Below are 111,989 nucleotides of genomic sequence, written 5' to 3'. Positions count from 1 at the left end.
GCGCGACGCCGCCGCCGCGCTGATCGGTGACTTCCGCGATCAGATAAGGATTGATCCGGTAGCCGCCGTTGGCGAACACCGAGAACGCGCCCGCCATCTGCAGCGGCGTCACGAGGCCCGCGCCGAGCGCCATCGGCAGATAGGCGGGATGGCGATCCGCGTCGAAGCCGAAGCGCGTGATGTATTGCTGCGCGTACTTCGGGCCGATCTGGTTCAGGATGCGGATCGACACGAGATTCTTCGACTTCTGCAGCGCGGTGCGCATCGTCATCGGACCGTCGAAGCCGCCGCCGTAGTTCTTCGGCTCCCACGCCTGGCCGCCGGTTTCGGCGGCGCTGAAAAAGAGCGGCGCGTCGTTGATGATCGTCGCGGGCCCGAGGCCTTTTTCGAGCGACGCCGAATAAATGAACGGCTTGAAGCTCGAGCCCGGCTGACGCCACGCCTGCGTCACGTGATTGAACTTGTTCTTGTTGAAGTCGAAGCCGCCGACCAGCGAACGGATCGCCCCGTCCTGCGGCACCACCGAGATGAACGCGCCTTCCACCTGCGGCAATTGCGTGATCGACCAGTCGCCCTCTTCATTCTTCACGAGCCGCACGATCGCGCCGGGCCGGATGCGCTGATTCGGCTGCGCGCGCGGGCCGAGCGCGAACTGCGCATAGCGCAGGCCGTCGCCCTGAATCGTCGCGACGTTGCCGTCGATGAAGGCCGCCTGCACTTCCTTCGGGCTCGCCGCCGTGACGACGGCCGCGATGATTTCGCCGTTGTCGGGATGCTCGAGCAGCGCGTCGTCGATGGCCTGCTCGCGCTCGTCCGCGTCGGCCGGCAGATCGATGAACGCCTCCGGGCCGCGATAGCCGTGACGGCGCTCGTAGTCCATCAAGCCTTTGCGCACCGCGTGATAGGCGACGTCCTGATCGGCCGAGTCGATCGTGGTTACGACGTTCAGGCCGCGCGTGTAGGCTTCCTCGCGATACTGCGCGTACATCATCTGCCGCACCATTTCCGCGACGTATTCCGCGTGCACGCTGTACTCCTTGCCCATGCCCTTCACGACGAGCCGCTGGCGGCTCGCCTCGTCGTACTGTTCCGGGGTGATGTAATGCAGTTCGTACATGCGCTGCAGGATGTATTCCTGGCGCACCTTCGCGCGCTTCGGATTGACGACCGGGTTATACGCGGACGGCGCCTTCGGCAGACCGGCGAGCATCGCCGATTCGGCGAGCGTCAGGTCCTTCAGATCCTTGCCGAAGTACACGCGCGCCGCACTCGCGAATCCGTACGCGCGCTGACCGAGATAGATCTGATTCATGTACACCTCGAGAATCTGATCCTTGCTCAGCTTCGACTCGATCTTGTACGCGAGCAGCATCTCGTAGATCTTGCGCGTGTAGGTTTTCTCGCTGGACAGAAAGAAGTTGCGCGCGACCTGCATCGTGATCGTGCTCGCGCCTTGAGTCGCATGGCCGTTGGTCAGCGCGACGATGCCGGCTCGCGCGATGCCGGTCAGGTCGACGCCGCCGTGTTCGTAGAAGCGCGCGTCCTCGATCGCGAGGATCGCTTTCTTCAGGCTGTCGGGCACGTCCTGGATGTGCACGATGTCGCGCCGCTCCTCGCCGAATTCGCCGATCAGCACGTGGTCGGCCGTATAGATTCGCAGCGGCACCTTGGGTTGATAGTCGGTCAGCGCATCGAGTGACGGCAGGTTCGGCGTCGCGACGACGAGTGCATAGCCGAGCACCAGCGCTACGCACACGATGCCCGCCACAATCAACCCGACAAAGCCGAGGATCAGTTTCAGCCATAACGGACGTTTGCGCTTTTTCGGCGCGGGCGGCGGAGACGTAGGAGATGTGGCTTGCATAGGAGTACCGGAAAAACAGTCCCGCGATTATAGCCGCCAGGGTTTTTCTGCTTTCGGAAGGCTTACGAATGGCGTGCAATCGGGCGTGCAATCGGCACTCGCCAGGCGGCGCGGGAACGACTTCGCTGTAGTCCCAACTGTAGTCGCTTTGATGCCGCTCGGGGCGGCTTCGCAGCCGCGTTAGCCATTCGGCTGAATGTCGTTAGGACGCGCGTCTGCCGACAATGATCCCTCGTTATTCGCGTTCAGAGGGAGGGCGGTATGGCTTATAGGAATTCATGGCTTCAGGCGGTGCGGGAGGGCCGGCAGCGTTTCGCCGCCGGCATCGACGTCGGCTCGCAAAACGTGCGTCTCGTGGTGGTGAGTCAACGCGCACGGGGCGCGCTGCATCTCGAACATATCAGCACGGTGCCGCTCGCGGCCGGGGTGATGGCGGGCGCCGAGATCGTCGATCGGCAGGCCGTTTCGCGGGCATTGCGCGATGCGTTCGCCGGCTTGCCGCGCGTATGCGCGACCCACGCGCTGCGCTGCGCGATGGCCGTGCCTGCGTCGGCCACGCTGACGACGACAGTGCCGCTCGCGCGGCTCGCCGCGCAGAGCGACTGCGAGGCGGAGGACGGCGGCGTCGCGCTCGCCGGACTCGCGCCCGCGGTGATGGGCGAAGCCGAGCGCATCGCCGGGCTCGAGCGTCATGCACTCGCGGTCGACTGGTACGTCGACGAGACACCGTCTCCGCAGCGCTCGGTGAAGATCGCCGCGACCTCGCGTCAGCATCTGGAAGCGCGGATCGAATGCGCGGCGACCGCGGGCATTTCGCTGTCCGCTATCGATGGCGAACCGCACGCCGCATTGCGCGCACTGCGCCATGCGGCGAATCGCGAACTCGACCCGAACGAACCGTACGCGGCGGTGTGGGTCGGTACGGACGGCGTGTACGGCTGGAGTGTCGTCGATGGCGCGAACGTCGCCGAAATGCGCTATCCGGCGCCCGAGCATGCCGATCTCGCCGACGCGTTGCGCGATCTCACGCACGGGCCGGAGTTCGACTGCGCGCTGATCGGCGGCGAAATCGAACTGCTCGACGGCGTCGGCTTTTCGCTCGCCGATATCGGCGACGTGCTCGGCTGCTCGGCGCTGCCGTTCGAGTGCGCGCTGCTCGGCAGCCACGCACGGCCGCTCGACGACGCGTTGCTGCACGAGCCGGCTGGCGCGGTCGCGTTTGGGCTCGCGTTGCGTGGGGTGCTGGAATGAGGGGCGCTCTGTCGTTTTCATCTGGCGTGGCCGCGAGTCCCGGTCGGTGTGACCAGCGTGCCGCTGTACCGTGGCTAGGCGGCTTCAATCTGCTGCCGTACCGCCAACGCAACGCGCGACTCGCACGGCGCCGCTGCATGCGCGACTGGGCCGTGGCGGCGTGCGTCGGTGCCGCGGGCGTGCTGCTCGTCGCCGGTTGGCAGAGCTTTGCCGCGGCGCGGTTGGATGCGCGGCGCGCGGCTGTCGAGCAGGCGCTGACCCCGCTCGCCGCGCCGCTCGCGGAGCACGCGAAGTTGTCGCGGGCCGAACAGGCGCAACGCGAAGCCGCGGGGCGCGCCGCGAGTCTCGCGAGGCCGCTCGCGCATCTGCGCGATCTGCTCGACGCGCTGAGCTTCGAGCCCGGCGAGCGCATCGTGTTGCGGCAGTTTCGACAGCGCGAGTACGAGACCGAATTGCTGGCGACTTCGAGCGGCCATATCGCGTCGGCCGAGTGGCTCAAGCGGCTCGGCGCGATTCACGGCGTGCAGGGCGCGGAGATGCGCGATTTACGTCGGCCGACGGGGAAGGGCGGCGCATCGACGGAACCGGCGATTGGCGGACCGGTGGAATTCGATGCGCGCCTGCGCTGGGACGAACCGCCGCTCCAAGCGACGCACGCGTCGCGGGCCGCACGAAAGGGAGGTGCACGATGAGCACGACATTTTTCGAGCCGGGCGGTGCACCGCACGGCGCCGCGTTCGTTTCACGCTGGGTCAAGCGGGCGCGTATGCCGCTCGAGGCTTGGAGCTCGCACCGTCGCTGGCTCGTCGCGACGGCAATCGCCGCGCTGGTGTTCGCCTTCGGCGCGTACGGCTGGAACACGGCCGATCTCGCCGGACTGGAAGCGAGCCGCGCGGCGCTCGCGCTCGGCACGCAGCGTCTCGCGCAGGCGCGCCACGCGCTAGCGCAGCTGCCGTCGCTGCGCCGTGCAGCCGCGGTGATGCCGGCCACGGTGTCGAGCGCCGTGCCGTGGAATTCCGCCGACGACGTGCGAATCGTCTCCGAGCTGGCCACGCAGAGCGGCGTCCTGTTGCTCGCGGTCGAACCGGGCGCGGCGAGCGGCGAGGGCGTCGAGCGCAAGCGCGAGCTGCAGCTCACCGCGCGCACGGACTTCGTCCACCTGATGGCGTTTTTCCACGGGCTCGCGCAACTGCCGGTGCTGATCGTTCCCGCCGATGTGACCGTCAAGCAGGACGGCAAAGGTCTCGCGGTGGCCGCGACGCTGCAGGTGTACGACGCGCTGCGACCGCCGTCCGCGACCCTGGCCGCGAGCGCCGGCGCAAGCGCTGACCCCGACGAGGCCGCCGACGATGACGACGAAGGTCTCGTATTCTTCGATCCGTTTGCGAAGCCGCAGATCTCCGCGAGCGGCGAGCCGGGCGATGTTTCCGAGTTGCGCCTCGTCGGTCTGCTGCGCGATCGTACCCGCGGGCTCGCGCTTCTCGACACACCAGACGGCACGACTACGGTCGTGGCCGGGCAGCAACTGGGCGTCGAGCGGGTCACGCAGCTCGACGCGCTCGGCATTACGCTCGCGAACGGCGGCGCGACGCGCACGCTGACGCTGATGCAGACGGAGGCGTCATGATGCGCACACTCAAGCGATTGAGAGTGGGGATGTTGCGGGGCGAACGCGAGGTCCGTGTCGTCTGCGGGGTGTGTTTCGGGCTCTACGTCGCTGCCACGCTGGGCGTTGGGGTCGCACAGGCAGCGACGCCACCGTTGCTACCGCCGTTGCCGACTTACGCCGCGCTCGACGATCCAGCCGTATCGGCCAATCCCGCCCACGAGACAGCGCCGCTGCCGAGCGGCGGCATCGGCCAGGCGGCGAATCCGTTCGGCTATGTTTCTGCGCCAGGCGCGGCCCCGGACCCGGACACCGTCGAGCCGGCCCCGCGTGCCGCGATAGCGCCCGACGCTTCCCCGGACGACGACGCCAACGGCCAGATCCTGCCACCGTCGCCAAAACAACCCGCCGTTACCGCCCGCGACGAAGGCGCCGGCACGCCCAGTCTTGAGGGCCCGCCGGTTCCGCTGCCGCCGCGGCCGCGCCTCGCCGACGCAGCGGCCAGTGCCGACTCGGGTCTTCCCGCGGGCAACAAGCCGATTTCGCTGAACTTCCAGCATGCGCAACTCGGCGCGGTCCTGAAAGCGTTCGCCGAGTTCACCGGCCTGAACATCGTCGCCAGCGACAAAGTGCGCGGCGCCGTGTCGATACGGCTCGATCAGGTGCCGTGGCGCACCGCGTTCGACACGCTGCTCGACGTCAACAATCTGGCGATGGAGCGCCACGGCAACGTCATCTGGGTCGCGCCCGCCGCCGAACTCGCCGCGCGCGAACGTCAGCGCTTCGAAGCTCACGCGCGCGCCGCGGACCTCGAACCGCTCGCGAGCCGCACGTTCGAGCTGCACTACGCGCACGCCGAGGACGTGCGGCGCCTGCTGACCGGTTCCGGCACCCAGCGCGTGCTGTCCAAACGCGGCGCCGTCACCGCCGATCCACGCACCAACCTGCTGTTCGTCACCGATCTCGCTGGGCGGCTCGAACAGATCGCGACGCTGATCGCCTCCGTCGACCGGCCGACTCGCCAGGTGCTGATCGAGGCGCAGATCGTCGAAGGCGACCAGGGCTTTTCGCGCAATCTCGGGGTGCGGCTGTCGCTGGCCGGCACGAGCGCGGATGGTACGTCGAGGGGGCTGACGGGAGGAGCGGACGGCACCGTGTACGATCTGTCGGCCCGTCCGATTTCCGGATTCGATGCCGCGACCGCCGGCCTTACGCTATTCGCGGCGCACGCTACACGGCTGCTCAATATCGAACTCTCGGCGCTGGAATCAGAGGGACATGGGAAAATCGTGTCGAGCCCGCGGGTCGTGACGGCGGACCGGATGAAGGCGATCGTCGAGCAGGGCACCGAGCTGCCATATCAGGCGAAGGTCGGCCAGGGCGTATCTGGCGTGCAGTTTCGCCGCGCGACGCTCAAACTGGAGGTCGAGCCGCAGATCATGCCGGATGGCCGCGTGGTGCTCGATCTAGACGTCGCGAAGGACAGCGTCGGCGAGCAGACCGACGCCGGGCCCGCGATCAACACCAAGCACGTGCAAACACGCGTCGAGGTCGAGGATGGTGGTACGGTGTCGATCGGCGGAATTTACGAGACTGACGACCGCGACGACGTCGAGCGGGTGCCCATCCTTGGCAAAATACCGGTTCTGGGCGCGTTGTTCCGCCATCGGACTCATCGCGACACGCGCAGTGAACTGGCGGTTTTCATCACGCCGCGCGTGGTGCGGGAAAATTAGGGCATCTAGGGCACGCTTGCGCCGCCGTCCGTCGGCGGCGCGCAGGCTCGACAAGGCAGCCGCTTTGCCAGTAAGCTGCGGCACGAACTACACCGGATTAGCCAGAGGACACCGTTGCAAGCGCGGGACGCACACGCCAATGTTTTTTTCGTAGGCCTCATGGGGGCAGGAAAGACCACTGTGGGTCGGGCGGTTGCGCGCCGTCTCGAGCGCCCGTTCTTCGATTCGGACCATGAAATCGAGGCGCGCACGGGCGCGCGCATTCCCGTGATCTTCGAGCTCGAGGGCGAAGCGGGCTTTCGCGATCGCGAAGCGAGCGTGATCTCGGAGCTGACCGCGCGCGACAATATCGTGCTCGCGACCGGCGGCGGCGCGGTGCTGCGGCCGGAAAACCGCGAAGCGCTGAAAAGCCGCGGCCTCGTAATCTATCTGCGCGCCAATCCGCATGACCTGTGGCTGCGCACGCGGCGCGACAAGAATCGTCCGCTGCTGCAAACGGAAGACCCCAAGGCTCGCCTCGAAGCGCTCTATGAAGTGCGCGACCCGCTGTACCGCGATTGCGCGCACTTCGTGATCGAAACCGGCCGGCCCTCGGTCAACGGACTCGTCAACATGGTTCTGATGCAGCTCGAGATGGCCGGCGTCGCCAAACATCCTGCGTCATAATGGACCGTATGATTACCGTCAACGTCGAACTGGGCGAGCGCGCCTACCCCATTCATATCGGTGCCGACCTGATCGGCCAGACCGAGCTGTTCAAGCCGCATATCGCCGGCAACTCGGTCACGATCGTTACCAACAGCACCGTCGATCCGCTTTACGGCGACAAGCTGCGCGCGGCGCTCGCGCCGCTGAGCAAGCAGGTGTCCACGGTCGTTCTGCCGGACGGCGAAGCGCACAAGAATCTGCAGACGCTGAACCTGATCTTCGACGCGCTGCTCGGCTCGCGCGCGGACCGCAAGACCACGCTGATCGCGCTCGGCGGCGGTGTGATCGGCGACATGACCGGATTTGCCGCCGCCTGCTACATGCGCGGCGTGCCGTTCATCCAGGTGCCGACCACGTTGCTGTCGCAGGTGGATTCGTCGGTCGGCGGCAAGACCGGCATCAATCATCCGCTCGGCAAGAACATGATCGGCGCGTTCTACCAGCCGCAGGCGGTGATCGCCGACATCGGGGTATTGCGGTCGCTGCCCGAGCGCGAACTCGCGGCGGGCATCGCCGAAGTCATCAAGACCGGCGCGATCGCCGATGCCGGTTTCTTCACCTGGATCGAGGCCAATATCGAGGCTTTGAACCGCTGCGAACCGGCGGCGTTGACCGAGGCGGTCAAACGTTCCTGCGAGATCAAGGCGTCGGTGGTGGCGCAGGACGAGCGCGAAGGCGGTCTGCGCGCGATCCTGAACTTCGGCCATACGTTCGGCCACGCGATCGAAGCCGGGCTCGGTTATGGCGAGTGGCTGCACGGCGAGGCGGTCGGCTGCGGAATGGTGATGGCAGCCGATCTGTCCGTGCGCCTCGGCCATCTGGACGAAGCGTCGCGCAAGCGACTCGTCGACGTGGTGCTTGCCGCGCATCTGCCCACGCGTGCTCCCGCTCTCGGCACGGATCGCTACGTCGAGCTGATGCAGATCGACAAGAAAGCGGAAGGCGGCGCGATCAAGTTCATTCTGCTGAAGCGTTTCGGTGAGACGCTGATTACCCGCGCGCCCGACGCCGAAGTGCATGCGACGCTGGCCGCCGCCGTCTAGTTTCAACACGGCCCTGCAGCCACGCTTCACGCACCCGCGTCACGAGGCGCCGCCCATGTTTCGGAGAACCCGGTGACTGACAGGCGCAGCGACGATATCCAGCATGACTCGACAAGCGCGCGCGCAGGCGCCGGGAACGGCGCGATCGGCGCCACGGCCATCGCCGCCGATGCCGCCGCCGCGGTCGCCGCACCCGCCGTCCCCGCGCCGACCCAGCAGGCGCTCGAAGCGCATCTCGCGCCGTACGCGGCGCATTCGAGCCAGTCGCGCGGGCGCCGCTATGCGGAAACCGCGCCGAGCGCGCGCACCGAGTTTCAGCGCGACCGCGACCGCATCGTCCACTCCACCGCGTTCCGGCGACTCGAGTACAAGACTCAGGTATTCGTCAATCACGAGGGCGACCTGTTTCGCACGCGCCTCACCCATAGCCTCGAAGTTGCGCAGATCGCGCGCTCGGTTGCGCGGAATTTGCGCGTCAATGAAGATCTGGTCGAAGCGATTTCGCTGGCGCACGATCTCGGCCATACACCGTTCGGCCATGCCGGCCAGGACGCATTGAACGAATGCATGCGCGAGCACGGCGGCTTCGAGCACAACCTGCAGAGTCTCGCGGTCGTCGACGAACTTGAGGAGCACTACGGAGCATTCAACGGTCTGAACCTGTGCTTTGAGACGCGCGAGGGCATCCTCAAGCATTGCTCGCGCGACAACGCGCGCCGGCTCGGCGAATTGGGCGAGCGCTTTCTCGAAGGACGTCAACCGTCGCTCGAAGCGCAGATCGCCAACGTCGCCGATGAAATCGCGTACAACAATCACGACGTCGACGACGGCTTGCGCTCCGGTCTGCTGTCGCTCGAGCAGCTCGCCGAAGTGGAGCTCTGGCAGACGCATTGTGAGGCGGCGCGCGGCGACTACCCGCAGATCGAAGGACGTCGGCTGATTCACGAGACGGTGCGGCGCGTGATCAATACGCTGATCGTCGATCTGATCGAGACCACGCGGGCCAATCTCGCTCGCTACGCACCGGCGTCACTCGACGACGTGCGCGCGGCGCCCCCGCTCGTCGCGCACAGCGATGCAATCGCGGCTCAGGCCGCGGCGCTCAAACGCTTTCTGTTCAGAAACATGTACCGCCACTATCGCGTGATGCGCATGGCCAACAAGGCACGCCGCGTCGTGGTCGGCCTGTTCGACGCGTTCACCGACGATCCGCGGCTGCTGCCGCCGGACTATCAATCGAGCGATGCGACGCGCCAGCCGCGTCTGATCGCGCATTACATCGCGGGGATGACCGATCGCTACGCGCTGAAGGAGTATCGGCGGCTGTTCGTGATCGACGATAACTAGTCGTTAGCGGCGAGGCGCGGCAAGGGGGCAACGTTCGGCCTTGCCGCATCGAAGCGGCCGTCGCGTCTCCTTGCCAGCACCCTCAAGCCGCGCAAGCCAGCGTCATCGCGACCGCGACGCGAACAGCGCCCCCGCCACCAGTGCAAGCCCGCCGACGATCGCAATCGTCTGCCACGGATTTTCACGCACATAGTGATCGGCGTCCGAGATCGCGACGCCCGCGCGGTCGCGCATTGCATCGCGCGTGTCGTTCAGCCGCTCGCGCGCGGCGTCCAGCTGTTTGCGCAGCCTGCCGCGCAAGGCCACGGCGTCGGCCTGCGTGCCGTCGGCCAAGGTCGATTCGAGTTCCGACAGCAGGGTGCGCAACTCGACCGCGATATCTTCGGCCGCATGGCGGCTATGGCGAGCGATGCGCCGCGCACGGCGACTCGCGCTGGTCCAGGATTCGCCGAGGGCGTCTCGCGTATTTGGAAGTGCTGTCATGGTCGCTCCGTCGATGAGTTGAAAGGCCCCGCGCATCGTCGCGCGGACACGCTATGCGCAGACGCAGTATCACGTTGCAGCGTAGGAAACGCCATTTAACGCAACTTCGATGCCAAGCGTCGCATCGCCCGTAACGTGACAGCGCGCGGCTCGCGACACGCTTCGCGTGGCCGTAACATTGCCAGATATTGCACGCAGGTGCGCCGCATTCGCGTCAAATTTACAAACGCCGATGCGGGATGACACTGCCATGCCGATACGACCGGGACGCCAAACAAAAACGCCGTCATCTGCTCGATGACGGCGTTCCCCAGGGCGCGAAAATTCGACTACCCTAATTCAAGCCACCTGCTGTCGCGATGCGTTAGAAACGGTAACCGATGTTGACGTAGGTGACGATCGGGTTCAGCTTGATCTTGGTCTGCGATTGCACGGTCAGCGTGCCGACCGGCGTGGTGGCCGCCGAACTGAGCTTCGCGGTCGTGCTGAGCGGCAGGTAGGAGATCGACACGCCGGCGAACCAGTGCTGATTGAAGGAGTAATGGAAGCCCGCATTAAACACGGGTTCCCACGAACTATCCGTCGAGACACTGGTCGGACCATGCAGAACGTTGGCTTGGAATGAACTGTTGGTGATGTGCTCGTCGGTGAACCAGATGCGGCTCACACCGACACCGAGATACGGCCGGAACGCAGCAGTCGGCGCGTTGAAGTAGTACTTGAACAGCAGAGTCGGGCTCCACTGTTTGGCCTGCCCGATCTTGCCGAACTGCGCGAGGCTACCCGTGCCCGACAGGTCGAAAGTAGGCGGGACGCCAATGACGAATTCGGTGGCGATGTGGTCAGTGACGAAGTATCCGGCGGTGAAGCCGATGGTGTCGGCCGAACCCAGCGAAGCGCCGGTGTTGGCTTCGGTGATGTTGGTTGGGCTACCGCCAATGCTGGTTACGGTCAGCGGGTCGCTGCTCGATTGGGGCGCCAGATGGAACCAGCCCGTCGTGACGTAAAAGCTGCCGGCCGATTGTGCGTGCGCCGCCGTGCTCATGCAGGCAAGCACTGCCATCCCCGTTACGGCCTGTTTTAATTTCATATGTGCTCCTCCAAAAAAGGCCCGCTCATTATGACTACAACGTTTGAAACAAACCATACGCGGCGGTTAGAGTTTTCTCCCTAAGCACCGCATGGTTTCTGGCTTGGCCGCATGGCGCCGAACCTTGCGCGCATGCGGATCTTCGGACCTTCGGGTATATACCAACGCGACTATTGGACACTCCAGCATGGCACGGCTTGCACGTCTTTATGTCCCCGACCAGCCGCAGCACGTCATCCTCCGCGGGCTCGATCAGCAGCCCGCCTTCGTCGACGACCAGGACTACGAGCTTTTCATCGACTGTCTGAAGGCGGCTTCCCGGGACCATCACCTTTCCATCCACGCTTATGCCTTGATGCCGGGCGCCGTGCAACTGCTCGTCACGCCCACCGAGGAGTCGAGTCTGCCCAAGGCGATGCAGGCTGTCGGGCGGCGCTACGTCGCGCACTTCAACCGGCGCTATGCGCGTCGCGGCACCTTGTGGGAGGGTCGTTACCGGGCCACGGTGATCGAAGGCGAGCGCTACTTCCTGCTGGCGAGCAGGGTGGTCGAGATGTGCCCGGTGCGCTTGCAGCTGGTCAACGCGGCGGAGGATTATCGTTGGTCGAGCTATCGTCATCACATCGGCCTTACCCTCGACAGCCTGATCACGGATCACCCTCTCTACTGGTCTCTCGGCAATACGCCGTTCGAGCGACAGCGTGCTTATCGTGAACTGTGCGAGCAGCCGCTCGACGAGCGCGAAGCAAGTCAGCTCCAGCAAGCCACGTTGAAGGGTTGGGTACTCGGCAGCGACACTTACCGCGAATGGGCGGCGCGCGCCGCGAACCGACGTGTGTCCCCGCTACCGCGTGGCCGGCCGCGCAAGGTGCGCGAGACGCCGCATACGCAGTGACGCGGCGACACCCGCTACCCCAGCACCGCCGATAGAGTGGCTTTAAATTCGAATAAAGCGTTTTGCATCAAAGGACTGCATGAAGACGGCATTTCGTATGCCGTTTTCTTTTGTGCCGAATTGATGTGACACCAATAAAAAATAGCCGCAACGCACCATTTTGATAATTGGGGGCGGATCACGATGTTTTATTTGCTATTTCCTTGATTCGTCGCGTATATTCCGATTTCCGACGCTTTTCGTCCCGCGCAGTCTGCCTGCGAGAAGAGCGCCGTCGTGGTTGCGAAGCGCACTGCGGCAAAAAAACAATGGTTTAACGGCCTGTCCGGCCTCCTCACAGACGGTGTCCCCATGAACGACCACCAGCAACCGATTCACCCGGTTCCCGCCGCCCAAGGTCTGTACGACCCGCAAAACGAGCACGACGCTTGCGGCGTCGGCTTCGTCGCCCATATCAAGGGCCACAAGAGTCACGAAATCATCCAGCAGGGCTTGAAGATTCTCGAGAACCTCGACCACCGGGGCGCCGTCGGCGCCGATCCGCTGATGGGCGACGGCGCGGGCATCCTGATCCAGATTCCGGACGGCTTCTATCGCGAAGAGATGGCCCGGCAAGGCGTGACGCTGCCGCCGGCTGGCGAATACGGCGTCGGCATGATCTTCCTGCCGAAGGAGCATGCGTCGCGCATCGCCTGCGAGCAGGAGCTCGAGCGCACGGTGAAGGCCGAAGGTCAGGTCGTGCTCGGCTGGCGCGACGTGCCGGTCGACCACGCGATGCCGATCTCGCCGACCGTGAAGGCGAGCGAGCCGCTGATCCGCCAGATCTTCATCGGTCGCGGCAAGGACATCATGGTGACCGACGCGCTCGAGCGGAAGCTGTACATCATCCGAAAGACTGCGAGCCACCGCATCCAGGCGCTGAAGCTCAAGCACGGCAAGGAATACTTCGTGCCGTCGTGCTCGGCGCGCACGGTCGTCTACAAGGGTCTGCTGCTCGCGGGTCAAGTCGGCGTCTACTACCGCGACCTGCAGGACGAGCGTGTCGTGTCGGCGCTCGCCCTTGTGCACCAGCGCTTCTCGACCAACACGTTCCCGGCGTGGGAACTGGCACACCCGTACCGCATGATCGCCCACAACGGCGAAATCAACACGGTGAAGGGCAACGTCAACTGGCTGAACGCGCGCACCGGCGCGATCGCCTCGCACGTGCTCGGCGACGATCTGCCGAAGCTGTGGCCGCTGATCTATCCGGGCCAATCGGACACCGCATCGTTCGACAACTGTCTCGAACTGCTGGTGATGGCCGGCTATCCGCTCGTCCACGCGATGATGATGATGATCCCGGAAGCCTGGGAACAGCACACGCTGATGGACGAAAACCGCAAGGCGTTTTACGAATACCACGCCGCGATGATGGAGCCGTGGGACGGCCCCGCCGCGATCGCGTTCACCGACGGCCGCCAGATCGGCGCGACGCTCGACCGTAACGGTCTGCGTCCGGCGCGCTACATCGTCACCGACGACGACCTCGTCATCATGGCGTCGGAAGCCGGCACGCTGCCTATTCCCGAATCGAAGATCGTCAAGAAGTGGCGTCTGCAGCCGGGCAAGATGTTCCTGATCGACATGGAGCACGGCCGCATCATCGACGACAAGGAACTGAAGGACAACCTCGCCAACGCCAAGCCGTACAAGAGCTGGATCGACGCCGTGCGCATCAAGCTCGACGAGATCGAGGCGAAGGCGGAAGACGTCGTCACGGAACGCCGCGAAGCTGCTGCGCTGCTGGATCGCCAGCAGGCGTTCGGCTACACCCAGGAAGACCTGAAGTTCCTGATGGCGCCGATGGCGCAAGCGGGTGAGGAAGCCGTCGGCTCGATGGGCAACGACTCGCCGCTGGCGGTCATGTCCAACAAGAACAAGACGCTCTACCACTACTTCAAGCAGCTATTCGCGCAGGTCACGAACCCGCCGATCGACCCGATCCGTGAAAACATGGTGATGTCGCTCGTGTCGTTCATCGGCCCGAAGCCGAACCTGCTCGACACGAACAACATCAACCCGCCGATGCGGCTCGAAGTGTCGCAGCCGGTGCTCGACTTCAAGGACATCGCGAAGATCCGCGCGATCGATCAGTACACCGGCGGCAAGTTCAGCTCCTACGAACTGAACATCTGCTATCCGGTCGCCTGGGGCAAGGAAGGCATCGAAGCGCGTCTCGCGTCGCTGTGCGCGGAAGCAGTCGATGCGGTCAAGTCCGGCTACAACATGCTGATCGTGTCGGACCGCAAGACCGACCGCGACAACGTCGCGATTCCGGCGCTGCTCGCCACCGCCGCGATCCACACGCACCTCGTGCAGCAAGGTCTGCGCACGAGCACGGGTCTCGTCGTCGAAACCGGTTCGGCGCGTGAAACGCACCACTTCGCGCTGCTCGCGGGCTATGGTGCGGAAGCCGTGCACCCGTACCTCGCGATGGAAACGCTGAGCCAGCTCGCGGCCGGCCTGAAGGGCGACCTGTCGGCGGAGAAGGCGGTCTACAACTTCACGAAGGCGGTCGGCAAGGGCCTGCAGAAGGTCATGTCGAAGATGGGCATTTCGACCTATATGTCGTACACCGGCGCGCAGATTTTCGAGGCGGTCGGTCTTTCTTCGGATCTGGTGGCGAAGTACTTCCACGGCACGTCGTCGAAGGTCGGCGGCATTGGTCTGTTCGACGTCGCGGAAGAAGCGATCCGTCTGCATCGCGAAGCCTTCGGCGACAACCCGGTTCTCGCGAACATGCTCGACACGGGCGGCGAGTACGCATACCGCGTGCGCGGCGAGGAACACATGTGGACGCCGGATGCGATCGCCAAGCTGCAGCATTCTGCGCGCAGCAACTCGTACCAGACGTACAAGGAATACGCGCATCTGATCAACGATCAGACCAAGCGTCACATGACCTTCCGCGGCCTGTTCGAGTTCAAGTTCGATCCGACCAAGGCGATCCCCCTCGACGAAGTCGAACCGGCGAAGGAAATCGTCAAGCGTTTCGCGACCGGCGCAATGTCGATGGGCTCGATCAGCACCGAAGCGCACGCTACGCTCGCCGTCGCGATGAACCGCATCGGCGGCAAGTCGAACACTGGTGAAGGCGGTGAAGACGCGAACCGTTACCGCAACGAACTGCGCGGCATTCCGATCAAGAACGGCGACACGATGAAGTCCGTGATCGGCGACGAAGTGATCGTCGACATTCCGTTGAAGGAAGGCGATTCGCTGCGCTCGCGCATCAAGCAGGTCGCATCGGGCCGCTTTGGCGTGACGGCGGAGTATCTCGCGTCGGCCGACCAGATCCAGATCAAGATGGCGCAGGGCGCGAAGCCGGGCGAAGGCGGTCAGCTGCCGGGCCACAAGGTGTCGGACTACATCGGCAAGCTGCGTTACTCGGTGCCGGGCGTCGGCCTCATTTCGCCGCCGCCGCACCACGACATCTACTCGATCGAAGACCTGGCACAGCTGATTCACGATCTGAAGAACGTCAACGCGTCGTCGAGCATCTCGGTGAAGCTCGTGTCGGAGTCGGGCGTCGGTACGGTTGCCGCCGGTGTCGCCAAGGCGAAGGCCGATCACGTCGTGATCGCCGGTCATGACGGCGGGACGGGTGCGTCGCCGCTGTCGTCGATCAAGCATGCGGGCACGCCGTGGGAACTGGGTCTCGCGGAAACGCAGCAGACGCTGGTGCTGAACCGGCTGCGCGGCCGTATCCGCGTGCAGGCCGACGGTCAGATGAAGACCGGCCGCGACGTCGTGATCGGCGCGCTGCTCGGCGCGGACGAATTCGGCTTCGCGACGGCACCGCTCGTCGTCGAAGGCTGCATCATGATGCGCAAGTGCCATCTGAACACGTGCCCGGTCGGCGTCGCGACGCAAGATCCGGTATTGCGTGCGAAGTTCCAGGGCCAGCCGGAACACGTCGTGAACTTCTTCTTCTTCGTTGCCGAAGAAGCGCGCGAAATCATGGCGCAACTCGGTATCCGCAAGTTCGACGACCTGATCGGCCGCGCGGAACTGCTCGACACGAAGAAGGGCATCGAGCACTGGAAGGCGAAGGGCCTCGACTTCTCGCGCGTGTTCTATCAGCCGCAAGTGCCGGCGGAAGTCGCGCGCAAGCACGTCGACGTGCAGGATCACGGGCTCGACCGCGCACTCGACCACACGCTGATCGAGAAGGCGAAGGCCGCGATCGAGAAGGGCGAGCACGTGTCGTTCATCCAGCCCGTGCGCAACGTGAACCGCACGGTCGGCGCGATGCTGTCGGGCACGATCGCGAAGAAGTACGGGCACGAAGGTCTCGCGGACGACGCGATCCACATCCAGCTGAAAGGCACCGCGGGCCAGAGCTTCGGCGCGTTCCTCGCGAAGGGCATCACGCTGGATCTGGTCGGCGACGGCAACGACTACGTGGGCAAGGGCCTGTCGGGCGGCCGCATCATCATCCGTCCGACCAACGATTTCCGCGGCAAGTCGGAAGAGAACATCATCTGCGGTAACACGGTGATGTACGGCGCGATCGAGGGTGAAGCCTTCTTCCGCGGCGTCGCGGGCGAGCGTTTCTGCGTGCGTAATTCGGGCGCGACGGCGGTCGTCGAAGGCACGGGCGATCACGGCTGCGAATACATGACGGGCGGCACGGTGGTCGTGCTCGGCGAGACGGGCCGTAACTTCGCGGCCGGCATGTCGGGCGGTATCGCGTATGTGTTCGATCCGGACGGCACGTTCGCGAGCAAGTGCAACAAGTCGATGGTTTCGCTCGACCCGGTGCTGCAACAGGCCGAACAGGAGCGCACGGTCGACAAGGGCGTATGGCACCGCGACACGACCGACGAAGCGCTGCTCAAGGGGCTCATCGAGCGTCACTTCCAGTTCACGGGCTCCCCGCGCGCGAAGGCGCTGCTCGAAAACTGGGACGCGGCACGCCGTCAGTTCGTGAAGGTGTTCCCGACCGAATACAAGCGCGCTCTCGGCGAACTCGCCGCGAAGAAGGCGAACAGCGAAGTGCTCGCCGCCTGAGCTGCCGTCGGAAGTCACATTTAGACGTACCCGCCGCGTTCCGATCGATCGGCGCGCGGCGGGGCCAGATTACCCCTAGATACAGATAGAGAAGAGAACCACATGGGCAAGGCAACCGGTTTTCTCGAGTTCGAACGTCGCCACGAGACGTACGAGGCTCCGCTCACGCGTGTGAAGCACTACAAGGAATTCGTCGCGGCACTGACCGACGACGAAGCGAAGATTCAAGGCGCGCGTTGCATGGACTGCGGCATTCCGTTCTGCAACAACGGCTGCCCGGTCAACAACATCATCCCGGACTTCAACGACCTGGTGTTCCGTCAGGACTGGAAGAACGCGATCGAAGTGCTGCATTCGACCAACAACTTCCCCGAGTTCACGGGCCGCATCTGCCCGGCGCCGTGCGAAGCGGCGTGCACGCTCGGCATCAACGACGACCCGGTCGGCATCAAGTCGATCGAGCACGCGATCATCGACAAGGCCTGGGCCGAAGGCTGGGTTGCGCCGCAAACGCCGAAGCACAAGACCGGCAAGAAGGTCGCCGTGGTCGGCTCGGGCCCCGCGGGTCTCGCGGCTGCGCAGCAGCTCGCGCGCGCCGGTCATGACGTGACCGTGTTCGAGAAGAACGACCGGATCGGCGGCCTGCTGCGCTATGGCATCCCCGACTTCAAGCTGGAGAAGTGGCAGATCGACCGCCGCATGCGCCAGATGGAAGCCGAAGGCGTCACATTCCGCACCAACGTGTTCATCGGCAAGCCGGACTCGCTGCCCGCGCACATCGGCAACACCGCGAAGGAAACCATCACGCCCGCGGAGCTGAACGAGCAGTTCGACGCGGTCGTGATCGCCGGTGGTTCGGAAACGCCGCGCGATCTGCCGGTGCCGGGCCGCGAGCTCGAAGGCGTGTACTACGCGATGGAGTTCCTGCCGCAGCAGAACAAGGTCAATGCCGGCGACAAGGTGCCGAACCAGCTGGTCGCGAAGGGCAAGCACGTCGTCGTGATCGGCGGTGGCGATACCGGTTCGGACTGCGTGGGTACGTCGAACCGTCATGGCGCGAAGAGCGTCACGCAGTTCGAACTGCTGCCGCAGCCGCCGGAAGAAGAGAACAAGCCGCTCGTGTGGCCGTACTGGCCGATCAAGCTGCGCACGTCCTCGTCGCACGAGGAAGGCTGCGAGCGCGGTTGGGCGGTTGCGACCAAGCGCCTCGAAGGCAAGAACGGCAAGGTCGAGAAGCTGATCGCCGCGCGCGTCGAATGGAAGGACGGCAAGATGGTCGAAGTGCCGAACTCCGAATTCGAAATGAAGGCCGACCTCGTGCTGCTCGCGATGGGCTTTACGCAGCCGGTCTCGCCGGTGCTCGAAGCATTCGGCGTCGACAAGGATGCGCGCGGCAATGTGCGCGCCACGACCGAGGGCGACAAGGCGTACTACACGTCGGTGAACAAGGTGTTCACGGCGGGCGACATGCGTCGCGGCCAGTCGCTCGTGGTATGGGCGATCCGCGAGGGCCGTCAGTGCGCACGTTCGGTCGATGCGTTCCTGATGGGGCATACGGAACTGCCGCGTTAAGCGTCTTCAATTTGCAGGAAGACGTGGAGACGACAAGGTGCCCCATGAAGGACACCGGTAGCGGTAAAGCGATGCAGTAACAAAGAAACCGGGCTCGCCTGAAAGGGGGAGCCCGGTTTTCTTTTGCCTCGTCGCAGTGCGTCATGTCCCCCTCATTTGCGATAGCGCGTGAGCGTCACGCGGCATTTGTTGGCGCGCACCCGGCCCTCTTTTTTTCTTACTAACCCCTACGATGTAACGCAAAACATATTGGTCAACGTTAAACTGCGTCTGCAGCCCGGCTGCCCATTCGATCCTCCTATAACCCGTCGCCTCTGATGCCCGTCACCGCGAAAAACCGTTCGCCTTTCCGCGCCCTTACGAGCACGACCGTGCCCGTGGAGCGCGGCTTGCTGGGCGAAACGTCGGCGGCGCGGCGACGCTTTCTCAGGGGCTCGGCCGGTGCGATGCTGGCTGCGGGTTTCGGCAGCACGCTGCTGTCCGCGTGCGGCGGCAGTCTCGAAGCCGAGCAGCCGGCCACGCCGCGACTCGTGTCGGTCAGCAATTTCCGCGATGTCGGCGGCGCGGGTGCCGGCTATCTGACCGTCGACGGCAAGCAGATGCGGCGCGGCGTGTTCTTTCGCGCGAATGCGCTGACGCTGAGCGGCACGGACGCGGCGACGCTCGATAAGCTCGGCATCGTGTCGGTCTACGACCTGCGCACGCCCGCCGAAATCGCGCGCACCGCCGATGTGCTGCCGGGCGGCGCGACATCCTCCGCACTGAATGTGCTCGGCATGAACGACTTCGTCACACCTCCGGTCGATTCGCCCGTCGACGCTGTCGCGTTCATGCAGGCTCAGGCGCGCGCGTATGTGACGGGCGGCTCGCAGCGAGCCGCCTATGGCGCGTTGCTCGGCGCGCTCGCCAACGGCACGGGCGCGCAGCTATTCCATTCGAACGCGGGCAAGGATCGCGCGGGCTGGGTCGCGGCGCTGCTGCTCAGCATCGCCAACGTTCCGCTCGACGTGATCATGCAGGACTACCTGCTCAGCAACGTCTATCTCGCGCCATCGATCGCTGCGCAAACCACCGCGCTGCGCGCGCAGGAAGGCGCGGCCATCGCCGCGGCGAGAGCGCCGTTGTTCGACGTCGACGAGAATTATCTGCAGGCGGGCTTCGACCAGGTCCAGGCGAGCTACGGCACGATGGCGAGCTATTTAACGCAAGGCCTCGGTCTTTCCACGGCGACGGTCGACGCGCTGCGTAATCGGCTCGTGCATTGACGCGCTTCGGCCGTCCGATAGCGAAAAAAAGTCCGCCCCAGAGGAGCGGGCGGACGGAGAAGGGCGGCATCGAGGTTGCCGGGGGCGACTATAAGGACGCGACCCGCGCGACAGTCGATGCGGTAAGGGCAGGTAAGTGCCCCGGTCCGCGCCCGCCTACTTGCGAGCATCCTCACGTCAGCGCCGGGTCCACCGGCAGTTCGATCCGAACATCGAGCCCGCCCCGCGCATGATTGCGCACGAGGCAGCGTCCGCCGCGATGGTGCGCGAGCCGCGCGACGATCGCGAGACCGAGCCCGCAATGGCCTTCGCCGCCGCGCGCGGCGTCGAGCCGCACGAACGGCTTCATCGCCGCGGCGATGCGGTCGTCGGGAATGCCGGGGCCGTGGTCGCGCACGCTGATGATCCAATGACCGTCGTTGCACGCGGTTGAGATTTCCACCGGCGGCATGCCGTGTTCGAGCGCGTTGTCGACGAGGTTCGTCACGAGCCGGTCGAGCAGCGTGCGCGGCAGCGTGAACGAGGGGCCAGCGCGCAAGTCGAGTGCGAAAAGCTGGGTTTCGGCGGGGTCCGCCGCTTCGGCGGGTTCAGCGGCCTCCGCGTAATCGCCCGAGGAAAACTGCTCGCGCAAGAACTCGTCGACTTCGACCGGCGGTCCTGCGTCCGCCGATTGGCCCGCGAATTCGAGGAACTGCTGGACGATGTTGGTCAGCGAATCGACGTCGCGGATCAGGCCGGCACGCTCGTTTTCGTCGACCAGCACGCTCGCGCGCAGCTTCAGGCGCGTGAGCGGCGCCTTCAGATCATGCGCGACGCCGGCGAGCATCACCGCCTGGTCGTCGCCGGCTTCGTTCAGGCGGCGCATCATGTCGTTGAACGAGCCGATCAGATCGCGCAGTTCGCGCGGGCCCTGCACCGGCACGGGTTCAGGCCGGCCGCCCGAGCCGAATGCGCGCGACGCATCGGCGACGCGCAGCAACGGCCGTTGCATCTGCCAAACCGCGAACAACGACAGGATCAACCCGGCGGCCAGCATCGAGACCGATTCGATCAGAAAGCGCGGCGGCGGCGGGACATCGACCGGCACGACGACCCAGTTCGACTTGCCCGGAACCAGCACCCACAGTTGCGGCGGACGCAGATCGTCGACGGCGATCTGCGTGCCGGCCGGCAGGTTCTCGCGCAGATGCCGGCTCAACTCGACCAGCACATGCTCGTGCGGCTCGCGCAGATGCACGCTGGTCGGCATGTTCCAGGTGGGTACCAGATGCACGCGCATCGCCGGCGCGAGCGCGGCGCCCTTGATCGGCTCGCCGTTGATCGCCTGCAGCACCAGCAGAATGCCGCGCGCGAAGCCGTCGATTTCATGGCGCGGCGGCTGCATCGTCACCAGCACGAACCAGCTCGCCTGAATCGCGAACAGCACTGCCGCCGACAGCAACGCCATTCTGCCGAACAGCGTGTTCAGCGGATTTCTCATGCGCTCGGGGCGCCCCCGTCCTCGAAGGGGGTGCCATTGGCGTCGGGCACGAACACATAGCCCTTGCCGCGCACCGTTTGCACATAGCACGGGTTCGACGGGTCGTCCTCGATCACGCGGCGCAGGCGCCAGATCGGCACGTCGAGGCTGCGGTCGCGGAACGCGAGGTCGTCGCGATGCACGAGATCGTGAATCAGCACGCGCGACAGCACCTTGTACGGATTGTTGACGAAGATCTTCAGCAGCGCGAATTCGCTGTCGCGCAGCGGCAGCTTGGCGTCGTCGCGGCTCAGCGAGCGCGTCGCGAAGTCCAGTTCGAACGGACCGAAGCGATAGCGCTTGCGTGCTTCCGGCGCGCTCGTGGTGGATGGCCCGCGCCGGCGCAGCACGGTCTGGATGCGCACCAGCAGTTCGCGCGGATCGAATGGCTTGGTCAGATAGTCGTCCGCGCCGAGCGACAGACCGACGATGCGATCGGCCACCGTGCCGCGCGCGGTCACGAAGATCACCGGGATGTCGTCGCCGGCGGCGCGCAACGCGGTGAGCGCGCGCAGGCCGTCGGTGTTCGGCATCATGATGTCGAGCACGACGACCGACGGCCGCTCGCGCTCAAGACGACGCTGCAAATGAGTGCCGTCATGCAGCACGGACGCATCGAAGCCGTTCGACTGCAGAAACTTGCAAAGCAGATCGCGTACGACCGGATCGTCGTCGACGATAAGGACCTGTGGATTCATGGCGAAATTCTAGACTGGCGCGCCCGACGCGCGACCGCGCATTTCCTTACCAACGCTTACTGTGCGCCACGTGGCGCTGGCGGGCTTGCGCCGGGGCGGTCAGCGAAGGTTCCGCGCCTACTTTAGCACTGCCTGATCCTGCTCTCCGCAACGACCGCCACGCGATGACAACGCCTGGCAAGCACTCGAAAGCCCTCGCAAGCCCACGGAACGGGTCGTAACAACCGCGCGAAAGCGTGCTTTGCTTCGCCCATCGTCGGCGCCTGCGCGGCGCGATGATTCGTTGCGCAGCAAGTCGCGCCGCACGCCGAACGAGGCCAGCTGCCTCGGATGACGGCTCGCGGCGCTCAACCGACACCCGCGCGCAATGCGCGCCTTCGCGAGGTCCATCATGACGATCCACAGCACCCTCAGTTCCACGCCGTTCTCCACGCTGGCGAAGACGCCAGCCACGGAGAAGTCCACCAGTTCCAGCCCCACCGGTGCAGCGGCGAAATCGCAGCAAAGCAGCGCGCTCGCGCAGCCTGCACTGCCTGCGCCGGGGACGGGGCTCATCGGCCATCTGGTCAACACGACCGCGTGAACCGGCGAGGTCCGCGTGCCGTTATCCAGAACTACTGAGCATCCGCGTCGCGTCGTGGCGTGGCTCGTTGCCGGCGCACTGCTGTTGCCGCTCGGCGGCTGCGGCGCCGCGGCGCTGCCATGCCGGGTCACGGCGGCGACCCTGAAAGTGCTGCCGGTCGTCGGCCATGCGGCGGCGACGCCCTTCGACATGTGTGCTTCCGCGATCGATTGAATCATGATGCTCACCAGGATGGTTGGTGCATTGATGCTGGTCGGCGGTGTGCTGGCGTGTGCCGCGCATGCGCAGCCTGTCGCGCGCAGTCCGAAGGCGGTCAGCGCATCGAATAGCGTCGTCACCGACACGCGGCGGCGCTCGCCGGATACGCCGTTTTCGTTTCGGGGTGTCGCGCTCGGCATCACGATCGACGAATTCCGCGCGGGCTCGGCCGTGCGCGCGACGCCGGTCGGCAGCGTGCCGATCTGCGAGACCGACGTGCAGGCGGGAGCGCTCGGCATGCGGCTGAAATCGCACGATAGCCTGAGCGTCGCGTGCCGCTGGGCGCATCGCGACGATCAGCGCTGGGCGGTGTCGCAGGCGGTGGTGGATGGCGCGCCGGCGCTCGAACACGTGATGCGCTTCACGCGCATCGACGGGCAAGGCGCATTGCGTCTCTACGAGATGTCGTTCGTGATCGACGAGCTGACCGCGGAGGATCTGCGCGACGCGCTCGAGGATCGTTATGGGCCGCCGCGTCTCGCGACGCGCAACGCGGCGGCGCCGGGCGCGATGCCGATGTACGTATGGGAGAACGCGGTCAGTTCGATCACGCTGTGCTTTCTGCCGGGTAGCCGCAACGGCACGCTCACGTATCTGCTGAAGGGCTCGGATGCGTGGATGAAAGCGGTCGTGCGGCAGTGGCAGGCGAGCGGCGCCGACGCGGGCTGATGATTGCCTGGCAAGCCTGATTATCGGTGCGAACCCAACGCCGAAAGCGGGTGGCGTCTGGCTAGCGCCGCCACGCTTTAACTCCTTTTCATCTTTCTCGCCACGGAGTCAGCATGACCGCACTACGACTCATCCTGGTGCTCGGCGCCGCGAGCTGTCTCGCGGCCTGTTCGAATACGCAGACCAAGTCGATCGTCGAAACGCCGATGGCGCCGCCGCTTGCGTCCGCGCCGTTGAACGTCAACACGCAAGGCGCGATCTATCAGGCCGGCGCGCCGCTGCTGCTGTACGAGACGCCGCGCGCGCAGCATATCGGCGACGTGCTGACGATCCGGCTGTCCGAATCGTATAGCGGCAACAACAGCGCGAGCGCATCGGCGAACCGCGCGAGCAGCATCACCGCGACCGCCGCGGACCAATCGACGAACGCCGCCGCGCGGCTCGCGAAACTGTTCAACATCGGCTCGGCCAGCACCGACTACAAGGGGCAAGGCAATCTGCGCGACATCAGCGATATGACGGGCACGCTCGCCGTGACCGTGATCGGCACGGTGTCGGGCGGCAATCTCGTCGTGTCGGGCGAGAAGGTGATCGCGATGAGCGGTACCCGCGACCGTCTTCGGTTGTCGGGCATCGTCAATCCCAAGGATATCGAAGCAGGCAATTACGTTGCGTCGAGCAAGGTCGCGAACGCGCGTATCGAACAGGCGGGCCTCGGCATGGTCAACGACGCGACGACGATGGGCTGGCTGCAGCGGATGTTTCTGAGTGTGCTGACGTTTTGACCGTCAGCCGCGTCAGCGCGCTGCGCATTGTGCGCGACGCGCAGATCGCATCAACCGGCTCCGATCAGATCGACTCGCGCCGCTAGCCGAGCGGCGGCGCGAGCCCGCGTTCGGCCGCGCCGAGCTCGCCATCCGGCACGAACACATAGCCGCGTCCCCACACCGTCTGCACGTAGCGCGGTTCCGATGGGTCCACTTCGATCAGCCGACGCAAGCGCCAGATCGATACGTCGAGACTGCGATTGCGATGCGCTTCGCTATTGCCGTGCAGTTTCTCGAGCAGCTGCGCACGTGTAAGCACGGTCATCGCGTGCGTGACGAACACCTTCAGCATCGCGAATTCGCTCGAACGCAGCGTGATGCGTTCGCCGTCGCGGCGCAGTTCGCGCGCGGGGAAGTTCACTTCGAAGCGGCCGAAATGATAGGGCGCGCGTTGCTCCGGCGCGCCCGGCGCGATCGAGCCGCGACGCCGCAACACCGTGCGAATCCGCGCGACGAGCTCGCTCGGTTCGAACGGCTTGCCGAGATAGTCGTCGGCGCCCAGTTCGAGGCCGATCACGCGATCGATCGGATCGGCGCGCGCGGTCAGCAGAATCACGGGAATGTCGTCGCCGGCGACGCGCAACGCGCGCAGCGCGCTGATGCCATCGAGCTCCGGCATCATGATGTCGAGCACGACGAGCGCGGGACGCTCCCGCTGCAATCTGCGCTGCAACGCCAAGCCATTTTCGAGGGTGGAGACGTTGAAGCCGCGCCCGTGCAGATATTCGCTGACGAGTTCGCGTACGACGGGATCGTCATCGACGATCAGGATGGTCTGGTTCATTCAGGTCATCTTAGTGATGCGCACGGGCCGCGCAAAGCGCATACCGCTTTCCAATCCTTTCCCGTGTAAGGCGCTGCAAGCGAACGCACAGCCGCGGGTCTTCAGCGGGTCGGCGGGAAGGCCTGCGAGGTTTGCAGGGTCTGCTGTTGCTGCTCCTGGCGCGCGAAATCGGTCCGATCGACGACCATCCGCTCGATCAACCCGCCGAGCTTCACCGAGGCCGACGAGAAGCGGTCGGTGTTCAGGCCGCCGGTCTGATAGCGCGCGGTGACGAGAATGCGGCCGCTCTGGATCAGCGTCAGATCGATGATCGACAGGTACTGGATGGATTCGTCGCTGAACGAGCGGCGCCCATAGTCGATCGCGGCGTTGTAGACGATCCTCGCTTCGCAGCCGGCCGGCGAGGTGCCCGGATTGTAGACGTCCGAACGAATGCCGCGCCGCTCGAGTGCGAGCTGCAGCGCCGGCACGAAATCGCCGACCGACACCGTCGGATTCACTTCGATGCACACGTGCTGCACATCGGCGGGCCGGCCGTTGACGAAGGTCGGCGACGAGTAGTTCGACGCGATCGCGTAGCCGGCCTGGATCACGGAACCGGTGGCATCGGCGGCCTGGATCAGCGTCCATGCACAACCGTCGAGCGTGAGTGTCAGCGTCGCGGCGAAGGCGGCAAGGGCGCAGCGACGCCGGGATATCAGCGAGGCGATCGGACCCAGGCGCGAACGCTTGGTTGCGGCTGGCGCGCGCACGGTCGGCGGCGAGGTCATGAGGCAGCGCCCGATCCCGGTCACGAGATTCGCTGGGTCATCGAAAGCAGCGACGGCCGCGCGCTCAGCGCGTCACGCGCAGTCGCAGTTCGTTCTGGCCTTGCACGCTTGCGGTGACGTTCACGCGGCGCGCGTCGGTGGTCACGACGAAATGCTGGCGCACGGGTGTGTTGACGTCGTGCACGACGCGCGGAAAGCAGGCGGCGATGTCGGCGCCGAGTTCTTCGAGCGGATCGTTGATGACGCCGTCGGCTTGCCAGTGCGCGCGCCAGTGGCAGTCGTACGCGTGCGCGGTAGCGCGGCAATCGTCGGAATGGGAGACGCCCGGCAGTTGCGCGGCGGTCTGGTTCGGCAGTTGCCGGAAGTCGCTCGCATCGACGATGTGCGTGAGCGCCGCGCAGATATCCGCAGGCTGGTTCGGCTCGGCGGTTTGCGCGGCGTCGACGGCGTTCGTGAAGAGGAGCGCCGCGCCACAGGCGAGCGCGAGGCGCGGGAGCAAAGTCGGAAGCAGAGGTGAAACACGGCGAGCGAATGACATGGGCGAGAAGTCCGGAGAGCGGTTGCGATCAAAGACGTGACAGACGTCAACGAAGGCCGACGCATGGCGCGGCCCGTACGACTATCGTCGCTGCTCGCGGGCATTTTCAAAGCGCGGAACAGCTTGCGCGCTTCGCAAATGCTTCCGAACTCTTCTCGTGTCTTTCCGGATGTTGCGCACGACGTGCGGGGGCGGCGTCGTGCGCTTAATTGAAGTGAGGCTGTGCGCGTCGCTCACGCCGCTATCGCTTCGGCCGAACGCTCGACGTCGAGCGTTTCGTCATGGAACGCAGCAAGCGATTCGCGATGCGCGACGCTGACGATCGCCGCCTTCGGCAGCCGCTCGGTAAACAGTCGATAGAGTCGCGCCTCGTTTTCCGCGTCGAGCGCGCTGGTCGCTTCGTCGAGGAACAGGTAGTCGGGCTTGTGCAGCAGCACGCGCGCGGCGGCGAAGCGCTGCTGCTCACCCGGCGACAGCACGCGGGTCCAGTGCCCCGTTTCCTGCAGACGGTCCGCGTATTCCGACAGATGGCAGGTGATGAGCGCGTCGCGGCATTCGTCGTCGCCATAGGTGTCCGCCGCCGACGGATACGCGAGCGCCGCCTTCAGCGTGCCGATCGGCATGTAGCTGACCTGCGGAATGAACATCATGCGCGCGTTGACCGGCGCGTCGATCGAGCCGTCGCCGAACGGCCACAGGCCCGCGAGCGCGCGCATCAGCGTGCTCTTGCCGGCGCCCGACGGACCGCGCACGAGCCAGCGCGAGCCCGGCCGGATCGCGATATCGCGGATGCGCGACAGCGGGTTGCCATTGGGCAGCGCGAGCGTGAGGCTGTCGGTGGTAAGCGAGTTGCTGTCGACGAAATGCAGATTGATGCCGCCGTGTTCCGTGGCCGGCGACACCGATTCCTTCAGACGCGGCGAATGCACGACGCGCTTGAATTCGCGCAACCGGTTCACGGTCGCGCGCCATTCGACGAGGCTCGTATAACTGTTGATGAACCACGAGAACGAATCGCTGACGGTGCCGAACGCGCTCGAAATCTGCATCAGCACGCCGAACGTGAACGCGCCCGCGAAGTAGCGCGGCGCGGCGACGACGATCGGGAAAATGATCGCGATCTGGCCGTAGAAGCTCAGCACGAATGTCAGGCGCTTCGTGTACTTCATCACCTGCCACCAGTTGTCGCGGATGCGGCCGAACAACGTGCGCGCGTTCGTCTTCTCGGTTTCCATGCCGTTGTAGAACGCGATCTGCTCGGCGTTCTCACGCAGCCGGATCAGACCGAATCGGAAATCCGCCTCGACTTTCTGCGCCTGATAGTTGATCGACACGAGCGGATGGCCGACCTTCTGCATCAGCAGCGAACCGACCACCGCATACAGCGCGGCGGCCCAAACCATATAGCCGGGGATATGCAGCGGCATGCCGCCGAGCGAAATACTCAGCGCGCCCGCGAGCGTCCACAGGATCGTGATGAACGACACCAGCGTGACGACGGTCGACAGCAGATCGAGCGTCAGCGACAGCGTGGTGGTCGCGAACGACTGCAGGTCGTCGCTGATCCGCTGGTCGGGGTTGTCGGCGAGACGGTCGCGCTCGATGCGGTAGAACGCGCTGTCGTTGAGCCACTCGTTCAGGTAGCGGGTGGTCAGCCACTGGCGCCAGCGGAAGCCGAGCATCTGACGCAGATAGCGTCCATACACGGCGAGGATGATGAAGCCGAACGCGAGTCCGGTAAAAATCATCAGCAGATGCGGGAAGTCGTGGACGTTCTTCTCCTGCAGCGCGTTGTAGAAGTCCCTGCTCCAGCTATTCAGGCGCACGTTGATCCAGACGACGAGCAGGTTCATCACGATGATCGTAATGAGCAGCCCCCATGCGATGCCTCGTTCCTCGGAAACCCAGTAAGGCTTGATCAGGCTCCAGGCGGAGACCTTTTCGTCGGACGGCAGCGCGGGGCTGGCGGAAGTATGTGGTGTCATGAGCGTCCTGATGAAGTGCTGACCCAAAGCGCATTCCGGCGGCGTACGGGTCGGATCTGTTGACCCATGTCGGGCGATCCCGCTGACAGCCGGCCCTTTGCGAGGCCGTGGCTGAGGCGGGTCTGCGATACCTGGCCGGGCATCGCGCCATCGCGCTCGATGAACGCGAGTCCGGACGGGCGCCCGATTCTGGCGTGACGCCCTTAAGCGAAAATTAATTTTTCGGGGCCGGCGTCCGCCGGGATGCCGCCGCCACGCATGCGGCCACGAGTGCCGCGCGCGCCGCGTTTTTTCGGCACCGGTCACGGCATTGTGCCAGAGCGCCGGGCCGCTTCGCATCGGCATATCGCTAGACGGTGCCAGATCAAAATCGCGGCAGCGACGGCGGACCGCTGGTTTGCGGGCGCCGCGCCTTTTATGGTCTAATGACCTGCGACGAAACAGGGGTGCTTTGCCCACAGGCGGCATGATTTTCATGCCGGGGCGGCGAGGCTGAGAGAGACCCTTTGCACCCGATCCGGGTAATACCGGCGCGGGAAGTTTCCGGAAGCAACCGTCTTCCATTCCCCGCCGGGCGGCGAGCGCAGCTCACATGCGCACGCCGTGACCGGCCGGCTTCACCCGCCGGTTTCGTCCTGGGTACGTGCGTTTTTGGCCGTACGGAAAGGACTCGATGACCGCCTATTCTTCAGACATGCATCTTTCTCTTCGTCACGCCGGCTCCGGCGTGCCGTGCCGCTTTGGTTTCGCCCGCCGCTGTCAAACGGAGCGCGAGCGATGAGCCATTCCGCTCGACCTGATTTCGCCGTGCTCGGCGGCGGTTTGTGCGGCCGGCTGGTCGCGTGGCACCTCGCGGGCGACGGACATCGCGTGGCGCTCTATGAGCGCGGCGATGCCGCCGGCTCGCAGGCTGCCGCGTGGGTCGCCGCGGCGATGCTCGCGCCGCTGGCAGAAGCCGCCAGCGCCGAACTGCTGATCACACGGCTCGGTGCGAGTTCGCTCGAAAGCTGGCCGCGGGTGCTCGCCGAACTGCCGGAGCCGGTGTTTTTCCAGCGCAACGGCACGCTCGTCGTCTGGCATCACGCGGATCGCACGGAGGCGCCGCTGTTCGAGCGCCGCGTGCGCGCGAACGCGCCGGCAGAGTTGCTCGACGGCGGGTTCGTCGCGCTTTCGGGCGCGCAGCTCGGCGCCGCCGAACCCGCGTTGGCCGGCCGCTTCAATCAGGGCTGGCTACTGCCGCGCGAGGGCCAGCTCGACAACCGCCAGGTGCTGTCCGCGCTCGCCGCGGGGCTTGCCGAGCGCGGCGTCGACACGCACTGGAACACGCCGATCGACGACGCGTCGCTGCCCGACGCCGGTATCACGATCGATTGCCGCGGGCTCGGCGCAAAGCCTGTGCTGCCGACGCTGCGCGGCATCCGCGGAGAAGTTGCGCGCGTGCATGCACCTCACCTGCAGCTGACTCGCCCGGTGCGGCTGCTGCATCCGCGCTACCCGCTGTATATCGCGCCGAAGCAGAACGGCCTCTACGTGATCGGCGCGACCGAGGTGGAGGGCGAGGACATGTCGCCCGTCAGCGTGCGTTCGGCGCTCGAGTTGCTGAGCGCGGCGTTCTCGGTGCATCCGGGCTTCGGCGAGGCGCGCATCCTCGAGCTGAATTCGCAGTGCCGGCCGACCTTGCCCGATCACCGTCCCGCGCTGCTGTGGGACGGCGCGCGCACGTTGCGCGTGAACGGCCTGTATCGGCACGGCTTTATGATCGCGCCGGAAGTCGCCGACGAAGCCGTACGCTTCGCGAGCGCGCTGCTCGACGGCCGCGTCCGGGACGCCGACGCATTCGCCGGCTGGCGGCGCGACGCACGATGGAGCGAGCTGTTCCAACAGCATTTCGCGCATGAGCCGGCCTGAGCGTAGCGGCAAACGTGCCGCACGCGATGCCGCTTGCGCCATCGATTGAACCGTATTCGAACACCATGGACATTCATATCAATCAGAAGCCGTTGTCGCTGCCCGAGGGCGCGACTGTCGCCGATGCGCTTGCCGCCTTTGGCGCGCGTCCGCCGTTCGCGGTCGCGCTCAACGGCGATTTCGTCGCGCGTGCGCAGCATGCGGCGCGCGCGCTGCAAACGGGCGATCGGCTCGACGTCGTGCAGCCGGTCGCGGGCGGCTGAGCGCGCTCGCGCCAGCCTGCTGCTTACCAAATGCAACAACGGTCGCCGAAAACCCATTGCCGTTACGCGGTCGGTTGTAGCCGCGACGGCAAACCAGGATGATGCAAATGACTTCTCACGAGAGCGCCGACGCGCTGACGCTATACGGTCAAACTTTCGCAAGCCGCGTGCTGCTCGGCACGTCGCGCTACCCGTCGCTGCAATCGCTGTCCGATTCGATCGACGCCGCGCGCCCCGGCATGGTGACCGTCGCGCTGCGCCGTCAGATGAACGAGGGCAACGCGGAAGCCGGCTTCTTCGAGCTGCTCAAGCGCCACGGCGTGCCGCTGCTGCCGAATACGGCGGGCTGCCTGAGCGTCGGCGAAGCGGTGACGACCGCGCATATGGCGCGCGAAATCTTCGAGACCGAGTGGATCAAGCTCGAACTGATCGGCGACGACTACACGCTGCAGCCCGACCCGGTCGGCCTGATCGAAGCCGCCGCGCGGCTCGTCAAGGATGGCTTCAAGGTGCTGCCGTACTGCACCGAAGATCTGGTGATCGGCCGCCGTCTGCTCGACGCCGGCTGCGAGGCGCTGATGCCGTGGGGCGCGCCGATCGGCACCGGCAAGGGCGTGATCAATCCGTACGGGCTGCGCGTGTTGCGCGAGCGGCTGCCGGACGTGCCGCTGATCGTCGATGCCGGGCTCGGCGTGCCGTCGCATGCGGCCCAGGTGATGGAATGGGGCTTCGACGGCGTGCTGCTGAATACGGCGGTGTCGCAGGCGACGCACCCCGACGCGATGGCGCGCGCGTTCGCGCTGGGCGTCGAGGCGGGCCGGCAGGCGTATCTCGCGGGCCCGATGGCCGAGCGCGAGAGTGCGCACGCGAGCACGCCGGTGGTCGGCATGCCGTTCTGGCATCAGGATGGAGGTGCGGCATGACGCAGTCGTTGACGCTGAAGGACCGCGATCTGTTCTGGCCGACGGCCGACGAACTCATCGAAGCCGCCGAGCGCATCCGCGCGCGGCTTGGCGACTGGCCGCCTACCCACGCGCCGTGGCGCATCTGCCTGACCGCGCCGGACGAACCGAACGGTGGCGACCTGATCGTGATCGCCGACGCGCAGCATCACGGCGAGCAGATCGCGCGCTGGCTGACGCGGGGCGCGGGCGTGATCGTCGCTGCGGAAAACCGCGCGACGCTGCATCTGGGCGGTGAGAAATACGGCCTCGAAGGCCATCTGGCGGAAGACTGGATTCCCGCGCTGGCCGCGTTCCTCGACTGCGGTTTCGATCCGCACGACGCGCTGGTGCTCGCGCTCGCGTGGCGCGACGGCGACGAGACCCGCGCCGACGACGCTTTCCCGTCCGACCTCGGCCGCTTTCCGCGCCTTACCGACCTGCCGCCGGCACCCGCCAGGGCGTTCCCGCGCTGCCCGGAAAAGCTCGGCCTGTATCCAGTGCTGCCGACCGCGGACTGGGTCGAGCGGGTGGTCGGGTTCGGCGTGAAGACGGTGCAGTTGCGCCGCAAGTCGGCCGAGCCCGCCGACGAACTGAAGCGCGAGATCGCCCGCTGTGTGGCCGCCGGCCGCGCGCACGACGCGCAGGTGTTCATCAACGATCACTGGCAGGCGGCGCTCGAGGCGGGCGCGTACGGCGTGCACCTCGGCCAGGAAGACGTTCATACTGCGGATCTGTCCGCGCTGGCCGACGCGGGCATCCGTCTGGGCCTGTCCACGCACGGCTTCTACGAGATGCTGAAGGCGCTGCATTTTCGTCCGAGTTACATTGCATTGGGCGCGGTGTTCCCGACCACGACCAAGGTCATGCCGACCGCGCCGCAGGGCTTGCGGCGCCTCGGACGCTATGTGCGGCTGCTCGACGGTGTGGTGCCGCTCGTCGCGATCGGCGGGATCGATCTGCAGGTGCTGCCGGAGGTGCTCGCGACCGGCGTCGGCTGCGCGGCGGTGGTGCGCGCGGTCACCGAAGCGGCCGACCCAGCCGCCGCCGTTTCGGCGCTGCAACACACGTTTACGCAATAATCGTCAGGCATAGTCAAGGAACGGGGCACCTCAACGCAGCTTTTGCATGATGGCCCTATAATTCGGCCTTCCGTGTAAAAGGATTGTCAGTTTGGTGCCTTCCTCCCCCGAGACCATACTCGAGCTGCGCGACGTCGACTTCGGCTACGGCGACCGGCTCGTCCTGTCGAACCTGAATCTGCGCTTTCGCCGCGGTCAGGTCGTCGCGGTCATGGGCGGCTCGGGTTGCGGCAAGACCACGGTGCTGCGGTTGATCGGCGGCCTCGTGCGCGCGCAACGCGGCCAGGTGCTGTTCCATGGCCAGGACATCGGCGGGCAGACGCGCGAAGGCCTTTACGCGCTGCGCCGCAAGATGGGCATGCTGTTCCAGTTCGGCGCGCTGTTCACCGACATGTCGGTGTTCGAGAATGTCGCCTTTTCGCTACGCGAGCACACCGATCTCCCCGAAGAACTGCTGCGCGACCTCGTGCTGATGAAGCTCAACGCGGTCGGCCTGCGCGGCGCTCGCGATTTGCTGCCGTCGGAGATTTCGGGCGGCATGGCGCGGCGCGTGGCGCTCGCGCGCGCGATCGCACTCGATCCCGAACTGATGATGTACGACGAACCGTTCGCCGGCCTCGATCCGATCTCGCTCGGCATCACCGCAAATCTGATCCGCACGCTGAACCAGGCGCTCGGCGCGACGTCGATTCTCGTCACGCACGATGTGCCGGAATCGTTCGCGATCGCCGATTACGTGTACTTCCTGTCCAGCGGTGGAGTGCTCGCCGAAGGCACGCCGGACGAGCTGCGCGCGTCGACCGACCCGACCGTGCGGCAGTTCATCGACGGCGCGCCGGACGGCCCGTTCAGATTCCACTATCCAGCGCAGACGGCGCTCGCGGCGGACTTCGGCATCGGCGGAGGCCAGTCATGATCAGTACGATCGGTCGCTCGATCATCACCGGGCTCGGCACTGCCGGCTACGCGACGCGCTTCTTCCTGCGGCTCGTGCTCGAAATTTTCCCGCTGCTGCGCCGTCCGCGTCTTGTCACGAAGCAGATCCACTTCGTCGGTAATTATTCGCTCGTGATCATCGCGGTGTCGGGGCTGTTCGTCGGCTTCGTGCTCGGGCTGCAGGGCTATTACACGCTGAACCGTTATGGCTCCGAGCAAGCGCTCGGGCTGCTGGTCGCGCTGTCGCTGGTGCGCGAGCTCGGGCCGGTCGTGACCGCGCTGCTGTTCGCCGGGCGCGCGGGCACGTCGCTGACCGCCGAAATTGGCCTGATGAAGGCCGGCGAGCAGCTCACCGCGATGGAAATGATGGCCGTCGATCCGGTCAAAGTCGTGATCGCGCCGCGCCTGTGGGCCGGCATTATCTCGATGCCAATCCTCGCGGCGATCTTCAGCGCGGTCGGTGTGCTGGGCGGTTACGTGGTGGGCGTGCTGCTGATCGGCGTCGATGCCGGCGCGTTCTGGTCGCAGATGCAAAGTGGCGTCGACGTGTGGCGCGATGTCGGCGCCGGGGTCGTCAAGAGCGTGGTGTTCGGTCTCGCGGTGACCTTCGTCGCGCTGTTTCAGGGCTACGAGGCGAAGCCGACGCCGGAAGGCGTGTCGCGCGCGACGACCCGCACGGTCGTGTACGCGTCGCTCGCGGTGCTCGGGCTCGACTTCCTGTTGACCGCACTGATGTTCAGCTAAGGCCGCGCAGCGTGCCGGCTGCCGGCGGCGTACGATGCGCCGCGCACGGCGGGAAGCGGCGGCGGCGCGGCGGATTCACTTTGGGATGACGATGAAAAAGAATGTTCTCGACTTCTGGGTCGGCCTGTTCGTGGTGCTGGGTTTCGTGGCGTTGCTGTTTCTTGCGCTGAAGGCCGGCAATATGAGCTCGCTGTCGTTCCAGGCAACCTACCCGGTCAAGCTCAAGTTCGACAACATCGGCGGGCTGAAGCCGCGCGCGCCTGTAAAGAGCGCCGGCGTGACGGTCGGCCGGGTCGCGTCGATCGGCTTCGATAGCAACACCTACCAGGCGCTCGTCACGATCGATATCGACAAGCAATTCGAGTTTCCGAGAGACACTTCGGCGAAGATCCTGACCTCGGGTCTGCTCGGCGAACAATACATCGGGCTCGAGCCGGGCGGCGACTCGGAAATGCTGAAGGCGGGCGATACCATCGCGATGACGCAATCGGCGATCGTGCTGGAAAACCTGATCGGCCAGTTCCTGTATAGCAAGGCCGCGGATTCCGGCGCAGCGAAGCCCGCTGCATCCGCCCCCGCACCGGCGCCGGCAGCGCCGGCTTCCGGCGCTGCCGGCCAGTCAGGCCAATAAGGAGAACAACGATGCAGACGAAACTGCAGACCCCGCGCAGCGGCGCGCGCGTCCTACAGTTCGGCAAGGTCGCCGTGGCGGCTGCGCTGCTCGCCGGTTGCACGACCGTGCAGACGCCGACCAAGGGCGACCCGTTCGAAGGGCTGAACCGCACGATCTTCACCATCAACGACAAGGTCGACCAGTACGCGATCAAGCCGGTCGCGCAGGGCTACGTGTTTGTCACGCCGCAGCCGGTGCGCGACAGCGTGACGAACTTCTTCTCGAACATCGGCGACATCTATATCGCGGCGAACAATCTGCTGCAGTTGCGTATCGCGGACGGCGTGTCGGACATCATGCGGATCGTGATCAACACGTTGTTCGGCGTCGGCGGCCTGTTCGACGTCGCGACGCTCGCGAAGCTGCCCAAGCACGACAACGACCTCGGTCTGACGCTCGGCCACTACGGCGTGCCGGCGGGCCCTTACCTCGTGCTGCCGCTGTTCGGGCCGAGCACGGTGCGCGACGCGTTCGGCTCGCTCGGCAACTACTACGTGAACCCGATCAGCTACATCGATCCGCCGGGCTTGAGCTGGGGCTTGTGGGGCTTGAACATCGTCAATACGCGCGCGAACCTGCTCGGCGCGAGCAACCTGCTGGAAGGAGCGGCGCTCGACAAATACTCGTTCGTGCGCAATGCGTATCTGCAGCGCCGCCAGTATCTGCTGTCGGACAACCGCCGGCGTCCGCAGGACCTGCCGAGCTATGAGGAGGAAGCGCCGTTGCCGAAGTACGACGAAGGCGAGACGGGCGCGGCCGCGGGGGCGGCAGGTGCGCCGGCCGGCGCTGCAACCGGCGCGGCGGCCGCCGCCGCGGGCACGCATGGTGCTGCGGCAAAGGCGGCTCCCGCATCCGGCGCGGCCGTGGCAACACCGCAAGGCGCATCGGCACCGCAGGGCGCGTCGGCACCGCAGGGCGCGTCGGCACCGCAAGGCGCGTCGGCACCGCAAGGCGCGTCGGCGCCGGAGGCCGCGTCGGGCACCGAAACCCCGCCGCTCGACCTGAAAGGCGGCCCTGAAACGCAGATTCCGGCCGGTCAGCTGGTGCCGCCCACGCGCTTCAACTTCCCGTCGTTCAGATTGCATTGAACATGCAGCCGTAACAGATCGATACGACTCTCGCAGTTTGCGCATGGATTGCCGTCAAACTCGCGTGATAAGGTCCGTTCAACCTGTTGCACTATTTTTGAGGCAAAGCTCGATATGAAAAAATTCTTCCTGATTCCGTTGTTTGCCGTGTTGTTTTCATTCATCAGCGCGGGCGCATCGGCGCAAACCGTCGACACCAACTCCCCCGAGGCGCTGATCAAAACCGTCACCCAGCAGGTGATGGACGCAATTCGCGGCGACAAGTCGATCCAGCAGGGCGACATCACCCACATCACCGCGCTCGTCAACGAAAAGATCCTGCCGTACACGGACTTCCGCCGCACCACCCAGCTCGCGATGGGCCGCAACTGGCGCACTGCGACGCCCGAGCAGCAGAACCAGGTGGTAGAGCAGTTCAAGATGCTGCTGATCCGCACGTACTCGGGCGCGCTCGCGCAGGTGCGCGACCAGCAGATCCAGTTCAAGCCGTTCCGCATGAACCCGGACGACACCGACACGGTGGTGCGCTCGGTCGTGATGAACAATGGCCAGCCGATCGAACTCGACTATCGCCTGTACAAGACGCCGCAAGGCTGGCGCGTGTATGACCTCAACGTGCTCGGCGCGTGGCTGATCCAGGCGTATCAGCAGCAGTTCAACGAGCAGATCCAGCAGAAGGGCGTGGACGGACTGATCCAGTTCCTCACGCAGCGCAATCAGCAACTCGCCGCGGGCAAGCAGTCGTGAGCGACGTGCTGAACCAGGTCGCGAACCGCTTCGACAGCGGCGCGACGCTGACCCACGAGAGCGCGAAGGCCGCGCTCGCGGCGGGTCTGCAACGTATTGCGGCGGGCGCCCGCGGCGTCGATTGCGCGCCGCTCACGCAATTCGATTCGTCGGCGCTCGCGGTCCTGCTCGCGTGGGTGCGGGCCGCGGCGGCGCGCGGCGACAAGTTCGAAATCATCAATCTGCCGGCCGGTCTCGCCAGTCTCGCGCAGGCCTACGGCGTCGATACGCTTCTCTCTCCTGTCGCCTCCAGCATGGTTGTGTCAGCGCGACATTGACGCTCCTCTAGCCTCGTCTCCCCCCTTCCGGCCAGGCCGGGGGTGTCAGTTTTTGCCCTATAATCAAACGTTTTTTTGGGGCGTTGAACTGGCCCCCTAATCGGCCCCGGTTCCGTTTCTTCCAGCATTTGCACGTCCCCAAGCTCCATCGGGGCTACTTCAGGCGCCGCGACGCGCGCGGCCCATAGTCATGTCAGCCATAGAAATTCGTAACGTCAAGAAGCGCTACAAGGACTTGCAGGCGCTCAAGGGCGTCAGCCTCACGGTCGAAGAAGGCGAGTTCTTCGGACTGCTCGGTCCGAACGGCGCGGGCAAGACGACGCTCATCAGCATACTGGCGGGTCTCGCCCGCGCCGACGAAGGCAGCATCGCGGTGCGCGGTCACGACGTGGTCGACGATTTCCGCAATGCGCGTCGCGCGCTCGGCGTGGTGCCGCAGGAACTCGTGTTCGATCCGTTCTTCACAGTGCGCGAAACCTTGCGCATCCAGTCGGGCTACTACGGTCTGCGCAACAACGACGCGTGGATCGACGAGATCATGGCCAATCTCGATCTCACCGAAAAAGCCGATGCCAACATGCGCGCGCTGTCGGGCGGCATGAAGCGCCGCGTGCTGGTCGCGCAGGCGCTCGTGCACCGTCCGCCGGTGATCGTGCTCGACGAGCCGACCGCCGGCGTCGACGTCGAACTGCGCCAGACGCTGTGGAAGTTCATCTCGCGCCTGAATCGCGAAGGCCACACGATCGTGCTGACCACGCACTACCTGGAAGAAGCCGAATCGCTGTGCGACCGCATTGCGATGCTGCGCCGTGGCGAGGTCGTTGCGCTCGATCGCACCAGCACGCTGCTGCAGCGCTTCGCCGGCATGCAGCTGTTCGTGCGCTTCGCGCATGGCGTGCTGCCCGCCGATCTGCGTCCGCTCGAGGCGGAAAGCGGCGCGGGCAACGGCAATGGCCGCCAGCACCTGCTGCGCCTGACGAGCTACGACGACGTCGAGCGCATCCTCGCGCAATGCCGCGCGGCCGGTTGTACATTCGAAGAAATCGAGGTCCGCAAGGCCGACCTCGAAGACGTATTCGTTCAGGTGATGAACGGTCCAGAAGTGATCGAGGGGCTCGCATGAGCGGCTACAGTGGATTCAGCACGCTGTTTTACAAAGAACTGCTGCGTTTCTGGAAGGTATCGTTCCAGACCGTGCTCGCGCCGGTCATCACCGCGCTCCTTTATCTGACTATCTTCGGCCACGCGCTGCGCGGCCACGTCGAGGTCTATCCGGGCGTCGAATACACGAGCTTCCTGATTCCGGGTCTCGTGATGATGAGCGTGCTGCAGAACGCGTTCGCGAACAGTTCTTCCTCGCTGATCCAATCGAAGATCACCGGCAACCTCGTGTTCGTGCTGCTGCCGCCGCTGTCGCACTACGAGATGTTCGCGGCCTACGTGCTCGCCGCGGTGGCGCGCGGGCTGTGCGTCGGCTTCGGCGTGTTCATCGTGACGATCTGGTTCGTGCCGCTCGCGTTCACCGCGCCGCTCTACATCATCGCGTTCGCGATGTTCGGCGCGGCGATTCTCGGCACGCTGGGTCTGATCGCCGGCATCTGGGCCGAAAAATTCGACCAGCTCGCCGCGTTCCAGAACTTTCTGATCATGCCGCTCACTTTTCTGTCGGGCGTGTTCTACTCGACGCATACGCTGCCGCCCGGGTGGCGCGAAGTATCGCGGCTCAATCCATTTTTCTACATGATCGACGGCTTTCGCTATGGCTTTTTCGGCGTGTCGGATATCGACCCGCTGGTGAGCCTCGCGATCGTCGCCGGTTTCTTCGTGGTGCTGGCTGTCGTGGCGATGCGCATGCTCGCCACCGGCTACAAGCTGCGCCACTGACGAGGAGCTTCTCTCATGTTGCCGACTCCCGAACAGGTCAAACAGTACATTGCAGCTGGACTCGCGTGCGAGCATCTCGAAGTCGAAGGCGACGGTCAGCATTTCTTTGCGACGATCGTCTCGCCGAGCTTCGAAGGCAAGCGCCTGATCCAGCGTCACCAACTCGTGTATGCGGCGCTCGGCGAGCGCATGCGCGAAGAAATCCACGCGCTCAGCATGAAGACGCTGACGCCCGCCGAATGGCAGAACGCGTAATCTGGAAATTTAGTGCGAGTTACTCACGAAGGGCGCGACGCAGCTAGCGGCGCGCCGAACACAGACAAAGCAGGTCCGGGCGCGAACCGGGCCGATCAGGAACCGACAGGCATGGATAAACTCATCATTGAAGGTGGCTACCCGCTCTCCGGTGAAGTTGTCGTCTCGGGTGCGAAGAACGCGGCATTGCCGATCCTGTGCGCGGGTCTGTTGACCGCCGATCCGGTGCATTTGGAGAACGTGCCCGATCTGCAGGACGTGCGCACGATGCTCAAGCTGCTCGGCCAGATGGGTGTGCGTATCGAGGCAGGCGAAGGGCGCGTCGCGCTCGACGCGTCGAAGGTCGACAACCTCGTCGCGCCGTACGAGATGGTGAAGACGATGCGCGCGTCGATTCTCGTGCTCGGTCCGCTCGTCGCGCGCTTCGGTCATGCGCGCGTGTCGCTGCCGGGCGGTTGCGCGATCGGCGCGCGTCCGGTCGATCAGCACATCAAGGGTCTGCAGGCGATGGGCGCCGAGATCACGATCGAGCACGGCTTCATCGAAGCGCGTGCGAAGCGTCTGAAGGGTGCGCGCATCGTCACCGACATGATCACCGTGACCGGTACTGAGAACCTCTTGATGGCGGCGGTGCTCGCGGAAGGCGAAACCATCATCGAGAATGCCGCGCGTGAACCCGAAGTGGTCGACCTCGCGCATCTGCTCGTCGCGATGGGCGCGAAGATCGAGGGCATCGGCACGGATCGCCTCGTGATCCAGGGCGTCGACAAGCTGCACGGTGCGAAGCACACGGTCATTCCGGACCGCATCGAAGCGGGCACCTTCCTGTGCGCGGTCGCGGCGGCAGGCGGCGACGTCACGCTGCGCAAGATGCGTCCGCTGCTGCTCGAAGCCGTCACCGAAAAGCTACGCGATGCGGGCGTGACGGTCGAGGAAGGCGACGACTGGATGCGCGTGCGCATGGACAAGCGCCCGAGCGCGGTCACGTTCCGCACCTCCGAATACCCGGCGTTCCCGACCGACATGCAGGCGCAGTTCATGGCGCTCAACACGATCGCCGACGGTACGTCGCAGGTCGTCGAGACGATCTTCGAAAATCGCTTCATGCACGTGCAGGAGCTGAACCGCCTCGGTGCGAGCATCACGATCGACGGCAACACCGCGCTCGTGACCGGCGTCGAGAAACTGTCCGGCGCGAAGGTGATGGCCACCGATCTGCGCGCATCCGCGAGTCTCGTGATCGCCGCGCTGCGCGCCGAGGGCGAGACGCTGATCGACCGTATCTATCACCTCGATCGCGGCTACGACCGCATGGAAGCGAAGCTCAACGCGATCGGTGCGAGGGTGCGCCGCGTATCCGGGAGCCAGGCATGAGTTCGATGCCGCAAACGTCGTCGTCGCCGGCGGTGAGCGCGCCGCTCACGCTCGCGTTGTCGAAAGGGCGTATCTTCGAGGAAACGCTGCCGCTGCTCGCGGCGGCCGGTATCGAAGTCGCCGAAGATCCCGAGAGTTCGCGCAAGCTGATCCTGCCGACCACCGACCCAAACCTGCGCGTGATCATCGTGCGCGCGACCGACGTGCCGACCTATGTCGAGTACGGCGCGGCCGACTTCGGCGTGGCCGGCAAGGACGTGCTGCTCGAGCATGGCGGCAGCGGTTTGTATCAGCCGGTCGACCTGGACATCGCGCGTTGCCGGATGTCAGTCGCGGTCGCGGCGGGTTTCGATTATGCGAACGCGGTGCGCCAGGGCGCGCGTCTGCGTGTCGCGACCAAGTACGTTGAAACCGCACGTGAGCATTTTGCCGCCAAGGGCGTTCACGTCGATCTGATCAAGTTGTACGGTTCAATGGAACTGGCGCCGCTGGTCGGCCTCGCCGACGCGATCGTCGACCTGGTCAGCTCGGGCAATACGCTGCGCGCGAACAATCTCGTCGAGGTGGAGGAGATCATGCAGATTTCGTCGCGCCTCGTGGTGAACCAGGCGGCGCTGAAGCTGAAACGCGCCGCGTTGCGGCCGATTCTCGACGCGTTTGCCAATGCGTCGTCGAAAACCGGCGCCCCGGCGGCCTGACTGAACGATGGCACGCTAATCACGCTGCGACTCAGCGCCTTACCGAAACGGATACCTGTATGTCTACCAAGATTCGCAAACTCGATTCCACCGCTCGCGATTTTCACAAGTCGCTGCATGCGGTGCTCGCGTTCGAGGCGAGCGAAGACGAAGCCATCCAGCGCGCGGTCGCGCAGATTCTGAACGACGTGAAGGCGCGGGGCGACGACGCAGTGCTCGAGTACACGAACCGCTTCGATCGCATCGATGCGAAAAGCGTGGCCGAGCTCGAACTGCCGATGGCGGAGCTCGAAGCGGCGCTCGAAAGTCTCGAGCCGAAGCAGCGTGCGTCGCTGGAAGCGGCGGCCGCGCGCGTGCGCGGTTATCACGAGAAGCAGAAGATCGAGTGCGGCAGCCATAGCTGGCAGTACACCGAAGCGGACGGCACCGTGCTCGGCCAGAAGGTCACGCCGCTCGATCGCGCGGGCATCTACGTGCCGGGCGGCAAGGCGGCGTATCCGTCGTCGGTGCTGATGAACGCGATTCCGGCGCGGGTGGCCGGCGTGCGTGAAATCGTGATGGTCGTGCCGACGCCGGACGGTGTGAAGAATCCGCTCGTGCTCGCGGCGGCACTGCTGGGCGGCGTCGATCGCGTGTTCACGATCGGCGGCGCGCAGGCGGTGGGCGCGCTCGCGTACGGCACGCAAACCGTGCCCGCGGTCGACAAGATCTGCGGCCCCGGCAACGCGTATGTCGCGTCGGCGAAGCGTCGCGTGTTCGGCACGGTCGGCATCGACATGATCGCCGGGCCGTCGGAAATTCTCGTGCTGTGCGACGGCACGACCGATCCGCGCTGGGTCGCGATGGACCTGTTCTCGCAGGCCGAGCACGACGAGCTCGCGCAGTCGATCCTGCTGTGTCCGGACGACGCGTTCATCGCGCGTGTGCAGGAAGCGATCGACGAACTGCTGCCCACGATGCCGCGCCGCGAGGTAATCCGCACGTCGCTCGAAAACCGCGGCGCGCTGATCAAGGTGCGCGACATGGCTGAGGCCTGCGCGATCGCCAACGACATTGCGCCGGAGCACCTCGAAATTTCGGCGCTGGAGCCGCATCAGTGGGCGCAGCAAATCCGCCACGCGGGTGCGATCTTCCTTGGCCGCTACACCAGCGAGAGCCTCGGCGACTACTGCGCGGGCCCGAACCACGTGCTGCCGACGTCGCGTACCGCACGGTTCTCGTCGCCTCTCGGCGTTTATGATTTCTTCAAGCGCTCGAGCCTGATCGAGGTCAGCGCGGAGGGCGCGCAGACGCTCGGCGAGATCGCCGCCGAACTTGCATATGGCGAAGGTCTGCAAGCGCACGCACGCAGCGCCGAATTCCGGATGCGGCAGAACAACAACGAACGCGGCTGAGACGCAAGCGGCGAGGGCGGAGACTGCCGCGCGAGCGACGCATCGAGCATCCGCCCCGTTCAATAACGACGACAGAGACCAACCCGAACGCCCTGCACCGACGACGCCGACATGGCAGTCTTCGCCCGGCCCGGCCCCGAAGCTATGACGACACCTCAAGACATCATCCGCAGCGACGTGCTCGCAATGACGAGCTATCCGGTTCCGGACGCCACCGGTTTCATCAAGCTCGACGCGATGGAAAACCCGTTCCCGCTGCCGCCGGAACTTGCCGCCCATCTCGGCGAGCGTCTGGCCGGCGTCGCGTTGAACCGGTATCCGGCGCCGCGTCCCGAGCGACTGATCGAGCGCATCCGTCACGTGATGGGCGTGCCGGCGGGCTGCGACGTGCTGCTTGGCAATGGCTCGGATGAAATCATCAGCATTATGTCGGTCGCGTGCGCGAAGCCTGGCGCGAAGGTGCTCGCGCCGGTGCCGGGCTTCGTCATGTATCAGATGTCGGCCAAGCTGGCGCATCTCGAATTCGTCGGCGTGCCGCTGAAAGCCGACTTCACGCTCGATACCGACGCGATGCTCGCGGCGCTCGCCGAGCACGAACCGGCGCTGATCTATCTCGCGTATCCGAACAACCCGACCGGCACGCTGTTCGATGACGCCGCAATTGAGCGCATCATCGCCGCGGCGGGCAAGAGCCTCGTCGTGATCGACGAGGCGTATCAGCCGTTCGCGCAGAAGAGTTGGCTGCCGCGCGCCGACCAGTTCGACAACGTCGTCGTGATGCGCACGGTGTCGAAGCTGGGCCTCGCCGGGATCCGCCTCGGTTATCTGGTCGGCAAGCCCGCGTGGCTGACCGAGTTCGACAAGGTGCGCCCGCCGTACAACACCAACGTGCTGACGCAGGCCGCCGCCGATTTCCTGCTCGACCACATCGGCGTGCTCGACGCGCAGGCCGCGCAATTGCGCGACGAACGCGAGAAGCTAGCGCAGGCGGTGGCCGCGCTGCCGGGCGCCGAAGTGTTCGACAGCGCGGGCAACTTCCTGCTCGTGCGGGTGCCCGATGCGTCGGTATTGTTCGAAACCCTGCTAACGGCGCGTATTCTGATCAAAAACGTGAGTAAAATGCACCCATTGCTGGACAACTGCGTGCGTTTGACCGTAGGTTCGCCGAACGAGAACGCGCAGTTGCTCGCCGGCCTGAAACTCGTGTTGCGGTAATCCGCCGCATCGAGCGGCGGCACCGAGCCGCTGCATTGAACGGCTGCATTGAGCAGCTCGCCATTAGTCCACCCCACATTACTAGCGCTTTTAAGCCAGATTCGAGGAATTGCCATGCGCCTTGCGGAAGTCGTTCGCAACACCAGCGAAACGCAGATCCGTGTGAAGATCAACCTGGACGGCACCGGCCAGCAGAAGCTGGCCACCGGTGTGCCGTTCCTGGACCACATGCTCGACCAGATCGCCCGCCACGGGCTGTTCGACCTCGAGATCGAAGCGCATGGCGACCTGCATATCGACGACCACCACACCGTCGAAGACACCGGTATCACGCTCGGCCAGGCCGTCGCGAAGGCGATCGGCGATCGCAAGGGCATCCGCCGCTACGGCCATTCCTATGTGCCGCTCGACGAAGCGCTGTCGCGCGTCGTGATCGATTTTTCCGGGCGTCCGGGCCTCGAATTCCACGTGCCGTTCACGCGCGCGCGCATCGGCACGTTCGACGTCGACCTGTCGATCGAATTCTTCCGCGGCTTCGTAAACCATGCCGGCGTGACGCTGCATGTCGACAATCTGCGCGGCATCAACGCTCACCACCAGCTCGAAACGGTGTTCAAGGCGTTCGGGCGCGCGCTGCGCATGGCCGTCGAACTCGACGAGCGTGCGGCCGGACAGATTCCGTCGACCAAGGGCAGTCTCTGACCGAACGGCCGTAGCAGGCTTTAACACAGGGTTTCACCGCCCCCAACGTCTTCAGGCCCCTCACCTTCACGCGACTCATCGGGCAGGACCGCATTTGCCGGCACGTCGTTCGACGCCGCGCGGCGGCATCGATGGATCAAGGGCAGAGCGGCCCAACTTGAAATGAAAACTTCGATAGCGATTGTGGATTACGGAATGGGCAACCTGCGCTCGGTTGCACAGGCACTGCGCAAAGCGGCGCCGGAAGCGGACGTGGCGATCGTCGATCGTCCGGAAGCGATCCGTGCGGCCGACCGCGTGGTGCTGCCCGGCCAGGGCGCGATGCCCGACTGCATGCGCAGTCTCGGCGCGTCCGGTTTGCAGGAAGCGGTCGTCGAGGCGTCGCGCAGCAAGCCGCTGATGGGCGTGTGCGTCGGCGAGCAGATGCTGTTCGACTGGAGCGCCGAGGGCGACACGCCGGGGCTGGGTCTGTTGCCCGGCAAGGTGGTGCGCTTCGAGCTCGAAGGCCGCCTGCAGGACGACGGCTCGCGCTTCAAGGTCCCGCAGATGGGCTGGAACCGCGTGCGTCAGGCGCAGCCGCATCCGCTGTGGGACGGCGTCGCCGACAACGCGTTCTTCTACTTCGTGCACAGCTACTACGTGGTGCCGGACAACCCGACGCACACGTCGGGCGAGACGGTCTACGGCGTGCCCTTTACCTCGGCTGTAGCGCGGGATAACATTTTCGCCACCCAGTTTCACCCCGAAAAGAGCGCCGAGGCGGGTTTGCGCGTGTATCGCAACTTCGTGCACTGGAACCCGTGAACGCCTTTCTTTATCCCGTTGCCGCGCGTGCGTCGCGCGGTGCCGCGGTCCCGCATCCGACCGGCGCCCCACTGGAGCGCCGAAAGAGTTGTACTAAACTAGCGAGACGGTATTGCGGCGGGCTGATCCGCCAGCCGCTGCCGCCGACCTTCAATCCACTCCCAGATAACACCCGATTGCTATGCTGCTGATTCCCGCCATCGACCTGAAAGATGGTCAGTGTGTACGCCTCAAACAGGGCGATATGGACCAGGCGACGATTTTCTCCGAGGAACCGGCGGCAATGGCCCGACATTGGGTCGACCGCGGCGCGCGTCGTCTGCATCTCGTCGATCTGAATGGCGCGTTCGCTGGCAAGCCGAAGAACGGCGATGCAATCCGCGCGATCATCGACGAAGTGGGCGGTGAAATTCCGGTTCAGCTCGGCGGTGGCATCCGCGACCTGAACACGATCGAGCGCTATCTGGACGACGGTTTGTCGTACGTGATCATCGGCACCGCGGCGGTGAAGAACCCCGGCTTCCTGCAGGACGCGTGCACCGCGTTCGGCGGCCACATCATCGTCGGCCTCGATGCGAAAGACGGCAAGGTCGCGACCGACGGCTGGAGCAAGCTGACCGGTCACGAAGTGGCCGACCTCGCGCGCAAGTTCGAGGACTACGGCTGCGAGTCGATCATCTACACCGACATCGGCCGCGACGGCATGCTGCAGGGCATCAACATCGAAGCGACGGTGCGCCTTGCGCGCGCGGTCAAGATTCCGGTGATCGCGAGCGGCGGTCTGTCGAACCTCGCGGACATCGAATCGCTGTGCGAAGTCGAAGGCGAGGGCATCGAAGGCGTGATCTGCGGCCGCGCGATCTATTCGGGCGACCTCGACTTCGCGGCCGCGCAGACGCTCGCGGACAAGCTGCGCGAAGCGGACGACGCTTAAGCGCGGCGTCGGCCTCGCTTGCCGGGAAGCTTGCGCCGTGTGCCGGCGTGGCACTCACCTCGGCTTGCGGCACTCGCTCGACCGATGGCTTGCCGGGTAGCGCGCTTCGCACGATCACGCAACCGGAACCTCGGCGGCCTGCGGCCAGCACTTCACTCGCGGCGCGACGCAACCGCTCGCGCCGGCACCGTGCCGCTTGCCCGCAAGCGAGCGGCCTCATCAGCGGTATTGGCAGAATTGCACGATCATGGCTCTAGCTAAACGCATCATCCCCTGTCTCGACGTCACCGCGGGCCGCGTGGTCAAGGGCGTCAACTTCGTCGAACTGCGCGACGCCGGCGACCCGGTCGAAATCGCGCGCCGTTACGACGACCAGGGCGCCGACGAACTGACGTTTCTCGATATCACCGCGACCTCGGATCAGCGCGACCTGATCCTGCCGATCATCGAGGCGGTCGCCTCGCAGGTGTTCATTCCGCTGACGGTCGGCGGCGGCGTGCGCGCGGTCGAAGACGTGCGGCGCCTGCTGAACGCGGGCGCGGACAAGATCAGCATGAACTCGTCGGCGGTCGCGAATCCGCAGCTCGTGAAGGACGCGACCGACAAATACGGCTCGCAGTGCATCGTCGTCGCGATCGACGCGAAGCGCGTGTCGGCCGACGGCGAAACGCCGCGCTGGGAAGTGTTCACGCACGGCGGCCGCAAGGCCACCGGTCTCGACGCGGTGGAATGGGCGCGCAAGATGGCCGAGCTCGGCGCGGGCGAAATCCTGCTGACCAGCATGGATCGCGACGGCACCAAGAGCGGCTTCGACCTTGCGCTGACGCGCGCGGTGTCGGACGCGGTGCCGGTTCCTGTGATCGCCTCGGGCGGCGTCGGCAATCTGCAGCATCTCGCCGACGGCATCAAAAGCGGTCACGCGGACGCGGTGCTGGCCGCGAGCATCTTCCACTATGGCGAACACACGGTCGGCGAGGCCAAGCGCTTCATGGCCGATCAGGGCATTTCGGTGAGGTTGTGACGTGACGAATCCTTCGGCGGTGAACTGGCTCGACAAGGTCAAGTGGGACGCGAACGGCCTCGTGCCTGTGATCGCGCAGGAAGCATCGACGAACGACGTGCTGATGTTCGCGTGGATGAACCGCGAGGCTCTCGCGAAGACAGTCGAGACCGGCCGCGCGGTATATTTCTCGCGCTCGCGCCAGCGCCTGTGGTTCAAGGGCGAGGAATCCGGCCACGTGCAGCACGTGCATGAAGTGCGGCTCGACTGCGACGAAGACGTCGTACTGCTGAAGGTCGAGCAGGTCTCGGGCATCGCCTGCCACACAGGCCGCCACTCGTGCTTTTTCCAGAAATTCGAAGGCTCGGTGGACGACGGCGACTGGCAGGCCGTCGATCCCGTGCTGAAAGACCCCGAACACATCTACAAATGACGCAATCCACGCAAAACCCGTCGCCCGCCGAGGCTTCCACGCTCGACACGCTGTTGCGCCTCGCGGCGGTGATCGATGGCCGCAAGGGCGGCGATCCAGACACCTCGTACGTCTCGCGCCTGTTCCACAAGGGCGACGACGCGATTCTGAAGAAGATCGGCGAAGAAGCCACCGAAGTCGTGCTGGCTGCAAAGGACGCGCGCCACGGCGGCGTGCCGAAGGCGCTGGTCGGCGAGGTCGCGGACCTGTGGTTCCACTGCCTCGTGATGTTGTCGCATTTCAATCTGAGCCCCGCCGACGTGATCGCCGAACTCGAGCGTCGCGAAGGCCTGTCGGGTATCGAGGAAAAAGCGCTGCGCAAGAGCCGCGCGCGTGAGGAAAACGGCGACTGAGCAGCCGGAGCGGAAATCTGGCATTTCCGCTTGAAGTCGCGCGCGCTGGCACCTATATAGCGGTAACCGCACCTTCGTGAGGACGCAAGCATGGAACAGCCGCAAGGAAGCTATCCGCCGCCGGTCTACCGCCACGCGATGGAACCTGAGCGGGAGCGCAGCCTGCGCACGCTCACGCACGTGCTGTACGCGCTGTATGCGGTTCATTGGCTGACCGGCGGGCTCACCATTCTGGTCGCGATCATCATCAACTACGTGAAACGGGCCGACGTGGCCGGCACGCCGTACGAAGCGCACTTCGAATGGCAGATTCGCACGTTCTGGATGGGCCTCGTCGGCTATGCGATCGGCGCGTTGCTGTTGGTCGTCGTGATCGGCATCCCGGTGCTGTGGGCGGTCAGCATATGGATGTTGTACCGTATTATCAAAGGCTGGCTGTATCTGTACGATAACAAGCCATTCGCGAATCCGGCCGGCTGGGTCTGAACGCTAGCCGGCCCGCACGCGCGGACCGGCATTCGGGTCGAACCTCGTCGCGTGCGGCTTCGCTCGCCTAAGTCATACCGCGTCAGGAACACGATGAGTCACGATCCGAACTGTCTTTTCTGCAAGATCGCCGCTGGCGAAATCCCCTCGACCAGAGTCCACGAAGACGACGAGTTCGTCGCCTTCCGCGACATCCGTCCGGCGGCCGAAACGCATGTGCTGGTGATCCCTCGCAAGCACATTGCAACGCTGTCGAGCTGCACGGAAAGCGACGCGCCGCTGCTTGGTAGAATGCTTGTCTTGGCCGCTCGACTGGCGGAGCAATTGGGGGTCGCGTATAGCGGCGGCGAAACGGGCTTTCGCACGGTAATCAATACCGGTCCGGGCGGTGGTCAGGAGGTGTATCACCTGCACGCGCATATTCTCGCGGGACCGCGCCCCTGGCATCGCATGGGCTGAGCGGGCACACGGGTCATGCGCGCCGCGTGGCGAGAGCACACCGCCGCGAGTTTTGGTCGAGGACAATAGCGTCGCCGTTATTTTTACCGCTGTGTAATACCGTCGACGCGATCGCCTGACCAGAATGACGGCGGTTCAGACTGCGGCGCACTTTGCGAGCGAGGTGGTGCGAGCTGCGGTAACGTAGAGATAGAGGCAGACGAAGCGCACGCGCTTCAGGTTAGGCAAATTTGCCGCATCGAGATGCGGCGTCGGGGTTAAGGAGAGTAGTCATGGGTTCGTTGAGTATTTGGCATTGGTTGATCGTTCTGTTGATCGTCGCGCTCGTGTTCGGCACGAAGAAGCTGCGCAACATCGGCAGCGATCTGGGCGGCGCGGTGAAGGGCTTCAAGGAAGGCATGAAGGAAGCCGAATCGCCGTCGGCCGACGCGCAACAGCAGCAGCGCGAGTTGCCGCGCAACGGCGCGGTGGACGTCGAAGCGAAAGAAAAGACGCAGCAATCGGGCGATTACCGCTAAAGCCGCGGCGTTTGCGCCGTTCCCGCGTTTCTGACGGACATTTCACCTCATGCTGGACCTCGGTCTAACCAAGATGGCGCTGATCGGCGTCGTCGCGCTGGTCGTTCTCGGGCCTGAGCGCCTGCCGCGTGTCGCCCGCACGGCCGGCGCGCTGTTCGGCCGCGCACAGCGGTACGTCAACGACGTGAAGGCCGAAGTCACGCGCGAAATCGAGCTCGACGAACTGCGGCGCATGAAGACCGAGTTCGAGAAGGCCGCCAGCAACGTCGAAACGGCGGTTCAGGACAATCTGCGCAAGCACGAGAATGAACTGAACGAGGCATGGAAGAGCGGTACGTCGGTGTCGCCGAGTATCGCCGGCGGCGCGCTCGAAGACGCCGGCAGCGGCGTCAGCGGCAGCACCGGTGCCACCTCGTGGCCGGTCAGTACACCGGCCGCCGCGCCCAAACGCAAGAACTGGCGCGTCCAGCAAAGCGCCACCCCCACTTGGTACAAGCGAGCGAGCCTGCGCCGCACGCGCGTGCAGTCGGGCGCCGCGCGCGTTGCGCGGCACACACCTGCCAACCTGCGTCGTCCGACGCGATTTTTCTGATGTTCAGATCGACAATCCCTAACCGAGGGCCGGTGTGAGCGACCCCCAGCAATCCCAGAACGAAGGCGCCGAAGAGACCTTCATTTCCCACCTCGTCGAACTGCGTGACCGCATCATCCGTGCGGGGCTCGCCGTCATCGTCGTGTTTGTCGGGCTCGTGTACTGGGCGCCGGACATCTTCAAACTGCTCGCGCGGCCGCTGATGATGAATCTGCCGAAGGACGGCAAGATGATCGTCACCGACGTCACCGGCTCGTTCTTCGTGCCGATGAAGGTGACGATGCTGGTCGCTTTCGTGATCGCGCTGCCGGTCGTGCTGTACCAGATCTGGGCGTTCGTCGCGCCGGGACTCTATCAGCACGAGAAGAAGCTGGTCGCACCGCTGGTGGCGAGCAGCTATACGCTGTTCCTGTGCGGCATGGCGTTCGCGTATTTCGTCGTGTTTCCGACCATCTTCCGCGTGATGGCGCACTACAACGCGCCGCTCGGCGCGGAAATGACAACTGATATCGACAATTACCTGAGCTTCGTGCTCACGATGTTCATCGCGTTCGGTGTCACGTTCGAGGTGCCGATCGTCGTCGTCCTGTTGGTGCGGATGAACGTGGTGACCCTGAAGAAGCTGAAGGAGATCCGGCCGTATGTGATCGTCGGCGCGTTCGTGGTGTCGGCCGTCGTGACGCCGCCGGACGTGTTTTCGCAGCTGATCCTCGCGGTTCCACTGATTGTGCTGTACGAAGCCGGCATCGTCGCGGCGCGGTTGATCGTCGGCAAGCAGCCGGTAGTCGTCGAGGATGCGAGTCCGCCGCCGTCTAATTGAGGTGCCGGGAGTCGGTGCCCGGCGTCACATGAAAAGGGCAGCCCATCACGGACTGCCCTTTTTCGTTGCGTTAGTTGCGGCCTTGACTTCAACCACCTTCGTCGTCCGGCTGATCGCCGCCGTTTTCGTCTTCCGGCTGTTTGGGCGGCGGCGGGCGTTTGCCGATCATCACGTCGAGATCGATCTGATGGCCTTTGCGTACCAGATGCACTTTTGCCGCCGTGCCCGGCTTGATCTGCGCGATCACGTTCAACAGGCGCGTCGTATCGGTGATCACCTGGCCGTTCACGCTCGTCAGGATGTCGCCGGGCTTGATGCCCGCGCGGTCGGCCGGTCCGCTCTTCAGCACCCCGGCGACGATCGCGCCTGACTTCTGATCGAGCCCGAACGACTCGGCGATTTCCGGCGTCACGTCCTGCGGTTCGACACCGATCCAACCGCGCGTGACCGTACCGGTCGTGATGATGCTCTCGAGCACGCTGCGCGCGGTCGACACCGGAATCGCGAAGCCGATGCCGAGCGAGCCGCCCGAGCGCGAGTAGATCGCGGTGTTGATGCCGAGCAGATTGCCGTTCACGTCGACGAGCGCACCGCCCGAGTTGCCGGGGTTGATCGGGGCGTCGGTCTGGATGAAGTTTTCGAACGTATTGATGCCAAGGTGGTTGCGGCCCAGTGCGCTGACGATGCCCATCGTCACGGTCTGCCCGACGCCGAACGGATTGCCGATCGCGAGCACGACGTCGCCGACGCGGGTCTGGTCCATCCGGCCGAGCGTGATGGTGGGCAGATTGCTCATGTTGACCTTGAGCACCGCCAGATCGGTCTCGGGGTCGATGCCGATGACCTTCGCGCTGGCGGTGCGGCCGTCGGCGAGCGCGACTTCGATCTGATCGGCGCCGTCGACGACGTGCTGGTTCGTTAGAATGTAACCTTCCGAACTCACTATCACGCCTGAGCCGAGATTCGAGGCAGGCTGCTCCTGCTGCTTGCGATTGTTCCTGTCGCCGAAGAAGTAGCGGAACAGCGGATCTTTGGCGCGCGGGTCGGGCGGCAGCGAGCCATCCTTGCTGGAGAACACGTTGACGACCGCGGGCATGGCCTTTTGCGCCGCTTCGGCATAGGACGTTTCGGCATGCCCTTTGGTGATGCCCGGCGCCACTTCCCGCAGCGCCACGATCGGTTCGGCGAGTTGTCTGCCGAATTGTCCTTGACGCTGCAGCCACTGCGGTTTGAGGGTCGCAATGATGAACATTAGCGCCAACAGCACCGTCACCGCTTGGGCAAATAACAGCCAAAAGCGTCTAAGCATCTGAAGACAAGAGGTCTATATGGATCGGATTGAACTTGAATTGTACTTGAACAATCTCCTTGAAACCGCGCGCTTCAAGGACTATTGCCCGAACGGACTGCAGGTCGAAGGGCGCCGCCGGATCAACAAACTCGCGACCGGTGTGACCGCGTCGGTGGCCTTCCTGGAGGCCGCGCTCGACTGGGGCGCGGACGCCGTGCTGGTCCATCACGGCTACTTCTGGCGCAACGAGGCGCCGCAGATCACCGGCCGCAAGCACGCTCGACTGAAGCTGCTGCTCGCCAACGACCTGAACCTGTTCGCCTACCACCTGCCGCTCGACGATCATCCCGAATTCGGTAACAACGCGCAGATCGGCGAGAAGATGGGCTGGATCAGCGACGCGCGTTTCGGCGACAACGACCTCGGCTGGCTCGCCACGTTGCCAATGCCGATCTCGCTTTCGCACCTGAGCGCGGAAATCGAGCAAACGCTGGGCCGCACGCCGCTCGTGTTCGGCGATCCCGATATGCAGCTGCGCCGCGTCGGCTGGTGCACGGGCGCCGCGCAAGGGATGTTCGACGCGGCGATCAACGCTGGCGTCGACGTCTACGTGACGGGCGAAGTATCGGAGTCGGTGATGCATACGGCGGCGGAAAGCGGCGTCGCCTTTCTTGCGGCCGGCCACCACGCGACAGAACGTTTCGGCGTGCAGGCGGTGGGCAAGCATTTGTCCGAATCGTTCGATATCGAACACCTGTTTATCGACATTCCGAATCCCGTTTGAATTGCGAATTGCATTAACGAAGAAAAAGGCGCGAATACCGCAGAAGGCGCTTAAAAGGAGGTACAAAAAAGTCTGCGATCGGTACGGACAAACCCTGAGTTATCAAGGGCTTCGCACGGTTTTTGGCAATCGGCCCTTGTAAATGGCGACTCCATTCGAGCAAACTAGCGGCGGTAGAAGCGACGTGAAGGAAAAATCCAACTCAGAAGTGGGGCGTGTGATGCGAGACAAAGAAGAGGAACGCGTCGATGGCAGCCGCCGTAACTGGCTGGTAGCGACGACCGTAGCAGGCGGCATAGGAGGTGTTGCCGTTGTCGTACCCTTTGTTAGTTCGTTTGCACCATCCGAAAAGGCCAAGGCTGCAGGTGCCCCGGCCGAAGTCGATATCAGTGGTCTGAAGCCCGGCGACATGATGACGGTCGCCTGGCGTGGCAAGCCGGTGTGGATCATCAACCGCACGGACCGCATGCTCGCCGATGTTCAAAAAGCCGATAGCCAGGTAGCGGACCCTCACACGCAGAATCCCTTCTCGATGCCGCTGCCGGACTACTGCAACAACGAATTCCGTTCACGCGCCGAGAACAAGCATCTGCTGGTTGCCGTCGCCGTTTGCACGCATCTGGGCTGCACGCCGACGCCGCGCTTCCAGGAGGGCCCGCAGCCCAATCTGCCCGACGACTGGCCTGGCGGCTTCCTGTGCCCGTGCCACGGCTCGACCTACGACATGGCCGGCCGCGTCTTCAAGAACAAACCCGCCCCGCAGAACCTCGACATCCCGCGCTTCATGTTCACGTCGGCGACGGCCCTTGTGATCGGGAAGGACGAAAAAGGAGAAGCGTAATGGCGAGCGAACACGAAGTAGAGACGACCGGGCTGGCTGGTTGGATCGACCAGCGCTTCCCGATGACTGCCACGTGGAAGAAGCACGTTTCCGAGTACTACGCGCCGAAGAACTTCAATTTCTGGTACTTCTTCGGTTCGCTGGCGTTGCTGGTGCTCGTCAACCAGATCGTCACCGGCATTTGGCTGACGATGAACTACAAGCCCGATGCGACGCTGGCGTTCGCGTCGGTCGAGTACATCATGCGCGAGGTGCCGTGGGGCTGGCTGATCCGCTACATGCACTCGACGGGGGCGTCGATGTTCTTCGTCGTTGTGTATCTGCACATGTTTCGCGGGCTTTTGTACGGCTCGTACCGCAAGCCGCGCGAGCTCGTATGGATTTTCGGCTGCCTGATTTTCCTGAGCCTGATGGCCGAGGCTTTCTTCGGCTATCTGCTGCCGTGGGGCCAGATGTCGTTCTGGGGCGCGCAGGTGATCGTGAACCTGTTCTCGGCGATTCCGTTCATCGGACCGGATCTGTCGCTGTGGATTCGCGGCGACTATGTCGTGTCCGACGTCACGCTGAACCGCTTCTTCGCGTTCCACGTGATCGCGATTCCGCTGGTCCTAGTCGGCCTCGTGATCGCGCACCTCGTCGCGCTGCACGAAGTCGGCTCGAACAACCCGGACGGCATCGAAATCAAGGCGAAGAAGGGGCCGGATGGCGTGCCGCTCGACGGCATTCCGTTCCACCCGTACTACTCGGTGCACGACTTCATGGGTGTGGCGATCTTCCTGCTGATTTTCGCGGCCATCATCTTCTTCGGGCCGGAAATGGGCGGGTACTTCCTGGAAGCCAACAACTTCGTCCCGGCGAATCCGCTGCAGACGCCGCCGGAAATTGCGCCAGTTTGGTACTTCACCGCTTTTTATGCGATGCTGCGCGCCACCACCGATCCATTCAAGATCGTCCTGATGATCGTCATTGCGCTACTTGGGCTGCTCGCGCTCGTGCGCGCGCGCGGCAAGTGGAAGATCGGGTTGCCAGTGCTCGCGGTGCTGGTGATCGTCGCGATGGTGTTCACCGAATCGAAATTCTGGGGCGTCGTCGTGATGGGCAGCGCGGTTATTTCGCTGTTCTTCCTGCCGTGGCTGGACCGCTCGCCGGTCAGGTCGATTCGCTACCGGCCGTTTTTCCACAAGGTTTTCTTGGGGATCTTCGTGATCGCGTTCCTGACGCTCGGCTTCCTCGGCACGCGGCCGCCATCGCCCGCCGCAACGCTGATTGCTCAGATCTGCGCGCTGGTGTACTTCGCGTTTTTCCTTGGCATGCCCTTCTGGACGCGGCTTGGCAAGTTCAAGCAGCCGCCGGAACGGGTGCGGTTCAAGCCTCACTAATCGCGAGCCAGGAGAACACGAAGATGAAAAAACTGCTTTCGATGTGCGTGCTGGTCGGCGCGACCGTGCTTGCGATGTTGGCCGCTCCGGTCCACGCGGACGAGAATTTCCCGCTCAGTCGCGCGCCGGACAACACGAACAATTTCGCTTCTTTGCAGCGCGGCGCGCAATTGTTTGTAAACTACTGCCTGAATTGCCACAGCGCGAACCTGATGCGCTACAACCGGCTGACCGATCTCGGCATCACGCCGAACGAAGTCCAGGCGAATCTGCTATTCACCACCGACAAGGTCGGCAACACGATGACCGTGGCGATGCGCCCGGACGACGCGAAATCGTGGTTCGGGGCGACGCCGCCGGATTTGTCGGTGGAGGCGCGGGCGCGCGGCACGGACTGGCTGTACACGTATCTGCGTAGTTTTTACCGCGACGATACGCGGCCGACTGGCTGGAACAATCTGGTGTACGAAAACGTGAGCATGCCTCACGTGCTGTGGCAGCTTCAGGGGCAGCGGGCGGCGAAATTCGGTGATGAAACCGATGAAAAAACCGGCGAAAAGGTACACAAATTCCTCGGTTTCCAGCAACTCACTCCGGGGACGATGTCGCCGGTAGATTATGATTCTGCTGTGGCCGACCTTGTGTCGTACCTGTCATGGATGTCCGAACCGACGCAGCAAACCCGCAAGCAACTTGGCGTGTGGGTGGTGTTGTTCCTCGGTATCCTGAGCTTTTTCGCCTGGCGACTGAACGCCGCATACTGGAAACATATCAAATAATCACGCCGCTACACGGCGTGGGGCCGGCGCCAGGAAAGACCTGCTGAACGGTTTTTCCGTGCGCTGGCCCTTCAGCTTTTTGAGGAAACGTAAACATGATGGTTCTGTATTCCGGCACTACTTGCCCGTTCTCCCAGCGTTGCCGGCTGGTGTTGTTCGAAAAGGGCATGGACTTCGAGATCCGCGACGTCGACCTGTTCAACAAGCCGGAAGACATCGCCGTGATGAATCCGTATGGTCAGGTGCCGATTCTCGTCGAACGGGACCTGATTCTGTACGAATCGAATATCATCAACGAGTACATCGACGAGCGCTTCCCGCACCCGCAGCTGATGCCGGCCGATCCGGTGCAACGCGCGCGGGCACGCCTGTTCCTGCTCAACTTCGAGAAAGAGCTGTTCGTCCACGTCGGCACACTCGAAAACGAGAAGGGCAAGGCAGCGGAGAAGAATCACGAGAAGGCGCGCCTCGCGATCCGCGATCGCCTGACGCAGCTCGCGCCGATCTTCCTGAAGAACAAGTACATGCTCGGCGAAGAGTTCTCGATGCTCGACGTCGCGATCGCACCGCTCTTGTGGCGCCTCGACCACTACGGTATCGAGCTGTCGAAGAACGCCGCGCCGCTGATGAAGTACGCCGAGCGCATTTTCAGCCGCCCGGCTTATATCGAAGCGCTGACGCCGTCGGAAAAGGTGATGCGTCGTTGAGTTTGGCTTTGGTGTGCGGGCGCCGGATTGCTTCGATGCGCGCCCGCCCCCGCAAGAGGACTGTTGATGCAAGAGATTTCCACGAAGCCTTATCTGCTGCGCGCGCTCTATGAGTGGTGCACGGATAACGGCTACACACCGCACATCGCGGTCCGCGTCGACAATCAGACGCGCGTGCCGCGTCAGTTCGTGCGAGACAACGAGATCGTGTTAAACATCAGCTTCGAGGCGACCAGCCAGTTGCAGATGGGCAACGAGTGGATCGAGTTCAACGCGCGCTTTTCCGGCAAGTCGCACAAGATCGAAGTGCCGGTCGCCAATATTCTGGCGATCTACGCGCGCGAGAACGGCCAAGGTATGGCGTTCCCGGTCGAAACGGCGGGCGGCGAAGCTCAGGATTCGGGCGCGGATGCCGCGGACGAAGCGGACACGCCGGCGGCGCCGCGCGCCGTCGAAACGGCGCCGGTCGACCCGGCCGAGGCCAGCGACGCCGACGACAAACCGCAACCCGACGACGATGGATCGAAAGGTGGCGGAAGGGCTCGCCTTAAGATCGTGAAATGAAGTAGAATCACGGCCTCATGCCGGCTTAGCTCATCAGGTAGAGCGCTTGACTTGTAATCATGAGGTGGCGGGTTCGAGTCCTGCAGCCGGCACCAGATTGCTTTATCAGCAGTAACTGGAAATGCTTGAAAACCCCGTCGGAGCACACGCTTCGGCGGGGTTTTTTTTCGGCAGTCGAGTCGCCGAGCTAGACCGACTTGACCTCGCCGCCGTCCATCCTCGGCTCCGCGATTTCCTCGGGTGTGCTATAGCGTGAGATGCCCGTAGCGGCATCCGGCTCAGACAGGTCAAGATCGATGACGAGAACGGGTCGTTCTTGCCCTGCACCGCCAGCAGAGGCGGTCGGTAGGTGCGGAGTACTCCTGAAACGCCGGGTACAGAGCGACATTGTGGCGATGATCGCGGAACAGATCGAGCTGGACCTCACCCCCGCCGGGGGACGCAGGTAGAAGTCGCCAACACGGATCACCACGAGCGCGTCGGATTTCGACGGTGCTTTTTTCGTCTTTAGCCCATGCCGGAAAGACGTTGGATGCGGTGTGAGGTGAGCTGCTGGGTAGCTCAGAAATCACGATATCTCTTTCACCTTGTCCATAGTAGACTTTTTAATCTGTAATCGGCCGGCCAAAATGCAGTGCGGGCCAAGGTGCGCCGTTCGACGGCTCAAACATCACGCTGTTTCCTTCACCTTGTCGATCGTGGACTTTTTAGTATTCTGTTCGCTGAACTTCGGCTGCACCGCCGTTTGAGGTGAGTCACTGAATGGCTCAAAAATCACAATATCTCTTTCACCTTGTCGATCGTAGACTTTTTGGTCTGCAACTGACCCACTAAAGTGCGCCCATGCCTTGTGGTGCGCCGCCTGACGGCTCAAAAATCACGCTAGCTCTTTCACCTTGTCGACTATGGACTTTATTGTCTACATTTGGCGCGTCTAAACTTACCTGATCATCGTCACCAATTCATGCGGCGCCCGCGAAGCCGCACGGCGGCGGTACGGTACTATTCGCGCGTCGCCAGGGATGGCGGGCAGCCGCCAGACGTTCCGGTCCGCTGCCGCGGTCCACGTCGCCGGCGACGTCACATCGACTCCATTGCACCATGACCAACCCCCCAACTCTCACCTGGCCCGAAGCCGACGGCCCGCGCACCGCACGCTGGCGCTCCGAAGCGGCCGTGCCGCCGCCGAAGCGCGTCGTCGTCGCCGACGACCGCACCACCGCCGATTCGGCCTACCGCCTCGCCTGCGAAGGCACCGCGTTGTTGTGGCACGGCGACTTCCAGAACGCGCGCCAACTGTTGCAGGCGGTCACGCGCCGACTCGAACGCAAGGCACGCAAGCAGGGAGCGACACCGCTCGACGCGTTCAACCTGCATCGGCAGGCGCAGTCGCAACGCGCCCGCACGCTCGGCATGATTCTGATTCCGCTCGATGCCGACTACGGCATTTCCCTGCGTCGCGCGCCCGACGTGCGGCAGGCCTGCACCGAAGCGTACGGACCGGCGACCGGCGAGGCGTCGGTGGTGTCGTTGCGCGAGTTGCTCGGTTTGATCGGCGCGCACGAATGGCGCAAGAACGGTGTCGACATCGCGGCGCTCGGCGAGCGCATTCATCCGCACTACGGCGTGTTCTCACCGGTGCGTGGCGAGTACGTCGATCTCGTCGCGCGCGCCGCGCTGCCGTCGCTGGATCTCGCGTTCGATATCGGCACCGGCACTGGCGTGCTGGCCGCGCTGCTGGCCAAACGCGGCGTGCGCAAGATCGTCGCCACGGATCAGGATGAGCGCGCGCTGGCGTGTGCGCGTGAAAATCTCGCACGCCTGGGCTACGCCCGGCAAGTCGAGATCGTGCAGGCCGATCTGTTTCCGGACGGACGGGCGCCGCTCGTCGTCTGCAATCCGCCGTGGGTGCCGGCGCGGCCCGCGTCGCCGCTCGAATACGCGGTCTATGATCCTGACAGCCGCATGCTGCTCGGCTTCCTGAACGGCCTCGCCGATCATCTGACGCCGGGCGGCGAAGGCTGGCTGATCATTTCGGATTTCGCCGAGCATCTCGGGTTGCGCACGCGCGCATGGCTGCTGGCGGCGATCGAGCACGCGGGGCTCAGTGTGGTGGGACGCGAGGACATTCGTCCACGGCATCCGAAGGCCAGTGATCAGAACGATCCGCTGCATGTTGCGCGAGCGGCCGAGATCACGTCGTTGTGGCGGCTCAAGGTGCGGTGACGGCGAGTGCGTGCGTCACGCCGATGCGCGGCGCGCTTCGAGATACGCGCATGCGCCCCGGCCGGCCACGAGCCCGCTGGCAAAACAGGCCGTCAGCAGATAACCGCCGGTCGGTGCTTCCCAGTCGAGCATTTCGCCCGCGCAGAATGCGCCGGGCATCCGGTCGATCATCAGATGTGCGTCCAGCGCCTCGAACGGGATGCCGCCCGCCGTGCTGATCGCTTCGTCGATCGGTCGCGCGCGCAGCAGTCGCAACGGCAGCGCCTTGATCGCGTGGGCGAGACCGCGCGCATCGGCGAATGCTTCTTTCGACAGAATCTCGTGCAACAGCGCCAGCTTGACCCCGCCGATGCCAATCCGCCCATGCAGATGACTCGCAATCGAGCGTGAGCCGCGCGGTCGCGTCACTTCCTCGATGACCCGCTCGAGCGGCAAGCCTGGCGCGAGATCCAGCCCGATGGTGAGCTCGCCGTCGGCCAGAATCCGCTCGCGGATCGGCGCCGACAGCGCGTAAATCAGACTCCCTTCGAGGCCTGTTTCGGTCAGAAGTATTTCACCTTGTCGATTGTGGACTTTTCCGTCTACATCGGTGAAGGAAATCGCGATCGTCTTGATCGGCTGACCAGCGAAACGCTCGCGCAGATACGGGCTCCAGTCCGCGTCGAAGCCGCAATTCGCAGGGCGCAACGGCATCAGCGGCACGCCGCGCGATATCATCAGCGGCACCCACGCGGCGTCGGAGCCGAGCCGCGGCCAACTGCCGCCGCCGAGCGCGAACACGACCGCGTCGTAGCTCACCGTCTGCTCACCGTCGGGCGTGGCGAAGCGCAGCGCATGCGCGGCGTTGTCTTCCGACACGGACGCCCAGCCGTTCCACTTGTGACGCATGTGGAACTGCACGCCCGCTTCGCGCAGTCGATGCAGCCACGCGCGCAGCATCGGCGCGGCCTTCATGTCGGACGGAAACACGCGCCCCGAACTGCCGATGAACGTCTCGACACCCAATTCGCGCAACCAGGCGCGCAGCGTGTCGGGACCGAACGCGTCGAGCAGCGGCGCGATGCGCTCGCGGCGCGTGCCGTAGCGGTCGAGAAACGGCTCGAGCGCTTCCGAATGCGTGATGTTCATGCCACCTTTGCCCGCCATCAGGAATTTGCGGCCGACCGACGGCATCGCGTCATGCACGTGGACTTGCACGCCGCGCCGGGCAAGCGTCTCGGCGGCCATCAGGCCGGCGGGGCCGCCGCCGATTACGGCGACGCGGGCGGAATCGAGCGAGGAGGGCATGCGGTTCGGCGGATCTGCGGGGGAAAATAGGCGCTGCGCCGCCAGCGACCGAACGGACGGGCGGCGCGAAGGGCGTTATTGTCACACCGCGCGCGGCGCGCGGCAAACGCCGTCGAACGCGGTCGAACTGCTTTCAGCGCTTGGCTCGCGCCGCATGCGACCTATACTTTTCACACATCTTCCTCGATCGTCTGGTTCAAGGAGATTGTCATGACCCGCAAATACATCGACTGCCGCGAATTTCCGAGCGAAATGAACTGCACCGTCGCGATGTCCGCCGACAGCGACAGCGAACTGCTCGAAGCCGCGGTCCAGCATGCCGTCAGCGTTCACAAGCATGCGGATTCGCCGGAGCTGCGCGCGCAGCTGAAGACGCTATTTCATGAGGGAACGCCGCCCGCCGAGGCGCCGCGCGCTTGAGATACCCGTGCAAGGGGAGTGTGGAAGCCCGCGTCGCGAGCGGCATCCAGCCGCCCGCGCGCGGTCGTGTTGCAGCAGTCTTTTGGTCACACGCGAAACGCGATACCAAGCCATCCTAACCAACATGCCGACGCGCTAACCCGGATACGCCTCATCGACCTTCAGCCCGGCGAGCTTGAAGATCACCCGCAACGTCTGCGGCTTGATGTCGCGTCGGGACGCGAGCGTCGTCATCACGAAGTCGAGCACCTTGGCGTACTTGAGCATCGTCAGGCAAGTTTCGAGGTCGACGTTGCCGTCGCGCATGACCTCGGCGAGCCGCAGCATTTCCGTGGAGATATCGCGAGCCATCTCCAGTTCGAGTTGCTGTTTCTCCGACCATGCCGGCGCGGTGGTGAGCTTCGCAAGCATTTCCTGAAACTTCTGTTCGACGTTTCCGTTGGGTACCGTATCCATTGCCGCCTCTTCGGTGATCTTCCGAGCGCGCGACCGGTAGCAAAGCCGGCCGCTGCTGGTTACGTAACGTTCGGCCCGCGTTGCGGGACCGCTCTCCCCACATGCATCCGGTTCGCGTGTCCGGTCGCACGACCGGACAGCCTCCTGTTTTCGGCGACACGGCTTGCACCCGCGGGCTCCGCCGGCGCGCAAGCTGTTTTCAGCCATTCTCGAGACACTTCCGCGCAGCGCCTGTCGAGCAGGAAGTGTTCCCAGCAGAGCATCTGTGTCGCGTGGTCCGCGCGGCGTGCTCGCTGGGAATGCCGCAGTTTGGGTAAACTGGCAGTAACTTTTCTCTTTTTCCGTCATCTGTCGCACGTTCGCGCTGCAATTGATGGCGACCCACACGATGTCCGGCAAAACCCACGAAATCCGTCCCAACCAGTCCGTCGAACTTCTCAAAGAACTCCACATCCTGACGCGCGACGGCAAGATGAATCAGGACAGCCGTCGCAAGCTGAAGCAGGTCTACCACCTGTTCCAGTTCATCGAGCCGCTGCTCAAGGACCTGAAGGACCAGCAGGGCTCGCTGACGCTCGTCGATCACGGCGCGGGCAAGTCATACCTCGGTTTTATCCTGTACGACCTGTTTTTCAAGCAGTTTCAGGACGCCGCTGGTGGGGCTTCGCACATTTACGGCATCGAAACGCGCGAGGAACTGGTGACGAAGTCCGAAGAGCTGGCGGCGCGGCTCGGCTTCAAGGGGATGTCGTTTTTGAATTTGTCCGTGGCGGAGTCGATCACCTCGACGCGGCTGCCCGCCGAAATCGACATCGTGACCGCGCTGCACGCGTGCAATACTGCGACCGACGACGCAATCCGTTTCGCGCTCGAAAAGCACGCGAAGTACATCGTCGTCGTGCCGTGCTGCCAGGCCGAGGTGGCCGGCGTGCTGCGGCAGAACAAAGGCAAGGCTCTGAAGAACGCGCTCACGGAAATCTGGCGGCATCCGCTGCACACGCGCGAATTCGGCAGTCAGATCACGAACGTGCTGCGCTGCCTGCAGCTCGAAGCGCATGGCTATCAGGTCAGTGTGACCGAGCTGGTCGGCTGGGAACACTCGATGAAAAACGAGCTGATCATCGCGCAGTACAAGGATCTGCCGCGGCGCCGGCCGGCTGAGCGGCTCGGCGAAGTGCTCGACACGCTCGGACTCGATGCGCTTAAGGAGCGTTTTTTCGTGCCGGCCTGAGGCGCAGCCGGGCGCTTCACCTAGCGCTTCATCAACGCATCCCAGCCTTTGAGGCCAATGCGCCGCAGCGTTTCCTGATTGCGCTCGTAAATCTCTTCCGCGTCGGGAAAGGCCTGCACGGCTCGCTCGATGCTGTCTTCACGCAGCAGATGCAGGATCGGATACGGCGCCCGGTTCGTGTAGTTTTCGATGTCGTCGGGCTCGCTGCCTTCGAACTGGTAGTGCGGATGAAAGCTCGCGATCTGAATCACTCCTTCGAGCCGAAGTTGCTGGATCAGGCGGTCGGCGAAGAACAGGTAGTCGTTGAAGTCGAGAAAGTCGCCGAACGCGTGCGGCAGGATCAGCAGCGTCGTGTCGATGGCGGCGGGGTCGGCGGCGACGAGCGTCTGCAATTCGGCTTCCAGGTCGGTGAGTACCGCTTCGAGCGTGTCCGCTTCGCTGACCGCATAGCGAATCTGCTCCTTGACATGCACGGCCTTTGCGAACGGACACAGGTTCAAGCCGATCACGGCCTCGGTCAGCCAGTGACGGGTCGTGGCGATAACGGCATCGTGGGATTCGGCGGGCGACGGCATGGCGGAAGGATGGGACGGGGAAACGCGCAATTCTAAAGGACCCGGCCGACGGACTGACTCAGCCAGCCTGCTTCTTTGCGCAAGCGGCCGCAATCAACTGCGCGGCGACTCGCGGCGCGGCGAGGATCGGCCCGCAGCCCGGCCCGTAAGTCTGGCTCGCCGCGTACACGCCCTCGATCAGCAGGCCGAGCCCATCGGCGAGCGCTTGCGGATCGTCGGCGCCGGCCGCCGTCGACAGTTCGACGAGGCGCGCCATCAAGCGCTGCTTGTTGCGGAACACGAACTGCCGCGCCGGATGCGCGGTATCCGAAAACTCCACCGACACGTTCACGAACGGGCAGCCGCGGTAATGGTCGACCGAGGCGCGCACCGCGAGGTCGTCGAAGTACTGCTGAAGCTGCTTCGCCGGCTCGCCCGGATGTTTGGCGAAACTCTTCTCGACGTAGCCGAAGAACTGCTCGTCCTTCTGTTCCAGATACGCCATCACCAGCTCGTCCTTCGACGAAAACTGCCGGTACAGGCTCATTTTGTTCACACCCGCGCGCTCGACCACCGCATCGACGCCGACCGTGCGCACGCCCTCGCGATAGAACAACTCGCTCGCCGCGCGCAGCAGATGCTGCTGCGCCTGCGGCCCCGCGGTCTGTGCGCCGCGCGCACGCCGCGAGCGAGTAGCGGCGGGCTTGAGAGTTTCGCTGTCGGACATGGCAAGTCACCCGAATGAATTGACGCCTTGACATGTTACCGACCAGTAACTAAGATCGCAACACCATTGTGACTGATCTGTCACAAATCATTTACCGAAGCCGTAACAATACGAACGATGCCGCCACCCCGGCCGCGTCGATTGGAGAACCGATGAACTGGGCTGCGCGATTGATAGGCGGACGTTTCCACTATGGCTGGTTGACCGTCGCCGTGGTGTTTCTGGTCTTGCTTGCGGCGGCGGGTACGCGCGCGACGCCTAGCGTGATGATGGTGCCGCTCGAGCACCAATTCGGCTGGAGCCGCGCGACGATTTCGCTCGCGATCTCCGTGAACATCGCGCTGTACGGGTTGATGGGGCCCTTCGCGGCCGCCGCGATGCAGCGCTTCGGTGTCCGTCCGACGCTGCTGAGCGCGCTCGGCACGATGGCCGCGGGCGTCGCGCTGTCGTCGCTGATGACGCATCCGTGGCAGATGGTGCTGATCTGGGGTGTGATGGTCGGCGGATCGACCGGGGTCGCGGCGCTGTCGCTGTCGGCGACCGTCGTCACGCGCTGGTTCACTACGCGCCGCGGTCTCGTGATGGGTATCCTGACCGCCAGTTCGGCGACCGGCCAACTGGTGTTCCTGCCGCTGCTCGCGGCCGTCGCCGAGCATTACGGCTGGCGCCAGGTCGTGTGGGTGGTCGCGCTCGCGGCGGGCATCGTGATTCCGCTCGTCGCGTTCCTGCTGCCCGAGCATCCGGCCGACATGCGGCTGCGCCCATACGGCGAAGCGCACGACGCGCCGATTACCAAGACCGTCACCAGGCAGAACCCGCTCGCGATCGCGTTCGGCACGCTCGCGTCGGCGAGCAAAACGCGCGATTTCTGGCTGCTGTTCTTCAGCTTCTTCATTTGCGGCGCGAGCACCAATGGCTATGTCGGCACCCATCTGATCGCGATGTGCGGCGACTATGGCATGACCGAAGTGCAGGGCGCGTCGCTGCTCGCGGCGATGGGCGTGTTCGACCTGTTCGGCACCACGCTGTCGGGCTGGCTGTCGGATCGCTTCAATAGCCGCGTGCTGCTGTTCTGGTACTACGGGCTGCGCGGCCTGTCACTGATGTATCTGCCGCATGCGTTCGGCATCGACTTTTTCGGGCTGCCGCTGTTCGCGGTGTTCTACGGTCTCGACTGGATCGCCACCGTGCCGCCGACCGTGCGTCTCGCCACCGACGTCTACGGCAAGGAATCGGCGCCGATCGTGTTCGGTTGGGTGGTCGCCGGCCACCAGCTCGGCGCGGCGTTCGCGGCGCTCGGCGCGGGCATGCTGCGCGCGAGCCTCGGCACTTATACGGTCGCGTCGATGATTTCCGGCGGCTTGTGCCTGATCGCCGCCGTGATCGTGCTGCGCATCAACCGCCCGGCCAAATATCCGGCGCCGCAGGCAATCTGAATCGCCTTCGCGGACCGCGCAGATTCGCCGTCAGTAATGCAACGACGCACGGCCCCATCATGGGCCGTGCGCGCTTTTTCAGCCAGCGCGCATAGCGCCGTGCTGCAAGTTGGAACGCGCATCGAAAGCCCGTTATGCTATGTGGCCTCGGGCAACCGCCCGACGATCATGAATTTCTACCGAGAGAAACGCATGGCCAAGAAACCCGCCCCGACCGAAGTTGCCATTCACGAGCTGATTGCAGGCCGCTGGAGCCCGCGCGCGTATTCGAGCGAGCCGGTGAGCCGCGATCAATTGCGCGCCGTGCTCGAAGCGGCGCGCTGGGCGCCGTCCTCGTATAACGCGCAGCCCTGGCGTTTTGTCGTATTCGATCGCAGCGTCGATGAAGTCGCGTTCAAGAAGGCTTTCGCCACGCTGGTGCCGTTCAACCAGGGCTGGAATGCGCCCGCGCCGGTGCTGATCGCGGTGACCGCGCACACCTTGACCAACAAGGGCGACGTCAATCGCTGCGCGCTCTATGACGCGGGCGCGGCGGCGATGGCGCTGGTGCTGCAGGCGCACGCGCTCGGCCTTGCCGCGCACCAGATGAGCGGCTTCGACGTGAACGCGTTCCGCACCACCTTCGAATTGCCGCAAGACGTCGAGCCGATCGCGATGATCTCGCTTGGCCATTACGGCGACGTCGACAAACTGGACCCGGTCCTGCGCGAACGCGAGAAGGCGCCGCGTCAGCGCGTGGCGCTCGCGGAAATCGCGTACGGCGGGGGCTGGAAGAAGGCGTTCTGAGCAACGGACTCGCGGCGCTTGCCGCGTGACTTCGCCAGGCAGTCAGGTACGCGCGGCACGGTCCGCGCGTTTTGCATCGGCGCGCTGCACGCCGTACTCTTCATCCGTCACGCTCGACAGCGGCGCCGCCACATGCTCGAGCGACTTGCGCTCCGCGTCGACACCCCAGATCGCCGCGACGAGCGCCGCCGCGAGCATCAACCCCGAGCCCACCAGATAGCCCGAAAACACTTCGCTGCGCTGATGCGTGTCGATCAGCCGACCGAAAAACGCCGGCCCGATGATGCCGCCGAGCGCGGTGCCGAACGCATAGAAAACCGCAATCGCGAGCGCGCGGATTTCGAGCGGAAACGATTCACTGACGGTCAGATACGCGGAACTCGCGGCCGCCGACGCGAAGAAGAAAATCACCATCCAGGCGACCGTCTGCGTGACGACGGTCAGCAGTTGCTGCTCGAACAGATAACCCGACAGCGTCAGCAGGATCGCCGACATCGCGTACGTCGCGGCGATCATCTTGCGTCGGCCGATCACGTCGAATAGCCGCCCGAGCACGAGCGGCCCCAGGAAATTGCCGAGCGCGAAAGGCAGCAGATACCAGCCGATATCGCCGCCCGGCACGTGATAGAAGTCGGTGAGGACCAGCGCGTAGGTGAAAAAGATCGCGTTGTAAAAGAATGCCTGCGCGGTCATCAACGTGAGACCGACCAGCGAGCGGCGCCGGTGCAAGTTGAACAGCGTGTGGAACACCTCGCGCAACGGCGTATGGTCGCGAGCGCGCAGGCGCAGCCGCGTGAGGGCGTCGTCGGCGAGCGTGTGGCCGTCGTCGCGAAAACGCGTTTCGATGCCCTCGACGATTGTCCGTGCGTCGCGCTCGTCACCGTGCGTGAGCAGCCAGCGGGGGCTTTCAGGTATCCAGATGCGCATCGGCAGAATCCCGAGCGCGAGCACCGCGCCGATGAAAAAGCACGCGCGCCAGCCCCAGTCGGAAGGCAGCAGATGCGGGTCGAGCAGCACCAGCGAGCCCGCGGCGCCGAGCCCCGCGCCAACCCAGAAAGTGCCGTTGATACCGAGGTCGGTCCAGCCGCGCACGCGTGCCGGCGTGAATTCCTGGATCGTCGAGTTGATCGCCGTGTATTCGCCGCCGATACCCGCACCGGTCAGGAAACGGAACAGCATGAAGCTCATCAGATTCCACGACAGCGCGGTCGCCGCGGTCGCGGCCAGATAAAGCGTCAGCGTGATGAAAAAGAGCTTGCGGCGGCCGAGTCGGTCGGTCAGCCAGCCGAAACCGAGCGCGCCGAGTACCGCGCCTGCAATGTACGCGCTGCCGGCGAGGCCGACGTCGGCATTCGAAAAGCGCAGCGCCGGGCTGGTTTTCAGCGCGCTCGCGACCGCGCCGGCAAGCGTCACTTCGAGCCCGTCGAGCAACCACGTCACGCCGAGCGCGACTACGATCAGCGTGTGAAAGCGGCCCCACGGCAGGCGGTCTAGCCGCGACGGCAAGTCGGTTTCGATCAGCATGGCGTGGTGGTCATCGACGGCGGCGGTGGGCGGCACGCTCATGACGCGAAGTCTCCTCGATGGCGAAATGGAGCGGCGTATCCGGTCGGATCTAGCAAGATCCGTTCCGCGCCAGGATTTCACTCGATCTTTCCGCGGTCCCGTCAGCTTCAGTTGATGCTGCCGGAGTTTTCGTGATACAAAGCCGCTCCCCTTTCTGTGCGCGCCAGCCGTGAGCGGCCATTCCTGCCATGAACTATTGCGCGATTGACTTCGGTACTTCCAATTCGGCCGTTGCGATTCCGAGCGGCCCGCAGCTAAAGCTGGCGCCGGTCGAAGGCGCGTACACGACGCTGCCCACCGCGGTCTTCTTCAATACCGACGAAAACACCACCGAATTCGGGCGCGCGGCGCTTGCCGCCTACATCGACGGTTTCGACGGCCGGCTGATGCGCTCGATGAAAAGCATTCTCGGCTCGCCACTCGCCGAAAATACGACCGATCTCGGCGATGGCAGTGCGATCAAGTACACCGACGTGATCGCGACGTTCCTGACCCATCTGAAGCGCGCGGCCGAAGCGAGCGCCGGCGGCGCGATCGACCGCGCGGTGCTGGGCCGCCCGGTGTTCTTCGTCGACGACGATCCGCGCGCCGACCAGATGGCGCAGCAACAGCTCGAAGCCGCTGCGCGCACGGTCGGCTTGCGCGACATCCACTTTCAGTATGAACCGATCGCGGCTGCGTTCGATTATGAATCGCGCCTGAGCGCCGAAGGACTCGTGCTTGTGGCGGACATCGGCGGTGGCACGTCGGACTTTTCGCTCGTGCGAGTGGGGCCGGAGCGGATGAAGCGCGTCGAGCGCAAGGACGACGTGCTCGCGCATCACGGTGTGCACGTCGCGGGCACGGACTTCGACCGCCGGGTCGAACTCGTGACGATCCTGCGCGAACTCGGTTATCAATCGCTCGATCCGCAAGGGCGCGAAATCCCGAACCGGATTTATTACGATCTTGCGACCTGGCATCTGATCAACACCGTCTACACGCCGAAGCGCGTCAGCGAACTCGCGCTGATGCGGCACCTTTTCACCGAGACGAAGCACCACGACCGGCTGATGCGCGTGGTCGAGCAGCGTTTTGGGCACGCGCTCGCGGCGCACGCGGAAGAGGCGAAGATCGGCGTGGCAGCGGGCGGCGAGACCGTGATCGATCTCGAGCAAGTGGAAGAGGATCTGCGCCTCGCCTTCGACGAAGCGCAACTCGTCAAAGCCGGCGAGGACGAAACGCGACGCATCGTGCAGACTGCGCGCGATACGGTGCAGGCGGCGGGTGTCGCACCGCGCGAGCTCGACGCGATTTATTTCACCGGCGGATCGACTGGCCTCGCGTTTCTGTCGGGCGCGCTGGCGGCGGCGTTTCCGGACGCGAAAGCGGTGTTCGGCGATCGTCTTGCGAGCGTGGCGACCGGCCTCGGCATTCACGCCCGACGCGTGTTCGGATAATCGCGAATAATCGGAAAATAATCCGCCGCGAATTGCGAATGCGGCAAATTTAATCCATTGATTCGGATTTGCCGCCGACAAATAAAAAAACCCCGCCAAGGCGGGGTTTTTTGCGTCCAGAAGGAAGCTGGAAGCTAGCTTACACCGGCTTGATGTTAGCTGCTTGCTTGCCCTTCGGCCCCGTCTTCACTTCAAACGTGACCTTCTGGTTTTCTTGCAGCGTCTTGAAGCCGTCGACGCGAATTTCCGAGAAATGCGCGAACAGATCTTCACCGCCGCCGTCCGGAGTGATGAAGCCAAAGCCCTTAGCGTCGTTGAACCACTTGACGGTACCGGTTTCCATATTACTTTTTCCTAAAAATGGTGAATAAGGCCGAAGCCCGGGGTGCATGAAAATCAAGGAAGGGGGTAATGGGACCAACCGGAGTACCGTTGATGGGCGAACTACGAAAGAACCACTTCACTCGCCACTTGAAATCCTGCTGGAACGTTATACGGCGAATTCGGGCGAAGGTCAACAGTCTGCACGAAACTTTGGTGGATTATTCCAAAGAGTCCTTACAAAGCTTGCGTGTCGGGCTGATTTTTTGCTAGGGAGAACCCTTAGTCGGCCGGCGGTTTCACTGCAGCAACCCGGTGCAACCGTTAAACTACGCGCCGCGCGTCGGTTGCACCTGTTCCGCATCTGGACGCGCTTGCATGCGCGTCACCCCGTTGCCACCGCCACAAGCGATGTCGCGCGGTGCCGACATGGTTCTGATTTAGGAGAAGACGTGAAAAGTTCTATACAACGGAACATCGGGCCATTCGCGCTGATGCTGACCGGTCTCGGTTCGATCATCGGGTCCGGCTGGCTGTTCGGCGCGTGGAAGGCTGCAAAGATTGCCGGTCCCGCTGCAATTTGCGCATGGATCATCGGCGCGGTCGTGATTCTCGCGATTGCACTGACCTACGCGGAACTCGGCGCGATGTTTCCGGAATCTGGCGGGATGGTGCGCTATGCGCGCTACTCGCACGGCGCGCTGGTCGGTTTCATCAGCGCGTGGGCCAACTGGATCGCGATCGTGTCGGTGATCCCGATCGAAGCCGAAGCATCGATTCAATACATGAGTACGTGGCCCTATCCTTGGGCGCATGCGCTCTTCGTCGACGGATCATTGACCACCAACGGCCTGTTGTTGTCCGCCGGCCTCGTGATCATCTACTTCCTGCTCAACTACTGGGGCGTCAAGCTGTTCGCGCGCGCCAATTCGGCGATCACCATCTTCAAGTTCCTGATTCCGGGCGCGACGATCGTCGGTCTGATGATGACCGGCGTCCACACCGAGAACTTCGGCCAGACGGGCACGTTCGCGCCGTACGGCTGGTCGGCGGTGCTGACTGCGGTCGCGACGAGCGGGATCGTGTTCGCGTTCAACGGTTTCCAGAGCCCGGTCAACCTGGCCGGTGAAGCGCGCAATCCGGCCAGGAGCGTGCCATTCGCGGTGATCGGCTCGATCCTGCTCGCGCTCGTGATCTACGTGTTGCTGCAGATCGCGTACATCGGCGCCGTTAATCCGGCCGACGTGGTGAAGGGCTGGAGCCACTTCAACTTCGCTTCGCCGTTCGCGGAACTGGCGATTGCGCTGAACCTGAACTGGCTTGCGTTCCTGCTGTACGTCGACGCGTTCGTGAGCCCGAGCGGCACCGGTACGACCTATATGGCGACCACGACGCGGATGATCTACGCGATGGAGCGCAACAACACGATGCCGAAGATTTTCGGCCAGGTGCATCCGTTCTACGGCGTGCCGCGTCAGGCGATGTGGTTCAACCTGTTCGTGTCGTTCATCTTCCTGTTCTTCTTCCGCGGCTGGAGCTCGCTCGCGGCGGTGATCTCCGTCGCGACGGTGATCTCGTACCTGACCGGCCCGATCAGCCTGATGGCGCTGCGCCGCGCGGCAACCGATCTCGAGCGTCCGCTGCACATCGCCGGCATGAAGGTGATTGCGCCGTTCGCGTTCGTCTGCGCGTCGCTGATCCTGTACTGGGCGAAGTGGCCGCTGACCGGCGAAATCATCCTGCTGATGGTCGTGGCGCTGCCGGTGTACTTTTATTTCCAGGCCAAGCAGGGCTTCGAGGGCTGGGGACGTGACCTGAAGGCAGCCTGGTGGCTGGTCGCGTATCTTCCGATCATGGCGATCCTGTCGCTGATCGGCAGCAAGGAGTTCGGCGGCTTCGGCATCCTGCCGTACGGCTGGGACATGCTCGTCGTGATCGCCTTCTCGTTGGTGTTCTACTTCTGGGGCGTGAACAGCGGCTACCGTTCGGAGTATCTGGACGAGCGGCTCGTGCACGACGAAGTGCTCGAAGGTATCGGCGCGCACTGAGCGTTCGCCGCAGCCGAAAGGGCCGCTCGAAGCGGGTCCTTCGCGGTAGATAAAAAGCCCGCCCGATCGATGATCAGGCGGGCTTTTTCGTTGGTCGTTGCGGCTGGCGGGTTCCGCGGCGGATCAGGCGGTGGCGGTGCCGAACACGTAGTTCGTCATTGCGAGCGAACGCTGGTAGGTGCCGAGCGACTGGATCGCAAGCGAATAGTCGTCGTCGGCGGCGCCGAGGGCGGCGAACACCGGCAACAGATGCTCGTCGGTCGGATGCATCAGCACCGCGTGCGGCGCCTGGCGGCGATAGTCGAGCAGCGCGTCGATATCGCGCGCGACGAGCTTGTCTTCGAACCAGTCGGTGAATTCGCTCACGCGCGGATCGGCATCTTCCGGGCGAGCGGAGAAATCGGCGGCGCGCAGGTTATGGGTGATCTGACCGGAGCCGACCACCATCACGCCTTCGTCTTTCAGCGCGCGCAGCGCCCGGCCGACGCGGAAATGATGCGCGGCGTCCTTGTGCGGCTGGATGGACAGTTGCGCGACCGGCACGTCCGCCTGCGGGAACATCAGCAGCATCGGCACCCATGCGCCGTGGTCGAGCCCGTGCGGCTGCACGTCCGCGACGATGCCGCTCGCGCCGAGCAGCGCGGCGGCGCTGCGCGCGACATCGGGTGCGCCCGGTGCCGGGTATTGGATTTCGTAGAGCTGACGCGGAAAGCCATAAAAATCGTGGATGGTTTCAGGCGCCGTCGCGATGCTGGCGAGTGGCTGGGCGGTGCCCCAGTGCGCCGACAACATCAGAATCGCCTCGGGACGCGGCAATTGCGTGCCGAGCGCGCCGAACTCGGCGGACGGCATCGAAGGATCGATCGGCAACGTGGGCGAGCCGTGGGACAGGAAAAGCGAAGGTAAGCGGTTCATGACAGCAACGCGGCCGTGACAGCACGGCACTGAGAAATTGGGTTGCTACCAATATAGGTCCGCACGCCAGCTTGATAAATGGGCTCGCGGGGAATTGATTGTGTCGCCAATGTTGTTAATTCGCGTTGCGGCTGCTAATCGTGCGCGTCCCGCAGTCCTTGCCATGCCGGCGACAACGCCGGTCCCAGCGCAAACAGATCGAGCACGCGTGCGAGCGTATGGTCGACCATCTCGTCGATCGAAGCAGGCTGGTTATAGAACGCGGGCAGAGGTGGGAAGATCACGCCGCCCATCTCGGTGACGGCAGTCATATTGCGCAGATGCGCGAGGTTCAACGGCGTTTCGCGCACCAGCAGCACGAGGCGGCGACGCTCCTTCAGTGTCACATCGGCGGCGCGGGTGATCAGGTTGTCGGCGAAACCGTGCGCGATGCTCGCGAGCGTTTTCATCGAGCAGGGCGCGACGATCATGCCGTCAGTCGCGAACGAGCCGGACGCGATGCTCGCGCCGACGTCGCGCACCGAATGGACGACATCCGCGAGCGGATGCACGTCTTCTTTGCCCAACTGGAGTTCATGCTGGATGTTGAGCCAACCCGCGCTCGAAATCAGCAGGTGGCTCTCGATGCCGCCGAGCCGCCGCAGCGTCTCGAGCAGCCGGATGCCGTAGATGGCGCCGGTGGCGCCAGTGATCGCGACGATCAGCCGGCGGGGCGCCGCGGTGCGTGCTTGCTGCATGGCTTGCGGCGCCTGATAAAGCGAACGGAGCGCAGAGCGCTCAGGCCGCGGCGAACAGCTGCTGCAGTTCGCCCGATTCGTACATCTCCATCATGATGTCCGAGCCGCCGATGAATTCGCCCTTCACGTACAACTGCGGAATGGTCGGCCAGTTCGAGAACACCTTGATGCCCTGACGGATTTCGTCGTCTTCGAGCACGTTGACGGTCTTGATTTCACCGACGCCGCACGCTTTCAGGATCTGGATGGCGCGGCCGGAAAAACCGCACATCGGGAACTGGGCCGTGCCCTTCATGAAGAGAACGACGTTGTTGCCGTCGACGATTTGCTTGATGCGTTGTTGCGTATCCATGACTGACCTTGCGGTTCCGATAAAGGATGGGAATAGGCTGAAATGATAGCGGATTTCGCTATGGGCGGCCGCAGCCGCGTCGCGCCTGGGGTTTTAGCCTCGGCGACCGCCCTCAGGCCGCCGCGGCGCGCAGCACGCCCCCGCTGATGCGCTCGATACCGCCGAGATCGCGCTCCGAGCGGACCTCGGCAAAACCGCCCGCGCTCAGCAACGCGCGCACGGCTTCCGCCTGGTCGTAGCCATGTTCGATCCAAAGCGCGCCATCGGCGGCGAGACGCTCGGGGGCACCGGCGACGATCGCGCGGATCGCGCTGAGGCCGTCGGCCTCGTCGGTGAGCGCGCCGCGCGGCTCGAAGCGCAGATCGCCTTCGGCCAGATGCGGGTCGCCGCTCGCGATATACGGCGGATTGCTGACGATCGCGTCGAAGCGCGGCGCGGCGTCGAGCGAGGCGTACCAGTCGCTGTGCAGGAACGTCACGGCGCCGCCGGGGCGCTTCGCGTCGAGCAGGCGCGCGCCGTTGCGCGCGGCGACGGCGAGCGCGTCGGCCGAGCGGTCGAGTGCCCAGACCTGGGCGTCGGGCCGCATCGACGCGATCGCCACCGCGATCGCGCCGGTTCCGGTACCGAGATCGAGCACACGTGGGCGCGGCCGGGTTTCGATCGCCGCGAGCGCGGTCTCCACCAGCAGCTCGGTTTCGGGACGCGGAATCAGCACGTGCGGCGTGACTTCGAATTCGAGCCCGAAGAACTCGCGCGCGCCGACGAGTTGCGCGACCGGCTCGCCGGCCATGCGCCGCGCCTCCAGCGCGCGATAACGCTCGACGCTCGCCCGCTCGAGCGGCTCCTCGCCGCGCGTGATCAGCTGCGTGCGCCGCCAGCCGAGCACATGGGTGAGCAGAATCCGCGCTTCGAGCGGCGGCAATGGCGATCCGCGCAATAGCGCGTCGGCCGTCGCGGGCGGAGCGGCGGGGTTTAGCGGGATTTGGGAAGCGTCGGTCATTGGCGGGGCGTCAGTCAGCGTCGCCGAGCGAGGCCAGCAGCTCGGCCTGATGCTCGCTGACGAGCGCCGCGATCAGTTCTTCGAGATCGCCGTCCATGATCGCGTCGAGGCGATACAGCGTCAGGTTGATGCGGTGATCGGTGAGGCGCCCCTGCGGGAAGTTGTAGGTGCGGATGCGCTCCGAGCGGTCGCCCGAGCCGATCAGGTTCTTACGCGTCGCCGCTTCCTTCGTCTGCTGCTCGTGCGTTTGCTTATCCTTGATGCGCGCTGCGAGCACTTTCAGCGCGCGGTCCTTGTTCTTGTGCTGCGAACGGTCGTCCTGACATTCGACGACGATGCCGGTCGGCAAGTGCGTGACGCGCACTGCCGAGTCGGTCTTGTTGATGTGCTGGCCGCCCGCGCCCGACGCGCGGAACGTGTCGATACGCAGATCGGCCGGATTGATCTCGACCTCGCCGATCTCGTCCGCTTCCGGCATCACCGCGACCGTGCAGGCCGAAGTATGGATGCGGCCTTGCGTTTCGGTGGCCGGCACGCGCTGCACGCGATGCCCGCCGGACTCGAATTTCAGCTTCGAATACGCGGCATCGCCGGCAATTCGCACGATGACTTCGCGATAGCCGCCGAGATCCGATTCGCTCGCCGACATCATCTCGACCTGCCAACGATTGCGCTCGGCATAGCGCAGATACATGCGCAGCAGATCGCCAGCGAACAGCGCGGATTCGTCGCCGCCGGTGCCGGCTCGGATTTCGAGGAAGATGTTGCGCTCGTCGTTGGGGTCCTTCGGCAGCAGCATTTTCTGAAGTTCGACGCCGAGCGTCTCCATACGATCGCGCGCCGCGCGGATTTCCTCTTCGGCGAAATCGCGCATCGACGCGTCGGCGAGCAATTCCTGCGCGGTGGCCGCGTCGTTCTGCGCCTGGCGCCACAGCCCGTAATGCTCGACGACCGGGCCGAGCTCCGCGTGTTCGCGCGTGAGCTTGCGGTATTGGTCGAGGTTGGCGGTGATGTCCTCGCGGCTCAACAGGTCGTTCAGTTCGGCCAGCCGGGTGGTCAGCTGGTCGAGCTTGCGTTGCATGCTCGTTTTCATCGGGCGGGTAGCGGAGCGGACTCCGGAAAGGATGCGGCCAGGGGAACGGGCGAATGCCCGGGGCGGAAGCACTTCGCGGGCCACGGCGGTGGCGCGCGGGGTGCGGCGAGCACTGCGCCGCTAACGCTCGGAAGAGCCGGGGTGTTTGTAGAAGCCGCTCATCAGCTCGATCAGCTTGTCACGGTTGTCGCTGCTCGCGCGGTTCAACGCGTGAGTAGGACCATGGATCAGCTTGTTGGTGAGCGACTGCGACAGTGCTTCGAGCACTGCAGCCGGGTCGTCGCCGCGCGCGAGCATTTTCTGTGCGCGTTCGACTTCCGCGCGGCGCAGCGTGTCGGCCTGCGTGTGCATGTGGCGGATCACGGGCACGATGCTGCGCGCGTCGAGCCACTGCATGAAGTTCTGCACGCGCGTTTCGATGATCGCTTCGGCCTGCGCGACCGCGGCCTGGCGCGACGCATTGCCTTCGCGGACGATCGCGCCGAGGTCGTCGACGGTGTACAGGAACACGTCTTCGAGCTGGCCGGCTTCGGGTTCGATGTCGCGCGGCACCGCGAGGTCGACCATGAAAATCGGCCGGTGACGGCGCGCCTTGACCGCGCGCTCGACCGCGCCGAGACCGATGATCGGCAGCGTGGACGCCGTGCACGACACGATGATGTCGAACTCGTGCATCCGGGAGGGCAGCTCGGAGAGCGGAATGGCGCGGCCGTTGAAGCGCTCGGCGAGCCGCATGCCGCGCTCGGCGGTGCGGTTCGCGACGACGAGTTCACGCGGATGCTGCGCGGCGAAATGCGTCGCGCACAGTTCGATCATTTCGCCCGCACCGATGAACAGCACGCGCTGGTTCGCGATCTTGTCGAAAATGCGTTGGGCGAGGCGGACTGCGGCGGCGGCCATCGATACCGACTGCGCGCCGATTTCAGTGGTGCTGCGCACTTCCTTTGCGACGGCGAAGGTGCGCTGGAACAACTGATTCAGGTAGGTGCCGAGTGCGCCGGCTTCGGAGGCGGTGCGGACCGCGTCCTTCATTTGCCCGACGATCTGCGTCTCGCCGAGGACCATCGAATCGAGCCCCGACGCAACGCGGAACGCATGCCGCACGGCTTCGGACTGCGGCAGCGCGTAGACGTGCGGCGCGAGTTCATCGATGGGGAGATTGTGGTACTTCGACAGCCACTGGACCGAGGCTTCGCGTGCTGCGAGGTCGTCGGTCGCGCAGTAGAGTTCAGTGCGGTTGCAGGTGGAGAGAATTGCCGCTTCCGGCGCATTGGGGGCCATGCGGCCCAGCCAGATGCCTTTGAACGTATCCAGAGCGGGCTTGATCTGTTCGAGCGGAAACGCCACGCGTTCGCGCAAGGCGACAGGCGCAGTGTGATGGTTGATTCCGATCGTTAGAAGCTGCATTTGGGGGAGCTATCGTTCAGCCTTATATTATAGCGTTTTCACGATTCTCACATCCTGCACGCCGAATACCCAGCATGCGTCAGCTCTCGCCCGTCTGAGGCTCCGGCGGAATCGCGTCGAGCTGGTAACCGTAACCATAGACCGGCGTCAGCGCGTAGCCAAGTTCCGGGCGCAGTTGCAGCTTGCCGCGCACGCGCGACGCGTGAGTGTCGATGGTGCGCGACTTTACGTCGCGCCGGCGCGACCACACGGTTTCGAGAATATGCGCGCGCGACACCGGTCGCGCCAGATTGTTGAACAGCAGCAGCGCGAGGCGGAATTCCTTTGGCGTCAGGATGACGGTCATCTCACGGAAGGTCACGGCGCAATTCGCCGCGTCGAAGGTATAGCCGCCGATCACGTCGCGCCGACGTTTGGGTGGCCGCCGCAGGCCCGCGCGGCGCTGCAGCGCCTCGACTCGCGCAAGCATTTCGGGGCCGCGCACCGGTTTGCTGAGGCAGTCGTCGGCGCCCGCGTGCAGCGCGGCGACGATCTGGCATTCGCTCGGCGCCGCAATCAGCATCATGATGGGCAGACCTGGCAGAATTGAGCGCGCGCGCGGGATCACGTCTTCGGCGCAATGGTCGCCGGCCCAGCTTTCGGTGATCAGCAGATCGAAAAATTCATCGGTGGCGTGCTGCAGGAAGGTGGCGCTGGTGGTGAAGTGAAGGCACACATGGCCGCCGGCGAAAATGAGCCGGTCGACCAGCTTGGCGTGTTGAAGGTCGGGTTCGATAAGTGCGATACGCATGGCGCGGCGTCAGCCAGGCAAGGAGCGGAGCGTGAGGTGTTTTCGTCAGGCTTATAACTTGCCTAAGTACACCCCGACCCCTAAACTCAACCGCTATGCGGAAAGCGCCGTGCTGAACTTCTATAGTTAAAGAGGCCAAAATGCTAGCCTTGGCGGCTCCGTCGTCCTATGAGACGAATCCGAAATTGAACTTGCCTTGTTTCGGCACCCAATCCGGAGCCCACGCCTGATGGGGTGGCCAGGCATTCTCGTTCTCGGCGTCGTGATCGGCCTCGCGGGCTGGTGGTTGCACCCGCTGCGCAGGGTGAGCCGCGCGCGCTGGTGGGCCGCGCTGTTGGCCGGCGTGCTCGGCGTGAGCGTCGCGCGCATGGCCGGCAACGCGACGGGTCTTTTCCATGACGGCGACATGCTCGAATGGCCGGTATGCACCGCCGTCGCGCTGATCGCCGTCGCCGTGACGGTCGGTCTCTTTTCGCGCCGGTCAATCCGTCGATGAATCCTTGCAGGTAACTCCATGAACGCCCGACTCCCCGAAACCTCCTCCATTCCCGAGCGCCTCGCGAGCCTGCGCGCCGCGATGGCGCGCGAAGGCATCGCCGCTTACCTCGTGCCGTCGGCCGATCCGCATCTGTCCGAGTATCTGCCAGGGCGCTGGCAAGGCCGCCAGTGGCTGTCGGGCTTCACCGGCTCGGCCGGCACGCTGATCGTCACCGCCGATTTCGCCGGCGTCTGGACCGACAGCCGCTACTGGGAGCAGGCAACCGCGCAGCTCGCCGGCACCGGTGTCGAGCTGATGAAGATGACCGGCGGCCAGCTCACGACGCCGCATTTCGAATGGCTCGCGCAGAACGTCGTGAGCGGCGGCACGGTCGGGGTGGATGGCGCGGTGCTCGGCGTCGCGGCCGCGCGTGCGTTGAGCGCGGCGCTGAACGCGCGCGGCGTGCAACTGCGCACCGACATCGACCTGTTCGAGGCGATCTGGACGCAGCGCCCGGCGCTTCCCGCCGACGCCGTCTTCGAGCACGCTGCGCCGCAAGCGGGCGTCGCGCGCGCGGACAAGCTCGCGCAGGTGCGTCGCGCGATGGCCGACAAAGGCGCGCAGTGGCACTTCATCTCGACGCTCGACGACCTCGCCTGGCTGCTGAACCTGCGCGGCGCCGACGTCAGTTACAACCCGGTGTTCGTCGCGCACGCGCTGATCGGCGTGGATCGCGTGTCCCTCTTTATCGCCGACGGCAAAGTGTCGCCGGCGCTCGCCGACGTGCTCGCGCGCGACGGCATCAGCGTCGAGCCATACGCGAAAGCCGCCGACGCGCTCGCCGCGCTACCAGCCGGCAGCACGCTGCTGATCGACCCGCGCCGCATCACGTACGGCTCGCTGCAGGCGGTGGCGTCGTCGGTCAAGGTGGTCGAGGCGGTCAATCCGTCCACGTTCCTCAAGTCGTGCAAAACCGCCGCCGATGCCGCGCACGTGCGGGACACGATGGAGCAGGACGGCGCGGCCCTCGCCGAATTCTTCGCCTGGTTCGAAAGCGCGCTGGGCCGCGAGCGCATCACCGAACTGACGATCGACGAGCGTCTGACTGCCGCTCGCGCGCGCCGTCCCGGCTTCGTGTCGCTGAGCTTCGCGACGATCGCGGGCTTCAACGCGAACGGCGCGATGCCGCACTATCGCGCGACCGAGGAGTCGCATGCGGTGATCGAAGGCAACGGCCTGCTGCTGATCGATTCGGGCGGCCAGTACCTGAGCGGCACGACCGACATCACGCGCGTCGTTCCGATCGGCACGCCGAGCAACGAACAACGCCGCGATTTCACGGTCGTGCTGAAGGGCATGATCGCGCTGTCACGCGCGCAATTCCCACGCGGTATCCGCTCACCGATGCTCGACGCGATCGCGCGCGCGCCGATCTGGCAGGCCGGCGCGGACTATGGCCACGGCACCGGTCACGGGGTTGGCTACTTCCTGAATGTGCACGAAGGCCCGCAGGTGATTTCGCACTACGCGCCGGCCGAACCGTGGACCGCGATGGAAGAGGGCATGATCACGTCGAACGAGCCGGGTCTGTATCGGCCGGGGAAGTGGGGCGTGCGCATCGAAAACCTCGTGCTGAACGTGGCCGCCGAAAAAACCGAATTCGGCGACTTCCTGAAATTCGAAACCCTGACGCTGTGCCCGATCGACACGCGCTGCATCGAGCTGGCGCTGCTGCGCGACGACGAGCGCGCGTGGCTCAACGCGTATCACGAGACGGTGCGCGCGCGCCTCACGCCGCATGTATCGGGCGACGCCAAGGCGTGGCTCGAACTGCGCACGCAACCGATCTGAGCGTAGCGGCGACCTTGCAAACGGAGCGTGGGGCATGGCGATCAAGGCAGTGGTATTCGATTTCGGCGGCGTGCTGATCGACTGGAGTCCCGAGTACCTGTACCGCGAGCTGATTCCCGACGAATCGGAGCGCCGCTGGTTCCTCACGCACGTCTGCTCGATGGACTGGGTGATCCGCCAGGACGGCGGGCAGCCGATCGTCGAAGCCACCGACGAGCTGATCGCGCAGTTTCCCGATCATGAACCGCTGATCCGCGCGTTCTACGAGCGCTGGCATCAAATGGTCGCGGGCGTGCTCGACGACGGCATCGCGCTGATGGAGAAGCTCGAAGTGGCCGAGGTGCCGCTCTTCGGGCTCACCAACTGGTCGGCCGAGACCTTCCCGTATGCGTGGGAGCACTATCCGGTGCTGCGGCGCTTTCGCGACATCGTCGTGTCGGGGCGCGTGAAGCTCGTGAAGCCCGATCCGGCGATCTTCGCCGAGATGCGCCGGCGCATCGAGCTGCAGATGCCCGGCGTCGAGCCGGCCGAGCTCGTCTTCATCGACGACAACGCGAAAAACGCCGAAGCTGCTACGGCGCTCGGCTGGCACGGCGTGCATCACACGAGCGCCGCGCAAACGCAAGCGAAGCTGCGCGAGTTGGGCTTGCCGGTTTGAGCCGAGCGCTACCGCTACTGTCCCAGCAGATTCTTCAACGCATTGCCGAGGCCTTTGACGGTCTCGCCCGCACCCTTCGCGACCCCTTCGACGCTGACCCCCAGCGCCTTTGCAAACCCCTCGCCGATGCGCCTGAGGATCCCTTCGCGTACCGAGAACTTCGGATCGCGCAGATCGCCGTCAAGCACAAAATGCAGTGTGATGTTGCCGTCATGCGTCTTGAGCGCGGCGACAGCGGCGCGGGTCGGAATCGACATGAACGTCTCGAGCGGATTGTCGATTTCGGCGAGTTGCAGATTGTGGACCGTCACCGTGCCGGGCGCGTGCAGATGATAGTTGCGCACTGTCGATTCGATCGACAGATCGACCGTACCGCCCGTCACCTGCGCGCGCGTGCCGGCCTTCTTCAGCAGATAGGGATCGAGCATCGCGACATCGACACCATGCAGCGTGGTCGTCGACTGCGAATCGCGGCTGGCGATCTTGATCCAGCCGTCGAACGTCACGGTACCGGTATGCGCCGGCCCCTTCAGCGCGCCGCGAACGCTGACATTGGTCGGCTCGGCAAGCGACGGCAGATGCAGATTGTCGACGCTCGCGTTCGCGTTGCTGACCGTGACCTTGAACGGCGGCGGCCCGACGCTCATGTCGTAGAAGTGGAAGTTGCCGTGTTCGAAGCGGATATGGTCGACCTGTTTTTCGCGTGGGATCGACGCCGCCGTGCCGGCGCCGCCCGGATGATCGCCTCGGTTCAGCGATTCGCGCAGGTTCGGCAGCAGATTCAGCGAGCCGTCCTTCGTGCGTAACACGGCCATGTCGAAGCCGCGCACGACGACCTCGCGGATATGCATGCGCCGCGCGATCAGATCGCGCACGTCGGGGGTGATCGTGATTTCGTCGGCGCGTAGCGGTTCGCCCGCTGGCCAGCCTGGCGGCGCTTTCAGCACGACATGGGTCAGGTGTACCGAAGTGAGGCCGACGTCGATACTGTCGGCGCTGCCGAGCGGGCCGAGCGCCGCGCTGACGCGATTCTTGACTTCCTGTTGCGCGAATTGCATCGCGCCGATCGCGATCAGAATCAACGCCAATAGCGTTCCGCCCACGACGACGATCCAGCGCCTGCCCTTCGACATCGCCATGCCTGTGTCTCCTCGTCAACGCGCTGCGCGTCGCGCGGCGCCGTGTTGACCGTCTGTCGTGTGCGCGGGACTGTCACGCGCGCCTCCATCAAGTGACGAATAGCAACGCGCATGCCCCGGGGGCCGTCCGGCATTGCGCCAGACGGGCCGGTGTGCCCCGCCTGTTAACGCGAGATCGGCTTGTAGCGCAGACGCTTCGGGCGCGCGCCTTCCTCGCCGAGACGCGCGCGCTTGTCCGCTTCGTATTCCTGGTAGTTGCCGTCGAAGAACGTAACTTGCGAGTCGCCTTCGAACGCGAGGATATGCGTCGCGATGCGGTCGAGGAACCAGCGATCGTGCGAGATCACGAGCACCGAACCCGCGAATTCGAGCAGCGCGTCTTCGAGCGCGCGCAGCGTTTCGACGTCGAGGTCGTTCGACGGTTCGTCGAGCAGAAGCACGTTGCCGCCCGCGATCAGCGTCTTCGCCAGATGCAGACGACCGCGCTCGCCGCCGGACAGATTGCCGACGATCTTCTGCTGGTCGCCGCCCTTGAAGTTGAAGCGGCCGATATACGCGCGCGACGGCGTTTCGTACTTGCCGACCGTCAGCACGTCGGCGCCGCCCGAGATTTCCTCGAACACCGTCTTGTTGGCTGCGAGCGCTTCGCGGCTCTGGTCCACGTAAGCGAGCTTGACGGTCGGGCCCTGCACGATCTCGCCCGAATCCGGTTGTTCGCGGCCGGTCAGCATCCGGAACAGCGTCGACTTGCCGGCGCCGTTCGGACCGATGATGCCGACGATCGCGCCGGCCGGAATCTTGAAGCTGACGTTATCGAGCAGCAGACGATCGCCGTACGACTTGCTGACGTTCTTGAACTCGATCACTTCATTGCCGAGGCGGTCGCCGACCGGAATGAAGATTTCCTGCGTTTCGTTGCGCTTCTGGTAGTCCTGGCTGTTCAGTTCCTCGAAGCGGGCGATACGCGCCTTCGACTTCGCCTGACGGCCCTTCGGGTTCTGGCGCACCCACTCGAGCTCCTTCTTGATCGCCTTCTGGCGCGCCGACTCCGACGCTTCTTCCTGTTTCAGGCGCTCTTCCTTCTGATCGAGCCAGCTGCTGTAGTTGCCCTTCCACGGAATGCCGTGACCGCGGTCGAGTTCGAGAATCCACTCGGCGGCGTTGTCGAGGAAGTAGCGATCGTGCGTGACGGCGACCACGGTACCCGGGAAGCGCGTCAGGAACTGCTCGAGCCATTCGACCGATTCCGCGTCGAGGTGGTTGGTCGGCTCGTCGAGCAGCAGCATGTCGGGCTTTTGCAGCAGCAGCTTGCACAGCGCGACGCGGCGCTTTTCGCCGCCCGACAGATGCTCGATCTTCGCGTCCCACGCCGGCAGGCGCAGTGCGTCGGCGGCGATTTCGATCTGCTGCTCTGCGCTGCCGTCGGTCGTCGCGAGGATTGCTTCGTACTTCGCCTGCTCGGCCGCGAGAGCGTCGAAGTCGGCGTCCGGCTCCGCGTAGGCCGCGTAAATCTCGTCGAGCTTCTTCTGGGCGTTGAACACGTCGCCGAGGCCTTCCTCGACCGCTTCACGCACGGTTTTCTGCGGATCGAGTTGCGGCTCCTGCGGCAGATAGCCGATGTTCAGATTCGGCATCGGCGTGGCTTCGCCTTCGATCTCCGTGTCCACACCGGCCATGATGCGAATCAGCGTCGACTTGCCCGAGCCGTTCAGACCGAGCAGGCCGATCTTCGCGCCGGGGAAGAACGATAGCGAAATGTCTTTGAGGATCTGGCGCTTGGGCGGCACGATTTTGCCGACCCGGTTCATGGTGAAAACGTATTGGGCCATTTGCTTGCAGTAGACGTTGACGATGCCGGCCGCGTGCGGGCGGGCAGTCGGGGTTGAATGGGTAATCGGTGTGAGGGCCGGGCGGAACACCCGGCGCCGGCCGGCGCGGCGCCGGATTCGACGACGCTGCCACGCGCGGCATGTGGTTCAGGTGGCATTGTACTTCGCCCGGCGGGGACCGGGCGGCAGGGCGGACCGCTGGCGGGCCGCTTCACGCACCCGGTGGTGCGCTATTTGCGCGCGCCGTGTCGCCGATCTTCGGAGCCGTTGCGCGACGCCGCCGTGCCGTGAGCAGGCGGCGGCGTCCAGCCGCGGTGTCAGTTCGCGCGCCGTCCCGTCACCGGATCGAAGAAGTGCAGATGTCGTGCGGGCAGCGCGAGCTGCAGCGTCTCGCCCGCCGCCGGACGATGAGCGTGCGGCAGTCGCGCGGTCACGCCGTGCTTGCCCCAGCGGCCGTGGGCGAGATTGTCCGCGCCGAGAATCTCGCAGGAATCGACGGTGAGCGTCGCATCTGCCGTGCCGGGGCTCAGATGCTCGGGGCGAATGCCGAGCGTCCATTCGCGGCCCGTCGCGACTTCGCGGCCGATCGACGGCACGCCCGCGAGCGGCAGCTTCGGGCCGTTGCCGGCGACGTCGAAGGTCGAGCCGTCGTCCGAAACCCGGCCTTCGAGCAGGTTCATCCCCGGCGAGCCGATGAAGCTCGCGACGAACACCGTCGCCGGCCGCTCGTAGACTTCGGTCGGCGCGCCGATCTGCTCGGCGTGGCCCTTGTTCATCACGATCACGCGTTGCGCCAGCGTCATCGCTTCGATCTGGTCGTGCGTGACGTACAGGCTCGTGGTCTTAAGGCGCGCATGCAGGCGCTGGATTTCGAGGCGCATCTGCACGCGCAGACGCGCGTCGAGATTCGACAGCGGTTCGTCGAACAGAAACACCGCCGGTTCGCGCACGATCGCGCGGCCCATCGCGACGCGCTGGCGCTGTCCGCCCGACAGTTCGCGCGGCTTGCGCTGCAGCAGCGCGCCGAGTTCGAGAATCTGCGCGGCGGCTTCGACGCGTTTCGCGATCTGCGCGCGATCGACGCCCGCGATCTTCAGCGCGTAACCCATGTTCTCGGCCACGCTCATATGCGGATACAGCGCGTAGTTCTGGAACACCATCGCGATGTTGCGATCCTTCGGCTCCAGATCGTTGACGACCTTGCCGGCGATCGAAATGCTGCCGTCGGAGATGCGCTCGAGGCCGGCGACCATCCGCAGCAACGTCGATTTGCCGCAGCCAGACGGGCCGACCATCACGACGAATTCGCCGGCGGCGATGTCGACGTCGATGCCGTGCAATACGAACTGTTTGCCGTCGTAGGTTTTCTTAACGCTTTGCAGAGTCAGTGCAGCCATGCGGTTCTAGCCTTTGATTTTGAGTGCTTGTCGCAGTCCGCCATACCGGATCACTTTTCCGAGTCCACGAGGCCGCGCACGAACCAGCGCTGCATCGTCAGCACGACGGCGAGCGGCGGCAGCATCGCGAGCAGCGTGGCCGTCATCACCAGATGCCATTCGGTCGCGGTATCGCCCGAGGCGATCATCCCCTTGATGCCGATCACCGCGGTGATCAGCGACTGCTGGCTGGTGATCAGGATCGGCCACAGATACTGGTTCCAGCCGTAGATAAACGTGATCACGAAGAGGGCGGCCATCGTGGTCCGCGACAGCGGCAGCACGACGTCCCAGAAGAAGCGCAGCGCGCCCGCGCCGTCGATGCGCGCGGCTTCCATCAGCTCGTCGGGCAGCGTCTTGAAGAACTGGCGGAACAGGAACGTCGCGGTCGCCGACGCGATCAGCGGCAGCGTCAGACCCGTGTACGTATTGCTCAGATGCATCGACGACACCACCTGCACGGTCGGAAAAATCCGCACTTCGACCGGCAGCATCAGCGTGATGAAAATCAGCCAGAACGCGGCAGTGCGAAACGGAAAGCGGAAGTAGACGATCGCGTACGCGGAGATCATCGACACGGCGATCTTGCCGATCGCGATCACGAGCGCCATCACGAGGCTGTTGAGCAGCATGCGGTTGAACGGCGCCGCCGCGTTGCCGGTGCCCTGCGTCCAGATCGTGGCGATGTTCTCGAACAGGTGCGTGCTGGGCACGAGCGACAGCGGCACCGTGAACACCTCGTGCTCGCTCATCGTCGCCGCGCAGAACGCGACGTACACCGGAAACACCACCAGCGCGACGCCGATGATCAGCACCGCATGACAGAAGAGGTCGAAACCGCGTCGGTTCTCGATCATGAGTATTGAACCCTGCGTTCGATGAAGCGGAATTGCACGACGGTCAGCGCCACGACGATGATCATCAGCACGACCGACTGCGCGCCCGAGCTGCCGATGTCGAGCCCCTGGAAGCCTTCGGCGAAGATCTTGTAGATCAGTGTGCGGGTCGCCTGACCGGGTCCGCCGCCGGTCGCCGCGTCGATCACCGGGAAGGTGTCGAAGAACGCGTAGGTGATGTTGATCACCAGCAGAAAGAACGTGGTCGGCGACAGCAGCGGCAGCGCGATGCCGAAGAAGCGCCGCACCGGACCGGCGCCGTCGATCGCGGCCGCTTCGATCAGCGAGCGCGGAATCGCCTGCAGCCCCGCGTAGAAAAACAGGAAGTTATAGCTGATCTGCTGCCAGACCGACGCGAGCACGACGAGGAACATCGCCTGACCGGGGTTCAGCGCGTGATTCCACACGACGCCGTATTTCGCGAGCGCGTACGTGACGAGGCCGATGCTCGGGTTGAACAGGAACGACCACAGCACCGCGGCGATCGCGGGCGCGACCGCGTACGGCCAGATCAGCAGCGTTTGATAGGCCTTCGCGCCGCGCATCACGCGGTCCGCACAAACCGCCAGCAACAGCGAGATCACGAGGCCCGACACGGTGACGAGCGTGCAGAACACGATCGTCGTGTTGAACGACGCGAGATATAAAGGATCGGCGAACAGCTGCTTGAAGTTCGCGAGTCCGACGAACTCGCTCGACGTGCCGAACGCGTCCTGAGTTTGCGTCGATTGCCAGAGCGCGACGCCGGCCGGCCACAGGAAGAACACCAGCGTGATGATCAGCTGCGGCGCGACGAGCAGGTAGGGCAGCGCGCTGGTGCCGAAGTAAGAGCGCTTATCCATCGGGATTCTCGAGATGTGTTGCAACGACTTCGGGTTCCGGTGCAAGAGCGCCGGAACCCTGCCAGCCGGCGATGCTTAGCTACCGGCCTTTTCGAAGCGGCGCAGCAGTTCGTCGCCGCGCGAGACGGACGAATCGAGCGCCTGTTGCGGCGTCTTCTTCTCCGCCCACACCTGCTCGAGTTCTTCGTCGATCACGGTGCGAATCTGCGGCATGTTGCCCAGACGCAGACCCTTCGTGTACGGCAGCGGCGGTTGGTTCAGCATCTGGCGGATCGCGGTGTCGCTGCCCGGGTTCTTGTCGTAGAACCCCTGCTGGCGCGTCAGATCATATGCGGCGGTCGTGATCGGCAGATAGCCGGTGTCCTGATGCCACTTCGCGGCGACCGGCGGCGTGGCCAGATACGCGAGGAACTTTGCGACGCCCTTGTAGACGGCTGGGTCCTTGCCCGACAGCACCCACAGGCTCGCTCCGCCGATGATCGCGTTCTGCGGCGCGCCCTTCACGCTGTCGTCGTACGGCATCATGCCGGTGGCGAAGCTGAACTTCGCGTATTTCTTGATCGTCGCAAGCGAGCCCGACGAGTTCGTGATGATGCCGCAGTCGCCGCTATAGAACTTCGACATCGCCTCGTCCTTGCGGCCGACGTAGGTGAACGTGCCGTCCTTCGCCATGCTTTGCAGGAACTGGATGTGCGCGACCTGCAGCGGCTTGTTGAATTCCAGCTGGGCGTCCATGCCGTCGAAGCCGTTGTTACGCGACGCGAACGGCGCCGCGTGCCACGCGCCGTAGTTCTCGAGCTGAATCCAGCTCTGCCAGCCCGACGAATAGCCGCACGACATGCCCGAGGCCTTCAGCTTCTGCGCATCGGCGTGCAACTCGGCCCAGGTCTTCGGCGGCTGGTTCGGATCGAGGCCGGCCTTCTTGAACGCATCCTTGTTGTAGTACAGCACCGGCGTCGAGCTGTTGAACGGCATCGAGATCAGTTCGCCGGTCGTGGAGTCGCTGTAATAGCTGGCGATGGTCGGCACGAAGGCCTTCTGATCGAGCGGCACGCCCGCGTCCTTGAAGACCTGCGTGACCGGGACGATGGCTTTCTTCGCCTGCATCATCGTTGCGGTGCCGACTTCGTAGACCTGCAGGATCGCCGGCGCGTTGCCGCTGCGATAGGCGGCGATGCCGGCGGCGAGGGTCTGGTCGTAGGTGCCCTTGAACACGGGCACGATCTTGTAGTCGCTCTGCGATTTGTTGAAGTCGTTCGCGATGTCGTTCAGACGTTCGCCCAGCGCGGCTTCCATCGCATGCCAGAACTGGATTTCGGTCGCGGCGTGAGCCGCCTGGCTGACGCCTATGCTCAATACAGCGGCGACGGAAAGTGAGCGGAACAGCGGCTTGTAATTCATCGATTTATCTCCTGTTCGTAAGGGCGCGGACGCGAATCGCGCGATTCTATTTGTGTTCGATGACATTCCGGCGTCGGTGGCCGGGTGGCGCGGACCATGGGTGGCGGCGCGCCGGAAGCCGAAATTTAGCATCGGCTGTCATGGAAAGGAAATAAATGGGACTCTATTCGGGAAGATCGTCGGCGATCCAGCTCATTGCATGGAGCCGCATAGATGTGTTTGCGCGACCATTACCACTTTTGACATTCGCCCGTCTGCAAATGCCGTAAGCTCGGTAACGCGCTCTGATACTGAGGTGTTTAACATGGCTTGGACGTGGCCCGAGTATCCGCCGGCAGGAATGCCTTCTTCATTCACGGCGACAGCAAGAGTCATCCGGGTAACGCGTCGAACGGATGCATCGCGCCGTCCGCGAGCGAATCTGGTTAAGCGGTGACCACCAGCTTCGGGTAGAACGATGAAGAAACTCCTTGCACTCCTGATCTTGGTGTGTGCGTCAGCAGCGGTGGGGGCCGTGCAAAGCAACACGCCCGCCGAGGTATCAGCGGCGATCGGCCGGCAAGGGGCGAGCGCGTTTTTCAGGTCGTTGGACGAAGCGGCTGTCGATAGGCTTTTCGAGCAGATAGGGACAGGCCGCGCAGATTGGGTCGCACTTGCGCCCAAACTGGCTGTCGGGGCCGACGGTGCCAACGCGGAAGGGTTGGGAATCGCTCTTGCCTATGCGTTGCCGAGAAATCCCGCGGCGGTCTTGAAGGTCGTAGACCCGCTCGAAGGCGATGGCCACGTTCTGGCGATATCACGTGTGTGCGGTATTCCGTTTATTGACGATGCGCCGAAAAACTACAAGGCCAAAGCATTGCACGCTGTCTCGGCGATCACCACTGCAAATCCGCACATCAAGTCCCGTTGTCTCGACGCACTGCGCAAACCGTAGCGCGCAAACAAAAAAAGCCCGCAACCCCTGAGGGTTCGCGGGCCTTACTCGGGCAGCGCTGTGTGCGCCGCTTCGCTCTTACACGTTGAACAGGAAGTTCATCACGTCGCCATCGTGCACGACGTACTCCTTGCCTTCCGCGCGCATCTTGCCGGCTTCCTTCGCGCCTTGTTCACCCTTGTAAGTGATGTAGTCGGCGAAGCTGATCGTCTGCGCGCGGATGAAGCCGCGCTCGAAGTCCGTGTGGATCGCGCCGGCCGCCTTCGGCGCCGTATCGCCGATGTGGATCGTCCACGCGCGCACTTCCTTCACGCCGGCCGTGAAGTAGGTGTGCAGGCCGAGCAGCTTGTAGCCCGCGCGGATCACGCGGTTCAGGCCCGGCTCTTCCATGCCCATGTCGGCGAGGAAGACTTCCTTGTCGGCTTCATCGAGGTCGGCGATGTCCGCTTCGACCGCCGCGCACACGGCCACGACCGGCGAGCCTTCCGCGGCCGCGAACTTCGTGACCGCGTCGAGGTGCGGATTGTTCTCGAAGCCGTTTTCCTTCACGTTGGCGACGTACATCGTCGGCTTCGCGGTGATCAGGCAGAAAGGCTTGAGCGTGGCCTTTTCTTCATCGCTCAGATCGAGCGCGCGGACCGGCTTCGCCTGGTTGAGTTGCGCGCGGACCTTCTCCAGCACCGCCACGTTCTTCACGGCTTCCTTGTCGTTGCCAGACTTGGCCGCCTTGGAGTAGCGCGCGAGCGCCTTTTCGACGGTGCCGAGGTCGGCAAGCGCGAGTTCGGTGTTGATCACCTCGATGTCCGACAGCGGATCGACCTTGTTCGCGACGTGAATCACGTTGTCGTCCTCGAAGCAGCGCACGACATGTGTGATCGCATCGGTTTCGCGGATGTTCGCGAGGAACTGGTTGCCGAGGCCTTCGCCCTTGCTCGCGCCGGCCACCAGTCCCGCGATGTCGACGAACTCGACCACCGCCGGCAGGATGCGTTCCGGCTTGACGATTTCGGCAAGGGCCTTCAGACGGGTGTCCGGCACCTCGACGATGCCGACGTTCGGCTCGATCGTGCAGAACGGATAGTTCTCAGCGGAGATGCCCGCCTTCGTGAGTGCGTTGAACAGGGTGGACTTGCCGACGTTAGGCAGGCCGACGATGCCGCATTGGAGGCTCATGGAAATCCTTCAGTGAATCAGTAGGTTGCGTGATGCGCTCGACGCTGCGCGCGGATTCGGAAAGCCTTCGCGTTAGGAGGGGCGCGGCAGGCTCAGCGGAGCGGACAAGTCACCGAATCGGGGCGTTGGCTCGACGATTGAGTGCGAGTTTTCACGGAAAGCGCAATTGTAACCCGTTCGCCCGCGCGGACCGGGCGGCGCATTTGCGCATCGCCACTGTAGAATCGGCTGTTCAAAGCCGGCAGAGCTCCATTTCCGGGGGACCAGCGTGCGAATGATGAGATGGGTCGGAATTGGCGTCGCCGCCGCGATCGTGGTGGGCGTGGTCGCGGCATGGGTCGCGCCGGATTTCGACGAAGCCCAGGCAACCACGGACCGTCAGACGATCGACTGCCTGTCGACCCACCTGTCGCACGAAGATTGCGCCGACATCGCACGGTTCGCTGACAAGAACGACTACGGCTCGTTGTGGAGCGTGTTCGACCGCGTGTTCCCCGACTGCGCGGTGCGCAGCGATCAGCGCGATCGCAAGGCCGAGCTCGAGGCGGCCGCATGGCGCAACCTCTCGTCCGATCGCGATTTCATGCGCATGCGCGAGGCGAACGCGGCGCTCGCGGCGAGCGCCGCGACGCGTTAGCACGACCCATCAGGGGCCCGCGCATGGAGCCCAGATGCCCGCGCCCGTCGATCCGTCCCCCGCACCCCCCGCGGCTATAATGCGCGCATGAACGCACATCACCAGACCTTTGATGCCGCCGTGATCGGCGGCGGGCTCGTCGGCAAGACCGCGGCGCTCGCGCTCACGCAAGCCGGACTGCGCGTCGCACTGCTCGCGCAGCCTTGCGCGGTGCTGCCGGCGGGTGCTGCCTTCGATTCGCGCGTCTATGCGTTGTCGTCGAGTTCGCAGGACTTGCTCGAACGGCTGCGGGTCTGGCAGGCGCTCGATCACTCACGGCTCGGTCCCGTCTACGACATGCGCGTTTACGGCGACGCGCACGCCGAACTGCATTTCTCCGCGTTTCAGGCATCGGTGCCGCAGCTTGCGTGGATCGTCGAGTCGTCGGTGATCGAGCGCGCGCTCGATGCCGCGCTGCGCTTCCAGCCGAACCTGACATGGATCGACACGCGCGCGCAGGCACTCGATTTCTCCGTCGACAGCGCGAGCATCGGCCTCGCGAACGGCAACGTGCTCGAAGCGGACCTGGTAGTCGGCGCGGACGGCGCGCACTCGTGGGTGCGCGCGCAGATCGGCTCGAAGATGGTGCGCCGCGACTACCGGCAGATCGGCGTGGTCGCCAATTTCAAGGCAGCGAAACCGCACGGCGAAACCGCGTATCAGTGGTTCCGCGACGGCGAGATCATCGCGTTGCTGCCGATGCCGGACGGTCACCTGTCGCTGGTCTGGTCGGCCCGCACCGAACACGCCGAGCAATTGCTCGCGCTCGATCCCGAGCGGCTCGCTGCCGAAGTCGAGCGCGTGAGCGGTGAACAGTTCGGCGCGCTCGAGTGTGTCACGCCCGCGCAGGGCTTCGCGCTCGCGCTGCAAACCGTCGACCGGCTGGTCGCGCCGCGTGTCGCGCTGGTCGGTGATGCCGCGCATCTGATCCACCCGCTGGCGGGGCAGGGCATGAACCTCGGCTTGCGCGACGTCGCCGCGCTCGCGAGCACGATCGGCGGCAAGGAGTCGTTTCGCGATCTCGGCGACATGGTGCTGCTGCGTCGCTACGAACGCGCGCGCCGCGAAGACATCCGCGCGCTGATGATCGCTACCGACGGCCTGCAGAAACTGTTTTCGGTGCCCGGTCCGCTCGCGCGCGTCGTGCGCAATACCGGCATGGCGTTCGTCGGCGCGCAGCCGTTCATCAAGCGCTGGCTCGTGTCGGCCGCGCTGGGGTAAACCGCAACGAGGCGTCGCGCGGATAGCCGATGGCCGGTCACGGGCGCCCGCGACAGGTATCATGACCGGATCGACGCGCTGCGATCCGCCCCTATCCGGCCCTTATCCGAACCCGATCGAACCTGATCGAACCTGATCGAGCCTGATCGAACCGAGAGGCGGCGAAAGCGCGCGGCCGGAACGTAACGAACGCGCAGGTGCGCGAATGACCCCCCAGGACTCCAGCATGAAAAAGACTTTCCGCATCGCCGCCGCCGCCCTCGCGATCGCTGCCGTCACGCTCGGCTGCTCGGCGCAGGCCGACCAGACCACCGACAAGCTCAAAGCCACCCTGCAAAACCGTCTGTCCGACGTGACGATCAAGGGCGTGTCGAAGACGCCGATCGCGGGCCTGTACGAAGTGAACCTCGGCACGCAGATCATTTACAGTGATGCGAGCGGCGACTACCTGATGCTCGGCGACATGGTGGACTCGAAGACGCGCAAGAATCTGACCGAGGCACGCCTGTCGGAAACCAACCGCATCGACTTCGCGACCCTGCCGTTCGGCGACGCGGTGAAGGTCGTGCGCGGCAACGGCGCGCGCAAGATCGCGGTGTTCTCCGATCCGAACTGCCCGTACTGCAAGCAGCTCGAAAAAACGCTGCAGTCGATCGATAACGTGACGGTCTACACCTTCCTGTACCCGGTGCTGTCGCCGGATTCGACGGCCAAGTCGAAGTCGATCTGGTGCTCGGCCGATCGCGCGAAGGCGTGGGAATCGTGGATGCAGGACCGTCAGGCGCCGACCGCCGCCGCCACCTGCGACACCGCCGCGATCGACAAGAACCTCGCGCTCGGCCGTTCGATGAACGTCGAGGGCACGCCGACGGTGTTCCTCGCCGACGGCCGCCGCCTGCCCGGCGCGGTGCCGGCCGACCGGCTCGACAAGGAACTGTCGGCGGTGCACTGAGCCGCGCGCTGCACGCAGCGCTCCGCACGCCTCAGGCGCGCAACAGATGCAACGTTCAAACGAAAGGAGGCGCACGCAGCGCCTCCTTTCGCATCGAGCCCCGAACTTCTTCGCCTCACTCTCCTGACACTCCCAAACGCCGCCGATGAAGCCGATACGCTACACCATCGTTCCGAGTAACCCCGCCGCCCACCTGTTCGAAGTCACCGTGACCGTCGCCGATCCCGATCCGGCCGGCCAGCGTTTCATGCTGCCGGTGTGGATTCCGGGCAGCTACATGGTGCGCGAGTTCGCGCGCAACATCGTGACGCTGCGCGCGGTCAACGACGCGGGCCGCAAGGTGCGCGTCGAGAAGGTCGATAAGCACACGTGGCAGGCCGCGCCGGTCAAGGGAGCGTTGACGCTGCGCTACGAGGTGTACGCATGGGACATGTCGGTGCGCGCCGCGCATCTGGACGACACCATCGGCTTTTTCAACGGCACGAGCGTGTTCCTGTCGCCGCTCGGCCATGAAGAGGCACAGTGCGTGGTCGATATCCAGAAGCCGCAGGGCGCCGCGTATCGCGACTGGCGCGTCGCGACCGCGCTGCCGGAAGCGCGCGGCACCCGGCGCTACGGCTTCGGCGAGTACCGCGCGCAGAACTACGACGAGCTGGTCGACCATCCGGTGACGCTCGGCGAGTTCGCGCTCGCGACGTTCAAATCCCACGGCGTACCGCACGACGTCGTGATCGGCGGCCGTGTGATCGGGCTCGACATGGAGCGGTTGTGCCGCGACCTGAAGCGCATCTGCGAGGCGCAGATCGCACTGTTCGAACCGAAATCGAAGAAGGCGCCGGTCGAGCGCTACGTGTTCATGACGCAGGCCGTCACCGACGGTTACGGCGGTCTCGAGCATCGCGCATCGACCGCGCTGATCTGCAATCGCACCGATCTGCCGGTGCAGGGCCGCGATGCGATGAGCGAGGGCTACCGGACCTATCTCGGTCTGTGCAGCCACGAGTATTTCCACACGTGGAACGTGAAGCGGATCAAGCCTGCCGTGTTCGCGCCGTATGACCTCGGCGTCGAAAACTACACGTCGCTGCTGTGGCTGTTCGAGGGCTTCACGTCGTATTACGACGACCTGATTCTCGTGCGCAGCGGCGTGATCTCGCAGGACGACTATTTCGGCCTGCTCGGCAAGGTGATCGGCGGCGTGCAGCGCGGCAGCGGGCGCCTGAAGCAGAGCGTCGCCGAAAGCTCGTTCGACGCATGGGTCAAGTACTACCGGCAAGACGAGAACGCGCCGAACGCGATCGTCAGCTATTACACGAAGGGCTCGCTGATCGCGCTCGCGTTCGATCTGACGATCCGCGCGCAAACCGGCAATCAGAAATCGCTCGACGACGTGATGCGTCTGCTGTGGAAGCGCTTTGGCCGTGATTTTTATCGCGGCAAGCCGGTCGGCGTCGACGAAAGCGAGATCGAGGCGATTTTTGCGGAAGCGAGCGGCGCGGAACTCGCCGAACTGTTCGCCGAGGGCGTGCGCGGCACGCGCGATCTGCCGCTCGACGCGTTGCTCGCGCCGTTCGGCGTGACGCTCGCGCCGGACGTCGACAAGAACGGCAAGCCGTCGCTCGGCGTGCGGCTGCGCGGCGGCGCGGACTGCGCGCTCGCGACGGTGCACGAGGGCAGTGCCGCGCAGAAAGCGGGCCTTTCCGCTGGCGACGTGCTGATCGCGCTCGATGGCCTGCGCGTGACCGGCGGGAATATCGATGCGCTGCTGGCGCGCTACCAGCCGGGCGCGAAAGTCGAGGTGCACGCGTTCCGCCGCGATGAGCTGCGGGTCACGCAGGTGAAGCTCGACGGTCCCGAAGTGGCGCGCTACAAGCTCACGGTCAGCGATCACCGTCCCGCCGCGCGCAAAGCCCTCGAGCGCTGGCTGACGAAGTGAACGGCGTGGCGGTGGGCCGCACCGGGCGGTCCACCGATCGTCGCCAGTCCCGTCATTAGTCGGCGGAGGAGGGCAGTGGATTGTTCTATCCATGCAACAATCCGTCGCCGGCGGACGGCTTTTTCGCCGCTCGGTAAAAAAACACAATGGCTCCACTCGCGCAACACTGCGCGCCCCTACTGGAGTCAACCATGACCACGATCCTGCAAATCAACTCGGCAGCCCGTTCGCAAGGCGCGAACTCGACACTTCTCGTCAACGAACTGACCGAAAAGCTGCAACAGTCGCATCCGGGCGCGCAAGTCGTCGTCCGTAACCTGCAAGCCGAACCGCTGCCGCACCTCGACGACGCCGTGCTCGGCGCGTTTTTCACGCCGGCCGAGCAGCGCACGCCGGAACAGGCCGAGATCGCCACGCGCAGCGAAGCGCTGATCGCCGAACTGCAAGCCGCCGACATCATCGTGATCGGCGCGCCGATGTACAACTTTGGCATCTCGTCGCAACTGAAGACGTACTTCGACTTCATCGCGCGTGCGGGCATCACGTTCCGCTACACCGTGAACGGCCCGGAAGGCCTCGTGACGGGCAAGAAGGTCTACGTCGTGTCGGCGCGCGGCGGCAAGTATCTGGGCACGGCGAACGATAGCCAGACGCCGTATCTGAAGAGCTTCCTCGGCTTCCTCGGCATGACCGACGTGAACTTCATCTACGCCGAAGGCCTGAACATGGGCCCGGACGCCGCGACCGCCGCGCTGAGCTCGGCACGCGAAGCGATCGCCGCGGTTTAAGCGGCTTCGCCGTGCCGCATTGCGCCGCTTCGATGCGGCGCAAGCGGTGAAATAAAAAACGCCACGGATGGGTTCACCCTCCGTGGCGTTTTCGCTTGGTATCGACATCTTCCGACGGCGACGCCTTCACGCAAGCATTTGCGCGTCGTCCGGCAGACGCCAGTCGATCGGCTCGCGGCCGTGCTGCATTAGATATTCGTTCGCCTTCGCGAAATGACCGCAACCGAGAAAGCCGCGATGCGCGGACAACGGCGACGGATGCGGCGCCTCCAACACATAGTGCGATTTGCCGCCAAGCAGCGCGCGCTTGGCCTGCGCATGCGCGCCCCACAGCATGAACACGAGGTTCTGATGCCGCGTCGCCAGTTCGTGGATCAGCGTGTCCGTGCATTTTTCCCAGCCGCGTTTCGCGTGGCTCGCGGCGCTGTCGCGCTCGACGGTCAGCACCGTGTTCAGCAGCAACACGCCCTGTCTGGCCCAGCTGTCGAGGCACCCGTGCTGCGGCGTTGCGTGACCCAGACTCGCGCCGATTTCCTTGAAGATGTTGCGCAACGACGGCGGCGGCCGCACGTGCGGCGCGACCGAAAATGCGAGACCGTGCGCCTGCGGTGTGCCGCGGTCTTCGCCGTGGTACGGGTCCTGGCCGAGGATCACGACTTTCACTTCGTCGGGACTCGTCAGGCGCAGCGCGCGGAACACGTCGGCCGGATAGATGGTTTTGCCGGCGGCACGCTCGCCGTCGACGAAGCGGCACAGCGGCGCGTAGGTGTCGCTGTCGATGAAGGGTTTCAAATGCGCACGCCAAGCCGCCGGCAGCGCGGCGAATTGGGCTTCGAGCGTGGGCGGGGCGGCGGAGGTAGTGTCGGCCGAGGCTGCGGCGGGAGCTGGCGCGGCATCGTCGAACAACGACGCCTGCGGCGAACTGGAGCGGGTACGGGTAGCGGAGGTCATGGCGGGGAAGTGTCGCAGCAAACGCTGGCTAGCTCAAGTTGCGGCGAGCGAGCGCATGAGGTGCCGCGGGTTTCGGCAACCCACCCCCATCCCGCGCTTACCCCGCGCGCAACCGATAGCCGCGCTGCGCCTTGCTGATGTCATCCGGTGCGAGGCCGGCAATCCGTTTGCCGAGTTCGGCGGCGAGCGTGTGAAGCGCCGCTTCGTCGCCCGACTTCAGTTCGAGTTCGATCTCCGAGATCGGCGCGCGGCGCGCTTGATCGTCGAGTTCGGCGAGCACGTCGCCCTGATCGATCGCTGCCTCGATCTGAGCGCCGTCGGTGTCGAGCAGCCAGAGCGTGCGGGTGAAATTGGTGTGGAACAGCTCGATCAGCGCAGGCGCGGCCTGTTTCAGAGCGTCCGCGGCGGCGGGTTCGTCGCAGGCGCGCAGCAGCGAATCGATTTCGAGCTTCGCGCCGGCGACCGGCATTTCCCATTCGTGCCGGCTATGCAAGCCGTTGGTCGCCGTGCCGACCGTCTTGAAGGTCTGCAGCCAGCCGTCCGGCGTCTGACGCAGACGCAGCGCGCTCTTCGATGACGCCAGCGTCAACTGCGGCGTGTCGAAGTAAATGTTCACGAGCTTGATCGCGCGTCCTTTCCCGCCGGCGCGCGCGGCGAACCACTCTGTCGCCGCCTGCACCTGCGAAGCCGGCAGTGCCAGCTTGATTTCGCGTTCCATGCTCATGGTACGTGTCCTTGCTTATGCGAGCGCCGTGCTCAGAAAAACATCCGCGCAAGCTCCACGCCCGGCTCGTCCGCGCGCATGAAAGCCTCGCCGACGAGGAACGTATGCACGTTGCGCGCGCGCATGCGCTCGACGTCGTCGCGCGACAGGATGCCCGATTCGGTCACGACGATGCGGTCGTCGGGAATCGCTTCGAGCATGGCGAGCGTCGTGTCGAGCGAGGTCTCGAAGGTGCGCAGATTGCGGTTGTTGATGCCGATCAGCGGCGTCTTCAGCGTCAGCGCTTCCTTGAGTTCATCGCTGTCGTGCACTTCGACGAGCACCGCGAGACCGAGCGAATGCGCGAGCGCTTCGAGGTCCTGCATCTCGGCGGTTTCGAGCGCGGCGGCGATCAGCAGGATCGCGTCGGCGCCCATCGCGCGCGCTTCGACGACCTGATACGGATCGACGATGAAGTCCTTGCGGATCACCGGCAACTGGCACGCGGCGCGCGCTTGCTGCAGATAGGCAACGCTGCCCTGGAAGAACTGCACGTCGGTCAGCACGGACAGACACGCCGCGCCGTGCTTTTCATACGAACGTGCGATGTCGGCCGGCACGAAGTGCTCGCGCAGCACGCCTTTCGACGGGCTTGCCTTCTTCACTTCGGAGATCACCGCGGCGAGACCGGCCGCGTGCTTCGCGCGGATTGCGCCGACGAAGTCGCGCAGATCGCGCGACGACGCTTCGAGCCGCAATGCTTCGAGAGGCACGCTCTGCTCGGCCGCCCGGATTTCTTCGCGTTTGACCGCGATGATGCGGTCGAGAATGTCGCTCATAAATGTCTCGCTACGTGATTACTGCTTGAATTGCTGGGTGAAGCGCACCAGTTCGTCGACCTTCGCGCGCGCCTTGCCGCTCGCGATCGCTTCGCGCGCCAGCACGATGCCGTCCGCGATCGTGGCCGCGACGTTCGCCGAATAGAGCGCGGTGCCGGCGTTCAGCGTGACGATCTCGCGCGCGACGCCGGGCTTGTTGTCGAGCGCGTCGAGCAACATGGCCTTCGACTCGTTCGCGTCGGCCACCTTCAGCGTGCGATTCGACACCATCTGCATGCCGAAGTCCTCCGGATGGATTTCGTACTCGCGGATTTCGCCGTCGCGCAACTCGCCGACCAGCGTGGCGCCGCCGAGCGACACTTCGTCCATGCCGTCCATCCCGTACACGACGAGCACGTGCCTGGCGCCGAGGCGCTGCATCACGCGTACCTGAATGCCGACGAGGTCGGGGTGGAACACGCCCATCAGCTGATTCGGCGCGCCGGCTGGATTGGTGAGCGGCCCGAGGATGTTGAAGATCGTGCGGATGCCGAGCTCGCGGCGTACCGGCGCGACGTTTTTCATCGCCGGATGATGGTTCGGCGCGAACATGAAGCCCATGCCCGTTTCCGCGATCGATTCGGCGACCTGCTCCGGCTGCAGATCGATATTGACGCCGAGCGCCTCGAGCACGTCCGCGCTGCCCGACTTGCTCGAGACGCCGCGATTGCCGTGCTTCGCGACCTTCGCGCCGGCCGCGGCCGATACGAACATCGTCGCCGTGGAAATGTTGAACGTGTGCGCGCCGTCGCCGCCGGTGCCGACGATGTCGACGAAGTTCGAGTTGTCCTGCACGTCGACGTGCCGGGCAAATTCACGCATCACCGTGGCGGCCGCGGTGATTTCGCCGATGGTCTCTTTTTTGACGCGCAGGCCGGTGATGATCGCCGCCGACATCACCGGTGACAGCTCACCGCGCATGATCAGGCGCATCAGGTGCAGCATTTCGTCGTGGAAAATCTCGCGGTGCTCGATGGTCCGCTGCAGGGCTTCCTGGGGCGTAATGGACATGGTCTCGTCTCTCTTCTGGTCAGGCATTGCGGAAAGCCGGATGATGCGCAGCCTTGCCGCCGACGGCCAGCTTCGACTGCTTGACGAAGTTTTCGAGCAGCGCGTGGCCGTGTTCGGAGAGGATCGATTCCGGGTGGAACTGCACGCCTTCGACGGCGAGTTCCTTGTGGCGCACGCCCATGATTTCGCCGTCTTCGGTCCATGCCGATACTTCGAGGCAGTCGGGCAGCGATTCGCGTTCGATCGCGAGCGAGTGATAGCGCGTCACCGTGAAATGCTTCGGCAGGTCCGCGAACACGCCCTTGCAGTCGGTTTCGATCGTACTGACCTTGCCGTGCATGATGGTTTGCGCGCGCACGACGCGGCCGCCGAACGCTTCGCCGATCGCCTGGTGGCCGAGGCACACGCCGAGAATCGGCGTCTTGCCGGAGAATTCGCGCAGCACGTCGAGCGTGATGCCCGCGTGTTGCGGATTGCTCGGACCCGGCGACAGGCAGATGCGCTCGGGGTTCAGCCTGGCGATTTCATCGAGTGTGATTTCGTCGTTGCGGTAGGTGCGCACGTCTTCGCCGAGTTCGCCGAAGTACTGCACCAGGTTGTAGGTGAACGAGTCGTAGTTGTCGATCATGAGCAGCATGGTGTGTCTCCGGTCAGAAGTCGCTATCGAGGCCGTCCTGGACCTGCTCGGCAGCGCGCAGCACCGCGCGCGCCTTGTTCTCGGTCTCTTGCCATTCGGATTCCGGCACTGAATCGGCGACCACGCCCGCGGCCGCCTGCACATACAGATTGCCGTTCGCGATCACGCCGGTGCGGATCGTGATGGCCAGATCCATCTCGCCGGTGAACGACAGATAACCGACCGCCCCGCCGTAGAGGCCGCGCTTGATGGGTTCGAGCTCGTCGATCAGCTCCATCGCGCGGACCTTCGGCGCGCCCGACAGCGTGCCGGCCGGGAAGGTGGCGCGCAGCACGTCGAAATTGGTCATGTCGTTCTTGAGCTTGCCTTCGACCGAGCTGACGATGTGCTGCACGTGCGAGTATTTTTCGATCACCATCTTGTCGGTCACGACGACCGAGCCGATCTGCGCGATGCGGCCGACGTCGTTGCGCGCGAGGTCGATCAGCATCACGTGTTCGGCGATTTCCTTCGGGTCGTTCAGCAGTTCGGTCGCGAGCGCGGCGTCGCGCTCGGGCGTGTTGCCGCGCGGACGCGTGCCAGCGAGCGGGCGGATCGTGACGATACGGTCCTCGCCGCGCTTTTCCTGGCGCACCAGGATTTCCGGCGACGCGCCGACCACGTGGAAGTCGCCGAAGTTGTAGTAATACATATACGGCGACGGATTCAGCGAGCGCAGCGCGCGATACAGCGACAGTGGATTGTCGCGGTACGGCTTGGTCAGGCGCTGGCCGACCTGCACCTGCATCAGTTCGCCGGCGGCGATGTATTCCTTGGCCTTGCGCACGGCGGCCAGGTAATCGTCTTTCGCGAACTCGCGGTAGATCTCGGTGCGCACACTAGCCGACACGACGGGCGGCTCGACGGTGACGCGCAGCCGCTGGCGCAGTTCGCGCAGACGGTGCTTCGCTTTCGTATAGGCCTCGGCCTGGGTCGGGTCCGCGTAGACGACCAGATAGAGCTTGCCGGCGAGGTTGTCGATGACGGCGACTTCCTCGGTCAGCAGCAACTGAATGTCGGGCAGGTTCAGATCGTCTTTCGGCGCGCTGTGCGCGAGCTTCTTCTCGATGTAGCGCACCGCGTCATAGCCGAAGTAGCCGGCGAGACCGCCCGTGAAGCGCGGCAGCCCCGGGCGTTGCGCGACCTTGAAGCGTGCCTGGAACTGCTGGATGAAGGCGAGCGGATCGCCGTCGTGCGTTTCGACGACCTTGCCGTCGCGCACCACTTCCGACACGCCGTTGCGCGTGCGCACGAGAGTGCGCGCCGGCAGCCCGATGAACGAATAACGCCCGAAGCGTTCGCCGCCGACCACCGATTCCAGCAGGAACGAGTTTGCGCCGTTGCGCTCGGTCTGCGCGAGCTTCAGGTAAAGCGACAGCGGCGTTTCGAGGTCGGCGAGCGCTTCGGCGATCAGCGGAATGCGGTTGAAACCCTCGTTGGCGAGGGACTGGAATTCGAGTTCGGTCATGTTCCGATCCTGTACGGTGGTCCGGCGGCAGCAAGCGTCGGGCAAAGCGGGGCGAAGCGCCTCCGGTCAGGGCATGGGTCGACATTCTCGACACGATAATACCGACCGGCGCGGGTCTTCCATCGGCGCGTGCGAGCGGTGCGGGTGAGCAACGGTACCTTGCGGGTACGCGCAGGCTCAATCAGCCGAAGCAGCAGCGCAAATATAAGACGATGGAAGAAGCGCGTAAGCGCAGCGAAGTAAAAAACGGTTGCCGAAGACGAGCTTCAGCGTACCTCAGGCGAGGTTAGCGCGACCAGCGACGCCAGGGCCAGGCTCCCCGGTCGATGCTAATCAGACTCCGTTTTTTATTCAGAAACATGAGGATGAAGGACTGTTAAGTCGTGGATTGATGCGCTGCGATCGCCCTGGCGGCGTCGAGCAGCGAGGCAACTATACCATCGGATTTTATTGTTTGTATAGCTTGGCCGTGGTTGTAGCCGTAGGGCACGGTCAGCGTCGCCATACCGGCCGCGCGGCCCGCCAGCGCGTCGTTTTCCGAGTCGCCGATTGCGACCGTGGCGCTCGGTTCGACGCCGAGTTGAGCGGCGGCGGTCAGCATCGGCAGCGGGTCCGGTTTCTTTTTCGCGAGACTGTCGCCGCCGAGCACGACGCTGAAATACTGCGCGAGTCCGTATTGCTGCAGCAATTCGAGCGCGAAGCGGTGCGGCTTGTTGGTCACGCAGGCGAGCTTCAGGCCCGCGTCGCGCAGCGCGCGCAGACCGGCTTCGACGTCTGGATAAAGCCGCGTGTGCACGCCGTTGATCTTCGCGTACTCGGCCTGATAGATCGCGAGCGCTTCGTCGAAGCGCTCTTGCGCGTGTTCGGTTTCGAAGCGCGGGGCGAGCACGCTGCGGATCAGATGCTCCGAACCCTTGCCGACATAGCCGACCACTTCCTCGCGCGTCGTTTCCTCCGCGTCTAGCTGAGAGAGCATGCCGTTCAGACCGGCGGTAAAGTCGTCGGCGGTGTCGATCATCGTGCCGTCGAGGTCGATGATCGCGGCTTCGAGGCGCGGGCCGGCAAAGGACGGGACGGGGTACGGAGCAGTCATCGTCGGGTCAGCGCTGGACGGTGGCGAGGGCGGCGCGCATCTTGTCGATCACGACCTTGTGATCAGGCTGGCCGAAGATCGCCGAGCCGGCCACGAACGTGTCCGCGCCGGCCGCTGCGATTTGCGCGATGTTGTCGACCTTCACGCCGCCGTCCACTTCGAGATGGATCTCGCGGCCGGTGCGCTCGCTGTACGCGTCGATGCGCTTGCGCGCTTCGCGCAGCTTGTTGAGCGCCTCGGGGATGAACGACTGCCCGCCAAAGCCCGGGTTCACCGACATGATCAGCACGAGGTCGACCTTGTCCATCACATGATCGAGATAGTTCAGCGACGTCGCCGGATTGAACACGAGGCCGGCCTTGCAGCCGTGATCGCGGATCAGCGATAGCGTGCGGTCGATGTGATCCGACGCTTCCGGGTGAAAACTGATCAGGTTCGCGCCGGCTTTCGCGAAGTCCGGCACGATGCGGTCGACCGGGCGCACCATCAGGTGCACGTCGATCGGCACGTCGACGTGCGGTCGGATCGCTTCGCAAACGAGCGGGCCGATGGTCAGGTTCGGCACGTAGTGGTTGTCCATCACGTCGAAGTGGATCCAGTCGGCGCCGGCAGCGACGACGTTGCGGACCTCTTCACCCAGACGGGCGAAATCGGCGGAGAGAATGCTGGGGGCGATGCGAAATTGCGTCATGACGGGGGGCGAATGCAAGCGGGAAAGCGCCATTTTACCGTTTTTGCGCGTGCGGACCGGCGCGCTGGCCGCGGTTGGCGTGGCGGAATCGCGCGATGAAACGTCGCAATGTGCCGTCGCAAGAACGGCATCGAGAGGCGCCGCGGCCAGCAGCCGTGTCCCAACGTCTTAGACACTCCTGGTCGGAAGGCGCGTCTGGTTGCGGCCATGCCGCGCATCAAGCAGAATGCCACTCCATGAGCGCCGCATCGCCGCTGCACCGGCAGACCATTGGCGTTCGGGGGCCTCCCACGATTTTTCACAGCCCGTTTGATCAGATCGGAATCAGGATGAGCCAGTACGAATTCAGCGTGTCGGCGCAGGTGCAATACCTGCCCGAAGAATCGGACCCGGAGCGTCGCCAGTACGCCTTTGCCTACACGCTGACCATCCGTAACACCGGCCAGGTGCCTGCACAGTTGATCGCGCGTCACTGGATCATCACCGACAGCGAAAACACCGTGCAGGAAGTCAAAGGCCTGGGCGTGGTCGGTCATCAGCCGCTGCTCAAACCGGGCGAGCACTTCGAATACACGAGTTGGGCAGTGATCGCGACGCCGGTCGGCACGATGCGCGGCGATTATTTCTGCGTGGCGGAGGATGGCGAGCGCTTCGAGGCGCCGGTGCCGGAGTTCGTATTGCGCATGCCGCGAACGTTGCATTGAACCGGCGCGGCCCTGCGCGGTCATTAATGAGTTCGTGTGGGCGCGCGAAGCAGCGGGCAGTTGAGTGGCAGGTTGGATGAGCGCTCGGGCGAGCACTCGATGCACGAGGGGTTGCGCGGTTCTGCGTGCAGCCCGCAGGTCAAGGTCAATGCGGCTTTTGCTGTTGGGACCGTTCCGCCGAGCTGGCACGTCGCGCTTTTTTCTTGCCGGACGACGTCCACACAACGATAAAGACGAGCAGGAATAGCGCGACCAGCGATTCCAGCGCAAAGATGAGCATCGGGTATTCGTCGAACAGATCAGACATGGCGGTTTCCATCAAGAACGAACATTGTATGTGTTTTGTCCGCAGGGCCGGCGCGTGGCTCGGAGCGTTGTCGGTTGCAGTGTTGCTTGCCTCCTGCGGTGGCGGCGGCGCGATCCGGCCTTCACCGCCGAGCGGTGCGGCGATCATCCCCGGCCAGATCGCGTCGGCGCGCCTGACCGCGGTTGCATGGCAACAGGTGCCGGGCTGGCAGGACGACTCGCTGATCGGCGCGACCGCCGCATTGCGGCAAAACTGCACGAGGCTCGCGCGTCAGCCGAACTGGTCGCGTGCGTGCGCGGCGGCCGCGCAAATCGACGATCTCGACGTCACCAGCGCGCGCGCCTTCTTCGAAGCCTACTTCACGCCGTTCCAACTCGCGAATAGCGACGGCACGCTCGACGGTCTGGTCACCGGTTACTACGAGCCCCTGCTGCGGGGCTCGCGCACGCGGCACGGCGTGTATCAGACCGCGCTGTACCGCTGGCCCGCCGGCTATCGCGCGGGGGCGCCGTTGCCGGCGCGCGCCCAGCTCGAACGCTCGGGCGCGCTCAGCGGCAACGAACTCGTGTGGGTCGACGATCCGATCGAAGCGTTCTTTCTGCAGGTGCAAGGCTCCGGGCGCATTGTGATGGAAGACGGCAGTGTGATGCGCGTCGGCTTTGGCGGGACCAACAATCAGCCGTACAAGTCGATCGGGCGCTGGCTCCTCGATCATGGCGAGATCACGCCGGCGCAGGCGACGATGCAGGGCATCAAGGCATGGGCCCGCGCGAATCCGACGCGCGTCGATGGCCTGCTCGACACCAATCCGCGCTTCGTGTTTTTCCGCGAGATGCCGTCGGCCGAAAGTGTGCCGAGCGGCGGCGCGGACGGTCCGATCGGTGCGCTCGGCGTGCCGTTGACGCCGGAGCGCTCGATTGCGGTCGATCCGAGCGCGATTCCGCTCGGCACGCCGGTTTTCCTGCAGACCACGCGGCCGCTGACGAATTCGCCAATGAACCGTCTCGTGTTCGCGCAGGATACTGGTACCGCGATCAAAGGCGGCGTGCGCGCCGACTACTTCTGGGGCCTCGGCGACGATGCCGGCGATCTGGCTGGCAAGATGAAGCAGGGCGGCAGGATGTGGTTGCTGCTGCCGAATTCGTGAGGCGGGGGGCGGAGCCGGAAGCGTGAGTGCTGTTTGAGTAGCAGCAGTTTTCGCAAGGCGGGTTTGAGGCTACCGCGAAGCCTTAAATAGATGTCGTTGAAATCGGCGTCACGTGTGGATCAGAATCCGTGCGTGACGCCGTTTTTCGTTGGGTTCGTACGCTGCGCGTCGTTGCCCGTTGCATCTTGCCCGACTTAGAGGCCCGACTTGCGCTTGTCTATCACGCGCCGCGCCTTGCCCACCGAGCGCTCGATTCCATTCACCGGCAGCACATTCACCACCGCGCTCACGCCAATCAGCGCCTTGATGTCGTAAGCCAGCGCGTTTTTTGCGGCGGTTAGCGCGGCGGTATCCGGCGCGCTTTCGGGGCACGGTTCGACGTTCAGCGTCAACACATCGAGCGGCCCTTCCTTCGTCAGCACGATCTGATAGTGCGGCGCCAGCGCGCGCTGCTTGAGCAATAGTTCTTCGATCTGGGTCGGGAACACGTTGACACCGCGCACGATCATCATGTCGTCCGAGCGGCCCGTGATCTTTTCCATACGCCGCATCGTGCGGGCGGTGCCCGGCAGCAGGCGCGTGAGATCGCGCGTGCGGTAGCGGACGATCGGCAGCGCTTCTTTCGTCAGCGACGTGAACACGAGTTCGCCGAGTTCGCCATCGGGCAGCACCTCGCCCGTTTCGGGGTCGATGATCTCGGGATAGAAATGGTCCTCCCAGATCGTCGGACCGTCTTTGGTTTCGACGCACTCCGAGGCGACGCCCGGGCCCATCACTTCGGAAAGACCGTAGATGTCGACCGCGTCGATGCCCATACGTTTTTCGATCGCCTCGCGCATGTCGTTGGTCCACGGCTCAGCACCGAAGATGCCGATGCGCAATGAGCAGCTGGCCGGGTCGATACCCTGGCGTTCGAATTCGTCGGCGATCGACAGCATGTAGCTCGGCGTCACCATGATGATGTCCGGCCGGAAATCCTGGATCAGCTGCACCTGCTTTTCGGTCTGGCCACCGCCGAACGGAATCACGGTGAGCCCCGCGCGCTCGGCGCCGTAATGCGCGCCGAGGCCGCCCGTGAAGAGGCCGTAGCCGTAGCTCACGTGCACCTTGTCGCCGCGCTTCGCGCCGGCGGCGCGTACCGAACGGGCGACGAGATTCGCCCACGTGTCGATGTCGCGCGCCGTATAGCCGACGACAGTCGGCTTGCCGGTCGTTCCAGACGACGCATGGATTCGCGAAATCTGCTCTTGGGGCACGGCGAACATTCCGAACGGGTAGTTGTCGCGCAAATCCTTTTTCGTCGTGAACGGAAACCGAGCGATGTCCGCAAGCGACCTAACGTCGCCCGGATGAACGCCGGCTTCGTCGAACTTGCGCCGATACACCGACGAATTTTCATACGCATGGGTGAGCGACCATTTGAGCCGTTCAAGTTGGAGCGCGGCGAGCTCGTCGCGGCTGGCGGTCTCGATCGGATCGAGCGGAAGAGCGGTGCTCATCGAATGTCTCCTTGCTGCCTCAGTATCTGGGTCTGATATGTGACGCATTGGCGCCAGAGCGCCACGCGGACAATTGCCCGCGTGGGCGGTTCTGGCTGGCCGCCGCCAATCGTTAGTCGCCGGTGGGAATCAGGTTACCCTTGATTTGCGCCGACTTGCCGCGAAACATTGCGACGGTCTCGCCGGCGCGATTCGTCACGCGAATATCGTAGATTCCAGTGCGCCCGCTTAATGTCTGTTCGACCGCTTCGGCGCTCAGCACGTCGCCGCCGTGGACCGGCCGCAAATACTCTATCGAGCATCCGGCCGCGACAGTATTGATGTTGTAGGTGTTACAGGCGAACGCGAAGGTCGAATCGGCGAGTGTGAAGATCAAGCCGCCGTGGCAGATCTGATGGCCGTTGAGGAAGTCGTCGCGCACCGCCATTCGCAGCCGCGCATAGCCGGGGCGTACTTCGAGAATCTCGATCCCGAGCGCGCGACTGCAGGCGTCGCTTTCGTACATTGCGGCGGCTGTCGCGCGGGCGAGTTCGTCTGCCGTCATCTGGTCGGGTCGGGTGGTTTGTGTGGACATCTCAACGTCCCTCGAAGCGCGGCGCGCGTTTTTCGATAAATGCCTGCACGCCTTCCGCGTAATCGTGCGAGGCGCCTAATTCGCGCTGCAGATCGCGCTCGAGATCGAGTTGCTGGTCGAGCGTTTGCGTCGTGCCGGCACGCATCGCCTGCTTGATCGCGGCGATCGCGCGCGTCGGTTGCTGGGCGAGCTGGGCCGCGAGTTTTGCCGCTGCCGGCGCCAGTTCGGCGTCGTCGAGCACTTGCCAGATCAAGCCCCAGCTTTCGGCTTTTTCGGCGCTGAGCTTGTCGCCGGTGATTGCGAGGCCGAGCGCGCGGGCCATGCCAACGCGCTTCGGCAAGAACCACGTGCCGCCCGAATCCGGCACGAGGCCGATCTTCACGAATGCCTGGATGAAACTCGCGGAGCGAGCCGCGAGCACCAGGTCGCACGCGAACGCCAGATTGGCGCCCGCGCCGGCGGCCGTGCCGTTGACCGCCGCGATCACCGGAAACGGCAGCGCCTGCAGACGGCGGATCAGCGGATTGAAGAATTCATCGATCACGGCGCCGAGGTCGGTCATCGCGCCGGGCGTGAAATCGAGGTCGGCGAGATCCTGGCCGGCGCAGAAGCCGCGCCCGGCGCCAGTGAACACGAGCGCACGGGCGCCGGAGTTTTCGACCTGGTCCAGCGCCGCGCCGAGTTCCTGATGCATCGCGCGCGTGAAGCTGTTGAGCTTGTCCGGGCGGTTCAGCGTGATGGTGGCGACGTGACTCGATGAGTCGATGTCCAGCCGGATCGCTTCGTATGACATGGGGTGTCTCCTCAAACTCTCTTTGGACGATGGCACGGTGGCTCGGCCAAGGTCGGCGCGTGATGCCGACCCGATGTCTGATGCTAGTTGGAGCGCACGACCCAGTCCATCCGCCGAACGGCATAGGACGGAGTCGTGCGTAGCGTTGAAGCCGTGTCTTATGCCGTTCAGCCAGCTACCGCCGGCGCCGCTTTCGGTTCAACATGAATACGGCTTTGAACGACACGGAAGCGGTTCGCGACGAAAGCGGCATCGGCCAGCGCGGCATTGGCGGCCGGGTTTGCGCCGGTGCCGTGGAAGTCCGAAAATGCCGCGGACTGGTTGACGAACACACCGCCGGTCAGGTTGATCGACAGCGCGACGCCGCCGCGAATCGACGCTTCGTGCGCCGCTTCGAGCACCGCGTCGTCCGTGCTGTAGACCGCCAGCGTCAGCGCACCGTGTTCGGCGGCAATGTCGCCAGCGAGGTCGAGCGACTGTGCGGTCGAGTCCGTCGCGATGACGAACGAGATCGGCCCGAACCATTCTTTCGTGAACTGGGCGTGATCGGTCGCGGCGTCGAGTTGCAGTACGAGCGGCGTGCGCACGCGAGCGCCCGAAAAGGCCGGATGCTCGAGCGTCTGGCTCGCGACGAGAACGCGGCCAAGTTTGGCGGCTTCGTCGATGCGCTGCACGACACCTTCGTTCTGGATCGCGCCGAGCAGTTCGACTGCGCGGGCCGGATCGGCGACGAGCTTTTGCACCGCACCGGCAAGCGCCTGGGCGACCTCCTCGAAGCTGAGCGTGCCTTCTGCGGTGCGAATGCCGCCGCGCGGGACATAGATGTTTTGCGGCGCGGTGCACATCTGGCCCGAGTACAGCGCCAGCGAGAACGCGATGTTGCGGGCGGCCGCCTTGATGTCGTCGACCGAGTCGATAACGATCTGGTTGACGCCGGCTTTCTCCGTGTAGACCTGCGCCTGGTGCGCGTTGCGCTCGAGCCAGGTGCCATTCTGGGTGCTGCCCGTGAAGTCGATCAGCTTGATCTCAGGGCGCTGTGCCAGTTGCTGGACGAGGGCGCCGTCGTTCGGGTCGGTGGCCAGCAGCGTGACGACGTTCGGATCGAAACCCGCTTCGCGCAACACGTCTCGCGCGATGCGCACGGTCAGCGCGAGCGGAAGGATTGCGCCCGGATGCGGCTTGACGATTACCGTGTTGCCGGTGGCCAGATCGGCGAACAGGCCGGGATAGCCGTTCCACGTCGGGAACGTGCAGCAGCCGAGCACGAGGCCGATGCCGCGCGGCACGACGGTGTAGCGCTTGTGCATCGCGAGCGGAGGGTTTTTGCCTTGCGGCTTTTCCCAATGCGCGTCGGCGGGAATGCGGCGCAGTTGATCCCAGGCATACGCGACCGCTTCGAGCGCGCGATCCTGTGCGTGCGGACCGCCTGCCTGGAAGGCCATCATGAACGCCTGGCCGGTCGTGTGCATCACGCTGTAGCCGAGTTCGAAACTGGCGCGATTCAGACGCGCGAGGATTTCCAGGCTCACGCCGATCCATGTCTGCGGGCCGGCCGCGCGCCACTCGCGTTGCGCCGCCGTGGATGCGGCGATAAGCGCGTTCGGATCGGCTTTCGGGTAACGCACGCCGAGCGGGAAGCCGAACGGCGAGACTTCGGCGCCGACGGTCTCTCCCGTCGACGGTTGGTCCAGGTCGAACGTCTTGTCTAGATGCGCCTTGAACGCGGCTTCACCGTCCGCGTTGGCTGTTTCCCCGTACACTTTCGGACTGGGCATCTCGGCGAACGGGCTCCAGTAGCCGCGCGTTTCGAGCGCGGCGAGCGCTTTGTGCAGCGTGTCTTCGTGCTTGGTGAATAGCGGATGTGTCATGGCAAAGAGGCTCGGCTGTACGTTGGGGGAGGACCTGTCAAATAATTGACCGACCGGTTGGTTGGGGAATGGTAGCATCACTACGAACGATGCGCGAAGCGTTTTCGCGTGCGATTAACCCTTATGGAGGTGGCATGGCTTACGAAAACATTCTGGTCGAAACGCGGGGGCGGGTCGGACTGATTACTCTCAATCGTCCGAAGGCTCTAAATGCACTGAACGACGCGCTGATGGACGAACTGGGCGGTGCGTTGCGCGAATTCGACGGCGACGAGTCGATTGGCGCAATCGTCGTAACGGGCAGCGAGAAGGCGTTCGCGGCCGGCGCGGATATCGGCATGATGGCGTCTTACACCTATATGGATGTCTACAAGGGTGACTACATCACGCGCAACTGGGAAACGGTTCGCTCGATCCGCAAGCCGATCATTGCCGCGGTGGCGGGCTTCGCGCTCGGCGGCGGCTGCGAACTCGCGATGATGTGTGACATCATTTTCGCCGCCGACACGGCGAAGTTCGGTCAGCCGGAAATCAAGCTCGGGATCATGCCAGGCGCCGGCGGCACGCAGCGCTTGCCACGGGCGGTGTCAAAATCAAAGGCGATGGACCTTTGTTTGACCGCCCGTTTCATGGATGCCGCCGAAGCGGAGCGCGCCGGACTGGTTTCGCGCGTGATCCCGGCGGCATCGCTGCTTGACGAAGCGGTTGGCGCGGCTGCCACCATTGCGGAATTCCCGCTGCCGGCGGTGCTGATGGTCAAGGAATCGGTCAATCGAGCCTATGAAACGACGCTGGCGGAGGGTGTGCATTTCGAGCGCCGGCTGTTCCATTCGCTCTTCGCTACCGAAGACCAGAAGGAGGGCATGGCCGCGTTCGTAGAGAAGCGCAAACCGGTTTTCAAGCACCGTTAATACGCTTGTCAAAATATCGCTTGCAAATCGCGATGGTGGCGACTAGAATTCCGCTCTTTCGTGCTCCGGACGCCGGGGCGCGGAGAGGCGGGAAGCCTTTGTTGGCGAGGGCTTCAGCGGCGTGGGCAGGTTAAGCAAGTGATAAAAACCTGTTGACGATCCGG

Annotated in this window: 111 protein-coding genes, 1 tRNA gene, 1 pseudogene and 1 riboswitch (1 of these 114 running past the window's edge); of the genes and pseudogenes, 69 read left to right on the top strand and 44 right to left on the bottom strand. The window is 64.5% G+C overall.

Annotation, left to right across the window (positions count from 1 at the left end):
• On the bottom strand, positions 1-1,864 hold the 5' portion of the coding sequence (locus AB3X86_RS29510) for a penicillin-binding protein 1A (protein WP_368598734.1). 533 nt of this gene lie to the left of the window's left edge; 1,864 of the gene's 2,397 nt are visible here — the first part of the coding sequence; its start codon is at positions 1,862-1,864; its stop codon lies off the left edge, out of view.
• A 261-nt stretch (positions 1,865-2,125) separates the two neighbouring features.
• Between AB3X86_RS29510 and pilM the strand changes: the two genes are divergently transcribed.
• The 7 genes from pilM to AB3X86_RS29475 all read left to right on the top strand — a co-directional run bounded on the left by pilM (position 2,126) and on the right by AB3X86_RS29475 (position 9,555).
• Positions 2,126-3,115 carry a pilus assembly protein PilM gene (pilM, locus tag AB3X86_RS29505; RefSeq protein WP_368598733.1) on the top strand — a complete coding sequence of 330 codons (990 nt, stop codon included), beginning with the start codon at positions 2,126-2,128 and terminating at the stop codon, positions 3,113-3,115.
• Positions 3,112-3,807, top strand: a complete 696-nt coding sequence (locus tag AB3X86_RS29500) for a fimbrial assembly protein (protein ID WP_368598732.1) — start codon at positions 3,112-3,114, stop codon at positions 3,805-3,807. Before pilM ends, AB3X86_RS29500 begins: the two co-directional genes overlap by 4 nt.
• Entirely contained in the window at positions 3,804-4,742 is a 939-nt protein-coding gene (locus AB3X86_RS29495) for a hypothetical protein (RefSeq protein WP_368598731.1), read from the top strand. The genes AB3X86_RS29500 and AB3X86_RS29495 overlap by 4 nt, the downstream gene beginning before the upstream one ends.
• Positions 4,739-6,457: a type IV pilus secretin PilQ gene (pilQ, locus tag AB3X86_RS29490; protein WP_368598730.1), complete on the top strand. Its 1,719-nt coding sequence runs from the start codon at positions 4,739-4,741 to the stop codon at positions 6,455-6,457. The genes AB3X86_RS29495 and pilQ overlap by 4 nt, the downstream gene beginning before the upstream one ends.
• 114 nt (positions 6,458-6,571) lie before the next feature.
• Positions 6,572-7,123 carry a shikimate kinase gene (locus AB3X86_RS29485; RefSeq protein WP_368598729.1) on the top strand — a complete coding sequence of 184 codons (552 nt, stop codon included), beginning with the start codon at positions 6,572-6,574 and terminating at the stop codon, positions 7,121-7,123.
• The gene (aroB, locus tag AB3X86_RS29480) at positions 7,123-8,208 is read left to right on the top strand and encodes a 3-dehydroquinate synthase (RefSeq protein ID WP_368598728.1); all 1,086 of its coding nucleotides are present in this window, start codon (positions 7,123-7,125) and stop codon (positions 8,206-8,208) included. The genes AB3X86_RS29485 and aroB overlap by 1 nt, the downstream gene beginning before the upstream one ends.
• 159 nt (positions 8,209-8,367) lie before the next feature.
• On the top strand, positions 8,368-9,555 hold the full coding sequence (locus AB3X86_RS29475; protein WP_049870230.1) for a deoxyguanosinetriphosphate triphosphohydrolase: 1,188 nt from the start codon (positions 8,368-8,370) through the stop codon (positions 9,553-9,555).
• 102 nt (positions 9,556-9,657) lie between these two features.
• On the opposite strand, the gene AB3X86_RS29470 is transcribed toward AB3X86_RS29475, so the two are convergent.
• Together AB3X86_RS29470 and AB3X86_RS29465 are read right to left on the bottom strand one after the other, a co-directional pair.
• Complete coding sequence (locus AB3X86_RS29470; protein ID WP_184070650.1) at positions 9,658-10,038, bottom strand: YqjD family protein; 381 nt, start codon at positions 10,036-10,038, stop codon at positions 9,658-9,660.
• Positions 10,039-10,402: 364 nt separating this feature from the next.
• Positions 10,403-11,128 (bottom strand): OmpW family protein, encoded by a 726-nt coding sequence (locus AB3X86_RS29465; protein WP_176381108.1) that lies wholly within the window; start codon positions 11,126-11,128, stop codon positions 10,403-10,405.
• Between the two features lie 187 nt (positions 11,129-11,315).
• On the opposite strand from AB3X86_RS29465, the gene AB3X86_RS29460 reads away from it, so the two are divergent.
• The 4 genes from AB3X86_RS29460 (at position 11,316) to AB3X86_RS29445 (ending at position 19,915) form a co-directional block, all read left to right on the top strand.
• Positions 11,316-12,023 carry a transposase gene (locus AB3X86_RS29460; RefSeq protein ID WP_013090727.1) on the top strand — a complete coding sequence of 236 codons (708 nt, stop codon included), beginning with the start codon at positions 11,316-11,318 and terminating at the stop codon, positions 12,021-12,023.
• Between the two features lie 351 nt (positions 12,024-12,374).
• Positions 12,375-17,078, top strand: coding sequence for a glutamate synthase-related protein (locus AB3X86_RS29455; protein ID WP_368598727.1), 4,704 nt, complete (start codon positions 12,375-12,377; stop codon positions 17,076-17,078).
• A 102-nt stretch (positions 17,079-17,180) separates the two neighbouring features.
• Complete coding sequence (locus AB3X86_RS29450; protein ID WP_368598726.1) at positions 17,181-18,650, top strand: glutamate synthase subunit beta; 1,470 nt, start codon at positions 17,181-17,183, stop codon at positions 18,648-18,650.
• A 317-nt stretch (positions 18,651-18,967) separates the two neighbouring features.
• Entirely contained in the window at positions 18,968-19,915 is a 948-nt protein-coding gene (locus AB3X86_RS29445) for a tyrosine-protein phosphatase (RefSeq protein ID WP_368598725.1), read from the top strand.
• A gap of 172 nt (positions 19,916-20,087) precedes the next feature.
• Here AB3X86_RS29445 and AB3X86_RS29440 read toward each other — a convergent pair whose 3' ends face one another.
• Positions 20,088-21,395 carry an ATP-binding protein gene (locus tag AB3X86_RS29440; RefSeq protein WP_368598724.1) on the bottom strand — a complete coding sequence of 436 codons (1,308 nt, stop codon included), beginning with the start codon at positions 21,393-21,395 and terminating at the stop codon, positions 20,088-20,090.
• Positions 21,392-22,132: a response regulator gene (locus AB3X86_RS29435; protein WP_368598723.1), complete on the bottom strand. Its 741-nt coding sequence runs from the start codon at positions 22,130-22,132 to the stop codon at positions 21,392-21,394. The genes AB3X86_RS29440 and AB3X86_RS29435 overlap by 4 nt, the downstream gene beginning before the upstream one ends.
• A gap of 391 nt (positions 22,133-22,523) precedes the next feature.
• Here AB3X86_RS29435 and AB3X86_RS29430 point away from each other — a divergent pair, with 391 nt between their 5' ends.
• From AB3X86_RS29430 to AB3X86_RS29415, 4 genes are all read left to right on the top strand, one after another.
• Positions 22,524-22,715 carry a hypothetical protein gene (locus AB3X86_RS29430; protein ID WP_368598722.1) on the top strand — a complete coding sequence of 64 codons (192 nt, stop codon included), beginning with the start codon at positions 22,524-22,526 and terminating at the stop codon, positions 22,713-22,715.
• A 15-nt stretch (positions 22,716-22,730) separates the two neighbouring features.
• Complete coding sequence (locus AB3X86_RS29425) at positions 22,731-22,928, top strand: DUF6726 family protein (RefSeq protein ID WP_368598721.1); 198 nt, start codon at positions 22,731-22,733, stop codon at positions 22,926-22,928.
• Between the two features lie 3 nt (positions 22,929-22,931).
• Positions 22,932-23,642 (top strand): hypothetical protein, encoded by a 711-nt coding sequence (locus tag AB3X86_RS29420; RefSeq protein ID WP_368598720.1) that lies wholly within the window; start codon positions 22,932-22,934, stop codon positions 23,640-23,642.
• A gap of 113 nt (positions 23,643-23,755) precedes the next feature.
• Positions 23,756-24,427, top strand: coding sequence for a flagellar basal body L-ring protein FlgH (locus AB3X86_RS29415; RefSeq protein WP_368598719.1), 672 nt, complete (start codon positions 23,756-23,758; stop codon positions 24,425-24,427).
• Between the two features lie 82 nt (positions 24,428-24,509).
• On the opposite strand, the gene AB3X86_RS29410 is transcribed toward AB3X86_RS29415, so the two are convergent.
• From AB3X86_RS29410 to AB3X86_RS29395, 4 genes are all read right to left on the bottom strand, one after another.
• A complete protein-coding gene (locus AB3X86_RS29410) occupies positions 24,510-25,253 on the bottom strand; it encodes a response regulator (RefSeq protein WP_368598718.1) in 744 nt (247 codons plus the stop codon).
• Between the two features lie 101 nt (positions 25,254-25,354).
• On the bottom strand, positions 25,355-26,023 hold the full coding sequence (locus AB3X86_RS29405; RefSeq protein ID WP_368598717.1) for a hypothetical protein: 669 nt from the start codon (positions 26,021-26,023) through the stop codon (positions 25,355-25,357).
• Between the two features lie 64 nt (positions 26,024-26,087).
• Complete coding sequence (locus tag AB3X86_RS29400; RefSeq protein WP_368598716.1) at positions 26,088-26,561, bottom strand: hypothetical protein; 474 nt, start codon at positions 26,559-26,561, stop codon at positions 26,088-26,090.
• Positions 26,562-26,794: 233 nt separating this feature from the next.
• Positions 26,795-28,546, bottom strand: a complete 1,752-nt coding sequence (locus AB3X86_RS29395; RefSeq protein WP_368598715.1) for an ABC transporter ATP-binding protein/permease — start codon at positions 28,544-28,546, stop codon at positions 26,795-26,797.
• A 432-nt stretch (positions 28,547-28,978) separates the two neighbouring features.
• Positions 28,979-29,102, top strand: a riboswitch (TPP riboswitch).
• Positions 29,103-29,323: 221 nt separating this feature from the next.
• Between AB3X86_RS29395 and AB3X86_RS29390 the strand changes: the two genes are divergently transcribed.
• The 28 genes from AB3X86_RS29390 to tatC all read left to right on the top strand — a co-directional run bounded on the left by AB3X86_RS29390 (position 29,324) and on the right by tatC (position 51,205).
• The gene (locus AB3X86_RS29390) at positions 29,324-30,454 is read left to right on the top strand and encodes an FAD-dependent oxidoreductase (protein ID WP_368598714.1); all 1,131 of its coding nucleotides are present in this window, start codon (positions 29,324-29,326) and stop codon (positions 30,452-30,454) included.
• Between the two features lie 65 nt (positions 30,455-30,519).
• Positions 30,520-30,717, top strand: coding sequence for a sulfur carrier protein ThiS (thiS, locus tag AB3X86_RS29385; protein ID WP_026225709.1), 198 nt, complete (start codon positions 30,520-30,522; stop codon positions 30,715-30,717).
• A gap of 107 nt (positions 30,718-30,824) precedes the next feature.
• Entirely contained in the window at positions 30,825-31,640 is an 816-nt protein-coding gene (locus AB3X86_RS29380) for a thiazole synthase (RefSeq protein WP_013090711.1), read from the top strand.
• Positions 31,637-32,740, top strand: a complete 1,104-nt coding sequence (thiE, locus tag AB3X86_RS29375) for a thiamine phosphate synthase (protein ID WP_368598713.1) — start codon at positions 31,637-31,639, stop codon at positions 32,738-32,740. The genes AB3X86_RS29380 and thiE overlap by 4 nt, the downstream gene beginning before the upstream one ends.
• Positions 32,741-32,834: 94 nt before the next feature.
• A complete protein-coding gene (locus AB3X86_RS29370; RefSeq protein ID WP_368598712.1) occupies positions 32,835-33,656 on the top strand; it encodes an ABC transporter ATP-binding protein in 822 nt (273 codons plus the stop codon).
• Positions 33,653-34,420, top strand: a complete 768-nt coding sequence (gene mlaE, locus AB3X86_RS29365) for a lipid asymmetry maintenance ABC transporter permease subunit MlaE (RefSeq protein WP_368598711.1) — start codon at positions 33,653-33,655, stop codon at positions 34,418-34,420. Before AB3X86_RS29370 ends, mlaE begins: the two co-directional genes overlap by 4 nt.
• A gap of 91 nt (positions 34,421-34,511) precedes the next feature.
• Positions 34,512-35,051, top strand: a complete 540-nt coding sequence (gene mlaD, locus AB3X86_RS29360) for an outer membrane lipid asymmetry maintenance protein MlaD (protein ID WP_176381124.1) — start codon at positions 34,512-34,514, stop codon at positions 35,049-35,051.
• Positions 35,052-35,062: 11 nt separating this feature from the next.
• Positions 35,063-36,181: an MlaA family lipoprotein gene (locus AB3X86_RS29355; RefSeq protein ID WP_368598710.1), complete on the top strand. Its 1,119-nt coding sequence runs from the start codon at positions 35,063-35,065 to the stop codon at positions 36,179-36,181.
• 114 nt (positions 36,182-36,295) lie between these two features.
• Complete coding sequence (locus AB3X86_RS29350) at positions 36,296-36,928, top strand: phospholipid-binding protein MlaC (protein ID WP_013090705.1); 633 nt, start codon at positions 36,296-36,298, stop codon at positions 36,926-36,928.
• Entirely contained in the window at positions 36,925-37,245 is a 321-nt protein-coding gene (locus AB3X86_RS29345; protein ID WP_368598709.1) for a lipid asymmetry maintenance protein MlaB, read from the top strand. Before AB3X86_RS29350 ends, AB3X86_RS29345 begins: the two co-directional genes overlap by 4 nt.
• 190 nt (positions 37,246-37,435) lie before the next feature.
• Positions 37,436-38,368, top strand: a complete 933-nt coding sequence (locus tag AB3X86_RS29340) for an ABC transporter ATP-binding protein (RefSeq protein ID WP_013090703.1) — start codon at positions 37,436-37,438, stop codon at positions 38,366-38,368.
• Complete coding sequence (locus AB3X86_RS29335; RefSeq protein ID WP_368598708.1) at positions 38,365-39,129, top strand: ABC transporter permease; 765 nt, start codon at positions 38,365-38,367, stop codon at positions 39,127-39,129. Before AB3X86_RS29340 ends, AB3X86_RS29335 begins: the two co-directional genes overlap by 4 nt.
• A gap of 15 nt (positions 39,130-39,144) precedes the next feature.
• On the top strand, positions 39,145-39,384 hold the full coding sequence (locus tag AB3X86_RS29330; RefSeq protein WP_013090701.1) for a BolA family protein: 240 nt from the start codon (positions 39,145-39,147) through the stop codon (positions 39,382-39,384).
• A 111-nt stretch (positions 39,385-39,495) separates the two neighbouring features.
• The gene (murA, locus tag AB3X86_RS29325) at positions 39,496-40,758 is read left to right on the top strand and encodes a UDP-N-acetylglucosamine 1-carboxyvinyltransferase (RefSeq protein WP_368598707.1); all 1,263 of its coding nucleotides are present in this window, start codon (positions 39,496-39,498) and stop codon (positions 40,756-40,758) included.
• Positions 40,755-41,456 carry an ATP phosphoribosyltransferase gene (gene hisG / locus AB3X86_RS29320; protein WP_176124279.1) on the top strand — a complete coding sequence of 234 codons (702 nt, stop codon included), beginning with the start codon at positions 40,755-40,757 and terminating at the stop codon, positions 41,454-41,456. The genes murA and hisG overlap by 4 nt, the downstream gene beginning before the upstream one ends.
• Before the next feature lie 59 nt (positions 41,457-41,515).
• Positions 41,516-42,850: a histidinol dehydrogenase gene (gene hisD / locus AB3X86_RS29315; protein WP_368598706.1), complete on the top strand. Its 1,335-nt coding sequence runs from the start codon at positions 41,516-41,518 to the stop codon at positions 42,848-42,850.
• Positions 42,851-42,994: 144 nt separating this feature from the next.
• Positions 42,995-44,065 (top strand): histidinol-phosphate transaminase, encoded by a 1,071-nt coding sequence (gene hisC / locus AB3X86_RS29310; RefSeq protein ID WP_368598705.1) that lies wholly within the window; start codon positions 42,995-42,997, stop codon positions 44,063-44,065.
• Between the two features lie 114 nt (positions 44,066-44,179).
• Positions 44,180-44,767 (top strand): imidazoleglycerol-phosphate dehydratase HisB, encoded by a 588-nt coding sequence (gene hisB, locus AB3X86_RS29305; protein ID WP_176110143.1) that lies wholly within the window; start codon positions 44,180-44,182, stop codon positions 44,765-44,767.
• 162 nt (positions 44,768-44,929) lie between these two features.
• Positions 44,930-45,571 carry an imidazole glycerol phosphate synthase subunit HisH gene (hisH, locus tag AB3X86_RS29300; protein ID WP_176110144.1) on the top strand — a complete coding sequence of 214 codons (642 nt, stop codon included), beginning with the start codon at positions 44,930-44,932 and terminating at the stop codon, positions 45,569-45,571.
• Between the two features lie 181 nt (positions 45,572-45,752).
• Positions 45,753-46,505: a 1-(5-phosphoribosyl)-5-[(5-phosphoribosylamino)methylideneamino]imidazole-4-carboxamide isomerase gene (gene hisA, locus AB3X86_RS29295; protein ID WP_169500003.1), complete on the top strand. Its 753-nt coding sequence runs from the start codon at positions 45,753-45,755 to the stop codon at positions 46,503-46,505.
• Between the two features lie 247 nt (positions 46,506-46,752).
• Entirely contained in the window at positions 46,753-47,526 is a 774-nt protein-coding gene (hisF, locus tag AB3X86_RS29290; protein WP_176124283.1) for an imidazole glycerol phosphate synthase subunit HisF, read from the top strand.
• 1 nt (position 47,527) lies between these two features.
• On the top strand, positions 47,528-47,938 hold the full coding sequence (gene hisI, locus AB3X86_RS29285) for a phosphoribosyl-AMP cyclohydrolase (RefSeq protein ID WP_090802086.1): 411 nt from the start codon (positions 47,528-47,530) through the stop codon (positions 47,936-47,938).
• On the top strand, positions 47,935-48,330 hold the full coding sequence (locus tag AB3X86_RS29280; RefSeq protein ID WP_368598704.1) for a phosphoribosyl-ATP diphosphatase: 396 nt from the start codon (positions 47,935-47,937) through the stop codon (positions 48,328-48,330). Before hisI ends, AB3X86_RS29280 begins: the two co-directional genes overlap by 4 nt.
• A 90-nt stretch (positions 48,331-48,420) precedes the next feature.
• Positions 48,421-48,816: a hypothetical protein gene (locus tag AB3X86_RS29275; RefSeq protein WP_152853628.1), complete on the top strand. Its 396-nt coding sequence runs from the start codon at positions 48,421-48,423 to the stop codon at positions 48,814-48,816.
• A 93-nt stretch (positions 48,817-48,909) separates the two neighbouring features.
• Positions 48,910-49,275, top strand: coding sequence for a histidine triad nucleotide-binding protein (locus AB3X86_RS29270; RefSeq protein WP_368598703.1), 366 nt, complete (start codon positions 48,910-48,912; stop codon positions 49,273-49,275).
• Between the two features lie 272 nt (positions 49,276-49,547).
• On the top strand, positions 49,548-49,793 hold the full coding sequence (tatA, locus tag AB3X86_RS29265; RefSeq protein WP_176110148.1) for a Sec-independent protein translocase subunit TatA: 246 nt from the start codon (positions 49,548-49,550) through the stop codon (positions 49,791-49,793).
• Between the two features lie 49 nt (positions 49,794-49,842).
• Positions 49,843-50,385 (top strand): Sec-independent protein translocase protein TatB, encoded by a 543-nt coding sequence (tatB, locus tag AB3X86_RS29260; RefSeq protein WP_176124284.1) that lies wholly within the window; start codon positions 49,843-49,845, stop codon positions 50,383-50,385.
• Positions 50,386-50,419: 34 nt separating this feature from the next.
• The gene (gene tatC / locus AB3X86_RS29255) at positions 50,420-51,205 is read left to right on the top strand and encodes a twin-arginine translocase subunit TatC (RefSeq protein WP_368598702.1); all 786 of its coding nucleotides are present in this window, start codon (positions 50,420-50,422) and stop codon (positions 51,203-51,205) included.
• An 88-nt stretch (positions 51,206-51,293) separates the two neighbouring features.
• Here the strand turns inward: tatC and AB3X86_RS29250 are convergent, their stop codons facing one another.
• The gene (locus tag AB3X86_RS29250; protein WP_368598701.1) at positions 51,294-52,514 is read right to left on the bottom strand and encodes a Do family serine endopeptidase; all 1,221 of its coding nucleotides are present in this window, start codon (positions 52,512-52,514) and stop codon (positions 51,294-51,296) included.
• Positions 52,515-52,533: 19 nt separating this feature from the next.
• On the opposite strand from AB3X86_RS29250, the gene AB3X86_RS29245 reads away from it, so the two are divergent.
• From AB3X86_RS29245 to AB3X86_RS29215, 7 genes are all read left to right on the top strand, one after another.
• Positions 52,534-53,280 carry a Nif3-like dinuclear metal center hexameric protein gene (locus AB3X86_RS29245; protein ID WP_176124286.1) on the top strand — a complete coding sequence of 249 codons (747 nt, stop codon included), beginning with the start codon at positions 52,534-52,536 and terminating at the stop codon, positions 53,278-53,280.
• A 220-nt stretch (positions 53,281-53,500) separates the two neighbouring features.
• Positions 53,501-54,121: a ubiquinol-cytochrome c reductase iron-sulfur subunit gene (petA, locus tag AB3X86_RS29240; protein WP_368598749.1), complete on the top strand. Its 621-nt coding sequence runs from the start codon at positions 53,501-53,503 to the stop codon at positions 54,119-54,121.
• The gene (locus AB3X86_RS29235; protein ID WP_368598700.1) at positions 54,121-55,500 is read left to right on the top strand and encodes a cytochrome bc complex cytochrome b subunit; all 1,380 of its coding nucleotides are present in this window, start codon (positions 54,121-54,123) and stop codon (positions 55,498-55,500) included. The genes petA and AB3X86_RS29235 overlap by 1 nt, the downstream gene beginning before the upstream one ends.
• A gap of 23 nt (positions 55,501-55,523) precedes the next feature.
• The gene (locus tag AB3X86_RS29230) at positions 55,524-56,279 is read left to right on the top strand and encodes a cytochrome c1 (protein WP_368598699.1); all 756 of its coding nucleotides are present in this window, start codon (positions 55,524-55,526) and stop codon (positions 56,277-56,279) included.
• 95 nt (positions 56,280-56,374) lie between these two features.
• Complete coding sequence (locus AB3X86_RS29225; RefSeq protein WP_006052302.1) at positions 56,375-56,986, top strand: glutathione S-transferase N-terminal domain-containing protein; 612 nt, start codon at positions 56,375-56,377, stop codon at positions 56,984-56,986.
• Positions 56,987-57,052: 66 nt separating this feature from the next.
• Positions 57,053-57,550, top strand: a complete 498-nt coding sequence (locus AB3X86_RS29220) for a ClpXP protease specificity-enhancing factor (protein ID WP_368598698.1) — start codon at positions 57,053-57,055, stop codon at positions 57,548-57,550.
• 19 nt (positions 57,551-57,569) lie between these two features.
• Positions 57,570-57,645 (top strand) — tRNA-Thr (locus AB3X86_RS29215).
• Positions 57,646-57,853: 208 nt separating this feature from the next.
• On the opposite strand, the pseudogene AB3X86_RS29210 reads toward AB3X86_RS29215, so the two are convergent.
• Positions 57,854-58,004: pseudogene (locus tag AB3X86_RS29210) on the bottom strand (alpha/beta hydrolase); the annotation flags it as partial.
• Positions 58,005-58,651: 647 nt separating this feature from the next.
• On the opposite strand from AB3X86_RS29210, the gene AB3X86_RS29205 reads away from it, so the two are divergent.
• Entirely contained in the window at positions 58,652-59,776 is a 1,125-nt protein-coding gene (locus tag AB3X86_RS29205) for a methyltransferase (RefSeq protein ID WP_368598697.1), read from the top strand.
• A 15-nt stretch (positions 59,777-59,791) separates the two neighbouring features.
• Here the strand turns inward: AB3X86_RS29205 and AB3X86_RS29200 are convergent, their stop codons facing one another.
• Positions 59,792-61,063, bottom strand: coding sequence for a TIGR03862 family flavoprotein (locus AB3X86_RS29200; RefSeq protein WP_368598696.1), 1,272 nt, complete (start codon positions 61,061-61,063; stop codon positions 59,792-59,794).
• 210 nt (positions 61,064-61,273) lie between these two features.
• Here AB3X86_RS29200 and AB3X86_RS29195 point away from each other — a divergent pair, with 210 nt between their 5' ends.
• On the top strand, positions 61,274-61,483 hold the full coding sequence (locus AB3X86_RS29195; protein ID WP_176124292.1) for a DUF1059 domain-containing protein: 210 nt from the start codon (positions 61,274-61,276) through the stop codon (positions 61,481-61,483).
• A 135-nt stretch (positions 61,484-61,618) separates the two neighbouring features.
• Here the strand turns inward: AB3X86_RS29195 and AB3X86_RS29190 are convergent, their stop codons facing one another.
• Positions 61,619-61,939, bottom strand: coding sequence for a hypothetical protein (locus AB3X86_RS29190; RefSeq protein WP_013090673.1), 321 nt, complete (start codon positions 61,937-61,939; stop codon positions 61,619-61,621).
• A gap of 388 nt (positions 61,940-62,327) precedes the next feature.
• On the opposite strand from AB3X86_RS29190, the gene AB3X86_RS29185 reads away from it, so the two are divergent.
• Entirely contained in the window at positions 62,328-63,170 is an 843-nt protein-coding gene (locus tag AB3X86_RS29185) for an SAM-dependent methyltransferase (protein ID WP_368598695.1), read from the top strand.
• 20 nt (positions 63,171-63,190) lie between these two features.
• On the opposite strand, the gene AB3X86_RS29180 is transcribed toward AB3X86_RS29185, so the two are convergent.
• Both AB3X86_RS29180 and AB3X86_RS29175 read right to left on the bottom strand, forming a co-directional pair.
• Positions 63,191-63,745, bottom strand: coding sequence for a DUF1415 domain-containing protein (locus AB3X86_RS29180; protein ID WP_368598694.1), 555 nt, complete (start codon positions 63,743-63,745; stop codon positions 63,191-63,193).
• A gap of 58 nt (positions 63,746-63,803) precedes the next feature.
• Positions 63,804-64,451: a TetR/AcrR family transcriptional regulator gene (locus tag AB3X86_RS29175; protein WP_368598693.1), complete on the bottom strand. Its 648-nt coding sequence runs from the start codon at positions 64,449-64,451 to the stop codon at positions 63,804-63,806.
• A 152-nt stretch (positions 64,452-64,603) separates the two neighbouring features.
• Between AB3X86_RS29175 and AB3X86_RS29170 the strand changes: the two genes are divergently transcribed.
• Entirely contained in the window at positions 64,604-65,887 is a 1,284-nt protein-coding gene (locus tag AB3X86_RS29170; RefSeq protein ID WP_368598692.1) for an MFS transporter, read from the top strand.
• 192 nt (positions 65,888-66,079) lie between these two features.
• Complete coding sequence (locus tag AB3X86_RS29165) at positions 66,080-66,673, top strand: nitroreductase family protein (protein WP_368598691.1); 594 nt, start codon at positions 66,080-66,082, stop codon at positions 66,671-66,673.
• A 42-nt stretch (positions 66,674-66,715) separates the two neighbouring features.
• Here the strand turns inward: AB3X86_RS29165 and AB3X86_RS29160 are convergent, their stop codons facing one another.
• On the bottom strand, positions 66,716-68,239 hold the full coding sequence (locus tag AB3X86_RS29160; RefSeq protein ID WP_368598690.1) for an MFS transporter: 1,524 nt from the start codon (positions 68,237-68,239) through the stop codon (positions 66,716-66,718).
• Positions 68,240-68,427: 188 nt separating this feature from the next.
• Here AB3X86_RS29160 and AB3X86_RS29155 point away from each other — a divergent pair, with 188 nt between their 5' ends.
• The gene (locus AB3X86_RS29155) at positions 68,428-69,678 is read left to right on the top strand and encodes an Hsp70 family protein (protein WP_368598689.1); all 1,251 of its coding nucleotides are present in this window, start codon (positions 68,428-68,430) and stop codon (positions 69,676-69,678) included.
• Positions 69,679-69,817: 139 nt separating this feature from the next.
• Here AB3X86_RS29155 and AB3X86_RS29150 read toward each other — a convergent pair whose 3' ends face one another.
• Positions 69,818-70,021: a cold-shock protein gene (locus AB3X86_RS29150; RefSeq protein ID WP_013090665.1), complete on the bottom strand. Its 204-nt coding sequence runs from the start codon at positions 70,019-70,021 to the stop codon at positions 69,818-69,820.
• 430 nt (positions 70,022-70,451) lie between these two features.
• Here AB3X86_RS29150 and AB3X86_RS29145 point away from each other — a divergent pair, with 430 nt between their 5' ends.
• Positions 70,452-72,047, top strand: coding sequence for an APC family permease (locus tag AB3X86_RS29145; RefSeq protein WP_176110178.1), 1,596 nt, complete (start codon positions 70,452-70,454; stop codon positions 72,045-72,047).
• A 123-nt stretch (positions 72,048-72,170) separates the two neighbouring features.
• On the opposite strand, the gene AB3X86_RS29140 is transcribed toward AB3X86_RS29145, so the two are convergent.
• The 7 genes from AB3X86_RS29140 to AB3X86_RS29110 form a co-directional block, all read right to left on the bottom strand.
• A complete protein-coding gene (locus tag AB3X86_RS29140) occupies positions 72,171-72,962 on the bottom strand; it encodes a class III extradiol ring-cleavage dioxygenase (protein WP_176124301.1) in 792 nt (263 codons plus the stop codon).
• Between the two features lie 134 nt (positions 72,963-73,096).
• Positions 73,097-73,699, bottom strand: coding sequence for a UbiX family flavin prenyltransferase (locus tag AB3X86_RS29135; RefSeq protein ID WP_368598688.1), 603 nt, complete (start codon positions 73,697-73,699; stop codon positions 73,097-73,099).
• 40 nt (positions 73,700-73,739) lie between these two features.
• The gene (gene grxD / locus AB3X86_RS29130; protein WP_008918687.1) at positions 73,740-74,051 is read right to left on the bottom strand and encodes a Grx4 family monothiol glutaredoxin; all 312 of its coding nucleotides are present in this window, start codon (positions 74,049-74,051) and stop codon (positions 73,740-73,742) included.
• Positions 74,052-74,163: 112 nt separating this feature from the next.
• Positions 74,164-75,051 (bottom strand): peptide chain release factor N(5)-glutamine methyltransferase, encoded by an 888-nt coding sequence (gene prmC / locus AB3X86_RS29125; protein WP_368598687.1) that lies wholly within the window; start codon positions 75,049-75,051, stop codon positions 74,164-74,166.
• A gap of 10 nt (positions 75,052-75,061) precedes the next feature.
• Positions 75,062-76,144 carry a peptide chain release factor 1 gene (prfA, locus tag AB3X86_RS29120; protein ID WP_013090660.1) on the bottom strand — a complete coding sequence of 361 codons (1,083 nt, stop codon included), beginning with the start codon at positions 76,142-76,144 and terminating at the stop codon, positions 75,062-75,064.
• Between the two features lie 120 nt (positions 76,145-76,264).
• Positions 76,265-77,551 carry a glutamyl-tRNA reductase gene (hemA, locus tag AB3X86_RS29115; RefSeq protein ID WP_176367436.1) on the bottom strand — a complete coding sequence of 429 codons (1,287 nt, stop codon included), beginning with the start codon at positions 77,549-77,551 and terminating at the stop codon, positions 76,265-76,267.
• 79 nt (positions 77,552-77,630) lie between these two features.
• Positions 77,631-78,341, bottom strand: a complete 711-nt coding sequence (locus tag AB3X86_RS29110) for a response regulator transcription factor (protein WP_368598686.1) — start codon at positions 78,339-78,341, stop codon at positions 77,631-77,633.
• A gap of 229 nt (positions 78,342-78,570) precedes the next feature.
• Here AB3X86_RS29110 and AB3X86_RS29105 point away from each other — a divergent pair, with 229 nt between their 5' ends.
• The 3 genes from AB3X86_RS29105 to AB3X86_RS29095 are packed head-to-tail and all read left to right on the top strand — an operon-like array spanning position 78,571 to position 81,328.
• Positions 78,571-78,837: a hypothetical protein gene (locus tag AB3X86_RS29105; RefSeq protein ID WP_368598685.1), complete on the top strand. Its 267-nt coding sequence runs from the start codon at positions 78,571-78,573 to the stop codon at positions 78,835-78,837.
• A gap of 18 nt (positions 78,838-78,855) precedes the next feature.
• Positions 78,856-80,670 carry an aminopeptidase P family protein gene (locus AB3X86_RS29100; RefSeq protein ID WP_368598684.1) on the top strand — a complete coding sequence of 605 codons (1,815 nt, stop codon included), beginning with the start codon at positions 78,856-78,858 and terminating at the stop codon, positions 80,668-80,670.
• Between the two features lie 34 nt (positions 80,671-80,704).
• Positions 80,705-81,328 carry an HAD family hydrolase gene (locus AB3X86_RS29095; RefSeq protein ID WP_368598683.1) on the top strand — a complete coding sequence of 208 codons (624 nt, stop codon included), beginning with the start codon at positions 80,705-80,707 and terminating at the stop codon, positions 81,326-81,328.
• 14 nt (positions 81,329-81,342) lie between these two features.
• Here AB3X86_RS29095 and AB3X86_RS29090 read toward each other — a convergent pair whose 3' ends face one another.
• From AB3X86_RS29090 to ugpB, 6 genes are all read right to left on the bottom strand, one after another.
• Positions 81,343-82,467: a DUF748 domain-containing protein gene (locus AB3X86_RS29090; protein WP_368598682.1), complete on the bottom strand. Its 1,125-nt coding sequence runs from the start codon at positions 82,465-82,467 to the stop codon at positions 81,343-81,345.
• A gap of 164 nt (positions 82,468-82,631) precedes the next feature.
• Complete coding sequence (gene ettA, locus AB3X86_RS29085; protein WP_152853645.1) at positions 82,632-84,296, bottom strand: energy-dependent translational throttle protein EttA; 1,665 nt, start codon at positions 84,294-84,296, stop codon at positions 82,632-82,634.
• Between the two features lie 317 nt (positions 84,297-84,613).
• Complete coding sequence (locus AB3X86_RS29080) at positions 84,614-85,693, bottom strand: sn-glycerol-3-phosphate import ATP-binding protein UgpC (protein ID WP_368598681.1); 1,080 nt, start codon at positions 85,691-85,693, stop codon at positions 84,614-84,616.
• A 50-nt stretch (positions 85,694-85,743) separates the two neighbouring features.
• A complete protein-coding gene (ugpE, locus tag AB3X86_RS29075; protein WP_368598680.1) occupies positions 85,744-86,589 on the bottom strand; it encodes a sn-glycerol-3-phosphate ABC transporter permease UgpE in 846 nt (281 codons plus the stop codon).
• Positions 86,586-87,470: a sn-glycerol-3-phosphate ABC transporter permease UgpA gene (gene ugpA / locus AB3X86_RS29070; protein WP_176381155.1), complete on the bottom strand. Its 885-nt coding sequence runs from the start codon at positions 87,468-87,470 to the stop codon at positions 86,586-86,588. The genes ugpE and ugpA overlap by 4 nt, the downstream gene beginning before the upstream one ends.
• Before the next feature lie 75 nt (positions 87,471-87,545).
• Positions 87,546-88,871: a sn-glycerol-3-phosphate ABC transporter substrate-binding protein UgpB gene (ugpB, locus tag AB3X86_RS29065; protein WP_368598679.1), complete on the bottom strand. Its 1,326-nt coding sequence runs from the start codon at positions 88,869-88,871 to the stop codon at positions 87,546-87,548.
• Positions 88,872-89,328: 457 nt separating this feature from the next.
• On the opposite strand from ugpB, the gene AB3X86_RS29060 reads away from it, so the two are divergent.
• Positions 89,329-89,805, top strand: coding sequence for a hypothetical protein (locus tag AB3X86_RS29060; protein ID WP_368598678.1), 477 nt, complete (start codon positions 89,329-89,331; stop codon positions 89,803-89,805).
• A gap of 78 nt (positions 89,806-89,883) precedes the next feature.
• On the opposite strand, the gene ychF is transcribed toward AB3X86_RS29060, so the two are convergent.
• A complete protein-coding gene (gene ychF, locus AB3X86_RS29055; RefSeq protein ID WP_368598677.1) occupies positions 89,884-90,978 on the bottom strand; it encodes a redox-regulated ATPase YchF in 1,095 nt (364 codons plus the stop codon).
• A 274-nt stretch (positions 90,979-91,252) separates the two neighbouring features.
• On the opposite strand from ychF, the gene AB3X86_RS29050 reads away from it, so the two are divergent.
• The 5 genes from AB3X86_RS29050 (at position 91,253) to AB3X86_RS29030 (ending at position 96,551) form a co-directional block, all read left to right on the top strand.
• Complete coding sequence (locus tag AB3X86_RS29050) at positions 91,253-91,615, top strand: hypothetical protein (RefSeq protein WP_368598676.1); 363 nt, start codon at positions 91,253-91,255, stop codon at positions 91,613-91,615.
• 87 nt (positions 91,616-91,702) lie between these two features.
• Entirely contained in the window at positions 91,703-92,875 is a 1,173-nt protein-coding gene (locus tag AB3X86_RS29045) for a UbiH/UbiF family hydroxylase (protein WP_368598675.1), read from the top strand.
• 226 nt (positions 92,876-93,101) lie between these two features.
• Positions 93,102-93,827, top strand: a complete 726-nt coding sequence (locus AB3X86_RS29040; protein WP_176110212.1) for a DsbC family protein — start codon at positions 93,102-93,104, stop codon at positions 93,825-93,827.
• Between the two features lie 145 nt (positions 93,828-93,972).
• Positions 93,973-95,763 carry a M61 family metallopeptidase gene (locus AB3X86_RS29035; RefSeq protein WP_368598674.1) on the top strand — a complete coding sequence of 597 codons (1,791 nt, stop codon included), beginning with the start codon at positions 93,973-93,975 and terminating at the stop codon, positions 95,761-95,763.
• A gap of 191 nt (positions 95,764-95,954) precedes the next feature.
• Complete coding sequence (locus AB3X86_RS29030) at positions 95,955-96,551, top strand: FMN-dependent NADH-azoreductase (RefSeq protein WP_368598673.1); 597 nt, start codon at positions 95,955-95,957, stop codon at positions 96,549-96,551.
• Positions 96,552-96,677: 126 nt separating this feature from the next.
• Here AB3X86_RS29030 and AB3X86_RS29025 read toward each other — a convergent pair whose 3' ends face one another.
• From AB3X86_RS29025 to rpe, 8 genes are all read right to left on the bottom strand, one after another.
• Positions 96,678-97,502 carry a uracil-DNA glycosylase gene (locus tag AB3X86_RS29025; protein WP_176381162.1) on the bottom strand — a complete coding sequence of 275 codons (825 nt, stop codon included), beginning with the start codon at positions 97,500-97,502 and terminating at the stop codon, positions 96,678-96,680.
• A 97-nt stretch (positions 97,503-97,599) separates the two neighbouring features.
• Positions 97,600-98,226 carry a CYTH domain-containing protein gene (locus AB3X86_RS29020; protein ID WP_368598672.1) on the bottom strand — a complete coding sequence of 209 codons (627 nt, stop codon included), beginning with the start codon at positions 98,224-98,226 and terminating at the stop codon, positions 97,600-97,602.
• 32 nt (positions 98,227-98,258) lie between these two features.
• Positions 98,259-99,044 carry an indole-3-glycerol phosphate synthase TrpC gene (gene trpC, locus AB3X86_RS29015; RefSeq protein WP_368598671.1) on the bottom strand — a complete coding sequence of 262 codons (786 nt, stop codon included), beginning with the start codon at positions 99,042-99,044 and terminating at the stop codon, positions 98,259-98,261.
• An 18-nt stretch (positions 99,045-99,062) separates the two neighbouring features.
• Complete coding sequence (gene trpD, locus AB3X86_RS29010) at positions 99,063-100,094, bottom strand: anthranilate phosphoribosyltransferase (protein WP_368598670.1); 1,032 nt, start codon at positions 100,092-100,094, stop codon at positions 99,063-99,065.
• 19 nt (positions 100,095-100,113) lie between these two features.
• Positions 100,114-100,731 carry an aminodeoxychorismate/anthranilate synthase component II gene (locus tag AB3X86_RS29005; protein ID WP_368598669.1) on the bottom strand — a complete coding sequence of 206 codons (618 nt, stop codon included), beginning with the start codon at positions 100,729-100,731 and terminating at the stop codon, positions 100,114-100,116.
• Positions 100,732-100,744: 13 nt separating this feature from the next.
• Positions 100,745-102,238 carry an anthranilate synthase component I gene (gene trpE / locus AB3X86_RS29000; RefSeq protein WP_176367423.1) on the bottom strand — a complete coding sequence of 498 codons (1,494 nt, stop codon included), beginning with the start codon at positions 102,236-102,238 and terminating at the stop codon, positions 100,745-100,747.
• Between the two features lie 376 nt (positions 102,239-102,614).
• The gene (locus AB3X86_RS28995; RefSeq protein ID WP_368598668.1) at positions 102,615-103,331 is read right to left on the bottom strand and encodes a phosphoglycolate phosphatase; all 717 of its coding nucleotides are present in this window, start codon (positions 103,329-103,331) and stop codon (positions 102,615-102,617) included.
• A gap of 7 nt (positions 103,332-103,338) precedes the next feature.
• Complete coding sequence (gene rpe / locus AB3X86_RS28990) at positions 103,339-104,022, bottom strand: ribulose-phosphate 3-epimerase (protein WP_176381164.1); 684 nt, start codon at positions 104,020-104,022, stop codon at positions 103,339-103,341.
• Between the two features lie 329 nt (positions 104,023-104,351).
• Between rpe and apaG the strand changes: the two genes are divergently transcribed.
• Positions 104,352-104,726 carry a Co2+/Mg2+ efflux protein ApaG gene (gene apaG / locus AB3X86_RS28985; protein ID WP_176110233.1) on the top strand — a complete coding sequence of 125 codons (375 nt, stop codon included), beginning with the start codon at positions 104,352-104,354 and terminating at the stop codon, positions 104,724-104,726.
• A 145-nt stretch (positions 104,727-104,871) separates the two neighbouring features.
• On the opposite strand, the gene AB3X86_RS28980 is transcribed toward apaG, so the two are convergent.
• Positions 104,872-105,033: a hypothetical protein gene (locus AB3X86_RS28980; protein ID WP_176124326.1), complete on the bottom strand. Its 162-nt coding sequence runs from the start codon at positions 105,031-105,033 to the stop codon at positions 104,872-104,874.
• 28 nt (positions 105,034-105,061) lie between these two features.
• Between AB3X86_RS28980 and AB3X86_RS28975 the strand changes: the two genes are divergently transcribed.
• Entirely contained in the window at positions 105,062-106,180 is a 1,119-nt protein-coding gene (locus AB3X86_RS28975; protein WP_368598667.1) for a murein transglycosylase A, read from the top strand.
• Between the two features lie 194 nt (positions 106,181-106,374).
• On the opposite strand, the gene paaK is transcribed toward AB3X86_RS28975, so the two are convergent.
• The 4 genes from paaK to paaN all read right to left on the bottom strand — a co-directional run bounded on the left by paaK (position 106,375) and on the right by paaN (position 110,914).
• Complete coding sequence (gene paaK / locus AB3X86_RS28970; protein ID WP_368598666.1) at positions 106,375-107,679, bottom strand: phenylacetate--CoA ligase PaaK; 1,305 nt, start codon at positions 107,677-107,679, stop codon at positions 106,375-106,377.
• 112 nt (positions 107,680-107,791) lie between these two features.
• Positions 107,792-108,253, bottom strand: a complete 462-nt coding sequence (gene paaI / locus AB3X86_RS28965; RefSeq protein WP_368598665.1) for a hydroxyphenylacetyl-CoA thioesterase PaaI — start codon at positions 108,251-108,253, stop codon at positions 107,792-107,794.
• A 1-nt stretch (position 108,254) separates the two neighbouring features.
• Complete coding sequence (gene paaG / locus AB3X86_RS28960; protein ID WP_368598664.1) at positions 108,255-109,046, bottom strand: 2-(1,2-epoxy-1,2-dihydrophenyl)acetyl-CoA isomerase PaaG; 792 nt, start codon at positions 109,044-109,046, stop codon at positions 108,255-108,257.
• A 167-nt stretch (positions 109,047-109,213) separates the two neighbouring features.
• Positions 109,214-110,914, bottom strand: a complete 1,701-nt coding sequence (gene paaN, locus AB3X86_RS28955; RefSeq protein WP_368598663.1) for a phenylacetic acid degradation protein PaaN — start codon at positions 110,912-110,914, stop codon at positions 109,214-109,216.
• 134 nt (positions 110,915-111,048) lie between these two features.
• Here paaN and AB3X86_RS28950 point away from each other — a divergent pair, with 134 nt between their 5' ends.
• On the top strand, positions 111,049-111,825 hold the full coding sequence (locus AB3X86_RS28950) for an enoyl-CoA hydratase (protein ID WP_368598662.1): 777 nt from the start codon (positions 111,049-111,051) through the stop codon (positions 111,823-111,825).
• The last annotated feature ends 164 nt before the right edge of the window (positions 111,826-111,989 follow it).

The sequence above is a fragment of the Paraburkholderia sp. BR14374 genome (assembly GCF_040948685.1).
GTDB classification, from domain to species: domain Bacteria; phylum Pseudomonadota; class Gammaproteobacteria; order Burkholderiales; family Burkholderiaceae; genus Paraburkholderia; species Paraburkholderia youngii.
The sequence above is the reverse complement of the archived record's forward strand: the minus strand, read 5'-3'. Positions and strand labels throughout refer to the sequence as shown.

Bases quoted from the DNA above. Each gene is read 5' to 3' on its own strand.
- pilM (WP_368598733.1), top strand. From the start codon at position 2,126: ATGGCTTATAGGAATTCATGGCTTCAGGCGGTGCGGGAGGGCCGGCAG.
- AB3X86_RS29500 (WP_368598732.1), top strand. From the start codon at position 3,112: ATGAGGGGCGCTCTGTCGTTTTCATCTGGCGTGGCCGCGAGTCCCGGT.
- AB3X86_RS29495 (WP_368598731.1), top strand. From the start codon at position 3,804: ATGAGCACGACATTTTTCGAGCCGGGCGGTGCACCGCACGGCGCCGCG.
- pilQ (WP_368598730.1), top strand. From the start codon at position 4,739: ATGATGCGCACACTCAAGCGATTGAGAGTGGGGATGTTGCGGGGCGAA.
- aroB (WP_368598728.1), top strand. From the start codon at position 7,123: ATGGACCGTATGATTACCGTCAACGTCGAACTGGGCGAGCGCGCCTAC.
- AB3X86_RS29470 (WP_184070650.1), bottom strand. From the start codon at position 10,038: ATGACAGCACTTCCAAATACGCGAGACGCCCTCGGCGAATCCTGGACC.
- AB3X86_RS29465 (WP_176381108.1), bottom strand. From the start codon at position 11,128: ATGAAATTAAAACAGGCCGTAACGGGGATGGCAGTGCTTGCCTGCATG.
- AB3X86_RS29460 (WP_013090727.1), top strand. From the start codon at position 11,316: ATGGCACGGCTTGCACGTCTTTATGTCCCCGACCAGCCGCAGCACGTC.
- AB3X86_RS29455 (WP_368598727.1), top strand. From the start codon at position 12,375: ATGAACGACCACCAGCAACCGATTCACCCGGTTCCCGCCGCCCAAGGT.
- AB3X86_RS29450 (WP_368598726.1), top strand. From the start codon at position 17,181: ATGGGCAAGGCAACCGGTTTTCTCGAGTTCGAACGTCGCCACGAGACG.
- AB3X86_RS29445 (WP_368598725.1), top strand. From the start codon at position 18,968: ATGCCCGTCACCGCGAAAAACCGTTCGCCTTTCCGCGCCCTTACGAGC.
- AB3X86_RS29440 (WP_368598724.1), bottom strand. From the start codon at position 21,395: ATGAGAAATCCGCTGAACACGCTGTTCGGCAGAATGGCGTTGCTGTCG.
- AB3X86_RS29435 (WP_368598723.1), bottom strand. From the start codon at position 22,132: ATGAATCCACAGGTCCTTATCGTCGACGACGATCCGGTCGTACGCGAT.
- AB3X86_RS29430 (WP_368598722.1), top strand. From the start codon at position 22,524: ATGACGATCCACAGCACCCTCAGTTCCACGCCGTTCTCCACGCTGGCG.
- AB3X86_RS29420 (WP_368598720.1), top strand. From the start codon at position 22,932: ATGATGCTCACCAGGATGGTTGGTGCATTGATGCTGGTCGGCGGTGTG.
- AB3X86_RS29415 (WP_368598719.1), top strand. From the start codon at position 23,756: ATGACCGCACTACGACTCATCCTGGTGCTCGGCGCCGCGAGCTGTCTC.
- AB3X86_RS29410 (WP_368598718.1), bottom strand. From the start codon at position 25,253: ATGAACCAGACCATCCTGATCGTCGATGACGATCCCGTCGTACGCGAA.
- AB3X86_RS29405 (WP_368598717.1), bottom strand. From the start codon at position 26,023: ATGACCTCGCCGCCGACCGTGCGCGCGCCAGCCGCAACCAAGCGTTCG.
- AB3X86_RS29400 (WP_368598716.1), bottom strand. From the start codon at position 26,561: ATGTCATTCGCTCGCCGTGTTTCACCTCTGCTTCCGACTTTGCTCCCG.
- AB3X86_RS29395 (WP_368598715.1), bottom strand. From the start codon at position 28,546: ATGACACCACATACTTCCGCCAGCCCCGCGCTGCCGTCCGACGAAAAG.
- AB3X86_RS29390 (WP_368598714.1), top strand. From the start codon at position 29,324: ATGAGCCATTCCGCTCGACCTGATTTCGCCGTGCTCGGCGGCGGTTTG.
- thiS (WP_026225709.1), top strand. From the start codon at position 30,520: ATGGACATTCATATCAATCAGAAGCCGTTGTCGCTGCCCGAGGGCGCG.
- AB3X86_RS29380 (WP_013090711.1), top strand. From the start codon at position 30,825: ATGACTTCTCACGAGAGCGCCGACGCGCTGACGCTATACGGTCAAACT.
- thiE (WP_368598713.1), top strand. From the start codon at position 31,637: ATGACGCAGTCGTTGACGCTGAAGGACCGCGATCTGTTCTGGCCGACG.
- mlaE (WP_368598711.1), top strand. From the start codon at position 33,653: ATGATCAGTACGATCGGTCGCTCGATCATCACCGGGCTCGGCACTGCC.
- mlaD (WP_176381124.1), top strand. From the start codon at position 34,512: ATGAAAAAGAATGTTCTCGACTTCTGGGTCGGCCTGTTCGTGGTGCTG.
- AB3X86_RS29355 (WP_368598710.1), top strand. From the start codon at position 35,063: ATGCAGACGAAACTGCAGACCCCGCGCAGCGGCGCGCGCGTCCTACAG.
- AB3X86_RS29350 (WP_013090705.1), top strand. From the start codon at position 36,296: ATGAAAAAATTCTTCCTGATTCCGTTGTTTGCCGTGTTGTTTTCATTC.
- AB3X86_RS29340 (WP_013090703.1), top strand. From the start codon at position 37,436: ATGTCAGCCATAGAAATTCGTAACGTCAAGAAGCGCTACAAGGACTTG.
- AB3X86_RS29335 (WP_368598708.1), top strand. From the start codon at position 38,365: ATGAGCGGCTACAGTGGATTCAGCACGCTGTTTTACAAAGAACTGCTG.
- AB3X86_RS29330 (WP_013090701.1), top strand. From the start codon at position 39,145: ATGTTGCCGACTCCCGAACAGGTCAAACAGTACATTGCAGCTGGACTC.
- murA (WP_368598707.1), top strand. From the start codon at position 39,496: ATGGATAAACTCATCATTGAAGGTGGCTACCCGCTCTCCGGTGAAGTT.
- hisG (WP_176124279.1), top strand. From the start codon at position 40,755: ATGAGTTCGATGCCGCAAACGTCGTCGTCGCCGGCGGTGAGCGCGCCG.
- hisD (WP_368598706.1), top strand. From the start codon at position 41,516: ATGTCTACCAAGATTCGCAAACTCGATTCCACCGCTCGCGATTTTCAC.
- hisC (WP_368598705.1), top strand. From the start codon at position 42,995: ATGACGACACCTCAAGACATCATCCGCAGCGACGTGCTCGCAATGACG.
- hisB (WP_176110143.1), top strand. From the start codon at position 44,180: ATGCGCCTTGCGGAAGTCGTTCGCAACACCAGCGAAACGCAGATCCGT.
- hisH (WP_176110144.1), top strand. From the start codon at position 44,930: ATGAAAACTTCGATAGCGATTGTGGATTACGGAATGGGCAACCTGCGC.
- hisA (WP_169500003.1), top strand. From the start codon at position 45,753: ATGCTGCTGATTCCCGCCATCGACCTGAAAGATGGTCAGTGTGTACGC.
- hisF (WP_176124283.1), top strand. From the start codon at position 46,753: ATGGCTCTAGCTAAACGCATCATCCCCTGTCTCGACGTCACCGCGGGC.
- AB3X86_RS29280 (WP_368598704.1), top strand. From the start codon at position 47,935: ATGACGCAATCCACGCAAAACCCGTCGCCCGCCGAGGCTTCCACGCTC.
- AB3X86_RS29275 (WP_152853628.1), top strand. From the start codon at position 48,421: ATGGAACAGCCGCAAGGAAGCTATCCGCCGCCGGTCTACCGCCACGCG.
- AB3X86_RS29270 (WP_368598703.1), top strand. From the start codon at position 48,910: ATGAGTCACGATCCGAACTGTCTTTTCTGCAAGATCGCCGCTGGCGAA.
- tatA (WP_176110148.1), top strand. From the start codon at position 49,548: ATGGGTTCGTTGAGTATTTGGCATTGGTTGATCGTTCTGTTGATCGTC.
- tatB (WP_176124284.1), top strand. From the start codon at position 49,843: ATGCTGGACCTCGGTCTAACCAAGATGGCGCTGATCGGCGTCGTCGCG.
- AB3X86_RS29250 (WP_368598701.1), bottom strand. From the start codon at position 52,514: ATGCTTAGACGCTTTTGGCTGTTATTTGCCCAAGCGGTGACGGTGCTG.
- AB3X86_RS29245 (WP_176124286.1), top strand. From the start codon at position 52,534: ATGGATCGGATTGAACTTGAATTGTACTTGAACAATCTCCTTGAAACC.
- petA (WP_368598749.1), top strand. From the start codon at position 53,501: ATGCGAGACAAAGAAGAGGAACGCGTCGATGGCAGCCGCCGTAACTGG.
- AB3X86_RS29235 (WP_368598700.1), top strand. From the start codon at position 54,121: ATGGCGAGCGAACACGAAGTAGAGACGACCGGGCTGGCTGGTTGGATC.
- AB3X86_RS29230 (WP_368598699.1), top strand. From the start codon at position 55,524: ATGAAAAAACTGCTTTCGATGTGCGTGCTGGTCGGCGCGACCGTGCTT.
- AB3X86_RS29225 (WP_006052302.1), top strand. From the start codon at position 56,375: ATGATGGTTCTGTATTCCGGCACTACTTGCCCGTTCTCCCAGCGTTGC.
- AB3X86_RS29220 (WP_368598698.1), top strand. From the start codon at position 57,053: ATGCAAGAGATTTCCACGAAGCCTTATCTGCTGCGCGCGCTCTATGAG.
- AB3X86_RS29205 (WP_368598697.1), top strand. From the start codon at position 58,652: ATGACCAACCCCCCAACTCTCACCTGGCCCGAAGCCGACGGCCCGCGC.
- AB3X86_RS29200 (WP_368598696.1), bottom strand. From the start codon at position 61,063: ATGCCCTCCTCGCTCGATTCCGCCCGCGTCGCCGTAATCGGCGGCGGC.
- AB3X86_RS29195 (WP_176124292.1), top strand. From the start codon at position 61,274: ATGACCCGCAAATACATCGACTGCCGCGAATTTCCGAGCGAAATGAAC.
- AB3X86_RS29190 (WP_013090673.1), bottom strand. From the start codon at position 61,939: ATGGATACGGTACCCAACGGAAACGTCGAACAGAAGTTTCAGGAAATG.
- AB3X86_RS29185 (WP_368598695.1), top strand. From the start codon at position 62,328: ATGTCCGGCAAAACCCACGAAATCCGTCCCAACCAGTCCGTCGAACTT.
- AB3X86_RS29180 (WP_368598694.1), bottom strand. From the start codon at position 63,745: ATGCCGTCGCCCGCCGAATCCCACGATGCCGTTATCGCCACGACCCGT.
- AB3X86_RS29175 (WP_368598693.1), bottom strand. From the start codon at position 64,451: ATGTCCGACAGCGAAACTCTCAAGCCCGCCGCTACTCGCTCGCGGCGT.
- AB3X86_RS29170 (WP_368598692.1), top strand. From the start codon at position 64,604: ATGAACTGGGCTGCGCGATTGATAGGCGGACGTTTCCACTATGGCTGG.
- AB3X86_RS29165 (WP_368598691.1), top strand. From the start codon at position 66,080: ATGGCCAAGAAACCCGCCCCGACCGAAGTTGCCATTCACGAGCTGATT.
- AB3X86_RS29160 (WP_368598690.1), bottom strand. From the start codon at position 68,239: ATGAGCGTGCCGCCCACCGCCGCCGTCGATGACCACCACGCCATGCTG.
- AB3X86_RS29155 (WP_368598689.1), top strand. From the start codon at position 68,428: ATGAACTATTGCGCGATTGACTTCGGTACTTCCAATTCGGCCGTTGCG.
- AB3X86_RS29150 (WP_013090665.1), bottom strand. From the start codon at position 70,021: ATGGAAACCGGTACCGTCAAGTGGTTCAACGACGCTAAGGGCTTTGGC.
- AB3X86_RS29140 (WP_176124301.1), bottom strand. From the start codon at position 72,962: ATGAACCGCTTACCTTCGCTTTTCCTGTCCCACGGCTCGCCCACGTTG.
- AB3X86_RS29135 (WP_368598688.1), bottom strand. From the start codon at position 73,699: ATGCAGCAAGCACGCACCGCGGCGCCCCGCCGGCTGATCGTCGCGATC.
- grxD (WP_008918687.1), bottom strand. From the start codon at position 74,051: ATGGATACGCAACAACGCATCAAGCAAATCGTCGACGGCAACAACGTC.
- prmC (WP_368598687.1), bottom strand. From the start codon at position 75,051: ATGACCGACGCTTCCCAAATCCCGCTAAACCCCGCCGCTCCGCCCGCG.
- prfA (WP_013090660.1), bottom strand. From the start codon at position 76,144: ATGAAAACGAGCATGCAACGCAAGCTCGACCAGCTGACCACCCGGCTG.
- hemA (WP_176367436.1), bottom strand. From the start codon at position 77,551: ATGCAGCTTCTAACGATCGGAATCAACCATCACACTGCGCCTGTCGCC.
- AB3X86_RS29110 (WP_368598686.1), bottom strand. From the start codon at position 78,341: ATGCGTATCGCACTTATCGAACCCGACCTTCAACACGCCAAGCTGGTC.
- AB3X86_RS29105 (WP_368598685.1), top strand. From the start codon at position 78,571: ATGGGGTGGCCAGGCATTCTCGTTCTCGGCGTCGTGATCGGCCTCGCG.
- AB3X86_RS29100 (WP_368598684.1), top strand. From the start codon at position 78,856: ATGAACGCCCGACTCCCCGAAACCTCCTCCATTCCCGAGCGCCTCGCG.
- AB3X86_RS29095 (WP_368598683.1), top strand. From the start codon at position 80,705: ATGGCGATCAAGGCAGTGGTATTCGATTTCGGCGGCGTGCTGATCGAC.
- AB3X86_RS29090 (WP_368598682.1), bottom strand. From the start codon at position 82,467: ATGGCGATGTCGAAGGGCAGGCGCTGGATCGTCGTCGTGGGCGGAACG.
- ettA (WP_152853645.1), bottom strand. From the start codon at position 84,296: ATGGCCCAATACGTTTTCACCATGAACCGGGTCGGCAAAATCGTGCCG.
- AB3X86_RS29080 (WP_368598681.1), bottom strand. From the start codon at position 85,693: ATGGCTGCACTGACTCTGCAAAGCGTTAAGAAAACCTACGACGGCAAA.
- ugpE (WP_368598680.1), bottom strand. From the start codon at position 86,589: ATGATCGAGAACCGACGCGGTTTCGACCTCTTCTGTCATGCGGTGCTG.
- ugpA (WP_176381155.1), bottom strand. From the start codon at position 87,470: ATGGATAAGCGCTCTTACTTCGGCACCAGCGCGCTGCCCTACCTGCTC.
- ugpB (WP_368598679.1), bottom strand. From the start codon at position 88,871: ATGAATTACAAGCCGCTGTTCCGCTCACTTTCCGTCGCCGCTGTATTG.
- AB3X86_RS29060 (WP_368598678.1), top strand. From the start codon at position 89,329: ATGAAGAAACTCCTTGCACTCCTGATCTTGGTGTGTGCGTCAGCAGCG.
- ychF (WP_368598677.1), bottom strand. From the start codon at position 90,978: ATGAGCCTCCAATGCGGCATCGTCGGCCTGCCTAACGTCGGCAAGTCC.
- AB3X86_RS29050 (WP_368598676.1), top strand. From the start codon at position 91,253: ATGATGAGATGGGTCGGAATTGGCGTCGCCGCCGCGATCGTGGTGGGC.
- AB3X86_RS29045 (WP_368598675.1), top strand. From the start codon at position 91,703: ATGAACGCACATCACCAGACCTTTGATGCCGCCGTGATCGGCGGCGGG.
- AB3X86_RS29040 (WP_176110212.1), top strand. From the start codon at position 93,102: ATGAAAAAGACTTTCCGCATCGCCGCCGCCGCCCTCGCGATCGCTGCC.
- AB3X86_RS29035 (WP_368598674.1), top strand. From the start codon at position 93,973: ATGAAGCCGATACGCTACACCATCGTTCCGAGTAACCCCGCCGCCCAC.
- AB3X86_RS29030 (WP_368598673.1), top strand. From the start codon at position 95,955: ATGACCACGATCCTGCAAATCAACTCGGCAGCCCGTTCGCAAGGCGCG.
- AB3X86_RS29025 (WP_176381162.1), bottom strand. From the start codon at position 97,502: ATGACCTCCGCTACCCGTACCCGCTCCAGTTCGCCGCAGGCGTCGTTG.
- AB3X86_RS29020 (WP_368598672.1), bottom strand. From the start codon at position 98,226: ATGAGCATGGAACGCGAAATCAAGCTGGCACTGCCGGCTTCGCAGGTG.
- trpC (WP_368598671.1), bottom strand. From the start codon at position 99,044: ATGAGCGACATTCTCGACCGCATCATCGCGGTCAAACGCGAAGAAATC.
- trpD (WP_368598670.1), bottom strand. From the start codon at position 100,094: ATGTCCATTACGCCCCAGGAAGCCCTGCAGCGGACCATCGAGCACCGC.
- AB3X86_RS29005 (WP_368598669.1), bottom strand. From the start codon at position 100,731: ATGCTGCTCATGATCGACAACTACGACTCGTTCACCTACAACCTGGTG.
- trpE (WP_176367423.1), bottom strand. From the start codon at position 102,238: ATGACCGAACTCGAATTCCAGTCCCTCGCCAACGAGGGTTTCAACCGC.
- AB3X86_RS28995 (WP_368598668.1), bottom strand. From the start codon at position 103,331: ATGACTGCTCCGTACCCCGTCCCGTCCTTTGCCGGCCCGCGCCTCGAA.
- rpe (WP_176381164.1), bottom strand. From the start codon at position 104,022: ATGACGCAATTTCGCATCGCCCCCAGCATTCTCTCCGCCGATTTCGCC.
- apaG (WP_176110233.1), top strand. From the start codon at position 104,352: ATGAGCCAGTACGAATTCAGCGTGTCGGCGCAGGTGCAATACCTGCCC.
- AB3X86_RS28980 (WP_176124326.1), bottom strand. From the start codon at position 105,033: ATGTCTGATCTGTTCGACGAATACCCGATGCTCATCTTTGCGCTGGAA.
- AB3X86_RS28975 (WP_368598667.1), top strand. From the start codon at position 105,062: ATGTGTTTTGTCCGCAGGGCCGGCGCGTGGCTCGGAGCGTTGTCGGTT.
- paaK (WP_368598666.1), bottom strand. From the start codon at position 107,679: ATGAGCACCGCTCTTCCGCTCGATCCGATCGAGACCGCCAGCCGCGAC.
- paaI (WP_368598665.1), bottom strand. From the start codon at position 108,253: ATGTCCACACAAACCACCCGACCCGACCAGATGACGGCAGACGAACTC.
- paaG (WP_368598664.1), bottom strand. From the start codon at position 109,046: ATGTCATACGAAGCGATCCGGCTGGACATCGACTCATCGAGTCACGTC.
- paaN (WP_368598663.1), bottom strand. From the start codon at position 110,914: ATGACACATCCGCTATTCACCAAGCACGAAGACACGCTGCACAAAGCG.
- AB3X86_RS28950 (WP_368598662.1), top strand. From the start codon at position 111,049: ATGGCTTACGAAAACATTCTGGTCGAAACGCGGGGGCGGGTCGGACTG.